Source organism: Enterobacter cloacae complex sp. HYC074_NIDB, from assembly GCF_056673345.1.
Map to the genome: position 1 here is coordinate 4,524,908 of NZ_CP114214.1, position 115,343 is coordinate 4,640,250.

Annotated in this window: 86 protein-coding genes, 4 tRNA genes, 5 rRNA genes and 2 pseudogenes (2 of these 97 running past the window's edge); 42 read left to right on the forward strand and 55 right to left on the reverse strand. The window is 56.1% G+C overall.

Annotated features, from left to right (window positions below; all coding sequences use genetic code 11):
• A protein-coding gene (locus tag O1724_RS22030) for an alpha,alpha-trehalase (protein WP_003861211.1) crosses the window boundary here: on the forward strand, positions 1 to 614 show its end. The gene continues 1,036 nt to the left of window position 1, outside the view; only the last 614 of its 1,650 coding nucleotides appear in the window; its start codon lies off the left edge, out of view; the stop codon is at positions 612 to 614.
• A 109-nt stretch (positions 615 to 723) separates the two neighbouring features.
• On the opposite strand, the gene O1724_RS22035 is transcribed toward O1724_RS22030, so the two are convergent.
• The gene (locus O1724_RS22035) at positions 724 to 2,310 is read right to left on the reverse strand and encodes an STY4199 family HEPN domain-containing protein (RefSeq protein ID WP_023314994.1); all 1,587 of its coding nucleotides are present in this window, start codon (positions 2,308 to 2,310) and stop codon (positions 724 to 726) included.
• Between the two features lie 146 nt (positions 2,311 to 2,456).
• Between O1724_RS22035 and O1724_RS22040 the strand changes: the two genes are divergently transcribed.
• Positions 2,457 to 2,990 carry a GNAT family N-acetyltransferase gene (locus O1724_RS22040; protein ID WP_109949069.1) on the forward strand — a complete coding sequence of 178 codons (534 nt, stop codon included), beginning with the start codon at positions 2,457 to 2,459 and terminating at the stop codon, positions 2,988 to 2,990.
• Positions 2,991 to 3,067: 77 nt separating this feature from the next.
• Positions 3,068 to 3,406 carry a lysozyme gene (locus O1724_RS22045; protein WP_003861206.1) on the forward strand — a complete coding sequence of 113 codons (339 nt, stop codon included), beginning with the start codon at positions 3,068 to 3,070 and terminating at the stop codon, positions 3,404 to 3,406.
• On the opposite strand, the gene O1724_RS22050 is transcribed toward O1724_RS22045, so the two are convergent.
• Positions 3,385 to 3,987 carry a helix-turn-helix transcriptional regulator gene (locus O1724_RS22050; RefSeq protein ID WP_003861204.1) on the reverse strand — a complete coding sequence of 201 codons (603 nt, stop codon included), beginning with the start codon at positions 3,985 to 3,987 and terminating at the stop codon, positions 3,385 to 3,387. The two genes, O1724_RS22045 and O1724_RS22050, sit on opposite strands and share 22 nt — an antisense overlap.
• A 174-nt stretch (positions 3,988 to 4,161) precedes the next feature.
• A complete protein-coding gene (locus tag O1724_RS22055; RefSeq protein WP_032608088.1) occupies positions 4,162 to 4,920 on the reverse strand; it encodes an SDR family NAD(P)-dependent oxidoreductase in 759 nt (252 codons plus the stop codon).
• Positions 4,921 to 5,039: 119 nt separating this feature from the next.
• On the opposite strand from O1724_RS22055, the gene O1724_RS22060 reads away from it, so the two are divergent.
• From O1724_RS22060 to O1724_RS22070, 3 genes are all read left to right on the forward strand, one after another.
• Positions 5,040 to 5,939 (forward strand): LysR family transcriptional regulator, encoded by a 900-nt coding sequence (locus O1724_RS22060; protein ID WP_126297460.1) that lies wholly within the window; start codon positions 5,040 to 5,042, stop codon positions 5,937 to 5,939.
• Between the two features lie 50 nt (positions 5,940 to 5,989).
• Positions 5,990 to 7,015 (forward strand): inner membrane protein YhjD, encoded by a 1,026-nt coding sequence (yhjD, locus tag O1724_RS22065; protein WP_003861199.1) that lies wholly within the window; start codon positions 5,990 to 5,992, stop codon positions 7,013 to 7,015.
• 260 nt (positions 7,016 to 7,275) lie between these two features.
• Positions 7,276 to 8,598 (forward strand): MFS transporter, encoded by a 1,323-nt coding sequence (locus O1724_RS22070; RefSeq protein ID WP_045336183.1) that lies wholly within the window; start codon positions 7,276 to 7,278, stop codon positions 8,596 to 8,598.
• 250 nt (positions 8,599 to 8,848) lie between these two features.
• Here O1724_RS22070 and O1724_RS22075 read toward each other — a convergent pair whose 3' ends face one another.
• Together O1724_RS22075 and pdeH are read right to left on the reverse strand one after the other, a co-directional pair.
• Positions 8,849 to 10,891, reverse strand: a complete 2,043-nt coding sequence (locus O1724_RS22075) for an AsmA family protein (RefSeq protein ID WP_017693812.1) — start codon at positions 10,889 to 10,891, stop codon at positions 8,849 to 8,851.
• A gap of 65 nt (positions 10,892 to 10,956) precedes the next feature.
• Positions 10,957 to 11,730 (reverse strand): cyclic-guanylate-specific phosphodiesterase, encoded by a 774-nt coding sequence (gene pdeH, locus O1724_RS22080; protein ID WP_023314999.1) that lies wholly within the window; start codon positions 11,728 to 11,730, stop codon positions 10,957 to 10,959.
• A 230-nt stretch (positions 11,731 to 11,960) separates the two neighbouring features.
• Here pdeH and kdgK point away from each other — a divergent pair, with 230 nt between their 5' ends.
• The gene (gene kdgK / locus O1724_RS22085) at positions 11,961 to 12,890 is read left to right on the forward strand and encodes a 2-dehydro-3-deoxygluconokinase (RefSeq protein WP_003861191.1); all 930 of its coding nucleotides are present in this window, start codon (positions 11,961 to 11,963) and stop codon (positions 12,888 to 12,890) included.
• A gap of 61 nt (positions 12,891 to 12,951) precedes the next feature.
• Here the strand turns inward: kdgK and O1724_RS22090 are convergent, their stop codons facing one another.
• The 9 genes and pseudogenes from O1724_RS22090 to bcsR form a co-directional block, all read right to left on the reverse strand.
• Positions 12,952 to 14,442: a M16 family metallopeptidase gene (locus tag O1724_RS22090; protein WP_003861190.1), complete on the reverse strand. Its 1,491-nt coding sequence runs from the start codon at positions 14,440 to 14,442 to the stop codon at positions 12,952 to 12,954.
• A 222-nt stretch (positions 14,443 to 14,664) separates the two neighbouring features.
• The gene (dctA, locus tag O1724_RS22095; RefSeq protein WP_414539623.1) at positions 14,665 to 15,951 is read right to left on the reverse strand and encodes a C4-dicarboxylate transporter DctC; all 1,287 of its coding nucleotides are present in this window, start codon (positions 15,949 to 15,951) and stop codon (positions 14,665 to 14,667) included.
• 159 nt (positions 15,952 to 16,110) lie between these two features.
• Entirely contained in the window at positions 16,111 to 18,117 is a 2,007-nt protein-coding gene (gene hmsP, locus O1724_RS22100; protein ID WP_045350963.1) for a biofilm formation regulator HmsP, read from the reverse strand.
• A 120-nt stretch (positions 18,118 to 18,237) separates the two neighbouring features.
• Positions 18,238 to 21,720 carry a cellulose synthase complex outer membrane protein BcsC gene (gene bcsC / locus O1724_RS22105; protein WP_126297438.1) on the reverse strand — a complete coding sequence of 1,161 codons (3,483 nt, stop codon included), beginning with the start codon at positions 21,718 to 21,720 and terminating at the stop codon, positions 18,238 to 18,240.
• Entirely contained in the window at positions 21,702 to 22,808 is a 1,107-nt protein-coding gene (gene bcsZ / locus O1724_RS22110; protein WP_003861183.1) for a cellulose synthase complex periplasmic endoglucanase BcsZ, read from the reverse strand. The genes bcsC and bcsZ overlap by 19 nt, the downstream gene beginning before the upstream one ends.
• A 6-nt stretch (positions 22,809 to 22,814) precedes the next feature.
• Positions 22,815 to 25,238 carry a cellulose biosynthesis cyclic di-GMP-binding regulatory protein BcsB gene (gene bcsB, locus O1724_RS22115; RefSeq protein ID WP_057979983.1) on the reverse strand — a complete coding sequence of 808 codons (2,424 nt, stop codon included), beginning with the start codon at positions 25,236 to 25,238 and terminating at the stop codon, positions 22,815 to 22,817.
• A 10-nt stretch (positions 25,239 to 25,248) separates the two neighbouring features.
• Positions 25,249 to 27,863 (reverse strand): annotated as a pseudogene (gene bcsA, locus O1724_RS22120) (UDP-forming cellulose synthase catalytic subunit).
• Positions 27,860 to 28,612, reverse strand: a pseudogene (gene bcsQ, locus O1724_RS22125) (cellulose biosynthesis protein BcsQ). Before bcsQ ends, bcsA begins: the two co-directional pseudogenes overlap by 4 nt.
• Positions 28,613 to 28,623: 11 nt before the next feature.
• Positions 28,624 to 28,812, reverse strand: a complete 189-nt coding sequence (gene bcsR, locus O1724_RS22130) for a cellulose biosynthesis protein BcsR (RefSeq protein ID WP_003861175.1) — start codon at positions 28,810 to 28,812, stop codon at positions 28,624 to 28,626.
• 174 nt (positions 28,813 to 28,986) lie between these two features.
• On the opposite strand from bcsR, the gene bcsE reads away from it, so the two are divergent.
• From bcsE to bcsG, 3 genes are read left to right on the forward strand one after another with little or no spacing between them, the layout of a single operon-like run.
• The gene (bcsE, locus tag O1724_RS22135; protein ID WP_126297439.1) at positions 28,987 to 30,549 is read left to right on the forward strand and encodes a cellulose biosynthesis c-di-GMP-binding protein BcsE; all 1,563 of its coding nucleotides are present in this window, start codon (positions 28,987 to 28,989) and stop codon (positions 30,547 to 30,549) included.
• The gene (gene bcsF, locus O1724_RS22140; RefSeq protein WP_003861172.1) at positions 30,546 to 30,740 is read left to right on the forward strand and encodes a cellulose biosynthesis protein BcsF; all 195 of its coding nucleotides are present in this window, start codon (positions 30,546 to 30,548) and stop codon (positions 30,738 to 30,740) included. The genes bcsE and bcsF overlap by 4 nt, the downstream gene beginning before the upstream one ends.
• Complete coding sequence (gene bcsG / locus O1724_RS22145; RefSeq protein WP_023315007.1) at positions 30,733 to 32,412, forward strand: cellulose biosynthesis protein BcsG; 1,680 nt, start codon at positions 30,733 to 30,735, stop codon at positions 32,410 to 32,412. Before bcsF ends, bcsG begins: the two co-directional genes overlap by 8 nt.
• Before the next feature lie 35 nt (positions 32,413 to 32,447).
• Here bcsG and birA read toward each other — a convergent pair whose 3' ends face one another.
• The 11 genes from birA to pepQ form a co-directional block, all read right to left on the reverse strand.
• Entirely contained in the window at positions 32,448 to 33,410 is a 963-nt protein-coding gene (gene birA / locus O1724_RS22150; RefSeq protein WP_003861169.1) for a bifunctional biotin--[acetyl-CoA-carboxylase] ligase/biotin operon repressor BirA, read from the reverse strand.
• Positions 33,407 to 34,435, reverse strand: coding sequence for a UDP-N-acetylmuramate dehydrogenase (gene murB / locus O1724_RS22155; protein WP_022652019.1), 1,029 nt, complete (start codon positions 34,433 to 34,435; stop codon positions 33,407 to 33,409). Before murB ends, birA begins: the two co-directional genes overlap by 4 nt.
• Positions 34,436 to 34,569: 134 nt before the next feature.
• Positions 34,570 to 34,685: ribosomal RNA gene (gene rrf / locus O1724_RS22160) — 5S ribosomal RNA — on the reverse strand.
• A gap of 188 nt (positions 34,686 to 34,873) precedes the next feature.
• Positions 34,874 to 37,777: ribosomal RNA gene (locus tag O1724_RS22165) — 23S ribosomal RNA — on the reverse strand.
• Positions 37,778 to 37,957: 180 nt separating this feature from the next.
• Positions 37,958 to 38,033, reverse strand: a tRNA-Ala gene (locus O1724_RS22170).
• Positions 38,034 to 38,138: 105 nt separating this feature from the next.
• Positions 38,139 to 38,215 (reverse strand) — tRNA-Ile (locus O1724_RS22175).
• Positions 38,216 to 38,285: 70 nt separating this feature from the next.
• Positions 38,286 to 39,827: ribosomal RNA gene (locus O1724_RS22180) — 16S ribosomal RNA — on the reverse strand.
• The 16S, 23S and 5S rRNA genes sit together here with 2 tRNA genes alongside, the layout of an rRNA operon.
• A gap of 358 nt (positions 39,828 to 40,185) precedes the next feature.
• Complete coding sequence (gene hemG, locus O1724_RS22185) at positions 40,186 to 40,728, reverse strand: menaquinone-dependent protoporphyrinogen IX dehydrogenase (RefSeq protein ID WP_003860122.1); 543 nt, start codon at positions 40,726 to 40,728, stop codon at positions 40,186 to 40,188.
• A gap of 10 nt (positions 40,729 to 40,738) precedes the next feature.
• Positions 40,739 to 42,190, reverse strand: coding sequence for a Trk system potassium transporter TrkH (gene trkH / locus O1724_RS22190; protein ID WP_022649737.1), 1,452 nt, complete (start codon positions 42,188 to 42,190; stop codon positions 40,739 to 40,741).
• A 41-nt stretch (positions 42,191 to 42,231) separates the two neighbouring features.
• Positions 42,232 to 42,846, reverse strand: coding sequence for an IMPACT family protein (locus O1724_RS22195; protein ID WP_023323863.1), 615 nt, complete (start codon positions 42,844 to 42,846; stop codon positions 42,232 to 42,234).
• The gene (pepQ, locus tag O1724_RS22200) at positions 42,846 to 44,177 is read right to left on the reverse strand and encodes a Xaa-Pro dipeptidase (RefSeq protein ID WP_050871342.1); all 1,332 of its coding nucleotides are present in this window, start codon (positions 44,175 to 44,177) and stop codon (positions 42,846 to 42,848) included. Before pepQ ends, O1724_RS22195 begins: the two co-directional genes overlap by 1 nt.
• Before the next feature lie 190 nt (positions 44,178 to 44,367).
• On the opposite strand from pepQ, the gene fadB reads away from it, so the two are divergent.
• Positions 44,368 to 46,557, forward strand: coding sequence for a fatty acid oxidation complex subunit alpha FadB (gene fadB, locus O1724_RS22205; RefSeq protein ID WP_048245204.1), 2,190 nt, complete (start codon positions 44,368 to 44,370; stop codon positions 46,555 to 46,557).
• A 9-nt stretch (positions 46,558 to 46,566) separates the two neighbouring features.
• A complete protein-coding gene (gene fadA / locus O1724_RS22210) occupies positions 46,567 to 47,730 on the forward strand; it encodes an acetyl-CoA C-acyltransferase FadA (protein ID WP_000416981.1) in 1,164 nt (387 codons plus the stop codon).
• A gap of 202 nt (positions 47,731 to 47,932) precedes the next feature.
• On the opposite strand, the gene glyS is transcribed toward fadA, so the two are convergent.
• From glyS to O1724_RS22225, 3 genes are all read right to left on the reverse strand, one after another.
• Positions 47,933 to 50,002, reverse strand: coding sequence for a glycine--tRNA ligase subunit beta (glyS, locus tag O1724_RS22215; protein ID WP_058658525.1), 2,070 nt, complete (start codon positions 50,000 to 50,002; stop codon positions 47,933 to 47,935).
• Positions 50,003 to 50,011: 9 nt separating this feature from the next.
• Positions 50,012 to 50,923, reverse strand: a complete 912-nt coding sequence (gene glyQ, locus O1724_RS22220; RefSeq protein ID WP_003860141.1) for a glycine--tRNA ligase subunit alpha — start codon at positions 50,921 to 50,923, stop codon at positions 50,012 to 50,014.
• A 160-nt stretch (positions 50,924 to 51,083) separates the two neighbouring features.
• The gene (locus O1724_RS22225; RefSeq protein WP_017693801.1) at positions 51,084 to 51,389 is read right to left on the reverse strand and encodes a YsaB family lipoprotein; all 306 of its coding nucleotides are present in this window, start codon (positions 51,387 to 51,389) and stop codon (positions 51,084 to 51,086) included.
• A 184-nt stretch (positions 51,390 to 51,573) separates the two neighbouring features.
• On the opposite strand from O1724_RS22225, the gene O1724_RS22230 reads away from it, so the two are divergent.
• On the forward strand, positions 51,574 to 52,569 hold the full coding sequence (locus O1724_RS22230; RefSeq protein ID WP_045895513.1) for an acyltransferase: 996 nt from the start codon (positions 51,574 to 51,576) through the stop codon (positions 52,567 to 52,569).
• A 52-nt stretch (positions 52,570 to 52,621) separates the two neighbouring features.
• Here the strand turns inward: O1724_RS22230 and xylB are convergent, their stop codons facing one another.
• Together xylB and xylA are read right to left on the reverse strand one after the other, a co-directional pair.
• On the reverse strand, positions 52,622 to 54,076 hold the full coding sequence (gene xylB, locus O1724_RS22235; RefSeq protein WP_126297352.1) for a xylulokinase: 1,455 nt from the start codon (positions 54,074 to 54,076) through the stop codon (positions 52,622 to 52,624).
• Between the two features lie 59 nt (positions 54,077 to 54,135).
• The gene (xylA, locus tag O1724_RS22240; protein ID WP_026080557.1) at positions 54,136 to 55,458 is read right to left on the reverse strand and encodes a xylose isomerase; all 1,323 of its coding nucleotides are present in this window, start codon (positions 55,456 to 55,458) and stop codon (positions 54,136 to 54,138) included.
• A gap of 371 nt (positions 55,459 to 55,829) precedes the next feature.
• On the opposite strand from xylA, the gene xylF reads away from it, so the two are divergent.
• From xylF to xylR, 4 genes are all read left to right on the forward strand, one after another.
• Complete coding sequence (xylF, locus tag O1724_RS22245; RefSeq protein WP_006808602.1) at positions 55,830 to 56,822, forward strand: D-xylose ABC transporter substrate-binding protein; 993 nt, start codon at positions 55,830 to 55,832, stop codon at positions 56,820 to 56,822.
• A 72-nt stretch (positions 56,823 to 56,894) separates the two neighbouring features.
• Positions 56,895 to 58,436, forward strand: coding sequence for a xylose ABC transporter ATP-binding protein (locus O1724_RS22250; protein WP_015572746.1), 1,542 nt, complete (start codon positions 56,895 to 56,897; stop codon positions 58,434 to 58,436).
• Positions 58,414 to 59,595, forward strand: a complete 1,182-nt coding sequence (xylH, locus tag O1724_RS22255) for a xylose ABC transporter permease XylH (protein ID WP_003860151.1) — start codon at positions 58,414 to 58,416, stop codon at positions 59,593 to 59,595. Before O1724_RS22250 ends, xylH begins: the two co-directional genes overlap by 23 nt.
• Positions 59,596 to 59,628: 33 nt before the next feature.
• Positions 59,629 to 60,807, forward strand: coding sequence for a D-xylose utilization transcriptional activator XylR (gene xylR / locus O1724_RS22260; protein WP_003860152.1), 1,179 nt, complete (start codon positions 59,629 to 59,631; stop codon positions 60,805 to 60,807).
• Between the two features lie 35 nt (positions 60,808 to 60,842).
• Here xylR and O1724_RS22265 read toward each other — a convergent pair whose 3' ends face one another.
• The gene (locus O1724_RS22265; protein ID WP_022652025.1) at positions 60,843 to 61,667 is read right to left on the reverse strand and encodes a protein bax; all 825 of its coding nucleotides are present in this window, start codon (positions 61,665 to 61,667) and stop codon (positions 60,843 to 60,845) included.
• Positions 61,668 to 61,981: 314 nt separating this feature from the next.
• On the opposite strand from O1724_RS22265, the gene O1724_RS22270 reads away from it, so the two are divergent.
• Positions 61,982 to 64,012 carry an alpha-amylase gene (locus tag O1724_RS22270; protein ID WP_059371151.1) on the forward strand — a complete coding sequence of 677 codons (2,031 nt, stop codon included), beginning with the start codon at positions 61,982 to 61,984 and terminating at the stop codon, positions 64,010 to 64,012.
• A 191-nt stretch (positions 64,013 to 64,203) separates the two neighbouring features.
• Positions 64,204 to 65,457 (forward strand): valine--pyruvate transaminase, encoded by a 1,254-nt coding sequence (avtA, locus tag O1724_RS22275; protein WP_015572749.1) that lies wholly within the window; start codon positions 64,204 to 64,206, stop codon positions 65,455 to 65,457.
• Positions 65,458 to 65,464: 7 nt separating this feature from the next.
• Here avtA and O1724_RS22280 read toward each other — a convergent pair whose 3' ends face one another.
• Positions 65,465 to 65,920 carry a 4Fe-4S dicluster domain-containing protein gene (locus O1724_RS22280; protein ID WP_022652027.1) on the reverse strand — a complete coding sequence of 152 codons (456 nt, stop codon included), beginning with the start codon at positions 65,918 to 65,920 and terminating at the stop codon, positions 65,465 to 65,467.
• Positions 65,921 to 65,923: 3 nt separating this feature from the next.
• Positions 65,924 to 66,742, reverse strand: a complete 819-nt coding sequence (gene yiaJ, locus O1724_RS22285) for an IclR family transcriptional regulator YiaJ (RefSeq protein WP_015572751.1) — start codon at positions 66,740 to 66,742, stop codon at positions 65,924 to 65,926.
• Between the two features lie 224 nt (positions 66,743 to 66,966).
• On the opposite strand from yiaJ, the gene yiaK reads away from it, so the two are divergent.
• From yiaK to araD, 8 genes are all read left to right on the forward strand, one after another.
• The gene (yiaK, locus tag O1724_RS22290; RefSeq protein WP_058652511.1) at positions 66,967 to 67,965 is read left to right on the forward strand and encodes a 3-dehydro-L-gulonate 2-dehydrogenase; all 999 of its coding nucleotides are present in this window, start codon (positions 66,967 to 66,969) and stop codon (positions 67,963 to 67,965) included.
• A gap of 10 nt (positions 67,966 to 67,975) precedes the next feature.
• Positions 67,976 to 68,443, forward strand: coding sequence for a YhcH/YjgK/YiaL family protein (locus O1724_RS22295; RefSeq protein WP_015572753.1), 468 nt, complete (start codon positions 67,976 to 67,978; stop codon positions 68,441 to 68,443).
• Between the two features lie 26 nt (positions 68,444 to 68,469).
• Positions 68,470 to 69,396 carry a DUF4862 family protein gene (locus O1724_RS22300; protein WP_022652030.1) on the forward strand — a complete coding sequence of 309 codons (927 nt, stop codon included), beginning with the start codon at positions 68,470 to 68,472 and terminating at the stop codon, positions 69,394 to 69,396.
• A gap of 45 nt (positions 69,397 to 69,441) precedes the next feature.
• The gene (locus tag O1724_RS22305) at positions 69,442 to 70,761 is read left to right on the forward strand and encodes an MFS transporter (protein ID WP_022652031.1); all 1,320 of its coding nucleotides are present in this window, start codon (positions 69,442 to 69,444) and stop codon (positions 70,759 to 70,761) included.
• 92 nt (positions 70,762 to 70,853) lie between these two features.
• Positions 70,854 to 72,359, forward strand: a complete 1,506-nt coding sequence (locus tag O1724_RS22310; RefSeq protein WP_045331999.1) for an FGGY-family carbohydrate kinase — start codon at positions 70,854 to 70,856, stop codon at positions 72,357 to 72,359.
• Positions 72,356 to 73,009: a 3-keto-L-gulonate-6-phosphate decarboxylase UlaD gene (gene ulaD / locus O1724_RS22315; RefSeq protein WP_022652033.1), complete on the forward strand. Its 654-nt coding sequence runs from the start codon at positions 72,356 to 72,358 to the stop codon at positions 73,007 to 73,009. Before O1724_RS22310 ends, ulaD begins: the two co-directional genes overlap by 4 nt.
• A 2-nt stretch (positions 73,010 to 73,011) precedes the next feature.
• Positions 73,012 to 73,872, forward strand: a complete 861-nt coding sequence (locus O1724_RS22320) for an L-ribulose-5-phosphate 3-epimerase (protein ID WP_048241661.1) — start codon at positions 73,012 to 73,014, stop codon at positions 73,870 to 73,872.
• Positions 73,866 to 74,561, forward strand: coding sequence for an L-ribulose-5-phosphate 4-epimerase (gene araD, locus O1724_RS22325; protein WP_045350930.1), 696 nt, complete (start codon positions 73,866 to 73,868; stop codon positions 74,559 to 74,561). The genes O1724_RS22320 and araD overlap by 7 nt, the downstream gene beginning before the upstream one ends.
• Here the strand turns inward: araD and O1724_RS22330 are convergent, their stop codons facing one another.
• On the reverse strand, positions 74,562 to 75,380 hold the full coding sequence (locus O1724_RS22330) for an AraC family transcriptional regulator (RefSeq protein ID WP_045895502.1): 819 nt from the start codon (positions 75,378 to 75,380) through the stop codon (positions 74,562 to 74,564). It lies immediately after the preceding gene.
• Between the two features lie 226 nt (positions 75,381 to 75,606).
• Between O1724_RS22330 and O1724_RS22335 the strand changes: the two genes are divergently transcribed.
• On the forward strand, positions 75,607 to 77,007 hold the full coding sequence (locus tag O1724_RS22335; protein ID WP_126297350.1) for an MFS transporter: 1,401 nt from the start codon (positions 75,607 to 75,609) through the stop codon (positions 77,005 to 77,007).
• A 10-nt stretch (positions 77,008 to 77,017) separates the two neighbouring features.
• Positions 77,018 to 78,967, forward strand: a complete 1,950-nt coding sequence (locus tag O1724_RS22340) for a glycoside hydrolase family 127 protein (RefSeq protein ID WP_058652510.1) — start codon at positions 77,018 to 77,020, stop codon at positions 78,965 to 78,967.
• 137 nt (positions 78,968 to 79,104) lie between these two features.
• Here O1724_RS22340 and aldB read toward each other — a convergent pair whose 3' ends face one another.
• The gene (aldB, locus tag O1724_RS22345) at positions 79,105 to 80,643 is read right to left on the reverse strand and encodes an aldehyde dehydrogenase AldB (RefSeq protein ID WP_126297349.1); all 1,539 of its coding nucleotides are present in this window, start codon (positions 80,641 to 80,643) and stop codon (positions 79,105 to 79,107) included.
• 166 nt (positions 80,644 to 80,809) lie between these two features.
• Between aldB and O1724_RS22350 the strand changes: the two genes are divergently transcribed.
• Entirely contained in the window at positions 80,810 to 81,694 is an 885-nt protein-coding gene (locus tag O1724_RS22350) for an ROK family protein (RefSeq protein ID WP_045895499.1), read from the forward strand.
• 3 nt (positions 81,695 to 81,697) lie between these two features.
• Here O1724_RS22350 and selB read toward each other — a convergent pair whose 3' ends face one another.
• The 3 genes from selB to O1724_RS22365 all read right to left on the reverse strand — a co-directional run bounded on the left by selB (position 81,698) and on the right by O1724_RS22365 (position 85,630).
• A complete protein-coding gene (selB, locus tag O1724_RS22355) occupies positions 81,698 to 83,536 on the reverse strand; it encodes a selenocysteine-specific translation elongation factor (RefSeq protein WP_126297348.1) in 1,839 nt (612 codons plus the stop codon).
• Positions 83,533 to 84,918 carry an L-seryl-tRNA(Sec) selenium transferase gene (gene selA / locus O1724_RS22360; RefSeq protein ID WP_022652040.1) on the reverse strand — a complete coding sequence of 462 codons (1,386 nt, stop codon included), beginning with the start codon at positions 84,916 to 84,918 and terminating at the stop codon, positions 83,533 to 83,535. The genes selB and selA overlap by 4 nt, the downstream gene beginning before the upstream one ends.
• Before the next feature lie 103 nt (positions 84,919 to 85,021).
• The gene (locus tag O1724_RS22365; RefSeq protein WP_015572763.1) at positions 85,022 to 85,630 is read right to left on the reverse strand and encodes a glutathione S-transferase; all 609 of its coding nucleotides are present in this window, start codon (positions 85,628 to 85,630) and stop codon (positions 85,022 to 85,024) included.
• Positions 85,631 to 86,066: 436 nt separating this feature from the next.
• Between O1724_RS22365 and O1724_RS22370 the strand changes: the two genes are divergently transcribed.
• The 4 genes from O1724_RS22370 (at position 86,067) to O1724_RS22385 (ending at position 90,231) form a co-directional block, all read left to right on the forward strand.
• Complete coding sequence (locus O1724_RS22370) at positions 86,067 to 87,974, forward strand: PTS mannitol transporter subunit IICBA (protein ID WP_023315019.1); 1,908 nt, start codon at positions 86,067 to 86,069, stop codon at positions 87,972 to 87,974.
• A gap of 100 nt (positions 87,975 to 88,074) precedes the next feature.
• A complete protein-coding gene (gene mtlD, locus O1724_RS22375; protein ID WP_126297347.1) occupies positions 88,075 to 89,223 on the forward strand; it encodes a mannitol-1-phosphate 5-dehydrogenase in 1,149 nt (382 codons plus the stop codon).
• The gene (gene mtlR / locus O1724_RS22380) at positions 89,220 to 89,810 is read left to right on the forward strand and encodes a mannitol operon repressor MtlR (protein WP_015572766.1); all 591 of its coding nucleotides are present in this window, start codon (positions 89,220 to 89,222) and stop codon (positions 89,808 to 89,810) included. Before mtlD ends, mtlR begins: the two co-directional genes overlap by 4 nt.
• Positions 89,811 to 89,868: 58 nt before the next feature.
• On the forward strand, positions 89,869 to 90,231 hold the full coding sequence (locus O1724_RS22385) for a YibL family ribosome-associated protein (protein ID WP_015572767.1): 363 nt from the start codon (positions 89,869 to 89,871) through the stop codon (positions 90,229 to 90,231).
• Positions 90,232 to 90,263: 32 nt separating this feature from the next.
• Here the strand turns inward: O1724_RS22385 and O1724_RS22390 are convergent, their stop codons facing one another.
• From O1724_RS22390 to O1724_RS22405, 4 genes are read right to left on the reverse strand one after another with little or no spacing between them, the layout of a single operon-like run.
• A complete protein-coding gene (locus O1724_RS22390; protein WP_032608569.1) occupies positions 90,264 to 91,358 on the reverse strand; it encodes a fimbrial protein in 1,095 nt (364 codons plus the stop codon).
• A gap of 9 nt (positions 91,359 to 91,367) precedes the next feature.
• Positions 91,368 to 93,848 (reverse strand): fimbria/pilus outer membrane usher protein, encoded by a 2,481-nt coding sequence (locus O1724_RS22395; RefSeq protein ID WP_126297346.1) that lies wholly within the window; start codon positions 93,846 to 93,848, stop codon positions 91,368 to 91,370.
• A gap of 4 nt (positions 93,849 to 93,852) precedes the next feature.
• Positions 93,853 to 94,527, reverse strand: coding sequence for a fimbrial biogenesis chaperone (locus tag O1724_RS22400; protein WP_126297345.1), 675 nt, complete (start codon positions 94,525 to 94,527; stop codon positions 93,853 to 93,855).
• Between the two features lie 30 nt (positions 94,528 to 94,557).
• Complete coding sequence (locus tag O1724_RS22405) at positions 94,558 to 95,139, reverse strand: fimbrial protein (protein WP_126297344.1); 582 nt, start codon at positions 95,137 to 95,139, stop codon at positions 94,558 to 94,560.
• Between the two features lie 1,099 nt (positions 95,140 to 96,238).
• On the opposite strand from O1724_RS22405, the gene lldP reads away from it, so the two are divergent.
• From lldP to trmL, 5 genes are all read left to right on the forward strand, one after another.
• Complete coding sequence (lldP, locus tag O1724_RS22410; RefSeq protein ID WP_003860175.1) at positions 96,239 to 97,894, forward strand: L-lactate permease; 1,656 nt, start codon at positions 96,239 to 96,241, stop codon at positions 97,892 to 97,894.
• The gene (gene lldR / locus O1724_RS22415; RefSeq protein ID WP_006808630.1) at positions 97,891 to 98,664 is read left to right on the forward strand and encodes a transcriptional regulator LldR; all 774 of its coding nucleotides are present in this window, start codon (positions 97,891 to 97,893) and stop codon (positions 98,662 to 98,664) included. The genes lldP and lldR overlap by 4 nt, the downstream gene beginning before the upstream one ends.
• The gene (gene lldD / locus O1724_RS22420) at positions 98,661 to 99,848 is read left to right on the forward strand and encodes a quinone-dependent L-lactate dehydrogenase (protein ID WP_006808631.1); all 1,188 of its coding nucleotides are present in this window, start codon (positions 98,661 to 98,663) and stop codon (positions 99,846 to 99,848) included. The genes lldR and lldD overlap by 4 nt, the downstream gene beginning before the upstream one ends.
• 180 nt (positions 99,849 to 100,028) lie before the next feature.
• Positions 100,029 to 101,369, forward strand: coding sequence for an MFS transporter (locus O1724_RS22425; RefSeq protein WP_022652049.1), 1,341 nt, complete (start codon positions 100,029 to 100,031; stop codon positions 101,367 to 101,369).
• Between the two features lie 45 nt (positions 101,370 to 101,414).
• On the forward strand, positions 101,415 to 101,888 hold the full coding sequence (gene trmL / locus O1724_RS22430) for a tRNA (uridine(34)/cytosine(34)/5-carboxymethylaminomethyluridine(34)-2'-O)-methyltransferase TrmL (RefSeq protein WP_003860178.1): 474 nt from the start codon (positions 101,415 to 101,417) through the stop codon (positions 101,886 to 101,888).
• 38 nt (positions 101,889 to 101,926) lie between these two features.
• Here the strand turns inward: trmL and ilvC are convergent, their stop codons facing one another.
• Positions 101,927 to 103,402, reverse strand: a complete 1,476-nt coding sequence (gene ilvC / locus O1724_RS22435) for a ketol-acid reductoisomerase (RefSeq protein ID WP_126297343.1) — start codon at positions 103,400 to 103,402, stop codon at positions 101,927 to 101,929.
• A gap of 281 nt (positions 103,403 to 103,683) precedes the next feature.
• On the opposite strand from ilvC, the gene ilvY reads away from it, so the two are divergent.
• Complete coding sequence (gene ilvY, locus O1724_RS22440) at positions 103,684 to 104,574, forward strand: HTH-type transcriptional activator IlvY (RefSeq protein WP_017693777.1); 891 nt, start codon at positions 103,684 to 103,686, stop codon at positions 104,572 to 104,574.
• On the opposite strand, the gene ilvA is transcribed toward ilvY, so the two are convergent.
• The 7 genes from ilvA to ilvL all read right to left on the reverse strand — a co-directional run bounded on the left by ilvA (position 104,571) and on the right by ilvL (position 111,121).
• Positions 104,571 to 106,115 carry a threonine ammonia-lyase, biosynthetic gene (gene ilvA / locus O1724_RS22445; protein WP_032608562.1) on the reverse strand — a complete coding sequence of 515 codons (1,545 nt, stop codon included), beginning with the start codon at positions 106,113 to 106,115 and terminating at the stop codon, positions 104,571 to 104,573. The two genes, ilvY and ilvA, sit on opposite strands and share 4 nt — an antisense overlap.
• 2 nt (positions 106,116 to 106,117) lie before the next feature.
• Positions 106,118 to 107,968 carry a dihydroxy-acid dehydratase gene (gene ilvD / locus O1724_RS22450; protein WP_008501574.1) on the reverse strand — a complete coding sequence of 617 codons (1,851 nt, stop codon included), beginning with the start codon at positions 107,966 to 107,968 and terminating at the stop codon, positions 106,118 to 106,120.
• Positions 107,969 to 108,028: 60 nt separating this feature from the next.
• A complete protein-coding gene (gene ilvE / locus O1724_RS22455; protein ID WP_003860182.1) occupies positions 108,029 to 108,958 on the reverse strand; it encodes a branched-chain-amino-acid transaminase in 930 nt (309 codons plus the stop codon).
• 18 nt (positions 108,959 to 108,976) lie between these two features.
• Positions 108,977 to 109,240 (reverse strand): acetolactate synthase 2 small subunit, encoded by a 264-nt coding sequence (ilvM, locus tag O1724_RS22460; protein ID WP_003860184.1) that lies wholly within the window; start codon positions 109,238 to 109,240, stop codon positions 108,977 to 108,979.
• Positions 109,237 to 110,883 carry an acetolactate synthase 2 catalytic subunit gene (ilvG, locus tag O1724_RS22465; RefSeq protein WP_045897776.1) on the reverse strand — a complete coding sequence of 549 codons (1,647 nt, stop codon included), beginning with the start codon at positions 110,881 to 110,883 and terminating at the stop codon, positions 109,237 to 109,239. Before ilvG ends, ilvM begins: the two co-directional genes overlap by 4 nt.
• A gap of 2 nt (positions 110,884 to 110,885) precedes the next feature.
• Positions 110,886 to 110,936, reverse strand: a complete 51-nt coding sequence (gene ilvX / locus O1724_RS22470; RefSeq protein WP_192930497.1) for a peptide IlvX — start codon at positions 110,934 to 110,936, stop codon at positions 110,886 to 110,888.
• Positions 110,937 to 111,022: 86 nt separating this feature from the next.
• Positions 111,023 to 111,121, reverse strand: a complete 99-nt coding sequence (gene ilvL, locus O1724_RS22475; protein WP_001311244.1) for an ilv operon leader peptide — start codon at positions 111,119 to 111,121, stop codon at positions 111,023 to 111,025.
• A gap of 341 nt (positions 111,122 to 111,462) precedes the next feature.
• Between ilvL and O1724_RS22480 the strand changes: the two genes are divergently transcribed.
• Positions 111,463 to 112,983: a YifB family Mg chelatase-like AAA ATPase gene (locus O1724_RS22480; RefSeq protein ID WP_126297342.1), complete on the forward strand. Its 1,521-nt coding sequence runs from the start codon at positions 111,463 to 111,465 to the stop codon at positions 112,981 to 112,983.
• A 29-nt stretch (positions 112,984 to 113,012) separates the two neighbouring features.
• Here O1724_RS22480 and O1724_RS22485 read toward each other — a convergent pair whose 3' ends face one another.
• Positions 113,013 to 113,351 (reverse strand): MaoP family protein, encoded by a 339-nt coding sequence (locus O1724_RS22485; RefSeq protein WP_006808641.1) that lies wholly within the window; start codon positions 113,349 to 113,351, stop codon positions 113,013 to 113,015.
• Positions 113,352 to 113,469: 118 nt separating this feature from the next.
• Here O1724_RS22485 and hdfR point away from each other — a divergent pair, with 118 nt between their 5' ends.
• Positions 113,470 to 114,291: an HTH-type transcriptional regulator HdfR gene (gene hdfR / locus O1724_RS22490; protein WP_126297341.1), complete on the forward strand. Its 822-nt coding sequence runs from the start codon at positions 113,470 to 113,472 to the stop codon at positions 114,289 to 114,291.
• Between the two features lie 101 nt (positions 114,292 to 114,392).
• On the opposite strand, the gene O1724_RS22495 is transcribed toward hdfR, so the two are convergent.
• The 4 genes from O1724_RS22495 to O1724_RS22510 form a co-directional block, all read right to left on the reverse strand.
• A tRNA-Trp gene (locus O1724_RS22495) sits at positions 114,393 to 114,468 on the reverse strand.
• A gap of 52 nt (positions 114,469 to 114,520) precedes the next feature.
• Positions 114,521 to 114,597: transfer RNA gene (locus tag O1724_RS22500), tRNA-Asp, on the reverse strand.
• A 55-nt stretch (positions 114,598 to 114,652) separates the two neighbouring features.
• A 5S ribosomal RNA gene (rrf, locus tag O1724_RS22505) occupies positions 114,653 to 114,768 on the reverse strand.
• Between the two features lie 188 nt (positions 114,769 to 114,956).
• Positions 114,957 to 115,343 (reverse strand): 23S ribosomal RNA (locus O1724_RS22510); it runs 2,518 nt beyond the window's last position.

Genomic DNA, 115,343 nt, shown 5'->3' on the forward strand with positions numbered 1-115,343 from the left:
TTATCCCCATCGATTTGAACGCATTCCTGTTCAAACTGGAGAGCGCTATCGCCAACATCTCCGCGTCGAAAGGGGATAAAGAGACGGCTGATCTGTTCCGCCAGAAAGCCAGCGACCGGCGCGCGGCGGTAAACCGCTATCTGTGGGACGAAGAGAACGGCTGTTATCGTGATTACGACTGGCGGCGTGAAGCCCTGGCGCTGTTCTCTGCGGCCAGCATTGTGCCGCTGTATGTGGGCATGGCGACGCATGAGCAGGCTGAACGGCTGTCCGATGCCGTTAAAGCCCGTCTGCTCACGCCGGGCGGTATTCTTGCCACCGAATATGAAACCGGGGAGCAGTGGGATAAGCCGAACGGCTGGGCGCCGCTCCAGTGGATGGCGATCCAGGGGTTCAAGCAGTACGGCAACGACTCGCTGGGAGATGAGATCGCCTGGAGCTGGCTGCACACGGTGAACCATTACTACAAAACCCATCATAAGCTGATTGAGAAGTACCACATCGCCAGCAGCACGCCACGCGAAGGTGGCGGGGGGGAGTATCCGTTGCAGGATGGCTTCGGCTGGACGAATGGCGTGGTGCGGCGGTTGATTGGGCTGTATGGGGAGCCCTGAGTCTCACCCCTCACCCTGACCCTCTCCCCTGAGGGGAGAGGGGACTTAACGGTGCGGCCTTTTCTCCCTCGCCCCTTTGGGGAGAGGGCCGGGGTGAGGGGGAAAATAATCAGCGGATCACCTCATAAATGGCAGTCTGGATGGACTGCCATTTTTTTGTGCTGGCATCGGGCTGCGTCTTCGCGCGGCGCGTTGCCATATCGGCGTCGTGCTGCTGGCGTTTCACCACCGCAGGGACGGTACAGAATGCTTTCAGGTACTGCTTACGCATAGGCGTCAGCGATTCCCCGTTCGCCATCGCATGGCTAAGCGTATTAATAAAGCGTCGGCAGGGCTTTTGCTCTGTCATTTGCAGGCGGTAGCGCAACATTACTTCCAGCACATCGTCGTAGCCTGCCGACAACGCCTCCTCCGTCCATGACATTTTCCAGTCCATCCCGCCCTGCAAAAACAGGAGCGCCACCCGGGTATCGTTGCGGCTAATCGCTGAACGGAAGTTGTTTTCATCCCAGGTGACACCCATCCGCGTCAGCGTTTCTCGCGAGGAAGGCGTTTCGCGCATCTCCTGCACCGGTGCGGGAGATGCCGTACTGGCCACAGCCGGCTGCGGTTTACTGCTGTTCACCAGCCAGAATCCCCCCACGACAATCGCGATAACCATCACGCCAACCGCTCCCCACAGCACGCCGGAAATCAGCTGTTCGCGCTGCTCTGGCGTACGCGTGGCACGCTGAGTCGGTTTTTCTATACTGTCGCGCACTTCAAAAAGATCGCCGCCTGTGGTGCGGTCCATTTTTTGCGCCTTTTCCCAGAACGCGTGCAGCTCGCTTTCGTCCACCGCCATCAGCGCCGCCGGGTTAACGCGTGTCCGCCCTTCCTCAAACGCGCGCTGAACGGAGCGGGTGATCTGCGTGTAATAGCAGTCGAGCAGCTGGATTTGCGCTCCGCTTAACGGCTGCTGCACGGTGATGCTGTTGCGGATTTGTCGAATATCTTCGAGGAAGGTTTGCAGGGTTTTGCGGGGCTCTACCAGCAGCGTCAGCATGTCCGGGGCGTTAAACAGCGGCGCGTAGTAGCGGCTAAATTCTTTTTTATCCACCAGCAGCTGGGCCAGTTCGCTGAATAACATGCCGCTCAGAACATCATTAATTTCACCGTTTTTCAGCCAGCGACGCACGCGTTCAGCGTTAAACAACGTCTTAAGATGATTATTCAGCCGCACCGGATCGGGCCACGCCTGCTGTATCAGCCCTTTAATCATCAGCTCAATGGCACGCACCTGTTTCTGCGCCTGAAGCTGGCTCTCCTTCTCTGGCACCCTCCCGGTTTCGTAGGTCAGGAGGGGCTGTTGCAGACGCAGATATTCAAGGGAGGTGACGAAGCGCATCGCCGCAATCAGCTGATTTTCGCTGACATCCTGCCCGCTTTCATACTGGGGAACACGCTGCTGAAGCAAGCGTAATTGCAGCGTAAAGGCCGTCATTTCCGCATCATTCAGGTTCAGCTTCCTGGCTACAGCGCCCCACCCGCCCAGCCCCAGGCGGGCGCTATCCAGTTGCTCCAGAAACCAGCGTGGATCTTTTCCTTCAGAAACATGTACATTCAACAGAAGTAAAATTTCAACAGACGCCTGACGGATCGCCGCCAGACAGTGTTCAAACTGTTCGCGGGTATGATGCGATGAGCTAATCATCATTGTTTTCCTTGAGAGACAATGAGTACCGCTAAAGCGGCATTAAAAGTCGTTTTTCTTTTTATTTATATGAGGTTAAACATACCTGACTTTCTGTTGAAATAAAGTGACAACCTTATAATCATTTGCAATGTCTCCGGAGGATCGTCATGCCCGCCTTAACCACCGCGCGTCTCACCTGCTCGCCGCTGCAAGAGCAAGACTGGCCCTTTTTTCTGTCGCTACAGCAAAATCCTGAGGTAATGCGTTTTGTCGCCCCTGCGCGTAGCGAGGCGGACATTCGGGAAGCCTTTGAGTCTCGTCTGTTGCCGTGGACGCCGGGCAGTTCGCACTGGCTCTGCCTTATGGTGCGTGAGACGGCCAGCCAGACGCCGCTGGGCGTAACCGGATATGTGCACCGGGAAGCAGATTGTGCAGAAGTCGGTTTTCTCTTTGCGCCTTCTGCGCAGGGGAAAGGTTACGGCTTTGAATCTCTGCGGGCTGTGTGTAATTTTGCGCTGACTCAGGGCAATATCCGTCGGCTCACCGCGACCGTGACGGCGGGAAATATCGCCTCCAGGCGACTGCTGGAAAAAACAGGTTTTCAGCTGGAAGGTGAGTTGCGCGAGAGTTATTTCCTTTCAGGGCAATGGCATAACGACTGGCTATTCGGTTTACTGAAAAAGGAATTCCCGTTCAGTTAAACCTGATCAACAGCCATTTGGCGGATATTTCCCCGGCGGCGTTTCCTCTATAGTCGCGTCATTAAGAGGAAACGCTTATGACGGGTTATGCAATGCAGATATCTTCTGCTGCAATCGCATTAATTAAAAAACAACAGGGTCTTTCCCTGGAGAAATACCGTGACGAAAAGGGAATATGGGTTATTGGTTATGGTCACGTAATTCGCCAGTGGGAAAAATTTAACGGTCTCATCACGCCGACTGAGGCGGAGAATTTGCTTTGTAATGATATTCAATTATGTGAGGCGCTGCTGCGGGAAATGAACAAACGCCCATTAACCCAACAGCAGCATGACGCACTGATATTAACCCTCTTCAGTTTTGGGGAAGAGTCCCCTCTGCCAGAGAAGATCCTTCAGGCCGTCGCCCGGGTGTAGTACATCGCGGCTTGCGTCCGGTTTTTGACATCAAGACGCCGGAAAAGCGTCTCAAGATGGGCTTTTACCGTTGCCGCACTGATATTGAGATTACGTCCAATCTCTTTATTGGACTCTCCGGCCGCCAGTAACTTCAATACCTCACGCTGGCGCTCGCTTAACACTGCCAGTTCATCCTGAGAGGTGTGCTGCTTCAGCCACTCGCCGGGAAAACAGACCATTCCTCGCGATACAGAATCCAGCACTGCGGAAAAGCGTTCGGGATTCGCATTGCGGGGAATTATCGCCACCACGTTGCGCTGAAACATTTGCTCAACCCAACGCCGCTCTTTTTTCGTTAACACCAACACCACGCGCGACGTTGGAAAGCGATCCATAATCTCTTCCAGTAAAGCCACACCATTATCACGAATTAAATACCCATCTATCATGACGATAGCGGAGGGTGACGCGGATAATTGCGCCCATAATTCATCAGTCTGACGAGTTCCTGTCATATCTATTTTCGGAATTAACTTCTGCAAACTATACATCGCTCCATGAATAAATAATGACTGCCTGTCAAACATGATTACTCGCATCGTTTTACTCCTCTGAGAATAGCGAAGGGGGATTCTACAGAGGCATTTTTTAAGAAAAAACTCAATGAATGGAGAGGTTACAAATCACCCAGCTCTCTTTATATCTTCCAGCATTTAGACATACCTGTTTTAAGGATTTCCTTAAGAGGGTTCCTTCCCCCTTAAGACTGAACATTACAGAAACATACCGCCTGAAACTTCAATACGTTGCGCATTCATCCAGCCCAGTTTGTCACTGAGCAACGCCGCAATGGCGTCACCAATATCATCGGGCAGGCCCACGCGTCCCAGCGCTGTCTGCGAGGCCAGCAGCTGGTTAAGCTCCGCATTATCCCGCACTCGCCCGCCCCCAAAGTCGGTTTCAATCGCGCCGGGCGCGATGATATTGACGGAAATTCCGCGCGCGCCAAGCTCTTTTGCCTGATAGCGGGTCAGCACCTCCATCGCCCCTTTCATTGCCGCGTAGGTTCCTGAACCGGGCTGAGTAAAACGGGCCAGTCCGCTGGAGACGTTCAGGATCCGCCCTCCGTCTTTTATGAGCGGCAGCAGCTGTTGCGTGAGGAAAAACGGCCCTTTGAAGTGAATGTTCAGCGCATCATCAAACTGCGCCTCGGTCGTCTCGGTATAGGGTGCGTATAACCCTGTACCTGCGTTGTTCACTAAATAGTCAAAAGTGTCACGTTGCCAGACGTGTTTAAGGGTATCTTTCACCTTTTGAGCAAAGCGCGAAAAGCTTGCCGTATCGCCGACGTTAAGCTGCAATGCTGCCGCTTTTCCGCCTTTTCCCTCGATTTCGCGCACAACTTCCTGCGCCTCCTGCTGGCTGTTGTTCCAGGTGAGGATAATGCCTGTCCCTTCCGCGGCCAGCTTCAAAACGGCATTTTTACCCAGGCCGCGGCTACCGCCCGTCACTAAAGCAATACGTTCACTCATAATTCACCTCGTTTCGGCTGTGATGAAGATTGAGAAAGAGCTTATTAGATGGTAGAAAATCAATAAATAGTGCCGTGAGCGCTTCACTGTTTCATTCTTAACAACAATGACAAACATCTATGGATAAAATACACGCAATGCAGCTTTTCCTTCGGGTCGCGGAACTGGAGAGTTTTTCCCGCGCGGCGGAGACGTTAAGCCTGCCGAAGGGGAGCGTATCGCGACAGATCCAGGCACTGGAAAACGCGCTGGGCACGCAGCTGCTGCACCGCACTACCCGCCGCGTCAGCCTGACGCAGGACGGCATGGTTTATTACGAGCGCGCCAAAGATCTGCTGATGAATCTGGACGAACTGGACGGCATGTTCCTGCACGACCCTTCAACCATCAGCGGTCGGCTACGTGTGGATATGCCCGTTGCCATTGCGCGAAATGTCGTCATTCCGAAACTGCCTGCATTTTTACAACAGTTTCCCGGCATTGAACTGGAGCTGAGTAGCAGCGATCGTCTGGTCGATGTCATCCGCGAAGGATTTGACTGCGTGGTTCGCGTGGGAAACTTAAAGGACTCCGGGCTTATCGCCCGCCCGCTTGGGAAACTCTCGGTGATTAACTGCGCCAGCACGGATTATCTGACGCGATTCGGCTACCCTGAGACGCTGGACGATTTGGCTTCGCATGCCCTCATTCACTACTCCGCCACGCTGGGCACCCGTCCGCAGGGTTTTGAGTATTACAACGGCAGCGCGACCCGGTGGGTAAAAACGGGAGGCGTATTGTCGGTTAACAGCACAGAAACCTACCAGGCTGCCTGTGTCGCCGGGCTTGGCATTATTCAGGTCCCGCGCGTCGGGGTGCGTGATGCCCTGCGCACGAAAAAACTCGTTGAGATCCTGCCGCAATATCGGGCTGAACCAATGCCCGTCTCCCTCATTTATCCCCACCGCCGTAACCTCTCCCGTCGGGTGCATGTGTTTATGGAGTGGCTTACCGAACTCACAAAAGGTTACGTGGACTAGTCGCAAGCTATAATTCAGTAACATCCAGCTCAACGAAAAGGAAAATGCGCGTGACGCCGGAAAATAACCCGCAACGACCGACTCAACATTTAGATTATGAACCCATCAAAAAGATGGATAACGAGCCTGAAGCGCCGAAAGAGCCTGGAACGGCCAGCAAAGCGCTGGGCACCGTGACCGGCATAGCCGAAAAAATTCAGCAGATACCCGCGATTGCTCACCTGATACGCGCCGCTGAGCGCTTTAACGACCGCATGGGAAATCAGTTTGGCGCGGCGATTACCTATTTCTCGTTCCTGTCGATGATCCCCATCCTGATGGTGTCATTTGCCGCCGCCGGTTTTGTGCTGGCGTCTCACCCGACGCTGTTGCAGGACATCTTCAATAAGATCCTGACCAACGTCAGCGACCAGACGCTCGCCACAACGCTCAAAAGCACCATCAACACCGCCGTGCAGCAGCGTACCACTGTGGGTATCGTCGGGTTGCTGATTGCGCTCTATTCCGGGGTGAACTGGATGGGCAACCTGCGTGAGGCTATTCGCGCCCAGTCGCGTGACGTCTGGGAGCGTAGGCCGCAGGATCAGGAGAAGATATGGGTGAAGTATCTGCGCGACTTTATTTCGCTGATTGGGCTGCTGGTGGCGCTGGTCATCACGCTCTCTATCACCTCGGTCGCCGGTTCCGCGCAGCAGATGATTATCTCCGCGCTGTACCTGGATTACATTGAATGGCTGAAACCGGCCTGGCGCGGTATAGGGCTTGCCATCTCCATCTTTGCTAACTACCTGCTGTTCTTCTGGATCTTCTGGCGTTTGCCCCGCCATCGGCCGCGCAAGAAGGCGCTGATCCGTGGGACGTTGATTGCCGCCATTGGCTTTGAAGTGATCAAAATTGTGATGACCTATACGCTGCCGTCGCTGGTGAAGTCGCCCTCCGGCGCGGCCTTTGGTTCGGTGCTGGGGCTGATGGCTTTCTTCTATTTCTTCGCTCGCCTGACGCTGTTCTGCGCCGCGTGGATCGCCACGGCTGAGTATAAAGATGACCCGCGCATGCCGGGTAAAACCCACCGCTGATGTCCTGTCGGGCTGATATTTCAGCCCGATCCGCCATTTCAGCATATAAATCCAGTCCGTAACTTTTATTTAACGCAAAACCAGTTTTAATGACTGATATTTAAAAAGTGTGAAGCATTTCATAGAAGTGTTTTCGCTGGTCTGAAAATTATCCGCTTTTTGTTGCTTTTATGACCACACCACGCCTTTGTTACAGATTGAAATGTCGCTTTTGCTATGCCTAATATGGCCCTTCGTTCGTCCAAAAATAAGAAAATATTATGCAAGCAACAGCCACCACACTTAACGAAGGGGCGGAACACGTTCCGGTCAACTCGCGCAATAAAGTCGTCGTCGCATCGCTGATTGGCACCGCCATTGAGTTCTTCGACTTTTATATTTACGCCACCGCTGCGGTCATTGTCTTTCCGCATATTTTCTTCCCTCAGGGCGACCCGACGGCAGCCACGCTACAGTCTTTAGCCACCTTTGCTATCGCCTTCGTTGCGCGTCCGATTGGTTCAGCGGTCTTTGGGCATTTTGGCGATCGCGTTGGCCGTAAAGTGACGCTGGTTGCCTCGCTGCTGACGATGGGGATCTCCACCGTCGCCATCGGCCTGCTGCCGACCTATGAAACTATCGGCATTCTGGCGCCTGTGCTGCTGGCGCTGGCGCGCTTTGGTCAGGGTCTGGGGCTGGGCGGGGAATGGGGCGGCGCGGCACTGCTGGCGACCGAAAACGCTCCGGCGCGCAAGCGTGCCCTGTATGGCTCTTTCCCGCAGCTGGGCGCACCGATTGGGTTCTTCTTTGCTAACGGCACCTTCCTGCTCCTCTCCTGGCTGCTGACCGATGAACAGTTCATGAGCTGGGGCTGGCGTATTCCGTTCGTCTTCTCTGCTGTGCTGGTGCTGATTGGCCTGTACGTGCGCGTGTCGCTGCACGAGACGCCGGTCTTTGCTAAAGTCGCCGCGGCGAAAAAGCAGGTTAAAGTTCCGCTGGGGACGCTGCTGACCAAACACCTCCGCGTGACCGTGCTGGGCACGTTCATCATGCTGGCGACCTACACGCTGTTCTACATCATGACCGTTTACTCCATGACCTTCAGTACTGCCGCCGCGCCGGTCGGCCTGGGCCTGCCACGTAACGAAGTGTTGTGGATGCTGATGATGGCGGTCATCGGATTTGGTGTGATGGTGCCTGTCGCGGGCCTGCTGGCGGATAAATTTGGCCGTCGTTCAAGCATGATCGTCATCACCTCCCTGATTATTCTGTTCGCGCTGTTTGTCTTCCCGCCGCTGCTGGGTTCAGGTAGCCCTGCGCTGGTGATGGCGTATCTGCTGATTGGCCTGAGCCTGATGGGGCTGACCTTTGGCCCAATGGGCGCGCTGCTGCCGGAGCTGTTCCCGACTGAAGTGCGTTACACCGGCGCCTCGTTCTCCTATAACGTTTCGTCGATTCTGGGCGCCTCGGTAGCCCCGTATATCGCCACCTGGCTTCAGGCGAACTATGGCCTGTTCTATGTGGGTGTCTATCTGGCAGCAATGGCAGCGCTGACGCTGATTGCGTTGCTGCTGACGCATGAGACGAAGCATCAGGCGCTGTAAGTGAATGCCGGGGCGAGGCGCGGGGATGCGCCGAGAGGGCGGGTCGCCAGGGTGGTGGCGACTGAGCCACCCTGGCACGTTCACCGGTCATGTCGTGACAGAGTAGCAAGGAACATAAAGTGAACGGAATGACCACCAGAGCCGTATGTTCCCCCTCACCCCAGCCCTCTCCCTCAAGGGAGAGGGGGCCGTCTGTGCAGGCATTATTTTGTGGGGATCCCTCAACCCACAGGGAGAGGGAGAAACGGGACTACTTCTTCATCTGCGACAAAATCGTCCGACACTGATTCGCTTCGCCTTCTGACGGCGAAATCAACGCCAGCAGCGCCGCCGCAGGGGTGACCAGCGTAGCGAGCGCGGCGGCGACCGCACCACGCGCAATCAGCGGCCCAGCCTTCACGCCCGCCTGCGGATCTTTAAAGGTTCCGCGAACGTACAGCGGCGAGCGCAGGGTGATGATACGAATGCCTTTACTTTCCGGATCGATGGTTAAATCGAGCTGCTCGGACGCCATGCTGGCGGTACCGGTGACGTTGATAACCGCGTTTTCCGTGTCGAAGGCGAAGATCTGCGGACGCGCCACGCCGTTGACCAGATCCAGATTTGCCGCCGCGCAGTTAACGCGTACTTCGTCGTCACCGAAGATTTGCCCGATGATAAAGTTCCCGACGTTCAGCCCCAGGATCTCCATCAGGTTACGGCTCACCAGCCCGTCGTTCATCAGCAGTTTCAGGTTGCCGTTTCCGCTGCCCAGCAGCGCCGCTACGGAGTTACCCGTGCCGCGAATATCCGCGTCGCCGTTCATCTCACCGAGGGTTTTCTGCATCAGCTCCACGTCCGGCATCAGCTCTTTCAGCTTCAGCCGACGCGCCTGGATCTCCGCCCTTCCCTGCATCGGCTTTTTATCCCCCTCCAGGTGGATATTCGATGAAATGGTTCCCCCGGCCATGCCAAACTTCAGCGGTTGCAGGCGCAGGTCGGCGTTTTTCAGGATGATATGGGTCGAGAGGTTGCTCAGCGGCAGCGTGCTGCCATGCTCGATTTTACGTCCTTTGAAGCGCACATCCGCATCCATCACGTCCCATTTGTCGGTTTCGAAGCGGTCATAGGGCAGCACTTTACCCGCAGGCTGAACGTCCTTTTTAACCTCTTTAGACTTCGTGCCTTTGCCCGAATCTACGCCAATCAGCGGACCAAGATCGGCCAGACGCAGCTGGCGGGATTCAACGTCCCCCTCCAGTTTCGGGCGCGGTTTACCGGTGGTGTAGGTCAGCGTGCCGTGGATATCGCTGTCGCCGATGCGGCCGTTGAATCCACGGTAGTCAAAGACGGACGATTTTTCGGTGTTGATTTTGGCAACCAGGTGCCCGTCCGTTTCAAACGGCGGAGTATCCGGCAGCAGTACGCCGGTGAGATCGTACAGTTCCCCCAGCGAATCACCGGCAAACTTAAGCTGGAGGTCGACGCCGCCCATGTTCATCGGGTCGTTAACCGTGCCCACGAACGCCACGCGGGTATTGCCGGAGCGAAAATCCGCCTGCACCGGGAACGGCGTGCCCTCGCTCCTGAGCGCCAGCATGCCGCCGATTTTGCCTTTACCGGTGAGCGGCTGGCCGTTGTAGCGCCCTTTCGCCGTCAGGCCAAAGACGTAATCGCCCGCTTTGCTGTCATCGCCTTTGGCTTTGCTGCCCGTTACTTCGCTAAACGGCAGCGGCTTGCCCAGCGGATCGACGAGGATCTCCACGTCAGCCTTACTCACTTTATCGTCAATGGCGATCCGCCCCCGATCGAACAGAATATTGTCGAGGCGGAAAGACCACGAAGAGGGCTGCGCATTCTGATCTTTATCGCCGCTGCTGGCGAGATCGAACGTCCAGTTGTTGTTTTTCTCTGACAGGCGAATCAGCCGCGCGTCGGGCTGCTGGAGTTTGATCCACGGCAGATACACCGTTTTGGTTAACAGGGCTAACGGCGCCAGCGTGGCTTCCACTCGCGGCAGGTGGATCATGGTTACTTCGGGGATGTCGGGCGGGTTACCGAGAATAATATCGTCGGCATGAACGTGCGGCCAGGGCACCCAGCTCCGCCAGCCAGTTTCCTCTTTCTGGCGCTCCCACACGACGCCCAAATCGCCACGTATTGCGAAGGGGCGGTTCAGCTCGGTTGAGACTTTCTGGTTGATGGTCGGTTTGAGGCGGTTCCAGTCAAACGTGGCGATAATGATGATTAAGACCACGATCAGCAACAAGAAAATCCCTGCTGTCCAGGAAATCACCCTGGTTGTTTTTGTCATTGTTGTCCCCTTTCCTGATGAACTTGCCTCTAAAACTATAGTTCAGACAAAGGGAAGCGGGCAGATCAGAGGCTGGTTATCACCTTTTCCAGGGTATCCATGGGGACAGGACGAGAGAGGAAATAACCCTGTGCCGCCGCTGCCGGAGAATTTTGCACGTCGCGCCACTCCTCCAGCGTTTCTACGCCTTCCACAATGACGCCCTGGCAATAGCGGTTCATCAGTTGCAGGAGCATCGTAAACAGGTTCCGTCCCTCCGGCGTCTGGCGCAGCATGATAAACAGATCGCGGGCCACTTTGATGTAGTCATAACGCACTTCGCTCAGGGCGGAGAAATTGGCCATACCGGTACCGAAATCATCCAGCCACAGCGGGCCAAACTCACACATCGAGGCAAACGAGGAGTCCTGCGGCAGCTGAACATGTTCCACCAGCTCGAAGCGCATCCACGGCAAGGTAGCAATCAGCGCCTGCAACGTCGCATTCTGACGTAACGCCATCAGGGTGGGGCCATCCACGTTCACCGACGCCAGAATACCGTGCTGCTCGAAGAACGCCTGCTTCGTCGCCAGCATTCTCAGCTGCTCTTCCAGCACGTCGATACGCTGACGCACGGCAACCTCCGCAAAATAGCGGTCCGGTGCAATACGCTTTGAAGGATTCGATGGATGAGTGACGACCGTTAACACCTCAATCGCCATTAACCGACCGTCGGTACGGTAGATGGGCTGATAAGTGTACGCTCGCTCACATTGCAGCCAGTAGCGATGCTCCTGCAAGTTCTCAATACTTGCCTCAGGCGTAGTGCTCAGCCGCTGGATAACCTGCTCTGACTTCATTTCGGATGTCCTGTTGTATGGGATAGCCTTTCTGGACTCGTCACTGAGTTATCGGCCCGCCAGGTGAGAACTTTATGTTCAATTCACCGGGAAAATGAAATTAAGATGACAGAAATATGCCGGAATACGCGCTGGCTCAAAAAAAATAATGGAACGTCGTTTTAATATAGTTGACCATAAAAAACACACAGCGCACACTACCCTTAATTACTTTGTTCAGGTTCACGACTATGTCTAAAAAAATTGCCGTGATTGGCGAATGCATGATTGAGCTGTCCCAGAAAGGCGCGGAAGTCAGCCGCGGTTTTGGTGGCGATACATTGAACACCTCCGTTTACATTGCCCGTCAGGTCTCCCCCGACGCGCTGAGCGTGAGCTACGTTACCGCGCTGGGAACGGACAGCTTCAGCCAGCAGATGCTGGAAGCCTGGCAGGGTGAAAACGTTGGGACCTCGCTGATCCAGCGAATGGAAAACCGCCTGCCGGGTTTGTACTACATCGAAACCGACAGCACCGGCGAGCGCACCTTCTATTACTGGCGTAATGAAGCGGCCGCCAAATTCTGGCTGGAAAGCGAGGCCGCCGCTGCCATTTGCGAAGAACTGGCGACCTTCGATTATCTCTACCTGAGCGGGATCAGCCTGGCGATCCTGAGCCAGGAGAGCCGTGAAAAGCTGCTGTCACTGCTGCGCGAATGCCGTGCCAATGGCGGTAAGGTGATTTTCGATAACAACTACCGTCCACGTTTGTGGGCCAGCCGCGAAGAGACGCAGCAGGTCTACCAGCAGATGCTCGAATGCACCGATATCGCCTTCCTGACGCTGGATGATGAAGATGCTCTGTGGGGCGAAAAACCGGTTGATGAGGTCATCGCCCGGACGCAGGCTGCCGGGGTCAGCGAAGTGGTGATCAAGCGCGGGGCGGAGTCTTGCCTGGTGGCGGTTGCAGGTGAAGCCGTGACAGAGGTCCCGGCGGTGAAGCTGGCGAAAGAGAAAGTGATCGATACCACTGCGGCGGGAGATTCTTTCAGCGCGGGGTATCTGGCGGTACGTCTGACGGGAGGTACGCCGGAAGCGGCGGCGCAGCGCGGTCATTTAACGGCCAGCACGGTGATTCAGTATCGCGGAGCGATTATTCCGCGCGAGGCAATGCCTGCTTAAGGACTGGGCGGGCTGATGCCCTCACCCTAACCCTCTCCCACAGGGAGAGGGGACGCAGGGCTTACTGGCCCTGCGGAATATCGCTCGCATCCTGATGTAAATCATCGGCTGCCGTTTGCGCTGGCTGCGGCGCCGTCGCCATGATGGCGTTCCAGGTGGCCTTCAACTCTTTCATATCATATTCCGGCTCACCTTTCGGCTGTAACAGAATCAACGCCATATCCTGCGACAACTGCTGGCGCAGATCCTGATTCAGCATCTCCACGGTCAGACCGTTCAGGAAGTCCTGACGCAGTTTCTGATACTGCTCCGGCGCGATATCCACCACCTGATTCTGCAAGGAGCGAATGCGCTGGCTGATTAAGATATCGGTATCGGCGCGGGCATAGGTGGCGAACAGTTTCTGCAATTCAAGGGATTTCTGCGCCACCAGCGCGTTAAACTCCTCTTCAGACAGGCCCTCTTTACGCACTTTAGCCAGCTCTTTCGCCACCACGCCGAGATTGGCATTGAGCTTATCGCCCGGCGATTCCACGTTAATGGCGCACTGGGCGCGCTGGAACAGCACACGGCAGTCAAAGCCCAGGCCAATATCTTTCACGTTGTTCTTGCTGAGCGTCTGCTGAACGTGCCAGAACAGCGCTTCACGCGCGAGATCCGCACGCCAGTAACGCAGCAGCGCAGAAGACTCGCGGATCGGCTGCCAGGCCGTATCCCACATCATTGAAAGACGATCCTGACGCACGGTATCCGTCATGATGCTGACCGTCTCAGGACGCAGCGGGGACAAGGTAGGAACAGGGGCAGGCGTTTCACGCTTCCCTTTCAGATCGCCAAAGGCTTTGTTGATCTGCTCTATCACCGCACGGCTGTCCACGTTGCCCACTACAATGAGGGTCATGGCATCCGGGGTGTACCACTGCTGGTAGAAAGATTTCACCTGCTCTGCATCCACCGGCTGTTTCAGCGGTTCTGCCGGGTCGTGGCCAAGCAGCGTGGACCCTTTCAGGCGGTAGCGCCACCAGCCTTCTTTGGTATCCGTCGGCCAGGTCGCCACCATGTCGCTGTTGCTCAACGCATAGTTTACGGTCTCAGGCGTAATCGCCAGTTTGCCGGTGGCATCGGATAGATAGGTAAGCGCTTCTTTAAGCAGATCGTTACGGTTGTTGGGCAGGCTCAGGTTAAACATGGTGTAGTCATAGGAGACCACAGCCGGGGGCAGCGGGCGTTTCGGATCGATGGCCTGTTGCCATAAAGAACGCACCTGAACCGCCTGCAAACTGCCGCTCTGGGTGAGCGCCAGTCGAGGAATAAAGTGGCTTAAGCCGGTCTGCTGGGTGCTTTCAGTGAGGGAGCCGGTATTCACAGAAAGACGGATTTCAATGCGATCGCTCGGACGTTGCGGAGTGGATAATACCTGCCACTGAAAACCGTTCGCCAGTGTTCCCTGTTGCCAGGCCGGGTCTGGCTGGAGCGCATCTGCCTGCACATAACTGGCTGCTGCCATCATCAGCAAACCGCCGGTTAAGAGTCGAATTTTTGTGCCCTGCATGTGAACCCCTGATCAACATTCCTGGTTAAAGAGAGTGTCTCGCGACGTGAGCACTCAAAGATGACGATGAAAACCTTCCGATTAGACAGCGTGTTCGGCTAAACGTCACGGGCGGAAGTGAAATATACCCAAAAAAAATCTTGTCGAATTATGACAGGTATGAACGGTTATTATGCGCAGGTGCCCGCATCCCCACAAGGGAATACGGGCATTTATGAGGGATTAAGAGGATAAACCGGGGGTTTTGTCCTCAGATGTGCGGTTATTCAGCGTATCGTTAAGCTTCTTGTGATCCAGCTCTTTCACCCACTTCGCCACCACAATCGTCGCCACGCCATTGCCGACCAGGTTGGTTAACGCACGGGCTTCAGACATAAAGCGGTCAATACCGAGGATCAGGGCCAGGCCCGCCACCGGCAGATGGCCCACCGCCGAAATGGTGGCCGCCAGCACGATAAATCCGCTGCCCGTTACGCCCGCCGCCCCTTTTGAAGAGAGCAGAAGCACCACCAGCAGCGTAATCTGATGGAAGATATCCATGTGGCTGTTAGTGGCCTGGGCAATAAAGACCGCCGCCATCGTCAGGTATATCGAGGTGCCATCCAGGTTAAAAGAGTAGCCCGTAGGAATAACCAGCCCCACCACTGACTTACGGCAGCCCAGCTTTTCCATTTTATCGAGCATACGCGGCAGCGCGGACTCCGAAGAGGATGTGCCGAGGACAATCAGCAGCTCTTCACGAATGTAACGGATAAATTTGAAGATGCTGAAGCCGGTCGCACGGGCGATGGAGCCGAGCACCACCACCACAAACAGAATACAGGTGATGTAGAAGCAGACGATCAGCTGGCCCAGCTGTACCAGCGTGCCGACGCCGTATTTCCCGATGGTGAAGGCCATCGCGCCAAAGGCGCCAATCGGGGCCAGACGCATAATCATGTTGATGATGCCGAAGATAACCTGCGAGAAGCTTTCAATGACGTTAAAAATCAGCTGGCCTTTGCTGCCAAGACGGTGCAGGGCAAAGCCAAACAGCACGGCAAACAGCAGTACCTGGAGGATGTTTCCGCTGGCGAACGCGCCAATCACGCTGCTCGGGATCACGTCCAGCAGAAAGGCAACAATCCCCTGATCTTTCGCCTGTTCAGCGTAAACCGTCACCGCTTTCGCATCCAGCGTGGCCGGGTCAACGTTCATGCCCGCGCCAGGCTGTACCACGTTGACAATAATCAGGCCGATAATCAGCGCGATGGTACTGACAATCTCGAAGTACAGCAGGGCAACCGCCCCCGTACGCCCGACCGCCTTCATGCTTTCCATGCCAGCGATACCGGTCACCACGGTACAGAAAATGACCGGCGCGATGATCATTTTGATGAGCTTAACGAACGCGTCGCCAAGCGGTTTCATCTGCGCGCCCAGCTCCGGGTAGTAGTGACCGAGCAGAATACCGATGGCGATGGCTGTCAGGACCTGGAAGTAAAGACTTTTGAAGAGTGAGGTTTTCATAGGGTGTCCCTGGAAAGAAAAACTACAGGCTTTGTAAGGTTATGGTTAACCTGCGGCTTTAAAATAACACCCACATAACAGGACAGAAATAAACGGGGTTCAAATTTGAAACACAAATGTTAAGAACTTTGAGCTGGCTCGCACAAGCCAGCAACAAAATTACACTTTTGCGTTATTGCCAGCGTCGGCGAGATAGCGTTGCTCAAAGATATCCGTCGGTACGGCGCGATCAAACAGGAAGCCCTGTCCGCTCTCTACGCCCGCCGCAGCCAGCCACTCACGCTGGGCGTCGGTTTCAATACCCTCGGCAATGACGTGCAGATTCAGGCTGTGCGCCATCTGAATAATGGCCTGCACCAGGCTGCAATCCTCAGGCAGCCCATCCACAAAGGTTTTGTCGATTTTCAGGACGTCCACCGGCAACGTTTTCATGTGCTGGAGCTGACGCAGGCCGGAATACCCCATACCGAAATCGTCCAGCGCAATGCGGATCCCGGCATTACGCAGCGGTTTCAGGATGGCGACAGCGTCGTCAGGATTATCGATACAACGGCTCTCGGTGACTTCCAGGATCAACGTGTGGGGCTGGATGCGGTAGCGATGGATCAACTCAAGCATCTCCGGCACCATGGTCGGGTGCATCAGCTGTAGCGCAGAGAGATTCACCGACAGCGGCAGCGTGATGCCCCGTTGTTGCCAGGCCGCAAGCTGGCGGCAAGACTCTTCCAGCACCCAGTAGCCGACGGTGACCATCAGGCCGCAGGACTCGATACGTTCGATCATCCCTTCAGGCAGCTCCCACGTGCCGTCCGGCTGTTGCATACGCAGCAACGCTTCGGCGCTGGTCACTTCACCCGTGCGCAAATTGACCTGCGGCTGTAGCCAGAGCGCAAACTGGCGATTGTCCATCGCCGTCAGAATGTCGCTCTCTTCCGTCAGGCGCTGCTGGGCTTTTTCCATCTGCTCCGGATCAAAGAACTGGATCTGGTTTTTCCCTTTCCGGCGCGCGGTGAACGCGGCCGAGAAAGCCCGACGATAAAGCTGCTCGGCGGTCAGCCCCCCGTAGTACATCGCAATACCGATGCTGGCGCTCGGGCGAAGCTGGATACCCTGAATGGGCAGCCGCTCATTAATGACAGTGAGTACTTGCTGACCTAGCGTAATGGCGTGCCACGGCTCTTTAACACCGTGCGCGATCACCACCAGGTCATAGCCGCTGACCTGGGTGAGCACCATGCGCGGCGCCAGAACGGATTTCACCTTTTCCACCAGCGTCAGTAACAGCATTTCGCGCTGGCTCTCTTTCAGCACGCCCGCCGTGTCCTGCAAGGTTTCGCAGGCAATCACCATCAGCGCGGTGGTCTGCTGGCGGGCGACGGTCTGCTCCAGCAAGGCCATTAAAAACGCTTTGTTTGGCAGATCAGATACCGGAAAACGGGTGGCGTTGCTACTGAGCTCTTCCTGCTGACGCAGGACACGCTGCTGGTTGATATTGTAACTGCGGACCAGCATGCCAATTTCATCGTCGTGATGCAGGCGCGGCAACGGAAGCTGATGCCCCATGTGCTCCTGTGGAGAGAGGTCGTTCAGCTCCCGGGCTATGCGGCGCAACGGATGCACAATTAACCGGTTGATACACCACGTCAGCGCCACGCTCAGCATTAATGTCAAAAGTAAGTAAGTGGTCACTAATGTAGCAACCCAACTCATGACGAATTTATACATGCGGTACGAGTCGGCCTGTAGCACCAGGTAGGCCAGCGGTTGCGGGTTAGCCGGTCTTTCCAGGGAGTAGAGAGGCAGGGAAATTTGCACCGGCAGTTCAAACAGGCGCATCACCATCATCGGGACGGAACGCTCCGGGATAAAGCTCATCCGCAGCGCCTGGAACTGATTCGGCAGTACAACATCCGCGCGGCTCACGATACCGGCGGGCTGAATGCGCTTCAGGATGGATTCCGCCTCGGGGATATCCCCTTTCAGGATCGAGGCTGACAGGGGTTCCCGCACCGAGCGGGCAATACTTTCCAGTTGCGAAGCCGTGTTGTAGCGATTCTGCTGTACGGAGTGAAACAGCAAAATGACGCAGAAGATGAAGACAAACAGCATTGTGACGGCAGACACCATCGCCATCTGTTTGATCGTTAAGGAACGGCTGACACGCAAAATGACTCTCCACAAAACTCGAAGCGCAGGGCGCACCAGGGTGTAAACCTGGTGCGTCCGAGTATACCCGATAGCTGCACTTTTAAGAGAGACTTACAATTAGATTAAGTAAAAATCCGATCACCAGTCTGCATAAGGCACCAGCGGTTCCGGTGGTAAGTCCATATCACCCTGCCAGCCCGCGGCAGAATACCGAACGTAGAGCAGCGCATGGCTCGGGGTATAGTCTTTTGCTTCCTGAATATCGACGCCCAGACCGACAAACCAGTTGGACGTCACGCGGCGTTCAACAATCGCCCTTGCGGTATAACCCGTGCCTGACGAGCTACTTCCGGTTTCCATCACACCTTTATCGGTATAACGGCCTGGCTCATTGTCCGGGATCAGCCCCTGTAACGGATAACGCATCACATCTTTTGTTTTTGAATGAGACCAGGAGACGGAGCCGCCCAGCTCCCATGACCAGTTCTCTGTGCGTTTACGCCAGTTCACCGGTAAGGCGAACGACACATACTCCTGGGGACTGTAGTAACCGCCCTGGCCCAGCGAATAGCCACTTAAATCCTTATCGTAATGCCAGAGCATGTTGGACACGCCCACCGTCAGGCGTTCGTTGTTCTGATTGATGAGCTTGTAGTAATAGCCGGTCATCCAGCGGACGCGCCAGTTATCTTCGACATTCTTCCCGGTGAGGCTGTCGGCACTCAGGCTTGACCAGATACCGTTAGCTTCGCCTTTGTCGTAGCTCATGCTCACGCCGCCACCGGTGGCACGCACGCCGCCCCAGGTGGTGTCGGTATTGGGATCTTTTTGCCCGGCGAAGGCCAGCACCGAGCTGGAAATCGGACGGCGATGGGCGTTCAGGGTGTAGCCAATCGGCCCTAAATCGTTGCTGTAGCTCAGGCTGCCCACCACATCGACCACGTCGAAGCCCATCGGCGTTGTACCGATATCCCACGCCCAGGTTTTGTTCTGCCAGCCGACGGCCACGCTGGCGCCGTTGGCCGACTGGTTCGTGCTGCCGTGACATGGCGTTTCGGCACAGGTACCCCATGTCGGATCGTAAGTTCCGTTATCGGTGTCAAAGGAACCGGCGTTCATATTGACCAGATCGCTACGGAAGAACATACGTCCATCCGACAGCGGCGCATCAACCTGGAGCATGGTGGTGTGCGCTTTCAGGTCGGAATAGCCTCCCGTGCCGCTGGAGCCCCAGTAGTCGTGTTGCAGCGTGACGTTCAGATCCTGCTGACGATAAAGATCGCCTGCATCGCTGCGCACGCCGCGCTTCAGCCAGTCATCTTTCTCATCGTTACGCGTGAGTCGCGTAAAGCTGTCGTTATCGGTCGGACGGGTCGTTGTGATGCCCGATGAGACCATCGCATCTTTCCAGGTGTCCAGCGCCTGCTGAGGCTGACCATTTTGTGCCTGAAAACGGGCGGCATCGCGCATCACCAGCGCACTTTCCATCGAAGGCGGCTGCGATTTGGCCTGCGGAAGAATGGCGTTGAAGGTCTTTTCTGCCGCGGCAGGATCACCCAGTCCGGCCTGCGCCATGGCAAGCCGGCGCTGCATATTGATGGAGAGCGGTTCGCCGTTCTGTGCCGCGGGCAGTTTCGCCAGCGCCGCGCGCGCCGCGTCCTTGTTGCCTTGGGCAAGATAGACCTCGGTCAGGCCGAGGATCGCGTCTTCGTTCTGCGGTTCGCGTTGCAGAATAGTGTTGTAGGCGGTTTTCGCGGCCTCATGATCGCCCCGCTGTTCAGCCCAGTCCGCCAGCGTCAGGTCGATACGGGTGGACGGAGGCTGCTGGCGAAGCAACGTTTCCGCCTCCTGCTCTTTTCCACTGTCGCGCAGGCGGTTGGCGGTTTCCAGCACCTGGTTACTTTGCAGGCGGTCCGCCAGCGCCTGAATGTTGCCGTTCCACTTGTCGCGCGGCAGCGTGTTCAGATGCGCCAGCGCCGCCCGGTCCTGATCGTTACCGGACAGGTACAGCCCGCTGGCGTAAACCTGATCCGGATCGCCCGGTTTCTGACTTGCCAGCTGACGCATCAGGTTATCCGCCTGGCTGCGCTGACCCGCGCTATACAGATCGCGTGACAGTCGGTAGGTGATCCACACGTCGCCCGGGGAAAGCGCAAGGCGTCGGCGCTGAATTTCTGCGGCCTGCGCATATTTCCCCTCGCTTTCCAGCTGTTCAGCCTGGGCTGACAGCTGCTCGTTCGTCAGGCTACGTTCAATATCATCAATGCTGCGGCGCTGGCTGGCAGAGAGCGACTGAATAAACTGCGTCGCCTTCTCCGGAGACTGCGCGCGATAAATATTGGCGAGACCGCGCACCGCGTTGCTGTTGCCGCTGTCCATCCGCAACGCCTGGCGGTAATAGCGCTCGGCCGCGTCGTTATCTTTGCGCGCCGCCGCCGCATCACCGAGCCCCAGAACCGCGTAGCTGTCAGTATTGTCGATATTGCGCGCCTGCTGGTAATAGCGTTCGGCCTGGGTCGTATTATTGGCTTTCAGGGCGTTATCCCCCTGCTGGATCAGCAGCCAGTATCGGTTGACCTTCAGCAGGCTGTCCCATTTGCCCCGGTTATCGCTCTGCGGATCGAGGGCGATCGCCTTTTCAAACTGCGCAACCGCGCGCGCGCGATCGCCTTTCTGAGAATAGGCCTGCCCCAGCGCGCCTACAGCTTCACTGTCAGCGTGGTTGGCGCTGACTGCTTTTTGCAACTCCGTTACCGCTTTACTGCCCTGCCCGGCATCCACTGCGGCTAACCCTTCGGCTTTGGCGCGGAACGCCGGATCGGCGAGGTGTTTTTGCTGTGCTTCAAGCTGGGTGCGCGCCGCCGTCACGTTATCGCCATCGCTGAATACGCTCAGGTATTGTTGCAGCGCGGTGACGCTGGCGCTGCTGACCGGCTGATCTTTGATCTGCTGGTACCACATGTCCGACGCCTGACTGCGGCCATTATTCGATTTGGCCATCTCCTGCAACACCGCGAACCCTTCATCACGCCGTCCGCTCTGGAACAGAAGCTGTGCCAGCGAGGACTGTAGCGGGACGTTGCCCGGACTGCTGGCGTTTATTTTCTTAAGCTGATTAATGGCCAGGTTGCGGCGGGCTGGCTCTTTCGCCACCACGTTCCAGTACTCCGTCGCGATGTCGCCGCTGGGCGGCTTACCGTCAAACAGTTTGTCATACGCGGCAATGGCTTCCTGCGTGTGCCCGGTGGTGGCAAGCAGGCGAGCCTGCTGGAGGGCCTGGCGACCATCCGGCGTGGAGAGCAGCATGGTAGTACGGGAGGACTGGTAGGCACTGGAATCGGGTGCCATTCCTTTCAGGCGATCCAGCTCTTTTTGCGCGCCCGCCGTATCGCCCTGTCGTAACAGGTAGCGGAAGCGCGCGGCAATCACGTCCGGGTTGTTGGGGTCGATCAGCTCAAGGCGATAGAGCGACTGGCGCACTAAATCCTCACGCTGGGTGGATTCCCCCAGACGGACCTGTTCCAGCAGCTGTCTCTGCTGCGGGGAGTTGGCGGCCTGGGCCAGGGGCATTAGCGCCAGGCCAAGCGATAAGGTGAGTAGATTCAGTGTGAACGTGCGCATTCCTGGCCCCAATCCGGTAGTAATTCACCTTGCACGGTGAAACGAAAACGATGCTGATCCCACCCTTGTCCAAAGAGGGTCAGAACGTAGCTGTAATAAGCATTGTTATCGGGAAAACGATCGGCGACGTGCTGGCGTTGCACCGCCTGCGCGTCCCGGTTTTGTAAAAACGGAAGGAGAGAGGCAGAAAACCCTACCGGCCCATCTCCGGTGCGTTTCCCGGTTGCTACATCCACTTTCTCCGGCGGCAAGCCTTGTTTGATTGTGGTGGTCGCCATGGGCTTGAAACGCGCCAGTAGCCGGGCTTTCTGCGGATCGTTATCGTTCATCATCCCTACCCACAGATAGACGCGAATCGCATCGTAGCTGCCGATCAGGGATGCATCCTGCGACAGCTGCCAGCCGCCCTTTTTCTGGTATTTCACCCAGTTCGGGGAAAATCCTTTAGGCGCGGTCTCCAGCAGCAGACGCAGGTTAGTTTCACGGAGCGTCGTCCACGGCGCGCCAAAACGAGTGAAATAGCTCGCAAGCTGCGGCGGCAGGTAGCTGGGGTTAAAGCGCCAGACACTCTCTTCGGCAAAACCGACTTTACCCGGCAGCAGCATAGAACCCAGCCCCGGCACCTTCACCACTTCCTCACTGGCAATGCGCGTCAACAGCGCCTTACCCGTGCGCGTGTAATCGGGATTTTTCCACAGCCGCCCGGCTTCAAGCAGCGACCAGGCAATCCAGATATCGGCATCAGACGCGGAGTTAGGGTCGATAACCGCCCAGGTTTCGTCGTCCTTTTTTCCCCACAGCCAGGCAGGGAGATGTTGGGCTAAATCTCCCTCGGCAAGGTTATCGCGCGTCCATGCCAGCAGCAGATCGAACGCCTTGCGATCGTTTGCCGCGAGGGCAAAGAACAGCCCGTAGCTTTGCCCTTCGGAGGTGGTGATTTTGCGCGCGTCACTGGGATCAATGACCCGCCCACTTTCGCTCATATAATCCTGCTTGAACGTCTCCCAGGCAGGCCAGCGACAGGCAGCGTGAAGATTCGCCGCCGCCAGCATCAACGCTGCGACTACACACCCGCGAAAGATTTTCATCACCGCTTACTCATGGTCCGGGTTAAGACGACGACGGCTGATGATTCGCAGCAGACGCCACAGTACCCACGCCAGCAATACGACGCTGAGCGCAGCCAGCACGGCCAGCAGCACCGGGTGGTTAGACAGGGCGTACCACAGGCGTTCGAACCACGGCAGATGACCGACGTAGTAGACATCCCCCACGCGCAGGCTGTTTACCCCCGACTCACGGATCACCGAGACGGAACCGAACATTGCTGCCCGTTTACCGCTGTCGTTCATGGCCGTGTTGAGCAGCTCATAGCCGCGTGGGCTGTCCGCCAGCAGGGCGATAACGCTGCGCTGGTCGTTATACGGCGACTGGAAGCCGACAATCGCGGCCATCGGACCCGTTGAACTTACGGTCGTCCTGATATTGGCCTGACGATCGCCGCTGTCCGGCATGATGCTCGGGAACTCGGTCTGACGCAGCGGCGTGTTGACCCATGACTGAGCCGCCTGCACCAGCAGATCGACGCGCTTCTCGTCTTTCAGCTTGTCCGGAATGTTGCCGATGACCATGATATCGGCATCTTTGTTCTGGATCTGACTACCGTCATCCGTCACCGTCACGTTGATAGCCGGCAAGCCGGTTTGCGCCCCAACGGTACCCATGGTGTCCAGCAGCGTGGCAACCTGACCTTCGTTGGCCGCTTTTGGCATCACGACAATCGATTCAGAGAGATCAGCCATGCGGCTGAACGGGAAGCTGGCGTTAGCAAAGGCACGCAGATCCGGCATCGCGATAAAGTGGTAATACTTCGAGAAGTCGATCGTGGAATCATCGCCAATCACCACGTGGTTTTGCACCGGCTGGAAGGTAATACAGTTTTCCACCGATCCACCCGGCATGGGGTTCATATACTGGAAGTTAAACCGCAGCTGGTTCACCGCACCGAGCTTGAGCGCCGGGATCGACACATCGGTTTTGCCATCCAGCAGCCCCTGCAATACAGGCAGACGAAGCATCAACCGGTTTGTCTCCTGGCTGCTGGTCAGGCTGAACGATTGCAGGAACTGGTTGTTGAGGCTGATATCCATGCGCGAGCTGTCTTTGGTTGCCGGCGCGGTGTAACGGTAGTTCAGGTTGATATCAATGCCGTTGGTGCGCAGCAGATAGAGATCCGGCGGCAGGTTCAGCGACAGGCTGACAGGAGAAGGTTCAAGCCCGGTTGACTGCAATTGCTCTTCATAGGTTTTCAGCTCGCCAAAGGTGATTGCCCGGTCGGTACGTACCCAGTTCGGCGCATCATAAGGCTTACGCGCCAGCAGCGGTTTCACCTCATCCACCACAACGCTGTTACCGCGGAACAGGATATTTCCCTGCGCAATGCCCTTCGCCGCCTGCACCAGATCTTTGTCATCACGGCCGAAGATCACCAGCAGCTTCACGTACGGATTGTCCGGATGGCTGATCATCTCGATGGTGGGTGCTTTCACCTCCGGATGGTCACGCAGGAATGCCGGGCGTTTGGCGTTGGTGGCAAACACAATCGCGTTTTTGTCTGGCATTTTGTCGTACATGACCGGGAAACTTTGACCACGCCAGCCGGAGCGGGAACCAAACCAGGATGCCACGATAGAGGCCGCCAGCTGTTCGGTCACATCCGGCGAGCCGGCAAAGACCATCGGCAGATTCAGCGGACGGTTATCACGCGGGTCGAAGAACGGCACCGGGAAGGCGGAGAGATCGTTTTTCAACGCCAGCGGCTGATAGGTCATCTGAAGCGAAGAGTTACGCCCGACATCCAGCCACAGGGTGCTGCTGGCCGGGTTTTCACAGACATCGCGGTAGTGGCCGACAAACTCCAGACGCACGCGGTTAAAGTCGGTGATAAACAGCGGATTAATCGGCACCTGAGCCAGGGTTTTCTTACCCAGTTGCTCTTTGGTGACGGGCAGGACGTCCATCAGCTCGTCATTCAGATAGACCTTAAGCTGGGACTGCACCGGCAGCAACGACGGCGATGGGGTGTATTCCAGGTTGAGCATCGCTTTTGACACAACTTCATCGCTGCGCATACCGAATTCGATACCGCCATTTGGGTTGATGCCGCGCAGAACCATGCTGCCCGGAGGAGGCGCGATCTGGGCAAACGTCAGCTTAACGTCACGCGACGGCGTATTTTCGGCAACCACCGGCGCACTGGCTCCCGGCACGCCAGGCATGACCTGCCCAACCACCGGGTTGTCGCCGGGCAGCGTATTCCCCGTCGTCGGCTGATTCGGGACAACGTTCTCCGTCTGCCCCGGCGCGGCCGTCACAACCGGATCGGTCGCTTGCGCGACGACAGGCACCGTTGGCGCGGGCGTGGTCGCTGCGTTATCAGGCGCCGCGTTAGCCACTGTTGCAGGGAGCGCACTCATCCCCATTGCCACTGCACATAACCAGGAAAGTTTTGTTTTCATCGCGTTATCATCATTGTTGAGCCATAACCGGGTCCGCCTGCTTCGCTTCATCTCGCTCAGGTCGACGCGGAATGAACGACACGACCCAGGAAACCAGTGAAGTAAGTGACCGGAAAATTAATTTCACCGACGACGGGGCAAATTCTGCAAGGTGACGATAGCCACGGAACCCCAGCTTAAGAATATCCAGCAGGCTTTCCAGAGGCTTATCCTCAGGGAAGCTGTCCTGCCAGAGAGCCCACGTATCCGCGCGGGCAAACGTACACTGCACAAAATCAATGTGTTGTTTTTTGGTCAGCGGCATCAGTTGCAGACCCACTTCATTTCCTCTCACACGCACCACCTGCGTCGGGAAGACATACTCCTGCTGGCCGCGCTTAAGCAGTAGGTTGACCTTCTGCCCCTCCAGCACCTTCGCCTGACCGTTGATCTTGATACCCAGACCGCCATCCGAAAAGTCATGTACGGTACAGGAGAAGAGATGTCCATCGTCGCGGGCAATGGCCGCTGGCATGCTGATTTCGACGCGATGCGCGCGGCGAACCTGTTTGCTCTCCACCGATACCGCCACCGCGCCACCGAGGATAATCAGGTTATAAAACACCCACGCCATACTCACGAAGACCGTCAGAATTTCGTTTTCCGGGCCGTAGAAGTAGCGCCAGATCCCAACAATCACGCCCACAATATTCAGCAGCACCAGGAAGATATAGGGCCGGGAGATCACCCAGTCGACATACTCCTCTTCCACCAGCCCGCCCTTCGCGGTGACGTTGAATTTCCCTTTATGCGGGTTAATCAGCGCCACCATGGTTGGCGGCGCGATGTACCAGGCCAGCACCGTTTCGTAAATTTCACTCCAGAAGGAGTGCCGATATTTCCCCTGAATCTTCGAGTTCGTCAGGCTGGCGTGGATCATGTGCGGCAGAACGAACAGGGCAATCATCAGCGCAGGCGCATAGATGATGTAAGCGTGAAGGAGCAGGAACGCCAGCGGCGCTGTGAGAAAGATAAGCCGTGGAATACCCGACAGGAAGTGGAACATGGCGTTAACGTAGCACAGCCGTTGCGCCAGCTTCAGTCCTTTACCCATCAGCGGGTTATCGAGCCTGAAAATTTGCACCATGCCGCGGGCCCAGCGAATACGCTGGCCGATGTGCGCCGACAGGGATTCCGTGGCCAACCCCGCCGCCTGAGGAATACGCATGTAGGCGGAGGTATAGCCAAGACGGTGCAGACGCAGCGAGGTGTGCGCATCTTCCGTGACCGTCTCGACGGCGATCCCGCCAATTTCATCCAGCGGTTTCCGGCGGATCACCGCACAGGAGCCGCAGAAGAACGTGGCGTCCCACATGTCGTTCCCGTCCTGCACCAGGCCATAGAACAGCGTGCCCTCGTTCGGGGTTTTACGAAAACGACCGAGGTTACGTTCAAACGGGTCCGGTGAGAAGAAGTGGTGCGGCGTCTGCATCATCGCAAGCTCTTTCTCCTTCAGGAACCAGCCCATGGTCATTTGCAGGAACGAGCGCGTTGGCACGTGGTCGCAGTCGAAAATAGAGACGAACCCCCTTTGGCATATTTCAGCGCATTGTTGATGTTACCGGCTTTCGCGTGTTCATGCGTGGTACGGGCGATGTACTCTACCCCCACTTCGTCCGCGAACTGGCGGAACTCGGCGCGGCCACCGTCATCGAGGATCCAGATTTTGATTTTATCCTTCGGCCAGTCGATACCCAGCGCGGCGTAAATGGTGTTTTTTACCACCGACAGGTCTTCGTTGTAGGTCGGCACGAAGAGGTCCACCGTAGGCCACTGGGTCGTGTCTTTTGGCAGCGGCACCGGCTGTCGATTCAGCGGCCAGATAACCTGGAAGTAACCCAGCACCAGCACGATCCAGGCGTAAGTCTCAGCAAACAGCAGCACTAAGCCGCACACCAGGCTGACCGGATCGTCCCAGTTCAGCGTTGAGGTATATCGCCACCAGATGTAGCGGCAGGAAACGGTCAGCGATAGCACAATCAGCATCAGGGCAGAAAAACGCCCTGGTATGCGCCGCACCAGCAGCGCCACGCCCCACAGCAGGATCAGGAAGGTGAACTGCGCCAGCGGGTTGAAAGGCTGGGTAATACAGACCAGCGCAAGAATCAGCGAGAACACCACAACCACGCCGAGAATAAAACGCCGCAAGCCCGGGTGTAGGTGCCCGAGCTCTTTTTGGTTATCTAAATGACCCGTTTTGTCGCCCACCCGGTCGGGTAGCCGGTCAAGCCACTGGTGGTAGTGTTCACGCAGGTTCTGCACACGATCGAAGCTGCGCCAGCGGGACGTTTTTTTCTCCGCGCCCGTTGAGGTCGTCAGTAGCCAGATGGACTGAATAGCGTAGCGCGCGGGATCCAGCGGACGCGGCTTGTCAGGGTTGATATGCGGATAGAGTTCACCGTGGCGCGCGCGAATGCGTTGCCAGCGGGGATGCTCAAGGGGGATGAACATCCACGCCAGAATCATACACAAACAGCCCAGCGCTGCGCTCAGCGACGAGGCGCCGTGATGACGGTAATGGCGGTAGCGTTCACTTAAGCGCGAACTGACCGGCGGAATGAGCAGCCAGTTAGTCAGGCGGCTCATACTGAACTCCCGGCAGGCTCCGGCCTTTTAGCAAAGTGCAGCAGACACCAGTTGGCCAGCGTCAGGATCTATTCCGCCGCCAGTGAATCGCTACGGTACTCCCCGAGGGGTTGTTTGGACGCGAGGCACTCCGCCATCGCTTCGTCACGATGGATCACCATCGGCAACAGGCGGCGCTGACTCTGGAGCCAGACCTGGTAGAGATCGTCCTGGATCTGGCTGCCAATGCGCAGATCGTTGATCAGAATATGGGCATTGGCAGGCATCGGCTGCTGATGCAGACGGATATGACAATTCGCATCTACGTTCGCGATGGAGAGCACATGGTCGCACTGCGCCAGCAGCTGGCGGGTCAACGACGCGGCACCGTGCGGCAGGTCCAGCAGGATCCACTGGTAGTGCCCGCTCTCTTTCAGGCTCTGCAATGCGGTGATGAAGCGAGAGAACAGGCGCTGGTACGCGGCTTCATTCCCGCGCTCGGTTTCGGTCAATTGACCAAAGGGAAGCAAATCGAGCTGGGAGGTATAACGCAAACCCGCATCCCGCCAGTCTTTATCGTCCAGAAGCGCACGTCCCCAGCCGTTTGCATGCGTAAAGTCGACATTGAATGACATGCGCAGCAAATTATCGGAACAGGCATCAATGACCAGTACCGATTCACCTAATACCTGCAATGACCACGCCAGCGCCGCGGTAACGGAAGTTGTACCCACCCCACCACGGACGCCCTGTAATCCTAGTACAGCCATCAATGGCTTCCTTATTGTTGTTGGGCAAACTCAGCTAATAACGGCCAACGTTTAATAGCCGCCGCCAACTGTTCCCGCTGGGAAATATCGGTGTAATCTATTTCAGGCAAAGAAAAAGCCTGCGTGAGTGCCAAAAAATCGTTCTGGAATGTGTAACCCAGACTTGAGTCGACTGGGGTTGCGGGTTCGTTATTTTGCATTCTTTTTTCATCCCTTTGAGTAAAATCATAAGATTCAGATGCAGCGAGGCGTCCTGCCCACTAAATTTCATTTACATGCTAAATCTGATGTTCTTTAATTTCAATGTTAGGTTTATTTCTACGCTTTCGCTAGTAAACTGAGAGACATAGAAATTCGACGAAAAGAGGGACACCGTGGACTCCATATTTTCTATTGGCATCCAGTCATTATGGGACGAATTGCGCCACATGCCAGTCGGAGGAGTCTGGTGGGTTAATACGGATCGTAATGAAGATGCCATCAGTCTGGTAAACCAGACGATAGCGGCGCAGGGGAAGGATTCCCGCGTGGCCATAATTACGATGGGCGATGAGCCAAAGTCAATCATCAGGCTCGACAGTAACCGTGGACCCCAGACAGTACGATTATTTTCCATGCCTGCGGAGGCTGACAGTCTATACTTTTTACCCCGCGATATTCAGTGTTCTATTGTTCCTGAACACTATTTACTGATTCTAAAATGCTCTAATAACGGCCTGCAAAATATCCCCTCTGAAAAACTGCTGAAATGGCTGGAAAGAATCAACAGATGGGCAAAAAATCAAAATTGCACCTTATTGGTTGTTAACCCAGGCAGTAATAATGACAAGCTTTTTTCACTTTTAATGAGTGAATACCGTTCTCTCTATGGCCTGGCCAGTATTCGTGTCCAGACCGACAGCCATCTTTACGACGTGGCTTTCTGGTGCAATGAAAAAGGGGTAAGCTCCCGACAACAACTTACCCTCAAACATATCGGGGATGAGTGGCATCTTGCTCAACAGGAAGAGACGGTAGTTCAGCCACGCAGTGATGAAAAACGCGTTCTGAGCCATATTGCGGTACTGGAAGGTGCGCCTGCACTGTCTGAGCACTGGTCACTGTTCGATACCAATGAAGCCTTATTTGATGAGGCGCGCACCACGCAGGCGGCGACCATTATTTTCTCGTTGATCCAGAATAACCAAATAGAAACGCTGGCAAGGCACATTCACACATTACGTCGCCAGCGCGGCAGCGCGTTAAAAATTGTGGTGCGTGAAAATAATACCAGCCTGCGCGCCACCGATGAGCGCTTATTACTGGGCTGCGGCGCGAACATGGTCATCCCGTGGAATGCTCCCCTGTCGCGCTGTCTGACGCTGATCGAAAGCATCCAGGGCCAGCAGTTTAATCGACATGTTCCGGAAGATATCAGCACCCTGCTTTCAATGACGCAGCCGATGAAACTGCGCGGCTACCAGAAATGGGACACCTTCTGCGATGCGGTGGGCAACATGATGAGCAATACGCTGTTATCGGCAGACGGAAAAGGGGTGATGGTTGCCCTGCGCCCCGTGCCGGGTATTCGCGTTGAGCAGGCGCTTACTCTGTGCCGCCCTAACCGTATCGGGGATATCATGACCATTGGCGATAACCGCCTGGTGCTGTTCCTCTCCTTCTGCCGGGTGAACGATCTGGATACGGCGCTTAACCATATCTTCCCGCTTCCTACCGGGGATATCTTCTCGAACCGCATGGTCTGGTTTGAAGATAATTTGATCAGCGCTGAGCTTGTCCAGATGCGTGCCCTGGCTCCTGAAAAGTGGGCGAAACCGTTGCCTGTGACAAGCGGTGCCAAACCGGTTCTGAACGCGAAACATGACGGGCATGTCTGGCGTCGGGTACCTGAGCCGCTACGCTTACTGGATGAGAACAAGGAGAGCGCGCCATTATGAATATCAGCGATATCATCCAACTGGTTGTTCTGTGCGCGCTGATTTTTTTGCCGCTTGGCTACTATGCACGCCATTCCCTGCGCCGTATTCGCGATACGGTCAGATTACTGTTCGTCAAACCTCGCTATATTAAACCCGCCGGAACACTGAGTCGCGCTCCGAACGTCAAGGCAAACCGAAAACATGACTAATTCTACCTATACCTCTTCGGCGCCATCGCCACTCTGGCAATACTGGCGCGGCCTGTCCGGCTGGAATTTCTACTTTCTGGTGAAGTTTGGTCTGCTGTGGGCAGGCTATCTTAATTTCCACCCTCTGCTTAACCTGGTGTTTATGGCATTCCTGCTGATGCCAATCCCGAACCTCAGGCTGCACCGTATACGTCACTGGGTCGCTATCCCCATCGGTTTCGCCCTGTTCTGGCATGATACCTGGCTGCCCGGCCCTGAAAGCATCATGAGCCAGGGCTCCCAGGTCGCAGGTTTCAGTGCGGACTATATGCTCGATCTGGTTGAGCGCTTTATTAACTGGCAGATGATTGGCGCGGTATTTGTCCTGCTGGTCGCCTGGCTGTTCCTGTCTCAGTGGATCCGGGTGACGGTGTTTGTCGTCGCGATTATGATCTGGCTTAACGTCCTGACGCTGACGGGCCCGAGCTTCTCGCTGTGGCCAGCCGGTCAGCCGACGACAACCGTGACCACCACGGGCGGTTCCGCCGCCGCGACCGTCGCGACAGCAGGGGATACGCCTGTGGTTGGGGATATTCCAGCGCAGACTGCACCGCCGACATCCACGAACCTGAACGCGTGGCTCTCCAGTTTTTACGCTGCGGAAGATAAGCGTCAGACGAAATTCCCGGACGCGCTGCCTGCCGATGCTCAGCCGTTTGAACTGCTGGTCATTAACATCTGTTCTCTGTCCTGGGCTGACGTTGACGCGGCTGGTTTGATGTCGCACCCACTGTGGTCGCATTTCGATATTCAGTTCAAGGACTTCAACTCGGCCACGTCGTACAGCGGCCCGGCGGCTATCCGCCTGCTGCGCGCCAGCTGCGGACAGCCTTCGCATAAGAACCTCTACCAGCCGGCAGCTAACCAGTGTTATCTGTTTGATAACCTGGCAAAACTGGGCTTTACCCAGCACCTGATGATGGGTCATAACGGTCAGTTCGGTAACTTCCTGAAAGAAGTACGTGAACAGGGTGGCATGCAGGCCCCGCTGATGGACCAGAAAGGGCTGCCGGTAACGTTGCTGGGCTTTGATGGCTCGCCGGTGTATGACGATACCGCCGTGCTTCAGCGCTGGTTAGATACCGTCGGCAAAGAGGAAGGGACACGTAGTGCGACGTTCTATAACACGCTGCCGCTGCACGACGGGAACCATTATCCCGGCGTGAGTAAAACGGCCGATTATAAGGCCCGTGCGCAGAAGTTCTTTGACGAGCTGAACGCGTTCTTCAACGAGCTGGAAAAATCAGGCCGCAAAGTGATGGTGGTGGTAGTACCGGAACATGGGGGAGCGTTGAAAGGCGACAGGATGCAGGTGTCTGGTCTGCGCGATATCCCAAGCCCGTCCATCACTAACGTTCCGGCCGGGATTAAGTTCTTTGGCATGAAGGCGCCGCATCAGGGAGCGCCAGTTGAGATCACCCAGCCAAGCAGCTATCTGGCTATCTCGGAACTGGTCGCTCGCGCAGTAGACGGTAAGCTGTTTGTGGAAGATAGCGTGAACTGGGATCAGCTCACCAGCGGGCTGCCGCAGACGGCGGAGGTATCGGAAAACGCCAATGCGGTGGTGATCCAGTATCAGAATAAGCCTTATGTCCGACTGAATGCCGGGGATTGGGTGCCGTATCCGCAGTGATGAGCTGCTACACCCTCTCCCCTGTGGGGAGAGGGTTACTCTGCACTTCGTAACGAAATTTCACCGCCCACCCAGGGCTTAATCACACCATCCTGTTCAAGAAGCAACGCACCCTGCGCATCAATGCCGCGTGATGTGCCGTAAATCTCTTTATCCCCAATCAGCAGCTTCACCGGTCGGTTAATAAAGTTATCCAGCTTTTCCCAGCGGGACAGGAATGGCGCTAACCCCTCCTGTTCAAAGAGCGTCAGCGAACTACGCAACTCATTGATCATGCGGACGGCAAGCGTATTGCGATCGATGGTGATCCCCGCTTCCTGTAGGTTGGTCCAGGCCTGGTTCACGACATCGTTCTGCACGTTTCGCATCACCATGTTCAGCCCCGCTCCAATAACGATCTGTGCGGCATCGCCTGTTTTTCCCGTCAGTTCGACCAGGATCCCCGCCAGCTTCCGATCGTTGAGATACAGATCGTTGGGCCATTTTACCCGCACCTGATCGGCACCCAGATCGTGCAGCACCTCTGCCATCACAATGCCGATGACCAGGCTCAGCCCTATGGCCGCAGCTGGCCCCTGTTCAAGCCTCCAGTACATGGAAAGGTAGAGGTTGGCGCCAAATGGTGAGAACCACTTACGCCCCCGGCGGCCACGTCCTGCCTGTTGGTACTCGGCAACGCAGGCATCACCGGATTTCAGCTCGCTCAGGCGATCCAGCAGATACTGGTTCGTCGAATCAATGACCGGCAATACCGCGACGTTACCGTGCCCAATCTGGCTGCGGATGATCTCTTCATTCAGTAACTGGATCGGTTCCGGCAGGCTGTAGCCTTTTCCCGGCACCGTAAACACATCCACGCCCCAGTCGCGGAGCGTTTGAATATGTTTATTGATGGCAGCGCGGCTCATGCCCAGCTGTTCGCCCAGCTGCTCGCCAGAATGAAACTCGCCATCAGCAAGGATACCGATGAGAGTTAACGGAATAGTATTGTCCTTCACGCAATGGTCTCCACGGCATTCACTTCGCCCGTTCGGCCAATAAAGCGAACTTCAGGCTCCAGCCAGACGTTGAATTTTTCGCCCACGCGCTGACGAACATGGTGCGCCAGGTTGACGACATCCTCACTTGTCGCGTTGGACTGGTTGATCAGTACCAGCGCCTGCTGACGATGAACAGCAGCGCCACCAAGAGTAGTACCTTTTAATTCACACTGATCGATAAGCCAGCCTGCGGCCAGCTTCACGCTGCCATCCGCCTGAGGATAATGCGGGGCCGTTGGCCAGCCAGCGAGAAATGCTTTTGCATTTTCGCTGCTGATCACCGGGTTTTTGAAGAAACTGCCCGCATTTCCGTTGACTTTCGGGTCCGGGAGCTTGGTCATGCGCATGTGGCATACGGAATCAAATACCTCACGCGGTGTGACGGTAGCCGGGTCAAGACGGGTCAGATCGCCGTAAGTCAGAACGGGTTTCCAGGCTTTCGCCAGGCGCAGACCAACGGCCACAATGACGAAACGATCCTGATAATCGTGCTTGAAAATGCTGTCGCGATAACCAAAGCGGCACTGCTCTGCGGTCAGGCGCTTCGCCGTTCCGGTCGCGAGTTCGATGCAATCGACATATTCGCAGACGTGTTTCAGTTCGATGCCGTAGGCACCGATGTTTTGAATAGGAGATGATCCTGCACAGCCCGGGATCAGGGCCAGGTTTTCCAGTCCGGGCATCCCTTTTTCAAGGGTATATTGCACCAGATGGTGCCAGTTCTCGCCAGCACCCACGTGTAAATGCCAGCTTTCAGCGCTCTCTTTACACTCAATCCCCATGATGCGATTGACGATTACCGTCCCCGCAAAATCATCGAGAAACAGGACATTACTTCCTTCGCCCAGAATAAGTACGGGTTCACCGTTTCCTGTTGCGTTTTGCCATGCATTCAGCAACTGCTGAGCACTTTCGGCACGTACAATTTGATTAGCATTCCGTTGAATACCAAAGGTATTCCAGGGCTTAAGGGAGTGATTCATAGACGCTATCCTGATGCAAAAACCGGGATAGTTTACCGTATATATGGGGGGATAGGTGATTTGTTTATGGAAAGGAAGCAGGTGTAGAAACGCAAAAAGGCCATCCTTGCGGATGGCCTCTTCACTTGTTTGATGCCTGGCAGTTCCCTACTCTCACATGGGGAGACCCCACACTACCATCGGCGCTACGGCGTTTCACTTCTGAGTTCGGCATGGGGTCAGGTGGGACCACCGCGCTACAGCCGCCAGGCAAATTCTTGTGCTCTGTCCTGTGTCTTTCGCACTGATACTGCGTTGGCTGCTCTCGTAAAGTCAGTCACATACCTCAGTATGCTCCTTCCTTTCCTTCGTTTGCCGCCTTGTCTCAGCGCAAAATCCTTCGGACTCTGAATCTAAGCTGAAAATTCTGTCTCTTCGCCAAAACATCTTCGGCGTTGTAAGGTTAAGCCTCACGGTTCATTAGTATCGGTTAGCTCAACGCATCGCTGCGCTTACACACCCGACCTATCAACGTCGTCGTCTTCAACGTTCCTTCAGGAGACTCAAGGTCTCAGGGAGAACTCATCTCGGGGCAAGTTTCGTGCTTAGATGCTTTCAGCACTTATCTCTTCCGCATTTAGCTACCGGGCAGTGCCATTGGCATGACAACCCGAACACCAGTGATGCGTCCACTCCGGTCCTCTCGTACTAGGAGCAGCCCCCCTCAATTCTCCAGCGCCCACGGCAGATAGGGACCGAACTGTCTCACGACGTTCTAAACCCAGCTCGCGTACCACTTTAAATGGCGAACAGCCATACCCTTGGGACCTACTTCAGCCCCAGGATGTGATGAGCCGACATCGAGGTGCCAAACACCGCCGTCGATATGAACTCTTGGGCGGTATCAGCCTGTTATCCCCGGAGTACCTTTTATCCGTTGAGCGATGGCCCTTCCATTCAGAACCACCGGATCACTATGACCTGCTTTCGCACCTGCTCGCGCCGTCACGCTCGCAGTCAAGCTGGCTTATGCCATTGCACTAACCTCCTGATGTCCGACCAGGATTAGCCAACCTTCGTGCTCCTCCGTTACTCTTTGGGAGGAGACCGCCCCAGTCAAACTACCCACCAGACACTGTCCGCAACCCGGATCACGGGTCTACGTTAGAACACCAGCCATTAAAGGGTGGTATTTCAAGGATGGCTCCACGCAGACTGGCGTCCACGCTTCAAAGCCTCCCACCTATCCTACACATCAAGGACCAGTGTTCAGTGTCAAGCTATAGTAAAGGTTCACGGGGTCTTTCCGTCTTGCCGCGGGTACACTGCATCTTCACAGCGAGTTCAATTTCACTGAGTCTCGGGTGGAGACAGCCTGGCCATCATTACGCCATTCGTGCAGGTCGGAACTTACCCGACAAGGAATTTCGCTACCTTAGGACCGTTATAGTTACGGCCGCCGTTTACCGGGGCTTCGATCAAGAGCTTCGCGTTGCCGCTAACCCCATCAATTAACCTTCCGGCACCGGGCAGGCGTCACACCGTATACGTCCACTTTCGTGTTTGCACAGTGCTGTGTTTTTAATAAACAGTTGCAGCCAGCTGGTATCTTCGACTGATTTCAGCTCCGCCCGCAGGGGCTTCACCTACCTATCAGCGTGCCTTCTCCCGAAGTTACGGCACCATTTTGCCTAGTTCCTTCACCCGAGTTCTCTCAAGCGCCTTGGTATTCTCTACCTGACCACCTGTGTCGGTTTGGGGTACGATTTCGTGTTACCTGATGCTTAGAGGCTTTTCCTGGAAGCAGGGCATTTATCACTTCAGCACCGTAGTGCCTCGTCATCACACCTCAGCGTTAATAAGGTACCGGATTTACCTGGAACCTCCGCCTACATGCTTAAACCGGGACAACCGTCGCCCGGCTGACATAGCCTTCTCCGTCCCCCCTTCGCAGTAACACCAAGTACAGGAATATTAACCTGTTTCCCATCGACTACGCCTTTCGGCCTCGCCTTAGGGGTCGACTCACCCTGCCCCGATTAACGTTGGACAGGAACCCTTGGTCTTCCGGCGAGCGGGCTTTTCACCCGCTTTATCGTTACTTATGTCAGCATTCGCACTTCTGATACCTCCAGCATGCCTCACAGCACACCTTCAACGGCTTACAGAACGCTCCCCTACCCAACAACACATAGTGTCGCTGCCGCAGCTTCGGTGCATGGTTTAGCCCCGTTACATCTTCCGCGCAGGCCGACTCGACCAGTGAGCTATTACGCTTTCTTTAAATGATGGCTGCTTCTAAGCCAACATCCTGGCTGTCTGTGCCTTCCCACATCGTTTCCCACTTAACCATGACTTTGGGACCTTAGCTGGCGGTCTGGGTTGTTTCCCTCTTCACGACGGACGTTAGCACCCGCCGTGTGTCTCCCGTGATAACATTCTTCGGTATTCGTAGTTTGCATCGGGTTGGTAAGCCGGGATGGCCCCCTAGCCGAAACAGTGCTCTACCCCCGAAGATGAGTTCACGAGGCGCTACCTAAATAGCTTTCGGGGAGAACCAGCTATCTCCCGGTTTGATTGGCCTTTCACCCCCAGCCACAGGTCATCCGCTAATTTTTCAACATTAGTCGGTTCGGTCCTCCAGTTAGTGTTACCCAACCTTCAACCTGCCCATGGCTAGATCACCGGGTTTCGGGTCTATACCCTGCAACTTAACGCCCAGTTAAGACTCGGTTTCCCTTCGGCTCCCCTATACGGTTAACCTTGCTACAGAATATAAGTCGCTGACCCATTATACAAAAGGTACGCAGTCACACCCGAAGGTGCTCCCACTGCTTGTACGTACACGGTTTCAGGTTCTTTTTCACTCCCCTCGCCGGGGTTCTTTTCGCCTTTCCCTCACGGTACTGGTTCACTATCGGTCAGTCAGGAGTATTTAGCCTTGGAGGATGGTCCCCCCATATTCAGACAGGATACCACGTGTCCCGCCCTACTCTTCGAGTTCACAGCAAGTGTGTTTTCGTGTACGGGACTATCACCCTGTACCGTCGGACTTTCCAGACCGTTCCACTAACACACAAGCTGATTCAGACTCCGGGCTGCTCCCCGTTCGCTCGCCGCTACTGGGGGAATCTCGGTTGATTTCTTTTCCTCGGGGTACTTAGATGTTTCAGTTCCCCCGGTTCGCCTCGTTAACCTATGTATTCAGTTAACGATAGTGTGTCGGAACACACTGGGTTTCCCCATTCGGACATCGACGGGTCAAAGGTTCATATCACCTCGCCGTCGCTTATCGCAGATTAGCACGTCCTTCATCGCCTCTGACTGCCAGGGCATCCACCGTGTACGCTTAGTCGCTTAACCTCACAACCCGAAGATGTTTCTTTCGATTCATCATCGACTTGCGAAAATTTGAGAGACTCGAACACACATGAGCTGTGTGTCGTTTCAATTTTCAGCTTGATCCAGATTTTTAAAGAGCAAAACTTCGCAGTGCACCTTTTCAGGTTCACTCTGAAGTTTTCTTGTGTTCGCAGTAAAAGATGGTGGAGCTATGCGGGATCGAACCGCAGACCTCCTGCGTGCAAGGCAGGCGCTCTCCCAGCTGAGCTATAGCCCCATCGTAGTCACCTCTGTACCGGTAATTTTTGTTGAGGCAAGGCGTGGTGACACGAAGCATACTCAGGTATGTGAGTGTCGCCGCAACGCAGCATCAGCAAAAATTTGGTAGGCCTGAGTGGACTTGAACCACCGACCTCACCCTTATCAGGGGTGCGCTCTAACCACCTGAGCTACAAGCCTGTAGAGGTTTTTTACTGCTGTTTTTCATCAGACAATCTGTGTGGACACTACAAAGGCAGGTTCTTTAAGGTAAGGAGGTGATCCAACCGCAGGTTCCCCTACGGTTACCTTGTTACGACTTCACCCCAGTCATGAATCACAAAGTGGTAAGCGCCCTCCCGAAGGTTAAGCTACCTACTTCTTTTGCAACCCACTCCCATGGTGTGACGGGCGGTGTGTACAAGGCCCGGGAACGTATTCACCGTGGCATTCTGATCCACGATTACTAGCGATTCCGACTTCATGGAGTCGAGTTGCAGACTCCAATCCGGACTACGACGCACTTTATGAGGTCCGCTTGCTCTCGCGAGGTCGCTTCTCTTTGTATGCGCCATTGTAGCACGTGTGTAGCCCTACTCGTAAGGGCCATGATGACTTGACGTCATCCCCACCTTCCTCCAGTTTATCACTGGCAGTCTCCTTTGAGTTCCCGGCCTAACCGCTGGCAACAAAGGATAAGGGTTGCGCTCGTTGCGGGACTTAACCCAACATTTCACAACACGAGCTGACGACAGCCATGCAGCACCTGTCTCAGAGTTCCCGAAGGCACCAAAGCATCTCTGCTAAGTTCTCTGGATGTCAAGAGTAGGTAAGGTTCTTCGCGTTGCATCGAATTAAACCACATGCTCCACCGCTTGTGCGGGCCCCCGTCAATTCATTTGAGTTTTAACCTTGCGGCCGTACTCCCCAGGCGGTCGACTTAACGCGTTAGCTCCGGAAGCCACGCCTCAAGGGCACAACCTCCAAGTCGACATCGTTTACGGCGTGGACTACCAGGGTATCTAATCCTGTTTGCTCCCCACGCTTTCGCACCTGAGCGTCAGTCTTTGTCCAGGGGGCCGCCTTCGCCACCGGTATTCCTCCAGATCTCTACGCATTTCACCGCTACACCTGGAATTCTACCCCCCTCTACAAGACTCTAGCCTGCCAGTTTCGAATGCAGTTCCCAGGTTGAGCCCGGGGATTTCACATCCGACTTGACAGACCGCCTGCGTGCGCTTTACGCCCAGTAATTCCGATTAACGCTTGCACCCTCCGTATTACCGCGGCTGCTGGCACGGAGTTAGCCGGTGCTTCTTCTGCGGGTAACGTCAATTGCTGAGGTTATTAACCTCAACACCTTCCTCCCCGCTGAAAGTACTTTACAACCCGAAGGCCTTCTTCATACACGCGGCATGGCTGCATCAGGCTTGCGCCCATTGTGCAATATTCCCCACTGCTGCCTCCCGTAGGAGTCTGGACCGTGTCTCAGTTCCAGTGTGGCTGGTCATCCTCTCAGACCAGCTAGGGATCGTCGCCTAGGTGAGCCGTTACCCCACCTACTAGCTAATCCCATCTGGGCACATCCGATGGCAAGAGGCCCGAAGGTCCCCCTCTTTGGTCTTGCGACGTTATGCGGTATTAGCTACCGTTTCCAGTAGTTATCCCCCTCCATCAGGCAGTTTCCCAGACATTACTCACCCGTCCGCCACTCGTCAGCGAAGCAGCAAGCTGCTTCCTGTTACCGTTCGACTTGCATGTGTTAGGCCTGCCGCCAGCGTTCAATCTGAGCCATGATCAAACTCTTCAATTTAAAAGTTTGATGCTCAATGAATTAAACTTCGTAATGAATTACGTGTTCACTCGTTGAGACTTGGTATTCATTTTTCGTCCGAGGACGTTAAGAATCCATGTCACTTTGAGTGCCCACACAGATTGTCTGATAAATTGTTAAAGAGCAGTGCCGCTTCGTTTTCGCTGCGGCGCGGGGTGTGCATATTACGCTTTCCCGCTTCAGAGTCAAGCGTTTGTTTTGCTTTTCTCTGCTGACCCGGCGGCTTGCGTGCCGTTGTTCCGTGTCAGTGGAGGCGCATTATAGGGAGTTCTTCTGAAGTGACAAGCACTAAATACAAAAAACTTTTCGTTCGCTCATTTTTCAAACTCAACGCTTATTAAACCCGCGCATCGTCCGTTAAATGCGCAATTTCACGGGCAAAACTGGCGACCTGAGCCCAGTCGGTATAAACCACTTCTTTACGCGTATCCGTTTCCCCGCCCGTCATTTTCATGATCAGGCGGATCATAAAGCGGTCGTACCAGCGGTAACGCGGGTAACGCAGCGCGCCAGCAAAGACAGAACAGATATCGGGCTGCCATGGCGAACTCAGCAAAAACTTACGCGTATAGCTGTTAGTCTGCGGCGTACGCTTCTCTGCTTTACGGGCAACCAGGTTGACCGAGTAAAACGCGCCAGGCAGCTGAGCGAGTTCCGCCGTATGCTTTTTCACAAAGCGATCCAGCGCCGGATGGAAATGGCCGTAACGAATTGAAGCGCCAATGACCACGCGGTCGTAATCCTGCCAGGCAATCTGCTCTGTGCGATTCAGGTTCACCACATCAGAATAAATGCCCAGCTCTTTGAGTTCAGAAGCCAGATATGAAGCAATCTCACGCGTTTGTCCGTCACGCGTTGAGAAAAGAATTAACGTTTTCACCAATGTCTCCTTACTCACGCCAGAATGTTGGGGTAAACAGCACCAGCAGCGTAAACACCTCAAGACGCCCAAACAGCATATTGGCGATTAAGATCCACTTCGCCACCGGGTTCATACTGGCGAAGTTATCCGCCACGACGCCCAGCCCCGGCCCCAGGTTGTTTAACGTTGCCACCACAGAGGCGAAGGCAGAGAAATCATCCACGCCCGTGGCGATAATCGCCAGCATACTGACAATAAAGACCAGTGCATAAGCGGAGAAGAATCCCCACACCGCTTCGAGGATGCGTTCCGGCAGCGCGCGGTTCCCCAGCTTAATACTGTAAACCGCATTCGGGTGGACCAGACGTTTCAGCTCACGGTTCCCCTGCTTGAACAGCAGCAGAATACGGATCACCTTCAGACCGCCGCCCGTTGACCCGGCACAGCCGCCGATAAACGCAGAGCACAACAGCAGCACCGGCAGGAACAGCGGCCAACGCGCAATACTGTCCGTGGTGAAACCGGCGGTTGTTGCCATCGATACCACCTGGAAGAAGGCCTGGTTCAGGGTCGTGACCGCCGAGTTATAGACATCGTGGAACCACAGTACCAGGGTACAGATGATCACCAGAGTCAGCTGGACGCCAATAAACATCCGGAATTCCGGGTCGCGCCAGTACACCTTCAGGCTCCGTCCGCTAAGCAACGAGAAGTGTAGACCGTAGTTACAGCCTGAGATCAGCAAAAAGATGGCAATGATGGTATTGATTGTCGGGCTGTCGAAGTAGCCGACGCTGGCATCGTGGGTGGAGAACCCGCCGATAGCAATAGTCGCAAAGCTGTGCCCGATGGCATCAAACGCAGGCATCCCGGCAAACCACAGCGCCAGCGCGCAGGCCACCGTCAGCAGGACATAGATAAGCCACAGGGTTTTCGCCGTCTCCGCAATACGCGGGCGCATTTTGTTATCTTTCAGCGGGCCGGGCATCTCCGCCCGGTAAAGCTGCATCCCCCCGACGCCCAGAATCGGCAGGATAGCCACCGCCAGGACAATGATCCCCATACCGCCGAACCACTGAAGCATCTGCCGGTAAAAGAGAATCGCATGCGGGAGCGAATCCAGCCCCACAAGCGTGGTGGCCCCGGTGGTCGTTAATCCGGAGAACGATTCAAAAAACGCATCCGTGACGGTGAGATTCGGTTGTTCGGAGAAGATAAACGGCAGCGCACCCACGCTTCCCAGTACCGTCCAGAACAGGACCACAATCAGAAACCCCTCCCGGGATTTCAGTTCACCTTTCTCACGGCGGTTTGGCCACCACAGCAGGGAGCCAATCGTCAGCGCGACAAAAAAGGTTTGCGTAAATGCACGCCCCGCGCCGTCCCGGTAGATGAGCGCCACCAGTCCGGGAATGATCATTGTCCCGGAGAAAAGTATGACCAGCAATCCAACGATTCGGGTAATGGCACGAAAATGCATCTCTGCCGCTTCCTTAGGTATTCAAAATTGTGAGGTGGGGATTATTCTTCAATCGGCAGTAATTGCAATGAACCGCGACTAAAATCAGCGAGTTTTGCTGAAAAAGCAGCCAGTTCCGCCTGAGGAAGCGCCACGCGTAATTGCACCATTGCCTGATAATCACTCTGTGCGATGACACCGTTAAACTGTTTAAGCAGTGCTTCGATACCCGATAGCTGGGCGTAATCGCATAACAAAGTATATTCCGTAAGTGGCGTTTTGCGGGTTGTTATCAGAAGATTAAGCGCCTGCTGGACACCACCTCCGTAGGCTTTAACCAGCCCTCCGGTGCCTAACAAAATGCCCCCGTAGTAGCGGACCACGACGGCGGTGATTTCACCCACGCCGCTGCCCATCAACTGGGAGAGCATCGGTTTTCCGGCCGTACCCGCCGGTTCACCGTCGTCAGAAAATCCGAGCTGCTGTGAGTCGTCTGGCGGCCCTGCGACCCACGCCACACAGTGATGGCGGGCATCCGGGTGCTGCGCGCGGACGGACTCGACGAACGCCTTCGCCGCCTCCACGCCGTCGGTATGCGCCAACAGCGTGATAAAGCGGCTTTTTTTGATTTCCTCAACAAAGGTGACCGGCTCGGCCGGTATCAGCCAGCTTTCCATCAGGCCAGCTTCAAATCTCGCGTCATGTTCTCAATGCTGTTCTCGTGAATAACCACGTTATCCTCGATACGAATGCCGCCATAAGGCTTCAGCGCTTCAATTTTCTCCCAGTTGAAGTGCTTGCTGAATTGCCCTACGCGCCACGGCGCCAGCAGGGATTCAATAAAGTAGATGCCCGGCTCGATGGTCAATACCATACGCGGCGCCAGAACGCGGGTGCAGCGCAGATAAGGATATTTAGACGGTGCCGCCAGGTGCGTGCCGGTATCATCCTGCATAAAGCCCGCGACGTCATGAACCTGCAAACCCAGCGGGTGGCCGATACCATGCGGCATAAATGGCCCGGTCAAATCGTTCTCAACCATCGCCTCTTCGCTCATGTCTTTGATAATCTGATGCTTACGCAGCAGTTTAGCAATGCGCTGATGGAACTGGATGTGATAATCCACGTAGCTGGTTCCGGCCTTCATGGTGCCAATCAGCGCCAGCTGTTCGTCGTTCACGTCTTTAATCAATTGCGCAAAATCGGTATCCGCATTCGCCGCCCAGGTACGGGTCAGGTCTGCCGCATAACCATTGTACTCAGCCCCCGCGTCCAGCAGGAAGCTACGCATCTCAGCCGGAACCTGATGATCCAGTTTGGTGTAGTGCAGAACCGAGGCATGTTCATTCAGCGCCACGATGTTGCTGTACGGCACGTCGGTATCGCGGTGGCCGGTCGCCGTCAGGTAAGCCTGATTGATATCGAACTCGCTCATACCGGACTGGAACGCTTCGTGCGCCGCACGGTGGCCATTCACCGCCGTTTTTTGCGCTTCACGCATGCAGTAAAGTTCGTAGTCGGTCTTGTAGGCGCGATAGTAGTGCAGATAATCCAGCACGCCTTTCGGGTTGAGTTTATCTGCCGGAATATCCAGACCCAGCGCGCGCTCAGGAACCGGACCAATGTAGCCGATGTTGCCGCGCGCCGCTGGCAGCTGGCTGCCTATGCCGTCTGCTTTTGGCAGCGCAATCACGTCAATTTCTTCGGTCCAGAATGAGGTCGGCAGCGGCTCCACGTTGTGCCAGTAATCGACCGGCAGGTAGAACCACAGTTTCGGCTTGTTCACGCCATCCACCAGCAGCCAGCAATTTGGAACCTGCGTGACAGGCACCCAGGCTTTAAACTGCGGGTTAACCTTGAAGGGATAAGCATGGTCATCAAGAAAAGTATTCATCAGCTCGCCGGAGTGGATCAGCAGGGCATCCAGCTTGAAGCGGGCCAGTACATCGCGGGTACGTTCCTGTAGGGTAACGATATGATTTTTATAAAGCGAAGCCAGTGAGTCCATCATTCTTCCTTTCGTTTTTTTGACCTCAAGTCATCGCATCTTAGCACACCTCACTCCGGCTGCGTGATTTCCACCGACCGTGATCAGCGCAGCAATTTCTTAATGACTAATTTGCATTTTATTAACATAAATTCCACACTCCGTTTCATCTGGTATGACCAGATCCAATTGCTGGATTCAGGAGACCGACATGCTCTACAAAGGCGACACCCTGTACGTAGACTGGCTGGAAGATGGCATTGCCGAACTGGTGTTCGATGCCCCCGGCTCAGTGAATAAGCTTGATACCGCGACGGTGGCCAGTCTTGGCCAGGCGCTGGATGTACTTGAAAAGCAATCAGATTTAAAAGGGCTGCTGCTGCGCTCCAACAAAGCGGCCTTTATCGTTGGCGCGGATATCACCGAATTCCTGTCGCTGTTCCTGGTGCCAGAAGAACAGCTGAGCCAGTGGCTGCACTTCGCGAACAGCGTCTTTAATCGTCTGGAAGATCTGCCTGTCCCGACCCTTTCTGCCGTCAACGGTTACGCGCTGGGCGGCGGCTGCGAATGCGTGTTAGCCACTGATTACCGTCTGGCGACCCCGGACCTGCGTATCGGCCTGCCGGAAACCAAGCTGGGCATCATGCCGGGCTTTGGCGGCTCCGTCCGTATGCCGCGCATGCTGGGCGCCGACAGCGCGCTGGAGATCATTGCCGCGGGTAAAGACGTCGGCGCAGAACAGGCGCAGAAAATTGGCCTGGTCGACGGCGTTGTAAAACCTGAGAAGCTTGTTGAAGGCGCACTCGCCATTCTGCGTCAGGCCATTAACGGCGACCTCGACTGGAAAGCCAAACGTCAGCCGAAGCTGGAGCCGTTGAAGCTCAGCAAAATTGAAGCCACCATGAGCTTCACCATCGCCAAAGGCATGGTGATGCAGACGGCGGGTAAACACTACCCGGCGCCGATCACGGCGGTGAAAACCATTGAAGCGGCAGCCCGTCTGGGCCGTGATGACGCCCTGAAGCTGGAAAACCAGAGCTTTGTCCCGCTGGCGCACACCAACGAAGCCCGCGCGCTGGTTGGTATCTTCCTTAACGATCAGTTTGTGAAGGGCAAAGCCAAACAACTCACCAAAAACGTTGAAACGCCAAAACACGCGGCGGTACTCGGCGCGGGCATTATGGGGGGCGGCATCGCCTACCAGTCTGCCTGGAAAGGCGTGCCGGTGGTGATGAAGGACATCAACGAGAAATCCCTGACGCTGGGCATGACCGAAGCGTCCAAGCTGCTGAATAAACAGCTTGAGCGCGGCAAAATTGATGGTCTGAAGCTTGCAGGCGTGATCTCCACCATCCAGCCAGTGCTGGAATACAGCGGTTTCGACCGTGTGGACGTGGTGGTTGAAGCGGTCGTCGAGAACCCGAAAGTGAAAAAAGCGGTGCTGGCCGAAACCGAAGACAAGGTGCGTCCGGAAACCGTGCTGGCCTCTAACACCTCCACCATTCCTATCAGCGAACTGGCGAGCGTGCTGAAGCGTCCGGAAAACTTCTGCGGGATGCACTTCTTTAACCCGGTGCACCGCATGCCGCTGGTCGAAGTGATCCGTGGGGAGAAAACCTCCGACGAAACCATCGCCAAAGTGGTGGCGTGGGCGAGCAAGATGGGCAAAACGCCGATCGTCGTTAACGACTGCCCGGGCTTCTTCGTTAACCGCGTGTTGTTCCCTTACTTCGCCGGCTTCAGCCAGCTGCTGCGCGACGGCGCAGACTTCCGCAAAATCGATAAAGTGATGGAAAAACAGTTCGGCTGGCCGATGGGCCCGGCGTATCTGCTGGACGTTGTCGGCATCGATACTGCCCATCACGCTCAGGCGGTGATGGCGGCGGGCTTCCCGCAGCGCATGCAGAAAGACTATCGCGACGCCATTGACGCCCTGTTCGACGCCAACCGCTTTGGTCAGAAAAACGGTCTGGGCTTCTGGCGCTATAAAGAAGACAGCAAAGGCAAACCGAAAAAAGAAGAAGATGCGGCGGTGGATGGCCTGCTGGCCGACGTCAGTCAGCCGAAACGCGACTTCACTGACGACGAGATCATCGCCCGGATGATGATCCCGATGATCAACGAAGTGGTGCGCTGCCTCGAAGAAGGCATTATCGCCAGCCCGGCAGAAGCGGATATGGCGCTGGTGTACGGCCTCGGCTTCCCTCCGTTCCACGGCGGCGCGTTCCGCTGGCTGGATACGCTCGGCAGCGCTCGCTATCTCGATATGGCTCAGCAGTACCAGCACCTCGGCCCGCTTTATGAGGTGCCGGAAGGTCTGCGTAACAAAGCGCGTCATAACGAACCCTACTACCCAGCAGTTGAGCCAGCCCGTCCGGTTGGCGCGCTGAAAACGGCTTAAGGAGTCACAATGGAAAAGGTTGTCATTGTTGATGCGATTCGCACCCCGATGGGCCGTTCAAAAGGCGGTGCGTTCCGTAACGTGCGCGCGGAAGACCTCTCCGCGCACCTGATGCGTAGCCTGCTGGCGCGTAACCCGGCGCTGGACCCTGCTGCGCTGGACGATATCTACTGGGGCTGCGTCCAGCAGACGCTGGAGCAGGGCTTCAACATTGCCCGTAACGCGTCTCTGCTGGCGGAGATCCCGCATTCGGTTCCGGCGGTCACCGTCAACCGTCTTTGCGGTTCGTCGATGCAGGCGCTGCACGACGCGGCGCGGATGATCATGACCGGCGATGCGCAGGCCTGTCTGGTGGGCGGCGTGGAGCACATGGGCCACGTGCCGATGAGCCACGGGGTCGATTTCCATCCAGGTATGAGCCGCAACGTGGCGAAAGCCGCCGGTATGATGGGCCTGACCGCCGAGATGCTCTCCCGTCTGCACGGCATCAGCCGTGAGATGCAGGATGCCTTTGCCGCTCGCTCGCATGCCCGCGCCTGGGCCGCCACGCAGTCTGGTGCCTTTAAGAATGAGATCATCCCGACCGGCGGTCACGACGCAGACGGCGTACTGAAGCAGTTCAGCTATGACGAAGTCATCCGCCCGGAAACCACCGTTGAAGCGCTTTCTACCCTGCGTCCGGCGTTTGATCCGGTCACCGGCACGGTAACGGCGGGCACCTCGTCTGCCCTGTCCGACGGTGCCGCCGCGATGCTGGTGATGAGCGAAAGCCGCGCCCGCGAATTAGGCCTGACGCCACGCGCCCGCGTGCGTTCGATGGCGGTCGTGGGCTGCGATCCATCCATCATGGGCTACGGTCCGGTTCCGGCGTCAAAACTGGCGCTGAAAAAAGCGGGGCTGAGCGCAAGTGATATCGACCTCTTTGAGATGAACGAAGCGTTCGCCGCGCAGATCCTGCCGTGCATTAAGGATCTGGGGCTGATGGATCAGATCGACGAGAAGATTAACCTCAACGGCGGCGCGATCGCCCTCGGACACCCGCTGGGCTGTTCCGGGGCGCGTATCAGTACCACGCTGATTAACCTGATGGAACGCAAAGATGCCCAGTTTGGTCTGGCAACGATGTGTATCGGGTTGGGTCAGGGGATCGCGACAGTGTTTGAGAGGGTGTAAATTAATTGAGAGAGTGTAAATAAGGAAAAGTATCTCAAAGCCAATGACGTCAGAACAAGGCGGCAAGCGAGCGAATCCCGATGAGCTTACATTAGTAAGTGATTCGGGTGAACGAGCGCAGCCAACGCAGTTATGGCGCCATTGGCGAAGAGAGACAGTTTAGTTGCCGTTCTTCCCGCCTGTCAGGGGCGGGTTTTTTACGTTATTGCAGCAGCGAAATATCCGCCACGCGCAGGAACAGCTCACGCAGTTTCTCAAGCATCGAGAGACGGTTAATCCGCAGCTCTTTATCTTCCACGTTCACCATCACCTTCTCGAAGAAGGCGTCGATGACGTCACGCAGCTCCGCCAGCTCCACCAGCGCTTCCTGGTAGCGACCTTCCGCGAAATATGGCTCCAGCTTGTCGCGCAGCACCACAACCTGCATCGCCAGAGAAATCTCTTCCGGCTCTTTCAGGGTTGCAGCGTTGACGCGCTCGTTCAGCGTTTCGTCGGATTTCGCGAGGATGTTGGATACACGCTTGTTGGCCGCGGCCAGCGCAGACGCCGCTTCCAGCGTACGGAAGTGGGATACCGCTTTCATACGCGCATCGAAATCTGCCGGACGGGTCGGACGACGCGCCAGCACCGCCTGAATGGTATCAACAGAGTAACCTTCGTCCTGATACCACGCGCGGAAACGACCGAGCATAAAGTCGATAACATCATCCACAACCTTCGCGTTGGTCAGCTTATCGCCGTACAGACGTACCGCTTCTTCGGTTAGCGTTTGCAGATCGAGGTTCAGGTTCTTCTCAACGATGATTCGCAGCACGCCCAGCGCAGCACGACGCAGCGCAAACGGGTCTTTGTCGCCTTTTGGATGCTGGCCGATACCGAAGATACCCGCCAGGGTGTCCATCTTATCGGCAATCGCCACGGCGCAGGCAACCGGATTGGACGGCAGATCGTCACCGGCAAAGCGCGGCTGATACTGCTCGTTCAGGGCTACCGCCACGTCTTCCGCTTCGCCATCGTGACGCGCGTAGTGCATACCCATCACGCCCTGGGTGTCGGTAAATTCGAACACCATGTTGGTCATCAGGTCGCACTTGGAGAGCAGGCCCGCACGGGTAGCGTGGTTAACGTCGGCGCCAATTTCACGGGCAATCCAGCCGGACAGCTCCGCGATACGGTCGGTTTTGTCGCGCAGCGTACCCAGTTGCTGCTGGAACAGTACAGTTTGCAGACGCGGCAGGTTATCTTCCAGACGTTTTTTACGGTCTGTGTTGAAGAAGAACTCGGCATCCGCCAGACGCGGACGTACCACTTTCTCGTTACCGGAGATAATCTGGCTCGGATCTTTCGATTCGATGTTCGCTACGAAGATGAAGTTTGGCAGCAGCTTGCCGTCGTTGGCGTAAACCGGGAAGTACTTCTGGTCACCCTTCATGGTGTAAACCAGCGCTTCTGCCGGAACGGCCAGGAATTTCTCTTCGAATTTCGCGGTCAGTACAACCGGCCATTCGACCAGCGAGGTCACCTCTTCCAGCAGGCTGTCGCTCAGGTCAGCGTTTCCGCCAATCTTGCGCGCCGCTTCTTCTGCGTCCGCTTTAATTTTGGCTTTACGCTGTTCGTAGTCGGCAATCACTTTACCGCGTTCCAGCAGGATCTGCGGATACTGGTCGGCATTGTCGATGGTGAACTCCGGCTCGCCCATAAAGCGATGGCCGCGGATCACGCGATCGGACGCCACGCCCAGAATGGTCGCCGGGATAACGGTATCGCCCAGCAGCAGGGTCACGGTGTGAACCGGACGCACAAAGTGAACGTCGGACGCGCCCCAGCGCATCAGCTTAGGGATTGGCAATTTTGCCAGCGAGGTCGCGATCATGTCAGGCAGCAGCGCTTCGGCGCTTTCGCCTTTCACATGGGCACGATACAGCAGCCATTCACCTTTGTCGGTGGTCAGACGCTCGGCCTGATCAACGGTGATGCCGCAGCCGCGCGCCCAGCCTTCTGCCGCTTTGCTCGGCTTGCCTTCCGCGTCGAACGCCTGAGCAATGGCCGGGCCACGTTTTTCAACTTCGCGATCCGGCTGGGACGCCGCCAGGTTTGCCACTTTCAGCGCCAGACGACGCGGCGCAGCAAACCACTCAATTTTACCGTGCGCCAGGCCAGCGTTATCCAGCTCAGCAGTGACGTTCGCAGCAAAAGATTCAGCCAGGCTGCGCAGGGCTTTTGGTGGCAGCTCTTCAGTGCCGATTTCCACCAGGAAAGTTTTCTCAGACATGGCCGCCTCTTATTTGTTTCGGTTGCACATCGGGAAGCCAAGGGCTTCACGGGACGCGTAGTAAGCTTCTGCAACGGCTTTGGTCAGGGTACGAATACGCAGAATGTAGCGCTGACGTTCAGTCACGGAGATCGCTTTGCGGGCATCCAGCAGGTTGAAGCTGTGGGCAGCCTTCAGAATACGCTCGTAGGCAGGCAGCGGCAGCGGAGTCTCCAGCGCCAGCAGCTGCTGGGCTTCTTTCTCGTACTGCTCGAAGCAGGTGAACAGGAAGTCCACGTCCGCGTATTCGAAGTTATAGGTGGATTGCTCCACTTCGTTCTGATGGAACACGTCGCCGTAGGTGGTTTTACCCAGCGGGCCGTCGCTCCAGACCAGGTCGTAAACGCTGTCTACGCCCTGAATGTACATGGCCAGACGTTCCAGACCATAGGTGATTTCGCCGGTAATCGGTTTACATTCCAGACCACCAACCTGCTGGAAGTATGTGAACTGGGTCACTTCCATGCCGTTCAGCCACACTTCCCAACCCAGACCCCAGGCACCCAGCGTTGGGTTTTCCCAGTTATCTTCCACGAAACGAATGTCGTGAATGGTTGGATCCATACCCAGCTCTTTCAGTGACCCGAGGTACAGTTCCTGAATGTTGTCGGGTGATGGCTTAATCACCACCTGGAACTGATAGTAGTGCTGCAAACGGTTCGGGTTTTCGCCATAACGGCCATCGGTCGGACGACGGGATGGCTGCACATAGGCGGTCGCCATTGGCTCTGGCCCTAACGCGCGCAGGCTAGTCATCGGGTGTGAGGTGCCTGCGCCAACTTCCATGTCCAAAGGTTGAACAATGGTGCAGCCCTGACGAGCCCAGTAATCCTGTAAGGTCAGGATCAGGCCCTGGAAGGTCTTGGTATCAAACTTTTGCATAGTATTTCGTGCTGGATACGTGTGGTTTTAAATGGAAGGGATCAGTATACCCGCTGGCTGCAAGATATACAGTACGAAACGGGGTTGTTTAGGGAAAATTGGGGAATAAGCCCTACAGCCAGAACCTGCGAAGGCTCTGGTTGCTGCTTATCCGAGCAATTTAGCGCATTGAGAGATGTAAAAACTGGCCGTCTGCATCAAAAGAGCAGACAAAGCCCTCTTTACGCGCCGTATAGCCTTTCAGTTCATAGCTGCCCTGAAAGCGCTCGAAGCCGTTTATATGAATTTTCTGTGCTTCAGAATTATAGCGGTGAGCCGCCTGATCCCTGCACAGCTGTTCCATATTCAGGGAACGCTCCGGGCTCATTTTCCCCTGCTGCGCTTTTTGGACAGGTATCTCCTCAGAAGCACTGCATCCTGTTAATAAGAGCAGCAGAAAGAGTGACACCCCACGCTTCATCATCATTTTTATTACCGCCCTGGTCAGTGGCTGTTATTTTTAGTAGCAACACGTTTATAGATTAAAGTCCGTCATTCTGCGAATCTCGCCAGCTCCCTACAAGTTAGCCTGGCTAAACTCAGAATTTTCTAAGGGAAAAGTTTTACGCAATCGCAGTCACACTTTCTTTATCAGGAATACAGAGGAACTGATGCAGTCAAAAATTAACTGGATTGATAACCTGCGGGGAATAGCCTGTCTGATGGTGGTGATGATCCACACAACGACCTGGTATGTCACGAACGCGCACAGTATCAGCCCTGTTAACTGGGATGTCGCCAATGTTCTGAACTCGGCCTCCCGCGTGAGCGTCCCGCTGTTCTTTATGATTTCCGGTTTTCTCTTTTTTGGCGAGCGTAGTGCACAGCCGAGACATTTCATCCGTATTGTCTCCTGTCTGCTGTTTTACAGCGCGATTTCGCTGCTCTATATCGTCCTGTTCACTTCAATTAACGCTGAACGTTCCCTGCTCAACTTGTTGCAAAAACCGGTGTTCTATCATCTATGGTTTTTCTTCGCGATAATCGTTATTTATCTTGTTTCACCGTTAATTCAGGTAAAAAACGTCAACGGTAAAATGCTGCTGGCGCTGATGGTGGTCATCGGGATCATGGCCAACCCGAATACCGTCTCACAGAAAATTGATGGCTTTGAATGGCTGCCCGTTAACCTCTATATCACCGGGGATACGTTTTATTACGTGCTGTACGGCATGCTGGGGCGCGCCATTGGCATGATGGAGACGCAAAAGCGAGGAATAAACTGGCTATGCGCGGCCGCGTTTCTCGTCGGTGTGTTTATTATCTCTCGCGGGACGCTGCATGAGCTGCAATGGCGCGGCAACTTTGCCGATACCTGGTATCTGTACTGCGGCCCGATGGTCTTTATCTGCGCAATCTCTCTGCTGACGCTGGTTAAAAACACCCTGAATGCCCGCCCGCTTCCGGTGCTGGGGTTTATCTCTCGCCACTCGCTGGGCATTTACGGTTTTCACGCGCTGGTGATCCACGCCCTGCGCACCCGAGGCGTTGAGCTTAAAAGCTGGCCGGTGCTGGATATTGTCTGGATATTTACCGTTACGCTGGTTGTCAGCCTGCTGCTGTCAATGCTGCTGCAACGCATCGATACGCGCCGGTTTGTGAGCTAACCCGGTTGAAGGCTGGCAGGCCGGGTAAGCGTTAGCGCCACCCGGCTCCTGTTTATGACATTAGCGGCAAAAGCTGCCGATAAATTTTGCGGAACACGTCTCGTCTTTCAGCATAGCGAGCATGATTTTTCGCATCAGGACGATGCTGCTGTTCAAGCGGCAGCTGGGGCAAAAGCTGGGGCAGTGGTTTATCCCGGTTCAGCGCAATTTGCGCCAGCCGTGCCGCACCGAGCGCCGGGCCGACATCGCCTCCCGTACGATAGTCCAGCTGCAACCCGCTGATATCGGAAAGCATTTGCCGCCAGTAGCTGCTTCGCGCACCGCCGCCAATTAACGTAATGCTGGATGGTGTCAGTCCACAGTCATGCACGACATCCATTCCGTCCGCCAGAGCATAGCCAACGCCTTCAAGCACCGCGCGCGCCAGCTCTGCCGGGCCGTGCTGATGGGTAAGACCGAAGAACACCCCTTTCGCTTCCGGGTTGTTATGAGGCGTCCGCTCGCCGGAAAGGTACGGTAAAAACCAGACCGCACCGGCATTATCATCCGCCTGCTGTGCCGCTGCGATAAGCGCCGGGACGTCCGCCATTCCGGTTAGTTTTGCCGCCCAGTCGAGGCAGGAAGCCGCGCTCAGCATCACCGACATTAAATGCCATTTACCCGGCAACGCGTGGCAGAAGCTGTGTACGGCGCTTCCAGGATTGCTACGATACCCGTCACTGACGGCAAAATAGACACCGGAAGTGCCGAGCGAGAGCATGGCCTGTCCTGCCTCGACCATCCCCACGCCGACCGCCCCCGCCGCATTATCGCCGCCGCCAGCGACGACAGGTACGGCTGGCATATTCCAGCGTTCAGCAACAGAAGGCTGCAAAGCGCCCGTGATTTCGCTGCCTTCAAACAGCGCAGGCATATGATCGCGCGTCAGCTGGCAGGCATCCAGCATCGCCTCGCTCCAGTCCCGTTTCGCCACGTCGAGCCACATCGTGCCCGCGGCGTCAGACATGTCGCTGGCAAAATCCCCCGTCATGCGAAAACGCAGGTAGTCTTTCGGCAACAGAACCTTCGCCACCTGGCGAAAAATATCAGGCTCATGGCGCTGCACCCACAGGAGTTTTGGCGCGGTAAAACCGGGCATCATCAGGTTGCCCGTAATCTCGCGGGACGCAGGCACACGTTCCTCAAGGATCGCGCACTCTTCCGCACAGCGGCCATCGTTCCAGAGAATAGCCGGGCGCAGAACGCGATGCTGGCTATCCAGCAACGTTGCGCCATGCATTTGTCCGGCGATGCCCAGCGCTTTAACGTCGCGCAGGCTGTGCTGCTCGCCTAAGGCTGTCATCGCGCGGTCCGTCGCCTGCCACCACTGCTCCGGATCTTGTTCCGACCAAAGCGGATGCGGGCGTGAAACCTGCAACTTTTCAGTCTGCGTGGCTAACACATCGCCCTGCTCGCTTAACAGGATGGCTTTCACCCCCGACGTGCCAAGATCGATCCCGATATACATGTGGTGACTCCTTTGACAGAAATGCCCGGTGGCGCAGCGCTTACCGGGCATGAATGCTGTTATTTATCGAACAGGTAGTGATTGACCAGGTTTTCCAGCAGCTCCTGATGGCCGCTCTGATGCTGCGGCGCAAGCTGATGCTGTTCAGCGTACTTCGCGATCTCCGCAAGCGATAACTGACCTTTCAAAATTTGCTGGCCCAGCTCACTGTTCCAGCCGCTGTAGCGCTTCGCCACGCGCTTATCCAGCTCACCGTCTTCAATCATACGGGCTGCCACTTTCAGCGCCAGCGCCATGGTGTCCATCGCGCCAATATGCCCGTAGAACAGATCGTATTTGTCGGTGCTCTGGCGACGCACTTTGGCGTCGAAGTTCAGGCCGCCGGTGGTGAAACCGCCCGCTTTGATGATCTCGTACATCACCAGCGCATTCTCTTCCACGCTGTTCGGGAACTGGTCGGTATCCCAGCCCAGCTGTGGATCGCCACGGTTAGCATCGACAGAGCCGAAGATGCCCAGCGCAATCGCAGAGGCAATTTCGTGATGGAACGAGTGGCCCGCCAGGGTAGCGTGGTTAGCCTCAATATTCACTTTGATCTCTTTTTCCAGACCAAACTGCTTCAGGAAGCCATACACGGTGGCGACATCATAATCATACTGATGCTTGGTTGGCTCCTGTGGTTTTGGCTCAATCAGCAGCGTGCCGCGGAAACCGATTTTGTGTTTGTGGTCCACCACCATCTGCATAAAGCGACCAATCTGCTCACGCTCCTGACGCAGGTCGGTATTCAGCAGCGTTTCATATCCTTCACGACCGCCCCAGAGTACATAGTTCTCACCGCCCAGCTGATGCGTGGCGTTCATCGCAGTCACGACCTGGGTTGCCGCCCAGCTGAAGACTTCCGGATCCGGGTTGGTTGCCGCGCCCGCGCCATAGCGAGGGTTGGTAAAGCAGTTAGCCGTACCCCAGAGCAGCTTGACGCCACTTTGCTGCTGTTTTTCAGCCAGTACGTCGACCATCTGCGCGAAGTTGTTCAGATACTCTTTCAGCGATGCCCCTTCCGGCGACACATCCACATCGTGGAAACAGTAGTACGGCACGTTCAGCTTATGGAAGAACTCGAACGCGACGTCGGCTTTACGCTTCGCCAGCTCAATGGCCTCGCCCGGCTGTTGCCATGGACGGTCAAAAGAGCCCACGCCGAACATATCGGCACCGTTCCAGCAGAAGGTGTGCCAGTAGCAGGCGGCAAAGCGCAAGTGATCTTCCATGCGCTTACCCAGCACCAGCTCATCCGGGTTGTAGTGACGAAATGCTAAAGGATTGGTCGTTTTCGTGCCTTCGAAACGAACGCGATCGAGTTGGTCGAAATAAGCTTGCATATTGAGCTCCATAATCAGGGTATGCGGCGTGGTCTTGTTTCTGGAGTAATAGTGAATAGACATTGGAGGTTGCTCAATTACGTTATTTCACACTGCTATTGAGAGAATGCGCAATTGTGCGCTGGCTCGCAAAATAATGTGCAGACAAACTATTTTTCGGCGCGCATTCCAGAATCAAATGTAATTAATAGGTTACGCTTTTTAAAATCCGATCGCGGTCATAAATTCAGAAATAAACCAAATATCGTAATGAGAAGATAAAAATCTGTAATTGCCAGCAGGCCTTTCCACGTTAAAAATTTGCTGCGTCTCAGCAGTGAATGTTTCTTTTATCTCAGCTACACATACCCCTACAAAAAGGCCTAATAATTATGAAGATAAAGAACCTGACCCTAACGCTCTGCACTACTCTCCTGCTTGCAAGCTTTGCCGGCCACGCCAAAGAGGTCAAAATCGGCATGGCGATTGATGACTTACGCCTGGAGCGCTGGCAAAAAGATCGCGATATCTTTGTTAAAAAAGCGGAATCTCTCGGCGCGGAGGTGTTCGTTCAGTCCGCTAACGGCAACGAAGAGACGCAAATGTCGCAAATCGAGAATATGATCAACCGTGGCGTCGATGTGCTGGTCATTATCCCGTATAACGGCCAGGTATTAAGCAACGTGGTGAAAGAAGCGAAACAGGAAGGCATAAAAGTCCTGGCTTATGACCGCATGATTAATAATGCCGACATTGATTATTATATTTCGTTCGACAATGAAAAGGTGGGCGAATTACAGGCTAAAAGCCTGGTCGCAAAAGTGCCTCAGGGGAATTATTTCCTGATGGGCGGCTCGCCCGTGGATAACAACGCCAAACTGTTCCGCCAGGGACAAATGAAAGTGCTGAAGCCGTATATCGACGAGGGCAAAATTAAAGTCGTCGGCGACCAGTGGGCTGACGGCTGGTTACCGGAAAACGCGCTGAAAATTATGGAAAACGCGTTGACTGCAAATAACAACAAAATCGATGCGGTGGTGGCCTCTAACGATGCCACTGCGGGTGGCGCCATTCAGGCGCTGAGCGCGCAGGGTCTGGCCGGGAAAGTCGCTATTTCCGGACAGGACGCCGACCTTGCGGGTGTAAAACGCATCATCGCGGGTACCCAGACCATGACGGTGTATAAGCCCATTACCGAGCTTGCCAATACGGCCGCCGAAATTGCCGTTGAGCTGGGCAATGGCCAGCAACCTAAAGCAGACGCGACGTTAAATAACGGCCTGAAAGACGTACCTGCTCGCCTGCTTACCCCTATCGAAGTCAACAAAGAGAATATTGACGCCACCGTGGTGAAAGACGGTTTCCATAAGAAGAGTGAACTGTAATCCAGCGCAGCCCCTGCCCGGCAGGGGCGCATCGACCTGCCCTGTACATCTGTCGGGCCATGCGGAGCAGTTATGTCTTATTTACTTGAAATGAAAAGCATCACCAAAGCCTTCGGGGCGGTGAAAGCAGTCGATAACGTAAGCCTGCGGCTGAATCCCGGCGAAGTGATGTCGCTGTGCGGCGAAAATGGCTCGGGAAAATCCACGCTGATGAAAGTGTTGTGCGGGATCTATCCGCACGGCAGCTACGAGGGCGAAATCGTCTTTGCCGGCGAGGTGCTCCAGGCCACGCACATTCGCGATACCGAACGTAAAGGCATCGCTATTATTCACCAGGAGCTGGCGCTGGTGAAGCACCTTACCGTGCTGGAAAATATTTTTCTCGGCGCCGAACTCTCACGCCACGGCGTACTGGATTACGACACCATGACGCTGCGCTGCGAAAAACTGCTGGCCCAGGTGAGCCTGGCTATCTCACCGGATACGCGCGTGGGCGACTTAGGTTTGGGCCAGCAGCAGCTGGTGGAGATCGCCAAGGCGCTGAACAAGCAGGTACGCCTGCTGATCCTCGACGAGCCAACCGCCTCACTCACCGAACAGGAAACCGCCGTTCTGCTCAATATCATCCGCGACCTGCAAAACCACGGTATCGCCTGCATCTATATTTCGCACAAGCTCAATGAGGTGAAAGCTATTTCCGACACCATCTGCGTCATCCGCGACGGGCAGCACATTGGCACGCGTGAAGCAGAAGGCATGAGCGAAGATGACATCATCACCATGATGGTGGGTCGCGAACTCACCGCACTGTATCCCAACGAACCACACACCATAGGCGAAGAACTCCTGCGCGTGGAAAACCTGACGGCGTGGCATCCCGTTAACCGCCACATCAAGCGCGTGGATAACCTCTCCTTCTCGCTGCACCGCGGCGAAATTCTCGGTATTGCGGGTTTAGTGGGTGCCGGAAGAACCGAGGCCGTGCAGTGTCTGTTTGGCGTCTGGCCGGGGCGCTGGGAAGGCAAAATTTATATCGACGGTCAGCCGGTAAAAATCGACAACTGCCAGCAGGCCATTGCCAAAGGCATTGCTATGGTGCCCGAAGACCGCAAAAAAGACGGCATCGTGCCGGTCATGGCGGTGGGAAAAAATATCACGCTGGCGGCGCTCAGCCAGTTTTCCGGCGCGCTGAGCAGCCTGGATGATGCCGCAGAACAGCAGTGTATTCTTCAGTCACTTGCCAGGCTCAAGGTGAAAACCTCCTCGCCGGAACTGGCGATAGGTCGCCTGAGCGGCGGCAACCAGCAGAAAGCGATTCTGGCGCGCTGCCTGTTGCTTAATCCGCGCATTTTAATTCTGGACGAACCCACGCGCGGGATCGATATCGGCGCGAAGTATGAAATCTACAAGCTGATCAACCAGCTTGTGCAGCAAGGGATTGCCGTCATTGTTATCTCGTCCGAATTGCCTGAAGTGCTGGGGCTGAGCGACCGCGTGCTGGTCATGCATGAAGGGAAACTCAAAGCCAACCTGAACAACCAGAACCTGACGCAAGAGCAGGTGATGGAAGCTGCCTTAAGGAGCGAACGCCATGTCGAAAAGCAACCCGTCTGATATCAAAGTCGCTGTTCCGACGCCCGGTGCGTTCGCAGGACTTAAATCGCTGAATCTGCAAGTTTTTGTAATGATTGCCGCCATTATCGTGATCATGTTGTTCTTTACCTGGATGACCGATGGCTCCTATTTGAGCGCACGTAACGTTTCTAACCTGCTGCGTCAGACCGCCATCACCGGGATCCTGGCGGTGGGGATGGTCTTTGTGATTATCTCAGCGGAAATTGACCTGTCAGTAGGGTCGATGATGGGTCTGCTCGGCGGCGTGGCGGCAATTTTTGACGTCTGGCTCGGCTGGCCGCTGCCGCTGACGATTGCGGTCACGCTGGTACTGGGTCTGCTGCTGGGGGCGTGGAATGGCTGGTGGGTGGCCTACCGTAAGGTCCCGTCGTTTATCGTCACCTTAGCGGGGATGCTGGCCTTCCGCGGCATTCTGATTGGGATCACCAACGGCACTACCGTCTCCCCGACCAGCGCCTCGATGTCCCAGATTGGCCAAAGCTACCTCTCTGATGGCGTCGGTTTTACGATCGGCGTGGTTGGGCTGATGGCGTTTGTCGCGTGGCAATGGCGAGGACGCATGCGTCGCCAGGCGCTGGGGCTGGCCTCGCCTGCTTCAACCTCGGTTGTCGGCCGTCAGGCGCTTACTGCGGTGATTGTACTGGGCGCCATCTGGCTGTTAAACGATTATCGCGGCGTCCCAACGCCCGTTCTGCTGCTGGCGCTGTTGCTGTTAGGTGGGATGTTTATGGCCACGCGTACCGCATTCGGTCGCCGTATTTATGCCATCGGTGGCAATCTCGAAGCCGCGCGTTTGTCCGGCATTAACGTAGAACGCACCAAACTCGCCGTCTTTGCCATCAACGGCCTGATGGTGGCCATCGCGGGGCTGATCCTCAGCTCACGTTTGGGGGCGGGCTCCCCCTCTGCCGGTAATATTGCCGAGCTGGACGCCATCGCCGCCTGCGTGATTGGCGGGACCAGCCTCGCCGGGGGCATTGGCAGCGTGGCGGGGGCGGTGATGGGCGCATTTATTATGGCTTCGCTGGATAACGGGATGAGTATGATGGACGTGCCGACGTTTTGGCAGTATATCGTCAAGGGTGCCATTCTTTTGCTGGCAGTCTGGATGGACTCTGCCACCAAGCGGCGCGCCTGATAACAGTATCGTGACTAATTTGGGAAATAAGCCATGTTTGAAAAGCGTCACCGCATTACGTTGTTATTCAATGCCAACAAAGCCTATGACCGGCAGGTGGTTGAAGGGGTTGGCGAATATTTGCAGGCGTCGCAATCCGAATGGGATATTTTCATCGAAGAAGATTTCCGTACCCGTCTGGAGAACATCAAAGACTGGCTGGGCGACGGGGTCATCGCTGACTTTGACGACCCCGTGATTGAACAGTTGCTGAGTGGCGTTGACGTGCCTATCGTGGGCGTTGGCGGCTCTTATCATACACCGGAACATTATCCTCCCGTTCACTACATCGCCACGGATAACCATGCTCTGGTCGAGACCGCCTTCCTCCATTTAAAGGAGAAAGGCGTCCATCGTTTTGCGTTTTACGGATTGCCCGCCACGAGCGGAAAGCGCTGGGCGATGGAGCGTGAGTATGCCTTCTGCCAGCTGGTTGCCCAGGAGAAGTATCGCGGCGTCGTTTATCAGGGGCTGGAAACCGCGCCAGAAAACTGGCAGCACGCACAAAATCGTCTGGCTGACTGGCTGCAAACGCTGCCGCCCCAGACAGGGATTATCGCCGTGACGGACGCCCGCGCCCGCCACGTATTACAGGTGTGCGAACATTTGCATATTCCGGTGCCTGAAAAGCTGTGCGTGATTGGTATTGATAACGAAGAGCTTACGCGCTATCTGTCGCGCGTGGCGCTCTCATCCGTGGCTCAGGGTACCCGTCAGATGGGCTATCAGGCCGCAAAGCTGCTGCACAGACTGTTAGACAACGAATCCCTGCCGCTCCAGCGTCTGCTGGTTCCTCCCGTTCGCGTGGTCGAACGTCGCTCAACTGACTACCGCTCATTAAACGATCCGGCCGTGATTCAGGCGATGCACTACATTCGCAATCATGCCTGCAAAGGGATTAAGGTCGATCAGGTGCTCGATTCGGTCGGCATATCACGTTCGAATCTGGAGAAGCGGTTTAAAGAGGAAGTGGGTGAGACGATCCACGCCGTGATCCATGCGGAAAAGCTGGAGAAAGCGCGCAGTCTGCTGATCTCCACCTCGCTGTCGATCAACGAGATTTCACAGATGTGTGGCTATCCGTCGCTTCAGTATTTCTATTCGGTGTTCAGGAAAGAGTATGACACCACGCCGAAGGAGTACCGGGAACGGTACAGTGAAGTCCTGCTCTAGAAAAAAGAACGCCTTCCAGTGGAAGGCGTTTTTCATTACATATGTGCGGCAATCAGACGCTGGTTATCCTGGTACATGGAGAACAGGTAATTGTTATAACGCTGTCCCTGAGTGGAATAACCTTTCAGCTTATGGATCATCGCCGTGGCCGTCACTTCCTGATCCGCCTTACGCAGCTGAGCGCGTGACTTACGGAACGAGGAATAGGCCGGGTGGGTGTTCAGGTTCACCACGTAGGCATTCACGGAATCTTTCACCGATTCAAACTGTGAATAGCCCTTCACCTTGCCGGGCGCGTTAGTACAACGACCTTTTACGCATTTCATGCCAAACAGATTGTTGTTGTTGCGCGCCAGCTTCGAGGTGCCCCAACCGCTTTCGGCGGCGGCCATTGTCGCGACCATACTGCCTGGAATGATGTCCACACGTTCTAACAGTGAGTTCCAAGGCACGCGACGCGTGTTCCCGCTCCACTTCACTTTATAGCGTTTGGCGATATCTTTCAGGCGAGTGCGCTCAGACGGCGACCAGCGGCTGTCGTACTGTTTGGAGATCAGCCAGTTACGATCCGCAGTAATCGCGGCATTTTGGCTTTTAATGTAAGGCATTACCGTCCGGAGAAACGCTTTTTTCCTTGGTGTCCCGGAAGGGTATTTTCGCAAATCAGGAAGTGAACTACTCTTTGCACTATTGCGAGAATACTCTTGTTTACTGCTAACCTTACTGCTTGTCGTCTTTATTACGTGGGCTTTCTTACTCGTTGTATCCGTGTGCGTCTTTGCAAGCACCTCACCTGAAAATGCCATGGTGAGTAACATGAGTATCGCGGCCCCATATCGTCGAATGGGAGTCGATATCATTAGGTCTCCTGGTCGGATATAAACATTCCAACACCTTATTTTCTTCAAAAATTTGAGAGCGGAATCTCAAATCGTACCAAAAATAGTCTTCAAGAGCACGTCTATAAATAGTCCAATTCCGAAACTATGTCATCCGGAACATGCTCATTAAAGCATCAACGCTGGAAAAATGTGCGCGATATCGCAGATAACTGCCTAATTTTGCGCGGGATCACTCATCCCTTCGCGTCCTCCTTGCAGAAAGCCGTAGAGGAGGAGTTTTTCCCCTGAGCCGAATGGCACACTGGTCAAAAATGCCGCGACAGGAAAATGGAATGAAACGCACTGCATTAGCTGTTCTGATGTTACCCGCATTCGCGCATGCCGACTGGTCATCGCCGGGATTTAACGCGTTTAGCGCTGAAGGTACCGGCGTCTTTACCAGCCAGGCAACGCTTGCGAAGGGTACCCGCCCGCTGACGTTGAGTCTTGACAACGCGTGCTGGCAGCCGACAGGTGCCATTAAGCTCAACGAGATGCTGTCGCTCAAACCGTGCGAAGGCACCCCACCGCAGTGGCGGTTATTCCGTGACGGCGTTTATCAGATGCGTATTGATACGCGCTCGGGAACGCCGACGCTGATGTTGACGGTGCAAAGTGCGGCGCCACAGCCTGTCGCAAACGTCACCCGCCAGTGCCCGAAGTGGGACGGCAAACCGCTGACGATCGACGTCGTTAACACCTTCCCGGAAGGCACGGTGGTGCGTGATTTTTACACTAAACAGACCGCGACCGTTCAAAATGGCAAAGTGACTCTTCAGCCAGCCGCCAACAGCAATGGCCTGCTGCTGCTTGAGCGCGCCGAGACGGACAAACCCGCGCCGTTCAGCTGGCAAAACGCCACCGTCTATTTCGTGCTGACCGATCGCTTCGTGAATGGCGACCCCACCAACGACAACAGCTATGGCCGTCATAAAGACGGTATGCAGGAGATTGGTACTTTCCACGGCGGCGATCTGAAAGGGCTTACCAGCAAACTGGATTACCTTCAGCAGCTGGGCGTGAATGCGCTCTGGATAAGCTCGCCGCTGGAGCAGATCCACGGCTGGGTTGGCGGCGGCACCAAAGGGGATTTCCCCCACTACGCCTATCACGGCTATTACACTCAGGACTGGACGAAGCTCGACGCCAACATGGGCAACGAAGATGATTTACGCCAGCTTGTCGACGACGCGCACAGGCGCGGTATCCGCGTCCTGTTTGACATTGTCATGAACCACGCGGGTTATGCGACGCTTGCAGATATGCAGGAGTATCAGTTTGGCGCGCTCTATTTGCAGGGCGATGAGCTGAAAAAAACCCTCGGCGAGCGCTGGACTGACTGGAAGCCAGGAGCGGGGCAAAGCTGGCACAGCTTCAACGATTACATCAACTTCAGTGACAAAGCCGCATGGGAAAAATGGTGGGGTAAAAAATGGATCCGTACCGATATCGGTGATTACGACAACCCGGGCTTTGACGATCTGACCATGTCGCTGGCCTTCCTGCCTGATCTGAAAACGGAATCTAAGATCCCGTCAGGTTTGCCGAACTTTTATCAACACAAGCCCGATACCAACGCGAAAGTGATGACGAATTTCACGCCGCGAGATTACCTGACCCACTGGCTTAGCCAGTGGGTACGTGACTACGGCATCGACGGTTTCCGGGTCGATACCGCTAAGCACGTTGAGCCTGAAGCCTGGCAGCAACTGAAAAACCAGGCCAGCCAGGCGCTGGCCGCGTGGAAAGCCGCCAACCCGGACAAAAAACTCGACGATGCGCCGTTCTGGATGACCGGTGAATCCTGGGGCCACGGCGTGATGCAGAGCGATTATTACCGCCACGGCTTCGATGCGATGATCAATTTTGACTATCAGGAGCAGGCGGCAAAAGCGGTGGACTGCCTGGCCGATATGGATTTGACCTGGCAGCAAATGGCAGAAAAGCTGCAAAGTTTTAATGTGCTGAGCTATCTCTCCTCCCATGATACGCGTCTGTTCCGTGAAGGGGGCCAGCGCGCCGCTGAGTTACTGTTGCTGGCGCCGGGAAGCGTACAGATCTATTACGGCGATGAATCAGAGCGTCCATTCGGCCCTACGGGCTCCGATCCGCTACAGGGGACCCGTTCGGATATGAACTGGCAGGACGTCACGGGTAAACAGGCGTTAACTGTCGCCCACTGGCAGCTTCTGGGGCAGTTCCGCGCCCGTCATACGGCGGTGGGTGAAGGCAAGCAAACAACGCTGTCGATGAAAGAAGGCTACGGCTTTGTGCGCGAGCACAAGGGCGATAAGGTGATGGTGGTGTGGGCGGGTAATCAATAGACCCCCTCACCCTAACCCTCTCCCCAAAGGGGAGAGGCCTGGGGTGAGGGGCATTCACCAGAACAATTCACCACACAAATACAAACCCGCCACATAAAACAACAAATCCGACCACATCCGCCGATTTGCACCAACACGGTGCTGGCGTTATGGTTACTGCCTTTCATATTAAGCCCGACAGATCACCTGCTATGACGTTTTCACTTTTCGGCGACAAATTTACCCGCCATTCAGGCATTACCCGCCTGATGGAGGACCTCAACGACGGGCTGCGCACCCCAGGCGCTATCATGCTTGGCGGCGGAAACCCGGCTCAAATTCCGGAGATGAACACCTACTTCCAGACGCTGCTGGCAGAGATGCTGGAAAACGGTAAAGCAACCGATGCGCTATGTAATTACGACGGCCCTCAGGGTAAAACAGAACTACTGACGCTTCTGGCGGCAATGCTGCGGGAAGCGCTGGGTTGGGATATCGAACCACAGAATATTGCACTGACAAACGGCAGTCAGAGCGCGTTTTTCTACTTATTCAATCTGTTCGCCGGACGCCGCGCCGACGGCACCACGAAAAAAGTGCTGTTCCCGCTGGCACCGGAGTATATTGGCTATGCCGATGCCGGCCTCGAAGAAGACCTGTTTGTTTCCGCACGTCCGAATATCGAGTTGCTGCCAGAGGGCCAGTTCAAATATCACGTCGATTTTGAACATCTGCATATCGGTGAAGAGACGGGCATGATCTGCGTATCTCGTCCCACCAACCCGACGGGGAACGTGATCACCGACGACGAGCTGATGAAGCTGGATGCGCTGGCGAATCAGCACGGCATCCCGCTGGTGATCGATAACGCCTATGGCGTACCGTTCCCGGGGATCATCTTCAGCGAAGCGCGTCCGCTATGGAACCCGAATATCATCCTCTGCATGAGCCTCTCCAAGCTGGGCCTGCCGGGCAGCCGTTGCGGCATTATCATTGCTAACGAGAAAATCATCACCGCCATTACCAACATGAACGGCATTATCAGCCTTTCGCCTGGCGGCATCGGCCCGGCGATGATGTGCGAGATGATCAGGCGTAACGACCTGCTGCGCCTGTCGAATGAGGTGATTAAGCCGTTTTACTCTCAGCGCGTTCAGGAAACTATAGCCATCCTTCGCCGCTACTTACCGGAAGAACGCTGCCTGATCCATAAACCGGAAGGGGCAATTTTCCTGTGGCTGTGGTTTAAGGATCTGCCCATTACGACAGAGCTGCTTTATCAGCGTCTGAAAAAACGTGGCGTACTGATGGTGCCAGGGGATTACTTCTTCCCGGGGCTGGATAAGCCGTGGCCGCACACGCACCAGTGCATGCGTATGAACTACGTCCCGGACCCGGAAAAAATCGAAGCGGGTGTGAAAATTCTCGCCGAAGAGATTGAGAACGCCTGGCGCGAGGCCGGTTAATAAAACCTCAGGCCATATTACGCAGCCGTTCCGCGCGTAAGCTGGCGGGGTCTATGCAGCGCAGCGCGTGGGTGGGACAGGCTTCGACGCAGGCGGGACCGCCCTCGCGATGCGCGCACAAATCACATTTCAGCGCCTGAACGCGATCTTCCACGACCCGAACCTGCATTGCCCCGAACGGGCACGCCACCATACAGCTTTTGCAGCCGATACAGCGCGATTGCTTAACGAGCCAGGCTCCCGCAGCGCGGTGAATGGCCCCCGTCGGGCAGACATTCGCGCAGGGCGCATCTTCACACTGGTGGCAGCCCACTGCCGTGGTGAAGGTTTCCCCCTTAACCACGCGGATCCGTGACGTAAACGCTACTGGCGTGGCGCTGCTTTGATGCGACATCATGCACGCTACCTCACAGGTACGACACCCGATACATTTTTCAGGATCCGCCAGGATAAATTGGTTCATCAGTTACGCCTCGCGCACGTTAAACCCCAGTTCTTTCGAGATAGCTTCCGCCGTGTCACGCAGCGGTTTTAGCAAGTTTTTCTCACCCACCTGCTTCATGCGCGACGTCGACAGCGAAATGGAGATGGCATAGGGTACGCGCCCGTGAATATCAAAGACCGGCACGGCGATACATGACACACCCAGCTCGTTCTCTTCTTTATCCATCGCCATACTGTGATCGCGAATTTCCGCCAGCTCATCATACATCGCGCTCAGTTCGGTGATGGTGTTGCGGGTCAAAGGTTGGATCTGTTCCTGGTGGCTTTCCCAGTAGCTCGCCACGTAATCCTGATGACCAAACGCCATATAGATTTTGCCCATTGCAGAACAATAGAGCGGCATATGCTGGCCGATATATGCGCGCGTGCGCAGCATACCGGTTGTCGGCTCAAGCTTATAAATCAGGATCGCGTGATCATCTTCACGGCTGGAGAAGTTGACCGTTTCGCCGGTGGCAATGTTCAGCGCCTCGAGGTGCGGCGCCGCCACGTGAATAATATTGAGAGATGAAAGCGCCTTTTGCCCGACGGCGATAAATTTGGTGGTCAAACGATAGCTCCCTGCCGCCGGCGCTGGCGTCACGTACCCGCACGACTGCAACCCCTGCAATAACCGGTGCACGGTACTTTTATTCAGCCCCGCCAGTTCTGATAAATGCGCAAGCGGACACCCGTTCGGATAGTTACTGAGGATTTCAATCAGCATCAGGCCGCGAAACAAGCTCTGGCTACCTGCTGGCCTCTCTTTTTCTTGCGTCATTTCGCTCTCTTTTATGCTCATCAAATAGCTCCTGTTTATTGCGCCCTGATGGTAGCGCAAAGTGTGTTTTAGTTCACGATCTCAACAGAAAAAACACAACCATTTGATTTTAATCGATTTTGAAAAACGTGAATGTCGTTGATCTGACAAAATTTGATCGTTATATTTGAAATCAGATTTCGCATAGTGAAATTTAGTGATAAAAAAGCACTCGCACTTGCCCCTAAAAAAACAGGAGAACAGGGATGAAAGTGACCTTCGAAGAGTTGAAAGCGGCGTTCAATCGGGTTCTGCTCGATCGCGGTGTAAAAGCGGATACCGCTGACGCCTGCGCCGAGATGTTCGCCCGCACCACGGAGTCCGGCGTTTATTCACACGGCGTCAACCGCTTCCCGCGATTTATTCAGCAGCTTGACGCAGGCGACATCATCCCTGACGCCCAGCCGAAACGCGTAACGACATTAGGTGCCATCGAACAGTGGGATGCGCAGCGTTCCATCGGCAACCTGACGGCGAAGAAGATGATGGACCGTGCTACCGAGCTGGCGTCCGATCACGGGATCGGCCTGGTGGCGCTGCGTAACGCTAACCACTGGATGCGCGGCGGCAGCTACGGCTGGCAGGCGGCGGAGAAAGGCTATATCGGCATCTGCTGGACTAACTCTATTGCCGTGATGCCCGCGTGGGGATCAAAAGAATGCTGCATCGGCACAAACCCGCTGATCGTCGCTATCCCGTCGAATCCAATCACCATGGTCGATATGTCGATGTCGATGTTCTCCTACGGCATGCTGGAGGTGAATCGCCTGGCCGGACGCGAATTACCGGTCGACGGCGGCTTTGACGATGAAGGCAATCTGACCAGAGAGCCGGGCGTGATTGAGAAAAACCGTCGCATTCTGCCCATGGGCTACTGGAAAGGTTCTGGCTTATCGATTGTGCTCGACATGATCGCCACCCTGCTCTCTGACGGCGCGTCCGTTGCGGAAGTGACCCAGGACAACAGCGACGAATACGGCGTATCGCAGATCTTTATCGCCATCGAAGTGGATCGCCTGATCGACGGTCCAACCCGCGATGCCAAACTACAGCGCATCATGGACTTCATCACCACCGCAGAACGCGCTGATGAAAATGTCGCCGTCCGTCTGCCTGGACATGAATTTACTCGCCTGCTGGAAGAAAACCGCCGGGACGGCATCACCATCGACGACAGCGTGTGGGCGAAAATCCAGTCTCTGTAAGGAGTGGGTCATGATATTCGGACATATTGCACAGCCAAATCCATGTCGCCTGCCACTGGCGATAGAAAAGGCGCTTAATTTTCTGCGTACCACGGATTTCACCACCCTGGCACCGGGCGTGATCGAAATTGAAGGCCGCAACATTTTTGCCCAGGTTCTCGACCTCACCACAAAGGAGCAGCACGAGAACCGCCCTGAAGTCCATCGCCGCTATCTGGATATCCAGTTTCTGGCCTGGGGTGAAGAAAAAATCGGTATTGCTATTGATACCGGGAATAACAAAATCAGCGAATCATTGCTGGAGCAACGGGATATTATTTTTTATCACGACAGTGAACACGAGTCGTTTATCGAAATGATACCTGGCAGCTACGCCATATTTTTCCCGCAGGATGTTCACCGTCCTGCCTGTATTAAAAACAAGGGATCCGCAATTCGTAAAATTGTGGTGAAAGTGGCCATCAGCGAATTAGATTAATTTTCTGATAAATACAGGAATGCGAAATGACCAACACCGGTTTTATTATTGGTGCGTACCCCTGCGCACCCTCGTTTCACCAGAAAGGGGAGCAGGAAGAATACACCTTCTGGCGGGAACTTTCCGACACGCCAAATATTCGCGGGCTGGAACAACCTTGCCTTGAAAATCTCCATCCGTTTGGTGATGAATGGCTGTTTCGTCATACGCCGGGCAACTGGCAGATCGTTGTCACAGCCGTTATGGAAACCATGCGCCGCCGCGGCAGCAACGGCGCGTTTGGCCTGGCGTCCGCGGACGAAGAACAGCGTAAAGCGTGCATTGAATATTACCGCCATCTGCATCAAAAGATTGATGCCGTTAACACCCGCTTTCCCGGGAAAGTGGTCGCTCTGGAAATGCAGGCCGCACCGCAGGCGGGTAATGAATCTGTCGAGCAAGCGACAGAAGCATTCTCCCGCTCGGTACGGGAAATCGCGAGCTGGGACTGGGGCTGCGATCTGGTGCTGGAACACTGTGATGCGATGAATGGCCCGGCGCCGCGTAAAGGGTTCTTGCCCTTAGAGCAGGTGCTGGAGGTAGTGAAAGAGACCGATATCAGCGTCTGTATCAACTGGGCACGTTCGGCTATTGAAGGTCGCAACACCGCCCTTCCGCTGGAACATGTTCAGGCGGCACTCGCTGCCGGGAAACTGGGGGCGCTGATGTTTTCGGGCACGACCCCTCACGGTGAGTATGGAGAATGGCAGGATCTGCACGCGCCGTTTTCTTCGTTCTGCGCCGACAGTCTCATGTCCATTGAACATGTAAAAGCGCTGTTTACTGCGGCGAGCGCCGCAACATTGAAATTCTCCGGTATTAAATTACTGGAAATAAATGCTAATGCTGACGTCAGCCATCGCATCGCTATTTTGCGCGACGGCATTAGCGCTATGAATAAAGCATCACAATAAAAATAAAGAATACATTTTCCGGTTACCTTCACTGAGATATTAACTATGAATATTTCTTCTAATGCTCTACACGCGGACATTCCGCGTCAACGCTGGCTAAGGATCATTCCCCCTATTCTTATCGCCTGCATTATTTCCTATATGGACCGCGTAAATATAGCTTTTGCGATGCCCGGCGGTATGGATGAAGAGCTTGGCATTTCCGCCACGATGGCGGGCCTGGCGGGGGGGATCTTTTTTATCGGCTATTTGTTCCTGCAAGTTCCCGGCGGAAAAATTGCCGTGCACGGCAGCGGTAAGAAGTTTATCGGCTGGTCGCTGGTTGCCTGGGCGGTGATCTCGGTTCTGACCGGGCTTGTGACCAACCAGTATCAGCTGCTGGTGCTGCGCTTCTTACTCGGTGTGGCGGAAGGCGGGATGCTGCCCGTTGTGCTCACGATGATCAGTAACTGGTTCCCGGATGCCGAGCGCGGCCGCGCCAACGCGATTGTGATCATGTTCGTGCCCATCGCCGGGATCATCACCGCCCCGCTGTCGGGCTGGATTATTACCGCTCTCGACTGGCGCTGGCTGTTCATTATTGAAGGTCTGATGTCCGTTGTTGTGCTGGTGCTGTGGGCGTTCACCGTCTACGACCGGCCTCAGGAAGCGCGCTGGATCTCTGAGGCCGAGAAAAACTACCTGGTACAAACGCTGGCGGCAGAGCAGCAGGCCATTGCGGGTAAAGAGGTGAAAAACGCCTCGCTCAGCGCGGTGCTGTCTGACAAAACCATGTGGCAGCTGATCGCCCTCAACTTCTTCTACCAGACCGGCATTTACGGTTACACCCTCTGGCTGCCCACCATTCTGAAAGAACTGACGCACACCAGCATCGGCCAGGTGGGAATGCTCGCCATTCTGCCTTACATCGGCGCCATTGCCGGCATGTTCCTGTTCTCTTCACTCTCTGACCGCACCGGCAAGCGCAAGCTGTTTGTCTCCCTGCCATTGATTGGCTTTGCGCTCTGCATGTTCCTCTCCGTGGCGCTGAAAGAGCACACCTGGCTGGCCTATGCCGCGCTGGTGGGCTGTGGCTTCTTCCTGCAATCCGCAGCGGGCGTGTTCTGGACTATCCCGGCGCGTCTGTTCAGCGCTGAGATGGCGGGTGGCGCTCGCGGCGTGATCAATGCCCTGGGCAACCTCGGCGGGTTCTGCGGTCCTTATGCGGTAGGCGTACTGATCACCCTGTACAGCAAAGACGCAGGCGTTTACTGCCTGGCGGTTTCGCTGGCGCTGGCATCGCTGCTGGCCCTGCTGTTACCGGCGAAATGCGATGCCGGAGCAGAGCCTAATCCCACGGTGACTCCACATAAACGTGCGGCCTGATGCCCTCACCCTAGCCCTCTCCCACGGGGAGAGGGAGAAAACCGAACCTTAGGCCGGGTAAGCGAAGCACCCGGCAATTAAGCGAGAAGAAGATGAGTGAAAAAGAGCCCTTCTGGCTGGGTATCGATTGTGGCGGTACTTATCTGAAAGCCGGTTTATACAACAGTCAGGGCAAAGAAGTCTGTATTGAACGCCGCTCAGTGGCCACGCTCAGCCCACGCGCCGGCTACGCCGAGCGGGATATGCACCAGCTCTGGCAGCACTGCCACATAACGGTCGCCCTGCTGCTCAAAAATTCAGGCGCTGACGGCGGTCAGATCAAAGGCGTTGGCATTTCAGCCCAGGGGAAGGGGCTGTTTTTGCTCGATAAACAGGATCGCCCCCTGGGTAACGCCATACTCTCCTCCGATCGCCGTGCGCTGGAGATCGTGCAACGCTGGCAGCAGGACGGTATACCCGAAAAGCTCTATCCGCATACTCGCCAGACGCTGTGGACGGGGCATCCGGCCTCGCTCCTGCGCTGGGTTAAAGAGAACGAGCCGCAGCGGTATCAGCAAATTGGCAGCGTGATGATGGCGCACGATTACCTGCGCTGGTGTCTGACCGGGGTCAAAGGCTGCGAAGAGAGCAACATCTCGGAATCCAATCTCTACAACATGAATACCGGGCAGTACGATCCGCAGCTCACGCGCTGGCTCGGCATCAGCGACATTGACGGTGCCCTGCCGTCCATTATCGGTTCAGCAGAAATTTGCGGGGAAATCACCGCTCAGGCAGCCGCACTGACCGGTCTCACGGCGGGTACTCCCGTCGTTGGTGGACTGTTTGATGTGGTTTCCACCGCGATCTGCGCCGGGCTGCATGACGAACATACGCTGAATGCCGTAATGGGGACCTGGGCCGTGACCAGTGGGATTGCCCACGGCATCCGCGACAACGAGCCGTTCCCCTACGTCTATGGCCGCTACGTCCATCCGCAGCAGTTCATCGTTCATGAAGCCAGCCCCACGTCGTCCGGCAACCTGGAATGGCTGACGGCCCAATGGGGCGATATGTCATTTGATGAGATTAACCACGCCGTGGCCAGCCTGCCAAAAGCTGAAAGCGATGTGTTCTTCCTGCCTTTCCTCTACGGCAGCAACGCCGGGCTGGAGATGACCAGCGGTTTCTATGGTTTGCAGGCGCTGCATACCCGCGCGCACCTCCTCCAGGCGGTTTATGAAGGGGTGGTATTCAGCCACATGACCCACCTCAACCGTATGCTCGAACGCTTTCCCCACGTGCAGGCCCTGCGCGTGACGGGCGGCCCAACCCATTCGGACGTGTGGATGCAGATGCTCGCGGACGTCAGCGGCCTGGCGATTGAACTCCCGCAGGTGGAAGAGACCGGCTGTTCCGGTGCGGCGCTGGCCGCGCTCGTCGGTACAGGTCTCTATCCTGATTTTTACGCCGCTCAGCGCGCCCTCAGGCATGACATCCGGATGATTGAACCTGACATGCGTGCCCATGCCGCCTACCAGCGCAAATATCACCGTTACCAGCTACTGATTTCAGCATTACAGGGCTATCACGCCCGCGTTAAGGAGTACGACCTATGAGCCGACCATTATTGCAGCTGGCGCTCGACCACACCTCGCTTCAGGCCGCGCAGCGCGATGTCGCGACGCTTTCCGAGCACGTCGACATCGTCGAAGCTGGCACCATTCTGTGCCTGACCGAAGGGCTAAACGCCGTTCGCGCCCTGCGTGCGCAGTGTCCGGATAAAATTATCGTGGCGGACTGGAAAGTCGCCGATGCCGGAGAAACGCTGGCTGAACAGGCGTTTGGCGCAGGCGCAAACTGGATGACCATCATCTGTGCCGCCCCGCTGGCCACCGTTGAACGTGGCCACGAGGTCGCACTGCGCGGCGGCGGCGAGATCCAGATGGAGCTGTTTGGCAACTGGACGCTGGACGACGCGCGCGCGTGGCACCGCATCGGGGTGAAGCAGGCGATATACCACCGCGGGCGCGACGCACAGGCCAGCGGCCAGCAGTGGGGCGAGGCGGATCTCAGCAAAATGAAGGCGCTGTCCGATATCGGGCTACAGCTTTCCATCACTGGCGGTATCACCCCCGCTGACCTGCCGCTGTTTAAGCAGATCAACGTCAAAGCCTTCATTGCCGGTCGCGCGCTGGCTGGCGCCGATAATCCGCCGCAGGTGGCACAGGCATTCCATTCGCAAATCCGCGACATCTGGGGAGAGTAACCATGCGTCAGCATCCGTTAGGCATTTACGAAAAAGCGCTGCCAAAAGATCTCTCCTGGCCGGAGCGCCTGGTTCTGGCAAAAAGCTGCGGCTTCGATTTTGTGGAGATGTCGGTGGATGAGACCGACGAGCGTTTATCGCGCCTTGAATGGAGTACCACGCAGCGCGCCTCTCTGGTGGAAGCGATGCTGGAGACCGGCGTGGCGATCCCGTCGATGTGCTTGTCTGCCCACCGTCGCTTCCCGTTTGGCAGCCGCGAAGAAATCGTGCGCGAACGTGCCCGCGAGATCATGACCAAAGCCATCCGGCTGGCCCGTGATTTGGGTATTCGCACCATCCAGCTTGCGGGTTATGACGTGTACTACGAGGAGCATGACGAGGGCACGCAACAGCGCTTTGCCGAAGGGCTGGCGTGGGCCGTGGAGCAGGCTGCCGCCGCACAGGTAATGCTGGCGGTAGAGATCATGGACACCGCGTTTATGAACTCCATCAGCAAGTGGAAAAAGTGGGACGACATGCTCGCCTCGCCGTGGTTCAGCGTTTACCCGGACATCGGCAACCTGAGCGCGTGGGGCAACGACGTCACCGCCGAGCTGACGCTGGGCATTGACCGCATCGCCGCTATCCACCTGAAAGATACCCGGCCCGTAACCGAAAAAAGCCCCGGCCAGTTCCGCGACGTGCCGTTTGGCGAGGGCTGCGTCGATTTCGTTGGCGTGTTTAACACGCTGAATCAACTTAACTATCGCGGCGCATTTCTGATTGAAATGTGGACCGAGAAAGCCAAAGAGCCGGTACTGGAGATCATCCAGGCGCGCCGCTGGATTGAAGCCCGAATGCAGGAAGGAGGCATGACATGTTAGAACAACTCAAAGCCGAGGTGCTGGCGGCAAATCTCGCCCTGCCCGCCCACCAGCTGGTGACGTTCACCTGGGGCAACGTCAGCGCTGTTGACCGTGACAGCGGCATGATGGTGATCAAACCATCCGGCGTGGAGTACGACGTGATGACCGCAGAAGATATGGTGGTGGTAAATATCGCCACGGGTAAAGTGGTCGAGGGGAGTAAAAAACCCTCCTCCGACACCCCGACCCATCTCTCGCTGTATCGTCGTTACCCGGAAATTGGCGGCATTGTGCATACCCATTCCCGCCACGCCACCATCTGGTCGCAGGCGGGGCAGGATTTACCCGCGTGGGGCACAACGCACGCGGACTATTTCTACGGTGCGATCCCCTGCACGCGGCTGATGACCCCGGCTGAAATCGCGGGTGAATATGAATACCAGACGGGGGAAGTCATTATCAAAACCTTCGAGGAGCGCGACATAAGCCCGATGCAGGTCCCGGCGGTGCTGGTTCATTCTCACGGCCCGTTTGCCTGGGGCAAAGACGCTGCCGATGCGGTACACAATGCCGTGGTGCTGGAAGAGTGCGCCTATATGGGGCTTTTCTCACGCCAGCTTGCACCACAGCTTCCGGTTATGCAGCAGGAATTGCTGGATAAGCATTACCTGCGCAAGCATGGCGCAAATGCCTATTACGGCCAGTGATCATCCAGAATTAATATGCTCTTTACAATACCGCCGTTTCCAGACGGCGGGCGTTAACCCGGTATGTTTCGAGAATATTTGCCGGAAATAACCCACGTCATTAAAACCGCACCGGGCGGCCACTTCAGTTAATGAGGCCGCATCGTTCAGCAGCAGTTTTTCAGCGGCCCTGACGCGCTGGCGGTGAATTGCCTCCGTCAGGGTTAAATGAAACGTCCGGCGAAATACTCGTCCCAGATAATCGGCGTTGCAGTGCAGCTCTTTCGCCAGCTGTGAAGTGGACAGGGGCAAATGAAAGTGCGTGCGGATAAGCTGCTTGGCCTTCCACGCCATTGCTGCGCCCGCATCATCCGCTTTATCTTCATATCCCGGCGAGAGCGATATCTGCTGCAAAATTAACAGCAAAATTATCTCCAGCGCCTGGCTACGCTGTAATTTTTCCTGCTCGCTTAAAAACTGACGGAATAACGCAATAACATATTGCGGATCCCGCACGCTACAGTGTTGCTCAATCGACAGCGGCGTCGCGCCTGGCAACACCGGCAAGCGTGCATCCACCTCAAAATGCAGCCAGTAAAATTTGAGATCGTCCGGAAAATCTTCCACGCCGACATGCCGTCGCTTCGGCCAAAGTAATAAACTCTCGCCAGCGTTTACCTCAAACAGCGTATTTTCCTCCTGGATCGTTAATGTCCCTTTTTCGACAAAAATTATCTCCCATGAAGATAATTTTCGTGCGGGATGACGGCCCACGCCCCGGGAGATAAATAACCCGCCATTTTGAACCCTGATCGGAAGTGCTATGGATAATTCAAGCATGGATATTCATTTTTCCGCTTTTATGGTGGCTAATATTGTCTTTATCCCTTGATTATTAATAAATATCAGCAGAACGGCTCGATCAAACTCACAGTTTTATCATCAGGTCGGAATTGTCACCTTTTTATACTTTTCCCTTCCCTTGTTGGTCTGCCCGTTGAATGCAGAATAAATGGGGTACCTTGCACAAATACGATAAAAAAATCGTTTATCGAGGAGTTACCCCATGACTTCCACACCGATTACAGACGCAGAAGTTGCAAAACAGGCAGCCGATGAACGGCTGTCAGTCCGCGAGAAAATTGGCTACGGCCTGGGCGACGCGGGCGGCACGGTAATTACCTGCCTGATCATGAACTTCCTGACCTTTTTCTATACCGATGTATTTGGCCTGACGCCCGCGCTGGTGGGCACGCTGTTTATTGCCCTTCGGGTATTTGACGCGATTTCCGATCCGGTGATGGGCGTGATTGCCGACCGCACGCAGAGCCGCTGGGGGCGTTTTCGTCCGTGGCAGCTGTGGGTCGCGCTTCCTATCGGGATCGTCGGCGTGCTGACCTTCACCGTCCCGGACGCCAGCATGGGCGTGAAAATCGCCTGGGCGTTCGGCACCTATCTGTTGCTTTCAGTGGGCTATACCGCCATCAACGTGCCGTATTGCGCGCTGATCAACACCATGACCACCCGCCACAACGAGGTTATATCCTGCCAGTCCTGGCGCTTCGTACTGTGCGGCGTGGCGGGCTTTCTGGTCTCCGTTGGCCTGCCGTGGCTGGTGTCAGAGCTGGGACAGGGCAATACCGCCCGGGGTTATCAGTTGGGCGTTGGCGTGCTGTGCGCCATCGCTGTGGTGATGTTCCTGTGCTGCTTCTTCTGGGTGCGCGAGCGCGTCCCGCTTGCGCTGATGGGTAAATTCACCCTGCGCGAGCACCTGGCGGGCCTGCGGAAAAACGATCAGCTGCTGCTGATGCTGGTGATGTCGTTTCTGCTGATCAACGTCTTCAACATTCGCGGCGGCGGATACATGTATTTCATCACCTACGTGCTTCAGGGCAGCACGGCGTACACCTCGCTGTTTTTCACCATGGTGACCTTAGCTGCCATTCTGGGCGCGGTGATCGTCAGCCCGCTGTCGCGGCGGATTGATACCGTCAAACTCTACTACTACACCAACCTGGTACTTGCTGCGCTTGCGGTGGGAATGTGGTTCCTGCCGGGTAGCCCGGCGCACCAGACGCTCTGGCTGATCGTGATTTTAAGTAACGGCGTGATCCTGGGCTTCACCCTGCCGCTGCACTTCTCGCTGATGGCCTTTGCCGATGATTACGGCGAATGGAAAACCGGCGTGCGCTCCTCGGGGATGAACTTCGCCTTCAATCTGTTTTTCATCAAGCTCGCGTGGGCATCCAGCGCCGGGATCATCAGCCTGGTGTTTATTGCCGTGGCCTATCAGCCAGGCGCGGGTAACCAGACGCCCGCCTCATTGCAGGGCATCACCGCCATGGAGACGCTGCTCCCTGCCCTTTTCCACCTGCTGCTGGCGGTCGCTATCCGCTGGTGCAAGCTTAACAATCCCGTGATGTCGCGCATTGCCACCGATTTGCGCCAGCGTCATCTACAGTCCTGAGGAGAACGATATGACCATAATGGAAGCCGACCTGCATCAGCTGAAAATCAACGACCCGTTTCTTGGTCAGTACCAACGGCTGGTCCGCGATGTGGTGATCCCCTACCAGTGGGATGCGCTTAACGATCGCGTGGCAGAGGCCGAACCCAGCCACGCCATCGCCAACTTCCGCATCGCGGCCGGTCTGGAACAGGGGGAGTTCTACGGGATGGTCTTTCAGGACAGCGACGTGGCGAAATGGCTCGAAGCCGTGGCGTGGTCGCTGTGCCAGAAGCCGGATGCTGAACTGGAAAAAACCGCCGACGAGGTGATCGAGCTGGTCGCAGCGGCGCAGTGTGAAGATGGCTATCTCAATACCTATTTCACGGTGAAAGCACCGGCCGAGCGCTGGACCAATCTGGCCGAATGCCACGAACTGTACTGCGCCGGGCATATGATTGAAGCGGGTGTGGCGTATTTCCAGGGAACCGGAAAGCGCCGCCTGCTGGACGTGGTGTGCAGGCTGGCGGATCATATCGACAGCGTGTTTGGCCCGGGCGAAAACCAGCTGCACGGCTATCCGGGCCACCCGGAAATCGAGCTGGCGCTGATGCGGCTGTACGACGTCACGCAGGAGCCACGCTATCTCAATCTGGTGAAATACTTTATTGAGGAACGCGGCGCGCAGCCTCACTTCTACGATATCGAATACGAGAAGCGCGGCAGAACGTCATACTGGAACACCTATGGCCCGGCGTGGATGGTCAAGGACAAAGCCTACAGCCAGGCGCATCTGCCCCTTGCCGCACAACAAACGGCCATCGGCCACGCCGTGCGTTTTGTCTATCTGATGGCGGGCATGGCACATCTGGCGCGCCTGAGCAACGACGAGGGGAAACGTCAGGATTGCCTGCGGCTGTGGAACAACATGGCACAGCGCCAGCTGTACATCACCGGCGGGATTGGCTCCCAAAGCAGCGGCGAGGCGTTCAGCAGCGATTACGATCTGCCCAACGATACGGTCTACGCCGAAAGCTGCGCCTCCATCGGCCTGATGATGTTTGCCCGCCGGATGCTGGAGATGGAGGCGGACGGCCACTACGCCGACGTGATGGAGCGCGCGCTGTACAACACGGTGCTGGGCGGCATGGCGCTGGACGGTAAGCATTTCTTTTATGTGAATCCGCTGGAAGTGCACCCGAAAACCCTGTCCTTTAACCATATCTATGACCACGTCAAACCGGTGCGCCAGCGCTGGTTCGGCTGTGCCTGTTGCCCGCCGAATATTGCGCGCGTGCTGACCTCGCTGGGGCACTACATTTATACCGTTCGCCCGGACGCGCTGTTGATCAACCTGTACGTGGGGAACGACGTCGCCATTCCGGTTGGGGATAACATCCTCCAGCTGCGGATTAGCGGGAACTATCCGTGGCATGAGCAGGTGAAAATCGAGATTACCTCACCAGTTCCGGTGACTCACACGCTGGCCCTGAGGCTACCGGACTGGTGTGCGGAACCGGCTGTTTCGCTCAATGGTCAGGCCATTACAGGCGAGGTCTCCCGTGGATACTTATACCTCAACCGCAGCTGGCAGGAAGGCGACACGCTGACGCTGACGTTACCGATGCCGGTCCGCCGCGTGTACGGCAACCCGCAGGTGCGCCAGCAGGCGGGGAAAGTCGCATTGCAGCGTGGGCCGCTGATTTACTGCCTGGAAGAAGCCGATAACGGCGCAAATCTGCATAACCTTTCTTTGCCCCAGGACAGCGCGTTTCGGGTATTTGAAGGCAAAGGCATTTTCGCGCACAAGATGCTGATACAGGCAGAAGGGATCGGGTGTCAGGCGAAGGACACTGATGCCCTGTGGCAGTACGACCACTCACCGGTAGAACGTCAGCCCCGGACGCTGACCTTTATTCCGTGGTTCAGCTGGGCAAACCGGGGAGAAGGGGAAATGCGGATATGGGTGGATGAAAGCTGAATAACTGCGGCCTGTTGCCCTCACCCCAGCCCTCTCCCACGGGAGAGGGAGTAAAAAGTAGGCCGGGTAAGGCGAAGCCGCCACCCGGCTTTAACCCGGCTCAGGCCACCCCACTCGGGACGGCCTGAGCCCGGAGATTAAAACAACCCCAGCGGTTTATCGGAGTAGCTGACCAACAGACATTTCGTTTGCTGGTAGTGCTCCAGCATCATCTTATGGGTTTCACGCCCGATGCCCGACTGCTTGTAGCCGCCAAACGCCGCATGAGCCGGATAGGCGTGATAGCAGTTTGTCCATACGCGTCCGGCCTGAATGCCCCGGCCCATTTTATAGGCCAGATTACCGTTACGGCTCCAGACGCCCGCCCCCAGGCCATACTGCGTGTCGTTGGCGAGCTCCAGCGCCTCGTCCATGGTTTTAAACGTGGTGACGGCCAGCACCGGTCCAAAAATTTCCTCCTGGAAAACGCGCATGTTGTTCTTACCGAACAGGATGGTCGGCTCAATGTAGTAGCCCTCCTGCAAATCGCCGCCCAGCACCTTACGACGACCGCCGGTCAACACATCGGCCCCCTCTTTTTTACCGATATCAATATAGTTGAGGATGGTTTCCAGCTGGCCATGCGATACCTGCGCCCCCATCTGGGTAACGTTATCCAGCGGATTACCGCTGCGAATCGACTCCACGCGCCGGATCGCCCGCTCCATAAAGCGCTCATAAATGGATTCCTGCACCAGCGCGCGGCTCGGACAGGTGCAGACTTCGCCCTGGTTAAACGCGAACAGCGCAAACCCTTCCAGCGCTTTGTCGAAGAAGGCGTCCTCTTCGTCCATCACGTCGGCAAAGAAGATGTTCGGCGATTTGCCGCCCAGCTCGAGCGTGACCGGAATGATGTTCTGGGTCGCGTACTGCATGATCTGCTGGCCCACTTCCGTTGAGCCGGTGAACGCCACTTTGGCGATACGTTTTGAGGTAGCCAGATATTCGCCGATCTCTCCCCCGGCCCCGTTGACCACGTTAATGACCCCCGGCGGCAACAGGTCGCCAATCACCTCCATCAGCAGCAGTACCGAAAGCGGCGTTAAGCGAGCGGGTTTCAGCACAACGCAGTTACCCGCCGCCAGCGCGGGCGCCATTTTCCAGCTCGCCATCAGCAGCGGGAAGTTCCACGGAATAATTTGCCCCACCACGCCGAGCGGCTCGTGGAAGTGATACGCCACGGTATTTTTGTCAACTTCACTTATTCCCCCCTCCTGGGCACGAATGCAGGACGCAAAATAGCGGAAATGGTCAATCGCCAGCGGCACGTCCGCCGCCATGGTTTCCCGGATCGGCTTGCCGTTGTCCCACGTTTCTGCGGTCGCCAGCAGCTCCAGATTCTGCTCCATCCGATCGGCGATTTTGAACAAAATGGCCGCTCTGTCCTGAACGGACGTTTGTCCCCACTTATCTTTCGCCTTATGCGCCGCATCCAGCGCTAAATCGATATCCCGCTTGCCCGAACTGGCAATTTCACACAACGGCTGGCCGGTAACGGGCGTCAGGTTGGAATAGTATTCACCGTCGACGGGCGCCACCCAGTCGCCGCCAATAAAGTTGTCATAGCGGGGCTTCAGCTTAAGGGGAAAACCATACTCGCCTGGCTGGATACGCGATGAGGGAGGATTGTTTGTCATGACCGTCTCCTTGCAGTAGGTGTACAACAAGGGTAGTTCCGGCTGGTGGTTTTCTCGCCTGTCGGTAACGGGTTTACGAGCCGTATCACGGATTACCGTACTTTACGTTTCGTTTCTGCCGCCAGAGCCATACTTAATAGCTCAGGGGCTCATGAGGAACGATGCAATGCAGCTATTTATCGGCTTTGACGTGGGCGGAACCCACATCAAACACGGCGTGATTAACGAAAACGGCGAAGAACTGACATCCGATGAATATGATACGCCTGACGATGAAAGCACCTTCAAACAGAAGTGGAAAGCGGTGGTGGATAAGTACCGCCAGGAGCATGAGATCGTCGGCATCGGCGTGAGTTTTCCGGGCCACATCAATCACCATACCGGCGAAGCGGCCAAGGCCGGGGCGCTGGATTACCTTGACGGCGAGAACCTGTGCGAGTTTTTCGCACAGCTGACCGATCTCCCCGTAACAACCGAAAATGACGCCAACTGCGCGGCGCTGGGCGAACGCTGGCAGGGCGCCGGCAAGGACTATGAGCATTTTGTCTGCATCACCATCGGCACCGGCATCGGCGGCGGTATCGTCATGGAGGGCGATCTCTACCGTGGGTCGCACTACCGGGCGGGTGAGTTTGGCGTGCTGCCCGTTGGCAACAACGGCGAGCCGATGCACGAAGTAGCGTCCGCCAGCGGCCTGATGAAAGCCTGCCGCCGTGCGCTGGCCGTGTCGGAAGATGAGATGCCTGACGGTGAGGAGCTGTTTAAACGCATGGACAGCGACGTGCATCTGCGTGAGGCCATAGAAGAGTGGGCGCATTTCCTCTCGCGGGGCATCTACAGCGTGATCTCCATGTTTGATCCGCAGGCGGTGCTGATTGGCGGCGGCATTAGCGAGCAGGAGAAAATCTATCTCCTGCTGGATAAATACCTACAGCGATTCGAGGAGTGGGAGGCGCTCCGGGTGCCCATCCTTCCCTGCGAGCTGGGTAACCAGGCGGGAAGGCTGGGCGCGGTCTGGCTGGCTAAGCAGAAACAGGCGCGCAGCGCTTAACGCTTACGGAAATAACTGCGCGTCGCGTAGCACATGGTCATTGCCACGACGACGCGTAAACCCGATGCGGTTGAAATACTCCAGGATCTGAATCGCCAGTTTGCGTCCCACATTCAGCCGATCGCGGAAGTCTGCGGCGCAGGTTGATCCGCGCGCCTGATCCAGCTCCCGGATCAGGTTCGCAAACGCTACGATCCGATCGTTGCGGTAATAACGATCTTTCACGATCGCCACAATCATCCCCTGCTGTGCCGCATGGCGCAGTACCTGACGCATCAGCTGCTCATCGGTATTGGTTTCACGCGCCAGATCGCGCACCCACCACGGTTCATCGCCAAACAGCGTCGCCACTTTTTGCCAGACCGCGTCCTGCTCAGCGGTAAAACCGGCCTTGTGTTCCGGCAGGTGTAGCCAGCCGTGATGACTTGCAATAACGCCGCTTTCACGCATGTTTTCAATCAGCAACAGCACCAGCGCGTCGTCTTCCATGGGCAACGCCATGCGCCGCAGACGTTCACGGCCCGGGCCGGGCTCATCCTGATGCTGTTCATGGTAGGTCGCCAGCGTGCTCAGCACTTTGCGCTGCCAGCGCGCCGCCACCGGCGCGTTCAGCAGGCTGTTCCCGGCCTGAATAAAACCTGGCTCCTGCGTCAGAAGACGCAATCCTTCGCCGCTGAGCTGGCGCGCCCAGGCGAACGCCGCCAGATCCACCGCGCCACGCTCAAGGTGGATATCTAACGCAGACTTATCATCGCGGGTCTGGGCCAGCGCGGCCAGCCACTGTAAATACTCGGGCTTACGTTTGCCGCGACGGGGCGGATCCAGCATGACCACGCGCGCGCCCGCCAGCGTTTCCCGCGCCGAAATATCGCGCAGAACCAGGCGGTCGTTATCCGCCAGCCAGAGCGGGGAGTCGAACACCAGTTCGGCGAGATCGTTTTCCAGCAGCGACACGCGTCCGGTGATGTGGCTGGCCGCGTGGTGGATATGCAGCGGCTGCCACTGGGTCAGCGGCGTATGGGTCTGGAGAGAAACGATAATCCGTTCAGAGGGCTCCGGCGGCGCGTCGGCCAGCAGCCAGTCGCCGCGGTTAAGCTGGTCTTTTTCGGCATCACCGGCAATATTCAGCGCGATACGCTGCCCGGCGTGGGCCTGTTCCACCGGCTGGTTTTGCGCATGAAGCCCGCGCACGCGCATCGGTTTGTTCACGCCCGTGAGCCACAGGGTATCGCCCACGTTCACTTCCCCGCTCAGCGCGGTACCGGTCACCACCAGCCCAGCCCCTTTCACGGTAAACGCCCTGTCGATCGCCAGACGGAAGCGGTGATGGCTGGCCTGTTCACGAGACGGGATCTGCTGCAAATGGTTGCGAAGAGCATCGATACCGCGGCCTTCTGTCGCTACGGTGACAAACAGTGCGGCATCCTTAAAACCGTATTCACTCAGCGCCGCCAGCACCTCTTGACGCACCTCGTCGATACGCGCCTCATCCACATGGTCCGCTTTGGTGAGGGCGACGGTCAACTGCGGGTTTCCCGTCAGCTGGAGGATCGCCAGATGCTCGCGCGTTTGCGCCATCACCCCGTCATCGCACGCGACCACCAGCAGAGCGTGATCGATCCCGCCCACGCCCGCGAGCATATTGGAAAGAAACTTCTCGTGGCCGGGCACGTCGATAAAGCCCAGCACGCGACCGTCGGGCTGCGGCCAGTAGGCGTAACCCAGGTCAATGGTCATGCCGCGCTTTTTCTCTTCCGGCAGGCGATCGGCATTCACGCCCGTAATGGCCTGCAATAACGTGGTTTTGCCGTGGTCAACGTGACCGGCGGTGGCAATAATCATTTCAACATCATCTCCAGAAACCGCACTTCATCTTCCAGACAGCGTAAATCCAGCCACATGCGCCCGTCACCGATCCGGCCAATCACCGGCGTCGGTAATGCGCGCCAGCGCGCCGACAGCGCCTCAAGCTGGCTTCCGCGTCCGTCGCGCGGGGTGAACGTCAGCGCTTCGCTCGGTAACCTGTCCACCGGCAGCGAGCCGCTGCCAATTTGCGACAGGCAAGGCTCGATACGAACTTCAAACTCAGGGTAATGAGGAGCAACCTGCGGCAGTAGCGCTTCCGCCTGCGCGCGAACAGAGGCCGCATCACGGCTCAGCAAACGCAACGTGGGCAGGCGGTCAGCCAGTTTCTCCGGGTGGAGATAGAGCCGCAGCGTGGCTTCCAGCGCGGCCAGCGTCATTTTATCGGCACGCAGGGCGCGCTTCAGCGGATGCTGCTGTAGCTGCGCAATCAGCTCGCGCCTGCCGACGATAATACCCGCCTGCGGCCCGCCCAGCAGTTTATCGCCAGAGAAACTGACCAGGCTTACGCCCGCGGCAACCATTTCCTGCACCATTGGCTCTTTTGGCAGACCATACTGGCGCATATCCACCAGCGACCCACTGCCAAGATCGGCAATCACCGGCACGTTTAGCTCGCGCCCGATGGCGGCCAGTTCAGCCTCTTCCACCGTTTTGGTGAAACCCTCAATGTGGTAATTGCTGGTATGCACTTTCATCAGCAGGGCGGTGTTTTCATTCACCGCCGCGCGATAATCTTTTGCATGGGTACGGTTGGTTGTGCCCACTTCATGCAGCGTGCAGCCCGCCTGGCGCATGACATCCGGAATACGAAACGCACCGCCGATCTCCACCAGCTCGCCGCGAGAGACGACAACCTCTTTTCCGCTCGCGGTGGCCGCCAGCATTAATAGCACCGCCGCCGCGTTGTTATTCACAATGCAGGCATCTTCCGCGCCGGTGATCTGGCAGAGAAGATCCGCCAGCGCGCGATCGCGATGTCCGCGCCCGGCGCCGTCCAGATCGTACTCCAGCGTCACCGGCGAGCGCATGGCCCGGGTGACGGCCTCTATTGCCTCTTCTGCCTGCTGTGCCCGGCCCAGATTGGTGTGCAGAACCGTGCCTGTCAGGTTAATAACCGGGCGCAACGCGCTTTGCGCGTGCTTGCTCAACCTCCTTTCAACTTCCTGCGCCCATGCCTCGCACCAGCCGGGTAGCGCGTTCTCAGCCTGAATATGGCGACGCGCATCGTCCTGAAGCTGGCGTAGCATGTCGACCGTTGCAGTATGGCCAAACTGCTCCAGCACCGCAGTGATGCGCGGGTCACGAAGCAGACGATCGGTAGCGGGGATCTGGCTGTAGAGGGAATGATGAGTAGTCATGAATGCGCCTGGCGAGTAAATATCTTCCCCCCTCCCGACGGGAGAGGGAGTTAACATGTGGGGGGATTGTACCGCCTCCCGCCAGGAAGTGTTATAACCCGCATCAAGCCTTTGGTGGTTCAGTCCGGGCGAAACTTTCGCGCTGGAAGAGCGTCTCCGCCAGTTTGACCAGCAGCGGACGATCCACGCACCAGCCCGGCGAGACGCGGCGGAAATTGAGGTAGCCGATGGCGCAGGCGATGGCGATCGTCGCCAGATTCAGGCTATCGCTCTGAATTTTCCCGTCGCGGATCAGCTGTTCGCACATATCCAGGCTGCGGCTGATTTTTTCGCGCTGGCGCAGCAGCTCATTTTCTGACTGCTGGGCGGCGGGCCTTGCCTGCTCGCGTACGGACGTTAATGCCGCATCCATAATGCCATCCGCCAGGGCTTCAATTTGCTTCATCGCCAGCGCTGCTTTTGGATCCGCCGGCAGCATGGCTGGCGCAACGCCAAGCAGCTCGATGTACTCCGCAATGATCGGGGAATCAAACCAGTAGTCGCCCTCGTCCGTTACCAGCGCCGGGACTTTCCCCAGCGGGTTGTACTGCGCAACGCCGTTCTCTGCGTTGTAGGGTTGTTCATTTACGAATTCAAATTCAATCCCTTTCTCCAGCAGGAGAATCGAAATCTTACGCACGAAAGGACTTGTATAACTGCCGATGAGTTTCATTGCTTATCCTTAATGCCCACAAAGAGGTCAGTATGGATCAAGCCGTGGAAAAAGGCAGGTGTGCGTATCGCATTCCTGTCGTGAGGGGATACGGGAGAAATCTGCATAAAAATATTTTGTGAATCAAATCACAATCTGAAAACAAACAGCCAACTTAACATTGTGATATTAATCACAAAAACCCGCCCATTTTGGCGTAATTCTGAACGATGTATTTTTTTTACACACTCATTATGTGATCGCGATCACTTCATTAATGTCCTCCCCCCCTACATTCATGTGATTCAGATCACACAAAATTTCGCTGTCTGGACAGTTGAACGATTCAGTGCCAGATTTCACAGCATCAGAACAGGGCCCGGCTACCTCTGCCGCCGCACATTAACGATAAACCTCGGGCCACAAGCCTAAGCGTAAACATAAGAAGGGGTGTTTTATGTCATCCGATTTCAAGATCAAAGTGCAAAGCTTTGGTCGTTTCCTCAGCAACATGGTGATGCCAAATATCGGCGCGTTTATCGCGTGGGGTATTATCACCGCATTATTTATTCCGACAGGGTGGTTGCCTAACGAAACGCTGGCGAAACTTGTTGGCCCAATGATTACGTACCTGTTGCCGCTGCTCATCGGTTATACCGGTGGTCGTCTGGTGGGCGGTGACCGTGGTGGCGTCGTGGGTGCCATCACAACCATGGGGGTGATCGTCGGTGCGGATATGCCGATGTTCCTCGGTGCGATGATTGCCGGTCCTCTGGGCGGCTGGGCGATCAAGAAATTTGACGTCTGGGTTGATGGCAAGATCAAATCCGGCTTCGAAATGCTGGTGAACAACTTCTCTGCGGGCATCATCGGGATGATCCTCGCGATTCTGGCGTTCCTCGGCATTGGCCCGGCGGTTGAAGTGCTCTCCAAGCTGCTGGCTGCGGGCGTTAACTTCATGGTGGCGCATGACATGCTGCCGCTGGCGTCAATCTTCGTTGAACCGGCGAAAATCCTGTTCCTGAACAACGCCATCAACCATGGTATCTTCTCACCGCTGGGGATTCAGCAGTCACACGATCTCGGCAAGTCCATCTTCTTCCTGATTGAAGCGAACCCGGGTCCGGGTATGGGCGTTCTGCTGGCATACATGTTCTTTGGTCGCGGCAGCGCGAAACAGTCTGCTGGCGGCGCGGCGATCATTCACTTCCTGGGCGGTATTCACGAAATTTACTTCCCGTATGTACTGATGAACCCACGTCTGATCCTGGCCGTTATCCTTGGCGGTATGACCGGCGTGTTCACCCTGAGCGTACTGGGCGGCGGTCTGGTCTCTCCGGCTTCTCCAGGCTCTATCCTGGCGGTGCTGGCGATGACCCCGAAAGGCGCCTACTTCGCGAACATCGCGGCGATCTGTGCGGCCATGGCGGTCTCCTTCGTGGCCTCCGCTATCCTGCTGAAAACCAGCAAGGTGAAAGAAGACGACGATATCGAAGCGGCAACCCGTCGTATGCATGACATGAAAGCCGAATCCAAAGGCGCAACGCCGCTGGCGGCAGGCGATGTCTCTAACGACCTGAGCCACGTTCGTAAAATCATCGTGGCCTGTGATGCCGGTATGGGCTCCAGCGCAATGGGTGCGGGCGTGCTGCGTAAGAAAGTGCAGGATGCGGGTCTGACCAACATCTCCGTCACCAACAGCGCGATTAACAGCCTGCCGCCGGACGTTGACCTGGTGATCACGCACCGCGATCTGACCGAACGCGCTATGCGTCAGGTACCGCAGGCGCAGCACATTTCCCTGACCAACTTCCTCGACAGCGGCCTGTACACGAGCCTGACCGAACGTCTGGTGGCGGCGCAGCGCCATGAAGATAACGAAGTGAAAGTACGTACCAGCCTGCAAGACAGCTTCGACGAGAGCAACGCGCATCTGTTCAAACTGGGCGCAGAAAACATCTTCCTTGGCCGCACGGCGACCAATAAAGAAGAGGCCATTCGCTTCGCCGGTGAGCAGCTGGTGAAAGGTGGCTACGTTCAGCCGGAATACGTTGAGGCGATGCTGGAGCGTGAAAAGCTGACCCCAACCTACCTGGGTGAATCCATCGCGGTTCCACACGGTACGGTGGAAGCCAAAGACCGCGTGCTGAAAACCGGCGTGGTGTTCTGTCAGTATCCTGATGGCGTGCGCTTCGGTGAAGAAGAGGACGACATCGCCCGTCTGGTGATTGGTATCGCCGCTCGCAACAACGAGCATATCCAGGTGATTACCAGCCTGACCAACGCGCTGGATGACGAAACGGTTATTGAGCGTCTGGCCAACACCACCAGCGTTGAAGAAGTTCTGGCCCTGCTTAACAAATAACGGTACTCCTCCCTCTCCCCCCGGGGAGAGGGCTAGGGTGAGGGGAAAACGTTCCTCACCCCAGCCCTCTCGGGTAAAAACATTGATGAAGGTTAACACTATGAAAGCATTACATTTTGGCGCAGGTAATATTGGTCGTGGCTTTATCGGTAAACTGCTGGCAGACGCGGGCATTACCCTGACATTCGCCGATGTGAATCAGGTGGTTCTGGATGCCCTGAATGCCCGTCATAGCTATCAGGTTCACGTGGTGGGTGAAAACGAACAGGTTGAAACGGTCTCTGGCGTCAACGCGGTAAGCAGCATTGGTGACGATGTTATCGATCTTATTGCCAGCGTTGATCTGGTCACCACCGCCGTGGGTCCGGTGGTGCTTGAGCGTATCGCCCCGGCGGTCGCGAAAGGCCTGGCGAAGCGTAAAGCACATGGCGTTGAAACGCCGCTGAACATCATCGCCTGTGAAAACATGGTGCGCGGCACCACGCAGCTGAAAGGCCACGTTCTTGCGGCCGTCGCCGACGAAGATAAAGCCTGGGTTGAAGCGCACGTAGGTTTTGTTGATTCCGCCGTTGACCGCATCGTTCCGCCGTCAGCATCCGCCACCAACGACCCGCTGGAAGTGACCGTGGAAACCTTCAGCGAGTGGATCGTTGATAAAACACAGTTTAAGGGCGCGCTGCCGACCATTCCGGGAATGGAATTAACCGATAACCTGATGGCATTTGTCGAACGTAAACTCTTCACGCTGAACACCGGGCATGCTATAACCGCGTACCTCGGAAAATTGGCCGGTCATCAGACCATTCGTGACGCGATCCTCGATGAGAACATCCGTGCGGTGGTCAAAGGGGCAATGGAAGAGAGCGGCGCGGTGCTGATCAAACGCTACGGTTTTGATGCTGATAAACACGCAGCATACATCCAGAAAATCCTCGGTCGTTTTGAAAACCCGTATCTGAAAGATGACGTTGAGCGCGTGGGTCGTCAGCCGCTGCGTAAACTGAGCGCGGGCGATCGCCTGATTAAACCGCTGCTGGGCACGCTGGAATACGGCCTGCCGCACGCTAACCTGGTGAAGGGAATCGCTGCCGCCATGCACTACCGCAGCGAGCAGGACCCGCAGGCGATTGAGCTGGCTCAGCTGATTGATGACAAAGGCGCGCAGGCTGCGCTGGCGCAGATCTCCGGTCTGGATGCCAACAGTGACGTAGTTGCGGAGGCGGTCAGCGCATACAACGCAACCAAATGATGCAGAGTCCGGCGCAGGTGAGCCTGCGCCCGAATAACAGATTGTCAGATATGCAGGCAATAATGGAACAAACCCAGGCCTTTGAAAATCGTGTGCTTGAGCGTCTGAATGCTGGCAAAACCGTACGAAGTTTCCTGATTGCCGCCGTCGAGCTGTTAACCGAGGCGGTAAACATTCTGGTGCTTCAGGTGTTTCGCAAAGACGACTACGCGGTAAAGTACGCTGTAGAACCGTTACTGGACGGAGACGGACCGCTGGGCGATTTATCGGTACGGCTGAAGCTGATTTACGGTCTCGGCGTGCTGAACCGTCAGGAGTATGAAGACGCCGAGCTGTTAATGGCGCTGCGCGAAGAGCTCAATCATGACGGCAATGAGTACACCTTTACCGATGATGAGATACTGGGTCCCTTCGGCGAACTGCACTGCGTATCCGCGCTCCCTCCCGCACCTCAGTTTGATAACAGCGACCCAGAGCTGTACGCGATGCAAAAGCTGCGTTATCAACAGGTTGTGCGCTCCACCATGGTGCTTTCCCTGACTGAGCTGATTTCTAAAATCAGCTTAAAAAAAGCGTTTCAGAAGTAAGCCCGCACATATTGGTGTATCCTTCCCTGTAAATTCCCCGTTTTCAGAGTTATTTGTCATGAAAGAAGTCGAAAAGAACGAAATTAAACGCCTGAGCGACCGTCTGGATCTGATCCGCCATCAGATGGCTGGCCTCTCCCTGGTCGATTCCGCCGAGAAATATGCCGAGCTGGAAAAAGAGTCCGTGAAGCTGGAGGCGGAAATTGAACGCCTGCGCGAAGTGAAAGGCCAGAAGCTGAGTAAAGAAGCGCAGAAGCTGATGAACATGCCGCATCGCCGCGCGATCACCAAAAAAGAGCAGGCCGACATGGGCAAGCTGAAGAAAAGCGTCCGTGGCCTGGTGGTGGTGCACCCGATGACTGAGCTTGGTCGCGAAATGGGCCTGAAAGAGATGACGGGTTTTTGTAAGACCGCGTTCTGATCGTCCTCCCCTGCCGCTGCGGCAGGGGAAACTCAGTTGTAAATCAGGTTAAACGTGGCCATCGCATCCGCTTTTCCCGCCGTCACGTTCGCTTCCGTCTGAATGTAATGCGCATCAAACCAGAAGGTTTGCGTCTGGTTATCCCCTACTTGCCCAAGCGCTGATACCTGCGGGGTGTTCCACGGTACCACCTGCCCCTGAACCGAACCGGTATTGTCACCGTAAAGTAGTTCGATCCCGACACCGCTGGCGCTATCCTCCTGCTTCGTCAACGCCAGCGCCCGATCGTTGCCCGGCGTGGTATCGCCAAAGAAACCCATCTTAACCGCCGTGTTATTTTCGCAAGTCACCGGAATGCTGAAGCGTCCGCCCCCGGCGCGGGAGCCGATGCCGTGAAATTCACGCTGGCTCACGCTCCCCATGGGAACAAGAATGCTGCGAGAGCCCACTGAACAGCTGGTACGCCTGACGGTGAAGCTGGCGAGATGAATCTGTACTGGTGTCGCCACGTTGGTGGCGCTGGCTTGATTTTCTCCCGCCTGCAATATCAGCGATCCGACATTTTGCTCCTGGGAGTTGGCGTTATCGTCAGGCATGGGGCTGGTCGTCGGGATTTTGTAAAACACCACCCAGAACTGCAATTTATACGTTGGGGCGCTGGCAAAGGCAGGATTCTGTGAGGCATCACAGATACGCCGGGACTCTTTGCCATTCACCTGACTTGTGCCGTCAATATAGCGTACCGCATCGGCGCCGCAGTACTGCTGTTCCCGGAACCCCAGCGCGTAGCCGATGCCGTCGATCTGAGTTTTATAGACGTGACGTGACGCGCCGTCTTCCCCCACCACGGTGCCGACGGGGTTATCCATGTCGACAAAGCCGATACTACGCCAGGCGTCATTCCCGCCATCACAGCTGTAGAAATCCGCCCCGGTAGACTGTATCGGCGCAGATATCGGCGTCCAGTCAGACGTGCCGGGCGCATACCCAATGGCATAAGGCACCTGAACGACCCACTGATCGCGCGTGGTGCGGCAGGTTGAAGTCTGGGCATGGGCATGAAAACTCAGCATGCCAAAAAGCGAAAGAAGGCTCAGATAGAAAAACCAGTGAATAAAACGACGCATGATATTCCTCTAATGGCACTCTACGGGCAGCGTGGCGATACCGGGGGCCATATGAGCTTTCCCCAGTCTGAAAGGTGTCTGGCATTGCTGCTGCTCCCCGTTTTCATACCAGGTGATGCGCAGGGTGCCGCGCTCGGGTACTCCGCTCAGGTAGGCCTGACCGCCGTCAGCGACCATGCTTCGGTTTGCAGAATGGCGGTTCTGCTCCACCACTTCAGCCTGCGCGCCAAACGGCAACGGTTCACCGTGGTAGCGCAGGGAAAACAGAACGCGATAACCAATGTGGGTTTTGTAATTGGCCAGCACCACCGCGCCGCTGGTGGGAATGAGCGTCAGACCGCTCTGCTCAACGTCGACGTTCTCACCCAGCGTCGCCGTATCAAGGCTGACGGTATTTTTGCGATACGCCGAGAGCGTTGGCATGACCGCATAGCCGCGGCTGTCGGTATGGATCCCGTTGTAACCCTCCGGCTCAACGTTCGCCGCACCGGGCACGCGCAGCAGGGCGACGGTATCGCCCAGCGGCTCGCTAAGCGTGACGCCATACTGCGTGGCGATAACGCCTCCGGCGAGTCCGAGGCTCGCGTTGCTACCGCTTCGGCTGTGGTCATAACCGAGGCTGACGTTGCCGTAGCCACCGTTGTATTGCAGCGCCAGGCTGGTACTGTCGGCTTGTCCCTCGCTGGCCTTACTCTGCTGAACGCTGTAATTAAGGTTGCGATTCGCCAGCGCGCTGCCGTTGAGAGACATCTGCTGCGTGGTCATTCCACGATTGTTGTGGTTGATGAAGTAACTGACCGAGCTGTCCGGTAACCAGTGGCCAAGCGGAACATTGACGTTAAACGACACGGTGCGATCGGGATGCTGCTCACGCGCTGAGTCGGTGTAGTCATATCCCGCGCCCCAGGAAATGCCCCGCCAGCTGGTGTACCAGCCAATGTGGATGGTTTTATCCTGCCCGGACGTATGCCAGTAATCCTGCATCCATGCCGAGACGCTGAGGCTGCCGAACTGACCCAGCGTCTGTGAAAAGGTGACCTGCGAGCGGCTACGGCGATTATTGAGTTGCAGCTGTTGGCTGTCAGACTGATTCAGTTCACTAAATTCATAGTAATTGCGCGAGGCATAGCGATAACTCGCCAGGTTGAAGGCGGTGCCGGTAGCGCTGAAATCTTTCTGATACTGAATGCGCCACGCCTGCCCTATCGCGTTTTTGCCGCCGGGTAAATGGCTTTTTGCCAGCGTATCGTCAATGCCCAGCGAGCCAAATGCGCCAAACCCTCTGCCTATGCCAATTGCACCGGCCTGGTAGTTGCTCGCCGTACGAAAGCCGCCATACACCGTCATCCTGGAGAGCAGACCGTAGAAAAAAGCGCCTTCAACAAACTCAGGCGAACGCGCATCGCCGGAACCGGAGTGAAATCGTCCTGCATTGAGACTGTATTTCAGGCTGCCCTGGCGTCGCATAAACGGCACCGCAGAATAGGGTTGGGTAAAGACGCGCGTTGAGCCGTCACTTTCCGTGACCGTAACCTGTAGATCGCCGCTTTGTGCGCCGGGGAACAGATCGTTAATGATAAATGGCCCGGCGGCCACCCAGGTTTCATAGATCACATAGCCATTTTGCGAAACGGAGACTTTAGCGAAGCTGTGTGCAACGCCGCGGATGGTTGGTGCGAAGCCGCGCTGGCTGTCGGGTAACATGCTCTCGCTGGACGAGAGCTGAACCCCGCGAAACGCCACGCTATCGAAGACGTCGCCTGCGGTCCAGGCATCGCCGATCCGTAGCTGGCTGTTAAGACGGCGAATATCCCGGCTCAGCCAGCTACTTTGCGACTGAAAATGGTTGCCGCCCGCGTCGCTGTGGCTCCAGGCCGAAGTGTTGCGCAACCGCCACGCCCCCAGATTGATACCGTTACGCAGGCTCAGATAGCTGGATGTCGTGACGCCACGCTGATGATGTGCCTGGCCGCCCGACAGACTGTAATCAGTAAAGGCCGCCGGGATACCATCGTCCCACTGCGACTGCGGCACGTAGCCACGGCTGCGGTGTTTCATCGCCGCCTGCGGCAGGCTGAGAAAGAGACGCTGCTGGTTGAAATCATAGGAGGTTCGCGCTGCCGGAATGAAATCCGCGAGGTGCGTGAACGTTTCTCCCTCCCGCAACCGGGAGAATGCAGGAATGGCCCCTACATTTACTCCAAGCGCTTCCAGCAGCGATACGCTAAAAACGGGTTGCAGGCTGCCTTTCTCATTGACGAAGGTGATCTCCTGATGCCGCTCCTCGCGTCCGTTAATCTCCAGCGTCACGAGCCAGGTGCCTGGCATCTGCCCGCCCTTTTCAGAGAAATAGTGCAGATCCGCCGTTTTCTGTTCAGTAGAGGAAAGCTCCAGCGCGGCGGGATCAAAGTAATCCTCGGCCATCCCCGCACGGCTGAAGCTAAGCAGCAACACTGAAAGCGGCGCGTAACGAAACAGGCGAAAAGGCATGATCTTAAAGAGGCTGGGTGTGGGTGGCGGTGATGGCACCAAAATCATTAATAGCCGACCAGCTTACGCCCCCGGAGGCGGACACAGGCCATTCACGGGTTTCCCCTGGACCGATCATGCCCGGCTGCTCAATTTTATGCCCGCCAACGGTCAGCCGATAAAAAGAGACGTAGTATGGCGTCGGGTTAGCGGCCTTAAGCCCTTTTCCCGTCCGCGAAAACGTTATTTTCTGCCAGGCAGTTGCAGCGTCCCCTTTCAGATTGTCCGGGCGGTAGAAAATTTTAAATTTCGATTTAACGTTAACTTGTAATTCGTTGCTGCTCTCTTTTGGCTTTGGCGCAATCGCTTTAATATCGAGCCAGAATACAGATTCACGATCTGTGGGCAGCGGAGCGCTGGTATATTGAATACGCAGCGTGTTGGTCTGCTCCGGATCAAGTCTGAACAGAGGTGGCGTGACAATAAATGGCGCAGCGTTATTTTTACCCTGCCCATCCCCTTCAACCCACGACTGAATAAGATAGGGAACCGCACTTTCCATATTAGAAACAGAAAATGCCACCTCCTTGCTGTGTTGTGGGTATACGATCCGTGTTCCCCCCATTACAACGCCAGCGGAAACTGACGCAGAACTAACCATTAATGCAGTGAGCATAATATACGATAAACGTTTCATCATTATTATCTCTGGAGGTGGCTGACAGTGAAATCAGTTATAAACCATCAGGAAGTTGGATACGGCGTTAACATCGCCGGCGTTGATTTCTGTGCCATCTTTGTCAAGTGCGGCATAGAAAGTTAATTCAGCATTGCCTTCATCATCCGGTGCGGTTGTTTCAGATACCGTACCCGGTTTAATCGCCGTGCTGCGATCGCTGTTATAAAGCTTCACGCCGACACCCGTCGCCATACCTTCACCTGGCGTAATCTGAAGCAGTGTGTCATTCACCGTATCTTTGGTTCCGTCGAACAGTACCGCAACCGATTCAACCGTCTCCGGGCAGTTTTCCACGTTGATTTTGAACTCGCGCGGCGTCGTTTCGTTGTGATCGTCAAAGTAGCTTTTTGCCCACGCCCCAAGGTCTACCGTTTTGTTTTTAGAGGCCGGAGTAATATCACAGGAAATAAGGGTAATCTTCCCGGTAAAATTGATCACCCCGCCCGTACTTTGCGAACCCGCACCGGTATCCAGAGAAGCATTAACGCCAGAATCACTGCTTGCCAGTACCGATTGAGAAGATAACAGCAGCCCCGCCGCGGCAATCGCCAGCGCCACATTTTTGATTTTCATTTGGAACACTTTCCCCTCTGTAAATTAAACAGATATAGACTTGTTGTACCAGGTACAATAACCGCTATAAGGATTTAAAAACGCCACCGAAAGGGTTTTAGCAGAATGGGTGACGCGACCTTATAGAATAAAGCAGGGTCCATCCCATGGTGATAATCCGTATATTTTCAGAAGGCCATACACAGATATCCTTCAACTGAGGAATGACTTCTGGCCGAAAATAACACTGAATACGTTGTGGTTAGTAATAAATTTTAAATCTTCTGTTACGTTGCTTCTGAATAAATAGTAAATCAAATGCCTTTTAACGTCTACGTATTGAAAAGTAATACGCCGCGCTTGTAAACATTCTGAAATTAACACTCAGCTAACAAATTTAACCCCTTTCCATTGCCCTAATAATTATTAATCTGCTTTTAATACCGCAACTAAATTACAAGAGAGTTAACTGATCATTGTTTGATCAATTTATTTCAGAATATTATTAGCCAAAAAATGTCACTTCAGCAAAAAATTCTTTCACTTTATCCTGAAAAATCACGGTTAAACAGGATATTTCCTTATCGATCAGCAATTGATCGTTTGTAATACACTGTTAAAATCTATATGTGAAATTTACCTTAATTAAAATTTTTTGCTACAGCTTCGATTTCGCATTTTTAACCAAAAAAATTTTTTATTTATAGGAAATATATCACTCTGATCACACATATACAGATTTTCAAAAACATAAATAAAACAAACAAACCTCATTTGATTCACGCAATATTATCACATACCCATTTTATTCAACCTCTTTTACGCGCCGTATCTGCTCAAAAGGCGAATGTAATCCCCTCCACCTGACTACCGCTCCCAACGCACGCGGTGAGTTGAACTTGCGGTTTTGGTCCTACCAATCATGCGTAAAGCTATCCATCGTTCACAGTTTCGATGCTCCACTTCACAAAAGCATTGCTGAATAGCAACACTTGGTTAACCATTTATTGCCATTAACCCTACATCACAATATTGGAAGGACCACTTTTACACTAAGTGTGACGCTGAGATGAGCAGAGACTCACCCGACGAACACCCGTGTGGTCCTCAGGAGACCTGCATGAGCCTCTGGCAACAAAACTACGATCCGGCCGGGAATATCTGGCTGTCGAGCCTGATCGCATCGCTACCGATCCTGTTCTTCTTCTTTGCGCTGATAAAGCTCAAGCTGAAGGGCTACCTTGCCGCAACGTACACCGTTGCCATCGCCCTGCTGGTGGCGCTGTTCTTCTATAAAATGCCGGTCGATCGCGCGCTGGCCTCCGTGGTGTATGGTTTCTTCTACGGCCTGTGGCCGATTGCGTGGATCATCATCGCCGCTGTCTTTGTCTACAAAATCTCGGTGAAAACCGGGCAGTTCGACATTATTCGCTCGTCGATTCTCTCTATTACACCGGACCAGCGTTTACAGATGCTGATTGTCGGTTTCTCCTTCGGGGCGTTCCTTGAAGGGGCGGCAGGATTCGGCGCGCCGGTGGCGATCACCGCCGCTCTGCTGGTCGGGCTGGGCTTTAATCCGCTGTATGCCGCTGGCCTGTGCCTGATTGTGAACACCGCCCCGGTGGCGTTTGGCGCGATGGGCATTCCGATTCTGGTGGCGGGCCAAGTGACCGGGCTGGACAGCTTCGAGATCGGCCAGATGGTGGGCCGCCAGCTGCCGTTCCTGACCATTATCGTGCTGTTCTGGATCATGGCGATTATGGACGGCTGGCGCGGCGTGAAGGAGACCTGGCCTGCGGTGATGGTAGCGGGCGGTTCGTTCGCCATTGCCCAGTATCTCAGCTCCAACTTCCTCGGCCCGGAACTGCCGGACATCATCTCTTCCCTGGTGTCGCTGGTCTGCCTGACGCTGTTCCTGAAACGCTGGCAGCCGGTACGTATCTTCCGCTTTGCTGACATGGGCGCATCGCACGTGGATCAGACGCTGGCGCGCACCGGCTATACCGCCGGACAGATTGTGCGCGCGTGGTCACCGTTCCTGTTCCTGACCGCCACCGTGACGCTGTGGAGCATTCCGCCGTTTAAAGCCCTGTTCGCCCCGGGCGGCGCGCTGTACGACATGGTGATTAATATCTCCGTGCCGTTCCTCGACAAAATGGTCGCCCGTATGCCGCCGGTGGTGCACGACGCCACGCCGTATGCGGCAGTGTTTAAGTTCGACTGGTTCTCAGCCACCGGTACGGCCATCCTGTTTGCCGCTATCCTTTCCGTTGTGTGGCTGCGCATGAAGCCTGCCGCCGCGGTACAGACCTTTGCGGCGACGATTAAAGAGCTGATGCTGCCGATTTACTCCATCGGCATGGTGCTGGCGTTCGCGTTTATTTCGAATTACTCCGGCCTGTCGTCGACGCTGGCGTTAGCGCTGGCGCATACCGGCCACGCGTTTACCTTCTTCTCGCCGTTCCTCGGCTGGCTGGGGGTGTTCCTGACCGGTTCAGATACGTCATCTAACGCCCTGTTTGCTGCCCTACAGGCCACGGCCGCGCAGCAGATTGGCGTCTCGGACGTGCTGCTGGTCGCCGCGAACACCACCGGCGGCGTGACCGGGAAGATGATCTCGCCGCAGTCCATCGCCATTGCCTGTGCTGCGGTGGGGCTGGTAGGCAAAGAGTCGGATCTGTTCCGCTTTACCGTTAAACACAGCCTGATATTTACCTGCATGGTGGGCGTGATCACCACATTGCAGGCCTATGTCTTAACCTGGATGATTCCATGATAGTGATGCCCAGACGCCTGTCCGACGAGATTGCCACTCGCGTACGGGCGCTGATAGAAGAACAACAGCTGGAAGCGGGCATGAGATTGCCCGCCGAGCGTCAGCTTGCCGCTCAGCTTGGCGTGTCGCGCAACTCACTGCGCGAGGCGCTGGCGACGCTGGTTAGTGAAGGGGTGCTGCTGAGCCGTCGCGGCGGCGGCACCTTCGTGCGCTGGCAGCATGACGACTGGTCCGAACAAAACATCGTGCAGCCGCTGAAGACGCTGATGGAAAACGACCCGGACTACAGCTTCGACATCCTCGAAGCGCGTCACGCCATCGAAACCAGCACCGCGTGGCACGCGGCGATGCGGGCAACCGACGCCGACAAAGAGAAGCTCAAAGCCTGTTTTGAAGCCACGCAAAGCAGCGACCCGGACATCGCCTCCCAGGCGGACGTGCGGTTCCATCTGGCGATTGCCGAGGCCTCGCACAACGTGGTGCTGCTGCAAACCATGCGCGGGTTCTTCGACCTGCTGCAATCCTCCGTGAAGCAGAGCCGCCAGCGCATGTATCTGGTGCCGCCGGTGTTTGCCCAGCTGACCGAACAGCACGAGGCGGTGCTCAACGCCATTCTGGCCGGAGATGCCGAGGCCGCGCGTAAGGCGATGATGGCGCATCTCGGCTTCGTGCATACCACCATTAAACGATTCGATGAAGATCAGGCCCGACAGGCGCGTATTACCCGTCTGCCTGGCGAGAGTGATATTTCCAGGGAGAACAAAGCATGATTATTTCAGCAGCCAGTGACTATCGCGCCGCGGCGCAGCGCATTTTGCCCCCGTTCCTGTTCCACTATATCGACGGCGGGGCCTATGCCGAATATACCCTGCGCCGTAACGTGGAGGATCTGTCGGAAGTGGCCCTGCGCCAGCGCGTGCTGAAAAATATGTCTGACCTGAGCCTTGAGACGAAGCTGTTTAACGAGACGCTCTCCATGCCGGTAGCGCTCGCACCTGTCGGTTTATGTGGCATGTATGCCCGTCGCGGTGAAGTGCAGGCCGCCGCCGCCGCAGATGCCAAAGGCATTCCGTTTACCCTTTCCACCGTGTCCGTCTGCCCGATTGAAGAAGTCGCCCCGACCATCAAGCGCCCGATGTGGTTCCAGCTGTACGTCCTGCGCGATCGCGGTTTTATGCGCAACGCGCTGGAGCGCGCCAAAGCGGCGGGCTGCTCAACGCTGGTCTTTACCGTCGACATGCCGACCCCCGGCGCGCGCTACCGCGACGCCCACTCCGGCATGAGCGGCCCTAACGCGGCCCTGCGCCGTTACTGGCAGGCGGTGACGCACCCGCAGTGGGCGTGGGATGTCGGGTTGAACGGCCGTCCGCACGATCTGGGCAATATTTCGGCCTACCTCGGTAAACCGACCGGGCTGGAGGACTACATTGGCTGGCTGGCGAACAATTTCGATCCGTCGATCTCCTGGAAAGACCTGGAGTGGATCCGCGAATTCTGGGACGGCCCGATGGTGATCAAAGGGATCCTCGACCCGGAAGATGCCCGCGACGCGGTGCGTTTTGGCGCCGATGGGATCGTGGTCTCTAACCATGGTGGCCGCCAGCTTGATGGGGTGCTCTCCTCCGCCCGCGCCCTGCCGGCCATTGCCGATGCGGTGAAAGGCGATATTGCGATCCTGGCCGATAGCGGCATCCGTAACGGGCTGGACGTGGTGCGCATGATTGCGCTCGGCGCCGACAGCGTGCTGCTGGGCCGTGCTTACCTGTACGCGCTGGCCACCAGCGGCCAGGCGGGCGTGGCGAATCTGCTGAACCTGATCGAGAAAGAGATGAAAGTAGCGATGACCCTGACCGGGGCGAAGTCGATTAGCGAAATCAGCAAAGACTCTCTGGTGCAGGAGCTCAGTAAGCTGCCTGCGGCGCTGGCCCCTCTTTCTCAGGGAAACGCGGCCTGATCTCCCCCGGTTAGCCTCCCCTTCTTCCGCGCCCGACTTTCCCCTCGGGCGCTTTTTTTGTCGAAAATAACACCTGCGTAACATTCTTGATAAGAAAATTTGACACACCCCGCCCCTCCGCAATTGTATAGACAAGCAAATACAAGAACACAAAAACAACATCACATCGGAGGGGAACGTATGACGTATTCAGGTCGGGTGGATATTCAGCAGGTGATCGATGAAAGTCCTTTTTCAGGGTTTCACTGGCTTCTTATTGTGCTGGGCTTTCTGGTGCTGGCGATCGATGGGTTTGATACCGCAGCGATGGGTTACATTGCGCCTACGCTGTCGACGGAGTGGGGAATACATAAACAGGATCTGGGGCCGGTGCTGAGTGCGGCGCTGCTGGGGCTGTCGCTGGGAGCCCTGATTGCAGGTCCGGTATCGGACCGGATGGGACGCAAGCGCGTGCTGGTCTTTTCGTGTCTGTTCTTCGGCCTGGCGAGCCTGGGCACGGCCTGGGCGCAAAGTCTGAATACCCTGACGCTATGGCGATTTCTGACCGGTCTCGGGCTGGGCGCCGCGATGCCTAACGCCATCACGCTGATCTCAGAGTTTGCCCCCCAGCGCTGCCGCGCCATGGCAATTAACACCATGTACTGCGGCTTTCCGCTGGGTGCGGCGGGCGGCGGGGCGATCTCGTCCTGGCTTATCCCTCACCATGGCTGGCGAAGCGTGCTGCTGACCGGCGCGATTGCGCCGCTGATTTTAACGGTGCTGCTGGCGCTGCTGTTGCCGGAGTCGGTGAAGTTTCTGGTGCAGCGCGGGAAAGACATCGCCCAGGTTCGCCGCATCGCCAGCCGGTTCGCCCGCAGCACGCTGGATAGCGTCACGGGCTTTTTCCTGACAGAGGAGAAAGTCGCGTCGAAAAAAGGCAGCGTGTCGCAGCTGTTTTCCATGCCCTGGCTACCCGGCACCCTGATGCTGTGGGTCACCTACTTTATGGGACTGGTGATTTATTACGTCCTGCTGAGCTGGATGCCGACGCTGATGCAGGGGATGGGGTATGCGCTGGCGGAATCCGCCTGGCTCACCTCGCTGTTCACCTTCGGCGGCACCGCTGGCATTTTGCTCGCGGGCTGGATGATGGATCGCTGGGAAGCGCACAAGGTGGTCGCGTGTGGTTTCGTGCTGACGATGGGCCTGATTCTTTTACTCGGCATTGAGCATAACCATATCGCCCTGTTTGGCGGGTTAATTTTCCTGATGGGGATCGCGATGAACGGCGCGCAGTCGGGCATGCAGACCCTGGCCGCCACCTTTTACCCTACCGAGTGCCGCGCGACGGGTATCGCCTGGATGCAGGGGATCGGCCGCTTCGGCGGCGTGGCGGGCACCATGACCAGCGCCCAGCTTCTTTCCATGCAGTGGCAGGCAGACAGTATTTTAATGATCCTCAGCGTGCCTGCTCTCGTGGCCGCGGCGGCAACCGTCTACAAAATGCTGTATAGCCGCGCGCAGGAGCCGGGCGTCGCCTAGTCCCTCTCTTTTCTGCTATTCTGCCCCCGCAATTAAGGGGGCAGCATGCTTAACATCGTCTTATTCGAACCAGAAATTCCGCCGAACACCGGCAATATTATCCGCCTGTGCGCCAACACCGGTTTTCGTCTGCACATCATTGAGCCGATGGGCTTTACGTGGGACGACAAACGTCTGCGCCGCGCGGGGCTGGACTACCATGAGTTTACCGCCGTCGTTCGTCATCACGATTACGCCGCGTTTCTGGGATCCGAAAAACCACAGCGCATGTTCGCCCTGACCACCAAAGGCACGCCAGCGCACAGCGCCGTAAGCTATCAGGACGGGGATTATCTGATGTTTGGTCCGGAAACCCGCGGCCTGCCGGCCACCATTCTGGATGCCCTGCCAGCCGAGCAGAAAATTCGTATTCCGATGATGCCGGACAGCCGCAGCATGAACCTGTCGAATGCGGTGTCGGTGGTGGTGTATGAGGCGTGGCGCCAGCTGGGTTATCCCGGCGCGATACTGCGTAGCTAAAACAGTTCGGGTGGCTTGCGCCACCCGATTCATCGTGTTTAGCCTGCTACCGCGATACGTTTCATATCGGTCATGTAGCCACGCAGTTTCTGGCCCACTTTCTCGATTTCGTGGCTGCGGATCGCTTCGTTAACGTCACGCAGCTGCGCGTTATCAACCGCACCTTCCGCAATCGCCTGGCCCAGATCGCCCGCTTGCAGGGTGGTCATGAACTCTTTCAGCAGCGGTACGCAGGCGTAAGAGAACAGGTAGTTACCGTACTCGGCGGTATCGGAGATCACCACGTTCATCTCATACAGACGCTTACGGGCGATGGTGTTTGCGATCAGCGGCAGCTCGTGCAGCGATTCGTAGTACGCAGACTCTTCAATGATGCCGGAATCCACCATGGTTTCGAACGCCAGCTCAACGCCTGCTTTCACCATCGCGATCATCAGGACGCCTTTATCGAAGTACTCCTGCTCGCCGATTTTACCTTCATACTGTGGCGCGGTTTCGAACGCGGTTTTACCGGTCTCTTCACGCCAGGTCAGCAGTTTCTTATCGTCGTTCGCCCAGTCTGCCATCATGCCGGAGGAGAACTCGCCGGAGATGATGTCGTCCATATGTTTCTGGAACAGCGGCGCCATGATGGTTTTCAGCTGTTCAGAGAGTGCGAACGCGCGCAGTTTTGCCGGGTTGGACAGACGGTCCATCATCAGCGTAATGCCGCCCTGCTTCAGCGCTTCGGTGATGGTTTCCCAGCCGAACTGAATCAGTTTTTCCGCGTATGCCGGATCGGTGCCTTCTTCCACCAGCTTGTCGAAGCACAGCAGAGAGCCAGCCTGGAGCATGCCGCACAGGATAGTCTGCTCGCCCATCAGGTCAGATTTCACTTCCGCAACGAAGGAAGATTCCAGCACGCCCGCACGATGGCCGCCAGTGGCCGCAGCCCAGGCTTTGGCAATCGCCATGCCCTCGCCTTTCGGATCGTTTTCCGGGTGAACGGCGATCAGCGTCGGTACGCCGAAGCCACGTTTGTACTCTTCGCGCACTTCGGTGCCCGGGCACTTCGGTGCCACCATCACCACGGTGGTGTCTTTACGGATCTGCTCGCCCACTTCAACGATGTTGAAGCCGTGGGAGTAACCCAGCGCGGCGCCGTCTTTCATCAGCGGCTGTACGGAACGCACAACGTCAGAGTGCTGCTTGTCCGGCGTCAGGTTAACCACCAGATCCGCCTGCGGGATCAGCTCTTCGTAGGTGCCCACTTTGAAGCCGTTTTCGGTCGCTTTACGCCATGAAGCGCGCTTCTCGGCAATCGCTTCTTTGCGCAGGGCGTAGGAGATATCCAGCCCGGAGTCACGCATGTTCAGGCCCTGGTTCAGACCCTGTGCGCCACAGCCGACAATGACCACTTTTTTACCCTGAAGGTAGCTCGCGCCATCAGCAAATTCATCGCGCGCCATGAAGCGGCATTTGCCCAGCTGCGCCAGCTGCTGGCGCAAGTTCAGTGTATTAAAGTAGTTAGCCATGGGTGATACCTCGTGATGTTGTGTTGTTTATTACTCTATGGATTTCACGTTTTAGGAAGGCGTCAAGTCTGCGAACCCCCAGGAGCTTACTCTGGTAAGTGACTGGGGTGAGTTGACGCAGACAACGCACCTACAACGTGAAAGACGACGAGTAATTTATTGTTCGGTTCGCCTTTCAGCGACAATGTACCCACATTACAACAGGAAATTTATTGCGGAAATTGATATATTCACAACGTCATATTGCAATTTATGCAATGTAAAAAGAGGGAGTGGAATCGGTGGATTTACGCGATCTGAAAATGTTCCTGCACCTGGCGGAAAGCCGTCACTTTGGCCGCAGCGCCCGGGCGATGCACGTCAGCCCCTCCACGCTGTCGCGCCAGATCCAGCGCCTTGAGGAAGACCTCGGCCAGCCGCTGTTCGTGCGCGATAACCGCACCGTCACGCTGACGGAAGCAGGTGAAGAGCTGCGCATCTTTGCTCAGCAGACGTTATTACAGTATCAGCAGCTGCGGCACACCATCGACCAGCAGGGGCCATCGCTTTCCGGCGAGCTGCATATTTTCTGTTCCGTGACCGCTGCCTACAGCCATCTTCCCCCCATTCTCGACCGCTTCCGCGCGGAACATCCGTCGGTTGAAATTAAGCTCACCACCGGCGATGCCGCCGACGCGATGGAAAAAGTGGTTACGGGCGAAGCGGATCTGGCGATTGCCGGAAAACCTGAAACGCTGCCGGGGGCGGTGGCGTTCTCGATGCTGGAGAATCTGGCGGTAGTGCTGATTGCCCCGGCGCTGCCCTGCCCGGTGCGCAACCAGGTTTCGGTGGAGAAACCGGACTGGTCCACGGTGCCGTTTATCATGGCCGATCAGGGGCCGGTGCGCCGCCGCATTGAGCTGTGGTTCCGCCGCCAGAAGATCAGTAACCCGTCGATTTACGCCACGGTCGGCGGCCATGAGGCGATGGTGTCGATGGTGGCGCTTGGCTGCGGCGTGGCGCTGCTGCCGGAAGTGGTGCTGGAAAACAGCCCGGAACCGGTGCGCAACCGCGTGATGATTCTGGAGCGCAGCGACGAGAAGACGCCGTTTGAGCTGGGCGTGTGCGCACAAAAAAAGCGGCTGCATGAGCCGCTTATTGATGCGTTCTGGACGATATTGCCGAACCACTAACCAGCCAGAAAGAACCTGAAAGCCGGGTTATGGGTTTCGTCATGACATTCATAGCCCAGTTCGTTCAGGCGCGTTTCGAAATCCGGCTCGTGCTCGCCCAGTTCGAACGCCGCCAGCACGCGCCCGTAGTCGGTGCCGTGGCTGCGGTAGTGGAACAGGGAGATGTTCCAGTGCGTGCCGAGCGTGTGCAGGAACTTGAGCAGCGCGCCCGGTGATTCCGGGAACTCGAAGCTGAACAGGCGTTCCTTTAGCGGCTTGGAAGGACGGCCGCCGACCATGTAACGCACGTGCAGCTTCGCCATCTCATCGTCAGAGAGATCGACCACGCTGTAGCCGCCGTCGTGCAGCAGGCTGAGGATCTCTTTGCGCTCCTCCACGCCACGGCTCAGACGCACGCCGACAAAAATGCAGGCATCTTTGGCGTCGGCAAAGCGGTAGTTGAACTCCGTTACCGAACGGCCGCCCAGCAGCTGGCAGAACTTCAGGAAGCTGCCCTTCTCTTCCGGAATGGTCACCGCCAGCAGGGCTTCACGCTGTTCGCCGAGCTCGCAGCGCTCGGACACGTAACGCAGGCCGTGGAAGTTCACATTGGCACCGGAAAGCACGTGCGCCAGACGCTCGCCGCGGATATTGTGCTGGGCGATGTATTTCTTCATCCCCGCCAGCGCCAGCGCGCCGGAGGGTTCCGCCACCGCACGCACGTCTTCGAACAGATCTTTCATCGCCGCGCAGATAGCGTCGCTGTCGACGGTGACGATATCGTCGAGATACTCCTGGCACAGGCGGAACGTTTCGTCGCCAATGCGCTTCACCGCCACGCCCTCGGCGAACAGCCCGACGCGCGGCAGATCTACCGGATGTCCCGCGTCCAGCGCCGCCTTCAGGCAGGCAGAGTCTTCCGCTTCAACCGCAATCACTTTGATCTGCGGCATCAGCTGTTTGATCAGCACCGCCACACCTGCGGCTAAGCCACCGCCGCCCACCGGGACGAAAACGCGGTCGAGATGGGCGTCCTGCTGCAACAGCTCCAGCGCCAGCGTACCCTGCCCGGCAATCACCATCGGGTGATCGAACGGCGGCACCCAGGTGAAGCCCTGCTGCTGCGCCAGCTCAATCGCTTTGGCTTTGGCTTCGTCAAAGTTAGCGCCGTGAAGCAGCACTTCTCCGCCGAAACCGCGCACCGCGTCGACCTTGATGTCTGCGGTAGCAACCGGCATCACGATCAGCGCCTTCAGCCCCAGACGCGCCGAGGAAAACGCCACGCCCTGCGCGTGGTTGCCCGCCGACGCGGTAATCACCCCGCGCGCTTTCTGCTCGTCCGTCAGCCCGGCCATCATCGCGTAGGCTCCGCGCAGCTTGAAGCTGTGCACCGGCTGCCTGTCTTCACGCTTCACCAGAATGACGTTGTCGAGGCGCGAGGAGAGTTTTTCCATTTTTTGCAGGGGCGTGACCTGCACGGCTTCATAGACCGGCGCGCGTAGCACCGCTCTCAGGTATTCCGCCCCCTCCGGGGCGGCGGATAAGGGTTGTGACTCGGCCATCGTTAGCCCCCCAGTTTAGATTTATCGCGCACCGCGCCTTTATCTGCACTGGTTGCAAGGCTCGCGTAGGCGCGCAGGGCGAAGGAGACTTCGCGCTGGCGATCTTTCGGCGTCCAGGCTTTGTCGCCGCGGGCTTCCTGCGCTTCACGACGGGCCGCAATCTCCTGGTCACTCAGCTTCAGCTGAATGCCGCGGTTCGGAATGTCGATTTCGATCAGGTCGCCATCTTCGATGATCGCGATGTTGCCTCCGCTTGCCGCTTCCGGGGAGACGTGACCAATGGAGAGGCCTGACGTGCCGCCAGAGAAACGACCATCGGTGATCAGCGCGCAGGCTTTGCCGAGGCCCATCGATTTCAGGAAGGTGGTCGGGTAGAGCATCTCCTGCATGCCGGGACCGCCTTTCGGTCCTTCGTAGCGAATGACCACCACGTCGCCTTCTACCACTTTGCCACCGAGGATGGCGTCTACCGCTTCGTCCTGGCTTTCATACACTTTTGCCGGACCGGTGAATTTCAGGATGCTGTCGTCCACGCCAGCGGTTTTCACGATACAGCCATTTTCCGCAAAGTTACCGTACAGCACGGCCAGGCCGCCGTCTTTGCTATAGGCATGTTCCAGCGAGCGAATGCAGCCTTCGGCGCGATCGTCATCAAGCGTGTCCCAACGGCAATCCTGCGAGAACGCCTGGGTGGTACGGATGCCCGCCGGACCGGCGCGATACATGTTTTTCACCGCGTCGTCTTTGGTCAGCATCACGTCGTACTGCTCCAGCGACTCCGGCAGCGTCAGGCCGAGCACGTTTTTCACGTCGCGGTTAAGCAGCCCGGCGCGATCCAGCTCGCCGAGAATACCAATCACACCACCCGCACGGTGGACATCTTCCATGTGGTACTTCTGGGTACTCGGCGCGACTTTACACAGCTGCGGCACTTTGCGGGAGAGCTTGTCGATGTCGCTCATGGTGAAGTCGATTTCAGCTTCCTGCGCGGCGGCCAGCAGGTGGAGAACGGTGTTGGTGGAGCCGCCCATGGCGATATCCAGCGTCATGGCGTTTTCGAACGCCGCTTTACTGGCGATGTTGCGCGGCAGCGCGCTGGCATCGTCCTGCTCGTAGTAGCGTTTGGTCAGCTCAACGATGCGCTTGCCCGCGTTAAGGAACAGCTGTTTACGGTCGGCGTGGGTCGCCAGCAGCGAGCCGTTGCCCGGCTGAGAAAGGCCCAGCGCTTCGGTCAGGCAGTTCATGGAGTTGGCGGTGAACATCCCGGAACAGGAGCCGCAGGTCGGGCACGCGGAGCGTTCCACCTGGTCGCTCTGCTCGTCAGAGACTTTCGGGTCCGCGCCCTGGATCATCGCATCGACCAGGTCGAGCTTGATGATTTTGTCGGAGAGCTTGGTTTTCCCCGCTTCCATTGGGCCACCAGAGACGAAGATCACCGGAATGTTCAGGCGCAGGGAAGCCATCAGCATCCCCGGGGTGATTTTGTCGCAGTTGGAGATACAGACCATCGCATCGGCGCAGTGGGCATTAACCATGTACTCCACCGAGTCGGCGATCAGCTCGCGCGACGGCAGTGAATAGAGCATTCCCCCGTGGCCCATTGCGATACCGTCATCCACCGCAATGGTGTTGAACTCTTTCGCCACGCCGCCGGAGGCTTCGATTTGCTCGGCAACCAGCTTACCGAGATCGCGCAGGTGCACGTGGCCCGGCACAAACTGGGTGAAGGAGTTCACCACGGCGATAATTGGCTTGCCGAAATCGGCGTCGGTCATTCCGGTGGCGCGCCACAGTGCGCGGGCACCCGCCATATTACGGCCGTGGGTGGTGGTGGCTGAACGATACTTAGGCATGCTTTATTTACTCCCGTCTGACTATTTAATGGGACGGTGCGTGCCGTCCCAAATTTATATTTAGTGATTAACCTGATCCAACCAGCCGTATTTGTCTTCTGTTTCGCCGGTGAACAGGCCGAAGAAGGCTTGCTGAATGCGTTTGGTGACCGGGCCACAGCGGCCTTCGCCCACCTGAATGCCGTCTACGCTACGCACCGGCGTAATTTCAGCCGCGGTACCGGACATGAACACTTCGTCAGCCAGGTACAGGGATTCGCGGGACAGTACCTGCTCGCGCACTTCGATACCCAGATCTTTTGCCAGCTTGATGATGGCGTCGCGGGTGATGCCCGGCAGCGCGGACGAAGTGAACGGCGGGGTGAACAGAATGCCGTCTTTCACTTCAAACAGGTTTTCGCCCGCACCTTCGGAGATGTAGCCATTCACATCCAGCGCGATACCTTCCTGATAGCCGTGACGGCGCGCTTCGCTGCCGACCAGCAGTGAGGAAAGGTAGTTACCGCCCGCTTTAGCCGCAGTCGGGATAGTGTTTGGCGCCACGCGGTTCCAGGAAGAAACCATTGCGTCGATCCCCTGATCCAGTGCTTCCGCGCCCAGGTAGGCGCCCCACGGGAACGCAGCAATAATCACATCGGTGTTATAGCCAGCGGGCGGGTTGACGCCCATGCCGACATCACCCACGAAGACCAGCGGACGAATATAGGCGCTGGTCAGTTTGTTCTGGCGAATCACCTCGCGGCAGGCTTCCATCAACTCATCAACGCTTTGGGAGACCGGGAAACGATAAATTTTGGCTGAGTCATGCAGACGCTGCATGTGTTCACGGTGGCGGAACACCACTGGTCCTTTGTGAGAGTCGTAGCAACGGATCCCTTCAAACACGGAGGTGCCGTAGTGCAGCGCGTGGGACATCACGTGAACTTTCGCGTCTTCCCAGCGAACCATCTCACCATTGAACCAAATGTAATCAGCTTTTTTTGTCGTCATTTTTTCGTCCTGTCACGCTTAAGCGCGGATTTGTTGTGATGTGGTTGTGCTCTGGCAGATGGCAACATGGGCAACGTCTACCAGTTTTGATAACTGACTAAACAGTAAGTCGACCGGCCGCGGGCTGGCAACGGTTAATTCGATACTGATGTTTTGCGCGTCGGTGGCCGTTTCCATATTCATAGAGCAAATCTGAAAACCACGATGACGCACCACACGCAAAACGCGTTCTAACGTTTCCGGGTTGAAGCGAGCCTGCACGGCGACCTGATGTTGCATCATGATAATTTCTCCAGCATTTGTGAGTTACTGGCACCGGGCGGTACCAACGGCCAGACGTTCTCAAGCTCATCGATTGAGACATGAAGCAGGTATGGCCCTTCGCTTGACAGCATGGTGTCGAGTGCCGCTTCAACCTGGTCTTTACGGGTGATGCGCTGGCCAGGAATGCCGAAGGCGCTGGCCAGGGTGAGGAAATCGGGGTTATCGGTCAGGGTGGTTTCACTGTAACGTTCCTGGAAGAACAGCTGTTGCCACTGGCGAACCATCCCTAAACGCTGGTTATCGAGCAACACGATCTTCAGCGGTAACTGCTTGCGCTTCACGGTGCCGAGCTCCTGAACGTTCATCATGAAGGAGCCGTCACCGGAGATACAGATAACGGTATCGTTCGGGCGGGCAACCTGTGCACCAACGGCGGCTGGCAGACCGAAGCCCATCGTCCCTAACCCGCTGGACGTGATGAAGTTTTCCGGACGGGTGTAGGTCATGTGCTGGGCAGACCACATCTGATGCTGGCCGACATCGGTCGTCACCACGCTGTCGGCGGGCTTACGGTCGGACAACTGCTTCAACAGCAGCGGCGCGTAGATGGCCTCGCCGGGGTGGTCGTAACGCCAGGCGTGTTCAGCGCGCATATCGGCGGTGTGCTGACGCCATGGGTTAATATCCAGCGGCTGCTCCAGGGCCGGTAACAGCGCGTTAAGATCGCCCTGCAACGCGACATGCGCCTGACGCAGTTTGTTCATCTCCGCCGGGTCGATGTCCATATGGATCACTTTGGCGTTTGGCGCGAAGGTGTTCAGCTTGCCGGTGACGCGGTCGTCAAAACGGGCGCCGACGGCGATGAGCAGGTCACACTCCTGCACCGCCAGGTTTGCCGCTTTGGTACCATGCATCCCCAGCATGCCCAGATAGTAGGGGTAATCAGCATCTACCGCACCCAACCCTTTCAGCGTGCAGGTGGCAGGCATTTGCGTTGCCGCGATAAATTCGCGCAGTGCAGGAACCGCCTGCGCCATACATACGCCACCACCAACGTACAGCATCGGTTGTTTGGCCTGCGCTATCATCTGACGCGCCTCTTCCACCTCTGCATGCGGGAATGCATCATCGCTTTTCACGGTAGAGAAATGCGGTTCCAGATCGCCGAGTGCAACCTGGATATCTTTCGGGATATCAACCAGAACCGGGCCAGGACGGCCAGAGCTGGCAACCTCGAACGCTTCGGCCATCACCCGCGGCAGCTCTTCGAGAGACTGAACGAGGAAGCTGTGTTTGGTGCAGGCCAGCGATAAACCGAGCACATCCACTTCCTGGAAGGCATCGGTGCCGATGAACGGAGAGGCAACCTGTCCGGTGATGGCAACAACGGGAACAGAATCCAGCAGTGCATCAGCCAGACCGGTGATCAGGTTCGTTGCGCCCGGACCTGAGGTCGCCATACAGACACCGGTTTTACCGGTGGCACGGGCATAACCGATGGCGGCCATCGCTGCGCCCTGCTCGTGTCGGCACAACAGGTGCTCCACGCCGCCGTCATACAGTGCATCGTAAATCGGCATAATTGCGCCACCCGGATAACCGAATACTGTCTCGACTCCCTGCGCGCGCAACGCATGTACTACCCACTGTGCCCCATTCATAGTTAGTTCCCCGTCATAAATCGGGAGAAACAGAATTTTGTGCTACTTGTCATTCTCTGCTCCTCATTTACGTTTTTTAGTCATAAAAAAACCCCCGGACCTTTCGGTGCGGGGGTCTTAGTTCGTTAAGGCTTGATTTCTAAGCCTTTCCTCGTCCAAGTGCAGCCCCGCACGGTGGGATAATAATCACCACCACGCTAATCACGACCAGGCTAATCACTCGTAGAAGGGCTGTCATTTTCAGTTCTTTTTGCATCTTGTTCGAAGGAATACCTAAAGAGTTACCACAGATATTTCATCTGACACAAGATTTTTTTATGACCTATTTCTGTAGCAGGCGAACTATTTCTTTCAAAATCGTTGTTTTATATAGGGAAAAAATAGAAATGAAGATTTTTCATTTTTTTTGTCCTGTTTCATCAGGCAAGGCGCGCATGATTCCTTTTCTGCGAGGCCGATTCCACCGACATGTAATGATTACATTTAGGCGCTAAAAGGCTGGAACGAGCGCCGTAATTCAGGGAATTAGCGCTAAACAGGAAAAAATGATGCTGGCATAGTCACCGCCAAGGAGGGCTTATGTCACTGTCAGTTGTTTATACACGCGCGGCCATCGGCGTGAAGGCACCGCTTATTTCTGTAGAGGTTCATTTAAGTAATGGACTGCCCGGACTGACGCTGGTCGGCTTACCAGAAACGACCGTTAAAGAGGCGAGGGATCGCGTGCGCAGCGCAATTATTAATAGCGGTTATGCTTTTCCGGCGAAGAAGATCACCATCAACCTTGCGCCCGCCGATTTGCCAAAGGAGGGAGGACGATATGATTTACCTATTGCTATAGCGCTTCTCGCGGCTTCTGAACAGCTCAATACGCCAGGGCTAAGCTCGTGCGAGTTCGTGGGAGAATTAGCGCTTACAGGCGCGTTAAGAGGCGTTCCCGGAGCAATCTCGGGTGCGCTTGAAGCCATACGCGCGGGAAGACAAATCATTGTGGCCAATGAAAATGCCTCTGAAGTTAGCCTTATTGCCGAAAAGGGGTGTCTTGTCGCGGGACATTTGCAGGAGGTTTGCGCCTGGCTGGAAGGCCGACACGAGCTTGCCGAGCCGCAGGAGAATGACGAGGTAGCGCCAGATTCGCCCGAGGATCTCAGCGATATTATGGGTCAGGAACAGGGTAAACGGGCGTTAGAGATAACGGCCGCGGGTGGGCATAACCTGTTACTGATAGGTCCGCCAGGCACGGGGAAAACGATGCTGGCGAGCAGATTGAGCGGCCTGTTGCCACCCCTCAATAATCACGAAGCGCTGGAAAGCGCCGCGATATTTAGCCTGGTCAGTTCTACGTCGCTGCATAAACAGTGGCGCCGCCGTCCTTTCCGCTCTCCACACCACAGTGCGTCTCTTACCGCGATGGTGGGCGGGGGTTCGATCCCCGGGCCGGGTGAAATCTCACTGGCGCACAACGGCATTCTGTTTCTGGATGAATTGCCAGAATTTGAACGCCGCGTGCTGGATGCATTGCGGGAGCCGATTGAATCCGGCGAAATCCATTTGTCTCGTACACGGGCCAAAATAAGCTACCCTGCGCAGTTTCAGCTGGTCGCCGCGATGAACCCTAGCCCTACGGGTCATTATCAGGGCAATCATAACCGCTGTACGCCGGAGCAGACACTGCGCTATCTGAGTAAGCTGTCCGGCCCCTTCCTCGACCGTTTTGATTTATCTCTCGAGATCCCCCTGCCCCCGCCCGGTCTGCTGAGGCAAACCGGTATTAAGGGCGAAAGCTCAGCAACTGTGCTTGAACGGGTTATTGCGGCACAGGCGCGGCAGTATGTTCGTCAGAACAGGCTGAATGCCCGGCTGGATAACAGCGGGATCCGACAGTTTTGTTCTCTCAACGCTGAAGATGCGGGCTGGCTGGAAGAGACACTGACGCGGTTTGGGCTATCCATTCGCGCGTGGCAGCGTTTGTTGAAAGTTGCGCGCACGGTCGCCGACGTGGAGGGCTGCCCCGGAATAGAGAGGCGGCATTTGCAGGAGGCATTAAGTTACCGTGCGATCGATCGGCTGCTGTTGCATCTGCAAAAAATGCTGGCGTAAAAAAAAAGGGGCCGTAGCCCCTTCTCTTCTTAATCGTCAGACTCGGTGTAGTCTTCTGCACCTTCCATCTGCGGCTTGCCGCCAGACAGCGTATGGAAACGCTTAGGACGCTTAATGCGAGCCATATACTTAATCCATACACGTTCTGCATCAGATTGCGGCTCACGCTCACCACGGCAAACAGAGACAAACTGTTTTTCATCTTCGGTTGCCGGTTCACGTTTACCCAGATCCAGCTCGTTAAAGGCATAACCATGGCGCTCAAGAAGTTGAGCTTCTTTGATAGTGAAATCGCCGTGACGAGAGAACCCGCGCGGATAATGTTTATTGTCGAAAAAACGATTAGTCGTCGTAAAGCTTTCCGCCATCCTACACGCTCCTAATTCTTTGGCCGAGCTATTTATGGCGCGGAGTATTAGTTACGCTTGACAGAGTGTAAAACAAAACATTTAAATCATAACGACAAATAATTTTGCGGAGAAAGATGTGGATACGGAATTGCTAAAAACTTTCCTCGAAGTGAGCAGAACGCGACACTTTGGGCGAGCAGCTGAAGCCCTCTACCTGACGCAGTCAGCAGTCAGTTTTCGTATTCGACAGCTGGAAAATCAACTGGGTGTGAACCTTTTTACCCGCCATCGCAACAATATTCGTTTAACCCCGGCCGGTGAAAAGCTATTGCCTTATGCAGAAACCCTGATGAATACCTGGCAGGCAGCGCGGAAGGAGGTTGCGCACACCTCCCGGCATAATGAATTCTCGATCGGTGCCAGCGCTTCACTATGGGAATGCATGCTCAGCCAGTGGCTTATGCGGCTATATCGCTCACACAACCATCTGCAATTTGAGGCGAGGATTGCGCAACGCCAGTCGCTGGTTAAGCAACTCCACGAGCGGCAGCTTGATCTCCTGATCACCACAGAAGCGCCCAAGATGGACGAATTTAGCAGCCAGATTGTTGGACAGTTTAGCCTGGCGCTCTATGCATCCGAGCCTGCAATGATGAAGGCCGACCTGAATTATTTACGCCTGGAATGGGGGCCTGATTTTCAGCAGCACGAGACGGGGTTAATTGCCAGCGATGATATCCCGCAACTCACGACAAGCTCTGCGGAGATCGCATGCCAGCATCTTCCCGCATTGAAAGGCTGTACATGGTTACCTGTTCGCTGGGCGGATAATAAACCCGCACTCCATGTTGTCACCGATTCGACAACGCTCTCCAGGCCGCTGTATGCCATTTGGCTGCAAAACAGCGATAAGCAGTCGCAGATAAAAGATCTGTTAAAAACCAGCGTACTGGATTAACGCAAAAGCCTGCGGAAACGCAGGCTGCTTATTTCTTCAGGAAGATGTTGAGCTGTTTTGCAGGCAAAAAAAAATCCTTTGCCGAAGCAAAGGATTCTATATGGCAGGGGCGGAGAGACTCGAACTCGCGACACCCGGTTTTGGAGACCGGTGCTCTACCAACTGAGCTACGCCCCTAAAGTTTTTGCCATTAAGCCTGCCGAAAGGGCAGGCTTAATGTCTTAATAAGTGGCGGAACGGACGGGACTCGAACCCGCGACCCCCTGCGTGACAGGCAGGTATTCTAACCGACTGAACTACCGCTCCACCGAATACTTCTGTAACCACCGGATTCATGCACCGGCTTACTACTTAATTTGATGCCTGGCAGTTCCCTACTCTCACATGGGGAGACCCCACACTACCATCGGCGCTACGGCGTTTCACTTCTGAGTTCGGCATGGGGTCAGGTGGGACCACCGCGCTACAGCCGCCAGGCAAATTCTTGTGCTCTGTCCTGTGTCTTTCGCACTGATACTGCGTTGGCTGCTCTCGTAAAGTCAGTCACATACCTCAGTATGCTCCTTCCTTTCCTTCGTTTGCCGCCTTGTCTCAGCGCAAAATCCTTCGGACTCTGAATCTAAGCTGAAAATTCTGTCTCTTCGCCAAAACATCTTCGGCGTTGTAAGGTTAAGCCTCACGGTTCATTAGTATCGGTTAGCTCAACGCATCGCTGCGCTTACACACCCGACCTATCAACGTCGTCGTCTTCAACGTTCCTTCAGGAGACTCAAGGTCTCAGGGAGAACTCATCTCGGGGCAAGTTTCGTGCTTAGATGCTTTCAGCACTTATCTCTTCCGCATTTAGCTACCGGGCAGTGCCATTGGCATGACAACCCGAACACCAGTGATGCGTCCACTCCGGTCCTCTCGTACTAGGAGCAGCCCCCCTCAATTCTCCAGCGCCCACGGCAGATAGGGACCGAACTGTCTCACGACGTTCTAAACCCAGCTCGCGTACCACTTTAAATGGCGAACAGCCATACCCTTGGGACCTACTTCAGCCCCAGGAT

Coding starts and splice junctions, on each gene's coding strand:
- mtlR (WP_015572766.1), top strand. CDS start 89,220: ATGATGCAGAGTCCGGCGCAGGTGAGCCTGCGCCCGAATAACAGATTG.
- O1724_RS22385 (WP_015572767.1), top strand. CDS start 89,869: ATGAAAGAAGTCGAAAAGAACGAAATTAAACGCCTGAGCGACCGTCTG.
- dctA (WP_414539623.1), bottom strand. CDS start 15,951: ATGAAAACCTCACTCTTCAAAAGTCTTTACTTCCAGGTCCTGACAGCC.
- ilvA (WP_032608562.1), bottom strand. CDS start 106,115: ATGGCCGAGTCACAACCCTTATCCGCCGCCCCGGAGGGGGCGGAATAC.
- O1724_RS22270 (WP_059371151.1), top strand. CDS start 61,982: ATGAAACGCACTGCATTAGCTGTTCTGATGTTACCCGCATTCGCGCAT.
- O1724_RS22480 (WP_126297342.1), top strand. CDS start 111,463: ATGTCACTGTCAGTTGTTTATACACGCGCGGCCATCGGCGTGAAGGCA.
- O1724_RS22295 (WP_015572753.1), top strand. CDS start 67,976: ATGATATTCGGACATATTGCACAGCCAAATCCATGTCGCCTGCCACTG.
- xylB (WP_126297352.1), bottom strand. CDS start 54,076: ATGTATATCGGGATCGATCTTGGCACGTCGGGGGTGAAAGCCATCCTG.
- lldP (WP_003860175.1), top strand. CDS start 96,239: ATGAGCCTCTGGCAACAAAACTACGATCCGGCCGGGAATATCTGGCTG.
- bcsG (WP_023315007.1), top strand. CDS start 30,733: ATGACTAATTCTACCTATACCTCTTCGGCGCCATCGCCACTCTGGCAA.
- O1724_RS22365 (WP_015572763.1), bottom strand. CDS start 85,630: ATGAAACTCATCGGCAGTTATACAAGTCCTTTCGTGCGTAAGATTTCG.
- bcsF (WP_003861172.1), top strand. CDS start 30,546: ATGAATATCAGCGATATCATCCAACTGGTTGTTCTGTGCGCGCTGATT.
- ulaD (WP_022652033.1), top strand. CDS start 72,356: ATGAGCCGACCATTATTGCAGCTGGCGCTCGACCACACCTCGCTTCAG.
- O1724_RS22395 (WP_126297346.1), bottom strand. CDS start 93,848: ATGCCTTTTCGCCTGTTTCGTTACGCGCCGCTTTCAGTGTTGCTGCTT.
- ilvL (WP_001311244.1), bottom strand. CDS start 111,121: ATGACAGCCCTTCTACGAGTGATTAGCCTGGTCGTGATTAGCGTGGTG.
- O1724_RS22305 (WP_022652031.1), top strand. CDS start 69,442: ATGAATATTTCTTCTAATGCTCTACACGCGGACATTCCGCGTCAACGC.
- O1724_RS22330 (WP_045895502.1), bottom strand. CDS start 75,380: ATGCTTGAATTATCCATAGCACTTCCGATCAGGGTTCAAAATGGCGGG.
- O1724_RS22055 (WP_032608088.1), bottom strand. CDS start 4,920: ATGAGTGAACGTATTGCTTTAGTGACGGGCGGTAGCCGCGGCCTGGGT.
- xylR (WP_003860152.1), top strand. CDS start 59,629: ATGTTTGAAAAGCGTCACCGCATTACGTTGTTATTCAATGCCAACAAA.
- mtlD (WP_126297347.1), top strand. CDS start 88,075: ATGAAAGCATTACATTTTGGCGCAGGTAATATTGGTCGTGGCTTTATC.
- O1724_RS22350 (WP_045895499.1), top strand. CDS start 80,810: ATGCAGCTATTTATCGGCTTTGACGTGGGCGGAACCCACATCAAACAC.
- fadB (WP_048245204.1), top strand. CDS start 44,368: ATGCTCTACAAAGGCGACACCCTGTACGTAGACTGGCTGGAAGATGGC.
- selB (WP_126297348.1), bottom strand. CDS start 83,536: ATGATTATTGCCACCGCCGGTCACGTTGACCACGGCAAAACCACGTTA.
- kdgK (WP_003861191.1), top strand. CDS start 11,961: ATGTCTAAAAAAATTGCCGTGATTGGCGAATGCATGATTGAGCTGTCC.
- selA (WP_022652040.1), bottom strand. CDS start 84,918: ATGACTACTCATCATTCCCTCTACAGCCAGATCCCCGCTACCGATCGT.
- trkH (WP_022649737.1), bottom strand. CDS start 42,190: ATGCATTTTCGTGCCATTACCCGAATCGTTGGATTGCTGGTCATACTT.
- O1724_RS22390 (WP_032608569.1), bottom strand. CDS start 91,358: ATGCGTCGTTTTATTCACTGGTTTTTCTATCTGAGCCTTCTTTCGCTT.
- yiaK (WP_058652511.1), top strand. CDS start 66,967: ATGAAAGTGACCTTCGAAGAGTTGAAAGCGGCGTTCAATCGGGTTCTG.
- O1724_RS22400 (WP_126297345.1), bottom strand. CDS start 94,527: ATGATGAAACGTTTATCGTATATTATGCTCACTGCATTAATGGTTAGT.
- lldR (WP_006808630.1), top strand. CDS start 97,891: ATGATAGTGATGCCCAGACGCCTGTCCGACGAGATTGCCACTCGCGTA.
- O1724_RS22035 (WP_023314994.1), bottom strand. CDS start 2,310: ATGATGATTAGCTCATCGCATCATACCCGCGAACAGTTTGAACACTGT.
- ilvD (WP_008501574.1), bottom strand. CDS start 107,968: ATGCCTAAGTATCGTTCAGCCACCACCACCCACGGCCGTAATATGGCG.
- pdeH (WP_023314999.1), bottom strand. CDS start 11,730: ATGAAGTCAGAGCAGGTTATCCAGCGGCTGAGCACTACGCCTGAGGCA.
- O1724_RS22045 (WP_003861206.1), top strand. CDS start 3,068: ATGACGGGTTATGCAATGCAGATATCTTCTGCTGCAATCGCATTAATT.
- O1724_RS22225 (WP_017693801.1), bottom strand. CDS start 51,389: ATGATGATGAAGCGTGGGGTGTCACTCTTTCTGCTGCTCTTATTAACA.
- araD (WP_045350930.1), top strand. CDS start 73,866: ATGTTAGAACAACTCAAAGCCGAGGTGCTGGCGGCAAATCTCGCCCTG.
- glyQ (WP_003860141.1), bottom strand. CDS start 50,923: ATGCAAAAGTTTGATACCAAGACCTTCCAGGGCCTGATCCTGACCTTA.
- glyS (WP_058658525.1), bottom strand. CDS start 50,002: ATGTCTGAGAAAACTTTCCTGGTGGAAATCGGCACTGAAGAGCTGCCA.
- ilvC (WP_126297343.1), bottom strand. CDS start 103,402: ATGGCTAACTACTTTAATACACTGAACTTGCGCCAGCAGCTGGCGCAG.
- bcsB (WP_057979983.1), bottom strand. CDS start 25,238: ATGAAAACAAAACTTTCCTGGTTATGTGCAGTGGCAATGGGGATGAGT.
- O1724_RS22485 (WP_006808641.1), bottom strand. CDS start 113,351: ATGGCGGAAAGCTTTACGACGACTAATCGTTTTTTCGACAATAAACAT.
- O1724_RS22040 (WP_109949069.1), top strand. CDS start 2,457: ATGCCCGCCTTAACCACCGCGCGTCTCACCTGCTCGCCGCTGCAAGAG.
- O1724_RS22265 (WP_022652025.1), bottom strand. CDS start 61,667: ATGATATCGACTCCCATTCGACGATATGGGGCCGCGATACTCATGTTA.
- O1724_RS22370 (WP_023315019.1), top strand. CDS start 86,067: ATGTCATCCGATTTCAAGATCAAAGTGCAAAGCTTTGGTCGTTTCCTC.
- bcsR (WP_003861175.1), bottom strand. CDS start 28,812: ATGCAAAATAACGAACCCGCAACCCCAGTCGACTCAAGTCTGGGTTAC.
- xylH (WP_003860151.1), top strand. CDS start 58,414: ATGTCGAAAAGCAACCCGTCTGATATCAAAGTCGCTGTTCCGACGCCC.
- murB (WP_022652019.1), bottom strand. CDS start 34,435: ATGAATCACTCCCTTAAGCCCTGGAATACCTTTGGTATTCAACGGAAT.
- O1724_RS22280 (WP_022652027.1), bottom strand. CDS start 65,920: ATGAACCAATTTATCCTGGCGGATCCTGAAAAATGTATCGGGTGTCGT.
- xylA (WP_026080557.1), bottom strand. CDS start 55,458: ATGCAAGCTTATTTCGACCAACTCGATCGCGTTCGTTTCGAAGGCACG.
- ilvE (WP_003860182.1), bottom strand. CDS start 108,958: ATGACGACAAAAAAAGCTGATTACATTTGGTTCAATGGTGAGATGGTT.
- trmL (WP_003860178.1), top strand. CDS start 101,415: ATGCTTAACATCGTCTTATTCGAACCAGAAATTCCGCCGAACACCGGC.
- O1724_RS22320 (WP_048241661.1), top strand. CDS start 73,012: ATGCGTCAGCATCCGTTAGGCATTTACGAAAAAGCGCTGCCAAAAGAT.
- bcsZ (WP_003861183.1), bottom strand. CDS start 22,808: ATGAAAATCTTTCGCGGGTGTGTAGTCGCAGCGTTGATGCTGGCGGCG.
- xylF (WP_006808602.1), top strand. CDS start 55,830: ATGAAGATAAAGAACCTGACCCTAACGCTCTGCACTACTCTCCTGCTT.
- aldB (WP_126297349.1), bottom strand. CDS start 80,643: ATGACAAACAATCCTCCCTCATCGCGTATCCAGCCAGGCGAGTATGGT.
- fadA (WP_000416981.1), top strand. CDS start 46,567: ATGGAAAAGGTTGTCATTGTTGATGCGATTCGCACCCCGATGGGCCGT.
- pepQ (WP_050871342.1), bottom strand. CDS start 44,177: ATGGACTCACTGGCTTCGCTTTATAAAAATCATATCGTTACCCTACAG.
- O1724_RS22230 (WP_045895513.1), top strand. CDS start 51,574: ATGCAGTCAAAAATTAACTGGATTGATAACCTGCGGGGAATAGCCTGT.
- ilvG (WP_045897776.1), bottom strand. CDS start 110,883: ATGAATGGGGCACAGTGGGTAGTACATGCGTTGCGCGCGCAGGGAGTC.
- O1724_RS22340 (WP_058652510.1), top strand. CDS start 77,018: ATGACCATAATGGAAGCCGACCTGCATCAGCTGAAAATCAACGACCCG.
- O1724_RS22050 (WP_003861204.1), bottom strand. CDS start 3,987: ATGCGAGTAATCATGTTTGACAGGCAGTCATTATTTATTCATGGAGCG.
- avtA (WP_015572749.1), top strand. CDS start 64,204: ATGACGTTTTCACTTTTCGGCGACAAATTTACCCGCCATTCAGGCATT.
- O1724_RS22060 (WP_126297460.1), top strand. CDS start 5,040: ATGGATAAAATACACGCAATGCAGCTTTTCCTTCGGGTCGCGGAACTG.
- O1724_RS22425 (WP_022652049.1), top strand. CDS start 100,029: ATGACGTATTCAGGTCGGGTGGATATTCAGCAGGTGATCGATGAAAGT.
- O1724_RS22335 (WP_126297350.1), top strand. CDS start 75,607: ATGACTTCCACACCGATTACAGACGCAGAAGTTGCAAAACAGGCAGCC.
- O1724_RS22195 (WP_023323863.1), bottom strand. CDS start 42,846: ATGGAAAGCTGGCTGATACCGGCCGAGCCGGTCACCTTTGTTGAGGAA.
- O1724_RS22075 (WP_017693812.1), bottom strand. CDS start 10,891: ATGACAAAAACAACCAGGGTGATTTCCTGGACAGCAGGGATTTTCTTG.
- O1724_RS22070 (WP_045336183.1), top strand. CDS start 7,276: ATGCAAGCAACAGCCACCACACTTAACGAAGGGGCGGAACACGTTCCG.
- O1724_RS22405 (WP_126297344.1), bottom strand. CDS start 95,139: ATGAAAATCAAAAATGTGGCGCTGGCGATTGCCGCGGCGGGGCTGCTG.
- O1724_RS22300 (WP_022652030.1), top strand. CDS start 68,470: ATGACCAACACCGGTTTTATTATTGGTGCGTACCCCTGCGCACCCTCG.
- bcsC (WP_126297438.1), bottom strand. CDS start 21,720: ATGCGCACGTTCACACTGAATCTACTCACCTTATCGCTTGGCCTGGCG.
- O1724_RS22250 (WP_015572746.1), top strand. CDS start 56,895: ATGTCTTATTTACTTGAAATGAAAAGCATCACCAAAGCCTTCGGGGCG.
- yiaJ (WP_015572751.1), bottom strand. CDS start 66,742: ATGAGCATAAAAGAGAGCGAAATGACGCAAGAAAAAGAGAGGCCAGCA.
- ilvM (WP_003860184.1), bottom strand. CDS start 109,240: ATGATGCAACATCAGGTCGCCGTGCAGGCTCGCTTCAACCCGGAAACG.
- O1724_RS22090 (WP_003861190.1), bottom strand. CDS start 14,442: ATGCAGGGCACAAAAATTCGACTCTTAACCGGCGGTTTGCTGATGATG.
- O1724_RS22310 (WP_045331999.1), top strand. CDS start 70,854: ATGAGTGAAAAAGAGCCCTTCTGGCTGGGTATCGATTGTGGCGGTACT.
- lldD (WP_006808631.1), top strand. CDS start 98,661: ATGATTATTTCAGCAGCCAGTGACTATCGCGCCGCGGCGCAGCGCATT.